The sequence below is a fragment of the Billgrantia endophytica genome, from assembly GCF_002879615.1.
Taxonomy (GTDB): Bacteria; Pseudomonadota; Gammaproteobacteria; order Pseudomonadales; family Halomonadaceae; genus Halomonas; species Halomonas endophytica.
The window spans coordinates 132,939-246,403 of sequence record NZ_PNRF01000007.1 but is presented as its reverse complement, the minus strand read 5'-3'; the positions used below and the strand labels follow the sequence as shown (position 1 = coordinate 246,403).

The following is a 113,465-nucleotide window of genomic DNA, read 5'->3' as shown; positions in this document are numbered from 1 at the left end:
GGGTCACTTCCGATGGCTTGAGCACCGCGGTGCAACCCGCGGCAAGTGCCGGGGCGAGCTTCCAGGCGCTGGTGACCAGTGGGAAGTTCCAGGGCGTGATCAGCCCCACCACGCCCACCGGATCGTGGTAGCTGCGTGCCTCGACGCTGTCCATCCCGATGGGGACAATGGCGCCCTGACGCTGCTCGAGGTGCCGCGCCTGCCCGGCATAGTAGCGGTAGCAGGCGATGGCATCGTCCAGATCGATAGCCGCTTCTGCCAGCACCTTGCCGTTATTCAGGGAAGAGAGTCGGGTCAGTTCTTCCCGGCGGCGGGTCAAGGCGTCGGCAAAGGCGTCGAGATAGGCGCCGCGCTGTGAACCGGAAGTGGTTCGCCAGTCAGGCAGTGCCCGGTGCGCGGCAGCCACCGCTGCGTCGACGTCGGTGGGGTCGCCAGCGGTCACCTCGGCAACCACCTGCTCGGTGAAGGGATTCGTCACCGGCAGAAAGCGGGTTGCGGCAGAGGTCACCCACTGGTTGTCGATGAACTGTTTGTCGAGTCGTTGCATGGGAAGTCCTGCTATCAAGGCGACAGTGAACGCTGCCAGGCTGCCGCGTCCACTTCGATCAGGAAGGGGCCGTCCATCGGACGGCTGGCCAGGGCCTGGGCGAGCGCATCCGGGCTACCGACATGCGCAGCCATGCAATCGAAGCCACGGGCCAGGGCAAGGAAGTCGGGCGCTCGTATGTCGACGCCGGTGCGTTCGACCCCGTGGGCGTCCATGTAGCGGCGAATTTCCTCATAGCCCTGGTTGTGCCACAGCATGACCACGACCGGCAGGCGCTCCTCCACGGCGGTCGCCAGTTCCGACAGGGTAAACATCACGCCGCCATCACCGACCAGCGCCACCACCGGCAGGTCGGGCCGGGCGAGCCGGGCGCCGAGGGCCGCGGGCAGGCCATAGCCTAGGGTGCCGTAGCCGGTGGAGGCATTGAAGTAGCGCCGTGGTTCCGGTTGTGAAAGCAGATGGTTGCCGGCGTAGACCGGTGCGGTGGAGTCACCGACCAGAATCGCCTCGGGAATGGCTTCCTGCAGTACGGCGTAGAGCGGTACGAAGGAGGAGAAAGCCGGGTCATGGGCCAGGTCGAGGGCGGCCAACGCTTGACGGGTTCGTTCGGCGCCACCTCGTGACAGCGGTGCTGGAAAGTGCTCCAGCAGCAGTTCCAGGCTGCGCCGCGCGTCGCCAACCAGGCCCAGGCTGACGCCCTGGTTGCGCACCAGCTGCTGGGCATCCAGGTCGATGCGAATCAAGCGGCCGGTCAGGGTGAAGCCGTCGTCAAAGACGACGTCATAGTCTGTCTCGCCGAGTTCGGTACCCACGGCCAGGATCACGTCGGCGTGGCGGGCCAGTTCGCGTACCGCGGGCAGGGCGGCGTTGGCCCCCAGGTCCAGCGGGTGGGCTCTTCCCAGCAGCCCCTTGGCATTGATGGTGGTCACCGTGGGGGCATCGAGGCGTTCCACCAGGGCGCGCGCTGCCTCGCAGGCGTCCACGCAGCCACCGCCCAGCAGCACCAGGGGGTGAGTTGCCTCGTGCATCCATTGGGCGGCCCTGGCCAGGCCCCGGGGGTCCGGGGCGGCACGATAGAGGATCGGTGGTTCCCAGCGTGGAGGTGGGGTGGCTGGAGCATCGAAGAGGTCGATGGGTATCTCGATATGGACCGGCCCGGGACGCTCGCTGCGAAACACGGCGAAGGCACGGGCCAGGGTTTCAGGAAGGGCGTTCGGGTCGAGCAGGGTATGGCTGAAGCGCGAGACGCCTGCCAACAACTGCTGCTGATTGGGCAATTCATGCAGGCGACCCTGGCCGCGTCCCAGTGTATCGCGGCGATTGACGCTGGAGATCACCAGCATCGGCACCGAATCGCCCAGCGCCTGGCCCATGGCGGTGGCAATGTTGGTCATGCCCGGGCCGGTAATGATGAAGCAGACGCCGGGCTTGCCGCTGGCGCGGGCGTATCCGTCGGCCATGAAACCGGCCCCCTGTTCATGACGCGGGGTGACATGTCGCACTCCACCGCTTTCCAGGCCGCGATAGAGCGCTACCGTGTGCACCCCGGGGATGCCGAATACGGTATCGACACCGTAGGTGTCGCGCAGCAGGTGCAGCAGGAGGTGGGCGCAGGACAGGGTATCGGATGCCATCGTGTGACCTCAGAAGAAGAAGGTATGGGCCATGAAGGCGATGATCGGCAGGGTGATGGCGGTGCGCAGCAGGAAGATCACCACCAGCTCCCATAGCTTGATGGGGATCTTCGACTTCAGCAGCAGCGCGCCGATCTCGGACATGTAGATCAACTGGGTCAGCGACAGGCAGGCGATCACGAAACGGGTCAGCTCGCTCTCGATGTTGGTGGCCAGCACCGCCGGCAGGAACATGTCGGCGAAGCCCACCAGCGTGGCAGGGGCGGCAGCCTCGGCCTCGGGGATACGCAACAATTCGAGTATCGGCACCATGGGGTAGGAAAGCCAGGTGAACAGCGGTGTGAATTCGGCCAGTATCAGCGCCACGGTCCCGATGGCGAACACCAGCGGCAACAGGGCCAGGAAGATGTCGGCGACATTGAACAGGGCATTGCGTGCCAGCTCGCGCGGGCCGGGTGCTCGTTCGGCACGCCGCACTGCCTGCCGCAGGCTGTACCGCAGCAGCCCCACGTTGTCGGTGCGTTTCTCGGCGAGCTGGCAACCCACTGGCTCGTAGTAGGTATCCGGCTTGCGGGACAAGGGCGGCAGTCGCGGCACGATGACCGCTGCGGTCAGGCCGGCCACGACCACGGTGAAGTAGAATTGGATGAACAGGTGGTTGATGCCGATGAAACTGGTAATCAACAGGCTGAAGGCGATCGAGACGATGGAGAAATTGGTGGCGATGACCGAGGCCTCGCGCCGGTTATAAAAGCCTTTCTCATACTGCTGGGCGGTGATCAGCACGCCCACGGTGCCTGAGCCCATCCACGAGGCGGTGGCATCGATGGCGCTGCGGCCGGGCAGGTTGAAGATGAAACGGAACGGCTTGCGCATCAGGCTGCCGATGAACTCCATGAAGCCGAAGTCCACCAGGAAGGGCAGCAGCAGGGCGGCGAAGAAGAAGAAGGTAAGCAATACCGGGGCCAGATCGTTGAGTATCACCCCGCCGGTGAATGAGGCGGTGATGAATTCGGGCCCGAACTGGAAGAAGGTCATCAGCGCGAAGACGGCGCCCGCAATGCGCATGCCGAACCACGCCGGGCCGACGTGGAACATGTCATGCAGCGTTCCCCTGTCGGCCCAGCCGGGGCGGGCCAGCTTGACGTAGAGCGTGGCCAGCACCGACAGCACGAGAACCCCAACGGCAATGGCCGGGAGGGCGCCGTCGAGTAACGCCTTGAGACCATCCGCCATGAAGCCCATGCCGATGTTGATGGTACCGCCGACCTGAAAGGGGATCAGGAACAGGCTGACGCCGATCAGGGAGGGGATGAGAAACTTCAGGAGGCCTTGGCGGTCCAGCGGTTCCAGCGTTCGTGAGGCAGCCGTATCGTCGTGGGTATTGTCGGTAGCTGACATGGTGTCTTCCCTATGGCTTGTTGTCATTGAGTCCGGGGTGGTGGTCTTGGCCATGCCGGGGTCGTCAGTCTCGACGTTGAACACCCGGCAGCACACAGAGCATTTCATAGAGCAGCGTAGCGCCCATCAGGGCGGTGTTGCCGCTGGGGTCGTAGGGGGGCGAGACTTCCACGAGATCGCCGCCGACGATGTCGAGGCCAGCGGCACCGCGCACGATTTCCAGGCCCTGGGCCGAGGTCAGGCCGCCCATTTCCACGGTGCCGGTGCCGGGAGCTACCGAGGGGTCGAGGCCGTCGATATCGAAGCTGATATAGACCGGGCCGTCGCCCATCTGCTCGCGAACTTCCGCCATCAGCGGCTCCAGCGACTGGTACCAGCACGCTTCGGCGGGCACTACGCGAAAACCCTGCTGCCGGCACCAGTCGAAATCCTCGGCAGAATAGCCCGTACCGCGCAATCCGATCTGCACGACCCGGCTCGCGTCCAGCAATCCCTCTTCCTGGGCACGGCGGAAAGGGGTGCCATGGGCTATGGGCTCACCGAACATGTGGTCGTTGACATCGGCATGGGCATCGATATGGATCAACCCGACCGGTCCATGCTTCTTTGCGATGGCACGCAGGATCGGCAGGGTGATGGTGTGCTCGCCACCCAGCGTCAGGGGGACACAGCCATGGGCCATCACCTCGTCGTAGAATGCGGTAATGATGTCGACGCTCTTGGGCAGGTGGAAGGTATTGATCGGTACGTCGCCGATGTCCGCCACCTGGAGGCTGTCGAAGGGGGCGGCCCGGGTGGCCATGTTATAAGGCCGCAGCATGCGAGACTCGTCGCGGATCTGGCGCGGGCCCAGGCGAGTTCCTGGGCGGTTGGACGTGCCGATATCCAGCGGGATACCGATGAAGGCGGCGTCGAGACCCTCCGCGGTAGGCTGGGCGGGGAGACGCATCATGGTGGCGGGGCCACCGAAGCGGGGCATTTCGTTGCCGCCGAGTGGCTGGTTGAAGTGGGACATGGTGTGTTCCTGTCGTCGCTGGCTGTAAGCAAAGGGTCTGGAAGAGTCCATGCATTTGCCGTGCCAGTCGGCGAGGCCCGGGTTTCGGGTTTCTTCCGCGCCTGTTGATGCAATGCTGAATCGATTGGCTGTCGTTTCGATGCACCGCTGAATTAATGATGCCAAAATGGATCGCCCATGCCTGGGCGTTTCGCGCAGGTGCCCACGAACCACAAAGCGGAAGCGGTGATGAGCGAGATCGATCGGCAGGTGGTCAAGACCATCGTCGAGACGGCCAACGACCATTTTTTCATCGTCGGGGGGACCGGGCGGGTGCTCGAGGTCAGCCCCGGAGCGGCAGCGGTCTACGGCATGTCCAGGGAAGCACTCACGTCCAGTACGGTGCAGGAGCTGGAGGCCAGCGGCGTGCTCAAGCCCTCCATCAGCCTGGAGGTGATGCGTACCCGAAAGCCGGCCCAGTTGATGCAGGTGACCGGTACCGGGCGACGGGTCATTGCCGAGGCGCATCCGGTATTTGTCGATGGGCGTCTCGAACGCATCGTCAGCCGCTCACGCGACCTCACTGATCTTCAACTGCTCCAGGATGAATACGCACTGCTGCAGAAGCGCTTCAGCGAGCATTTGAAGCGCAGCCAGGGCGGGCCGCCCGGCGATGACGGGGCGCTGGAAGAGACCTTCGAGGCGCTGCAGGTACGCAGCAGCGTGATGCGGGAGATCGCACTGCTGCTCAAGCGGGTTGCGCCGTCGGACGCCAACGTGCTGATGCTGGGTGAGTCCGGTGTGGGCAAGACCGCCTTCGCCCGGCAGCTGCATCGCTGGAGTCGCCGGGGCGAAGGTCCTTTCATCGAGGTCAACTGCGGGGCGATTCCCGACAACCTGTTCGAATCGGAAATGTTCGGTTACCAACCCGGTGCCTTCAGCGGTGCCGCGCGACAGGGCAAGGCGGGCCTGCTCGAGCAGGCGGAGGGCGGTACGCTGTTCCTGGATGAAATCGGCGAGCTGCCACTGCTGATGCAGACCAAGCTGCTCAAGGTGATCCAGGACGGTACCGTCACCCGTCTTGGCGATACCCGTTCGCGGCGGGTCGACTTCCGTCTTGTCGTCGCGACCAACCATGATCTGGCACATCGGGTCGAGGAAGGGGCCTTCCGTCTCGATCTCTACTACCGGCTCAACGTGATACCGGTCACGCTACCGCCCTTGCGCGAGCGGCGCGAGGATATACCGGTGCTGGTGGAAGCGTGCCTGGAACAGCTCAACCGGCGCTACGGCCGGCGGAAGCTACTCCATGGCAGCGTATGGTCGGAGCTGATGGGCAATGATTGGCCGGGCAATGTCAGGGAACTGGAAAACTGGCTGGAGCGGGCCTGGCTGTCGAGCGCCGGTGACCTCATCGAGACCCCCACCCTCGGCGAGCCATCTTCGGGCAACCTTCCCGCCAGCCGGGGGCGCGCGAGTCGGCAGGCACCCATGCCGATGGGTGACGAAGAGTCGCTCACGGATTACCTGGCCCGTGCCGAAAGGCAGGTGCTGGCCGCACTGTGCGACACGCTGCCCAGCACCTACGCCATGGCCAAGCGGCTGGGAATCAGCCAGCCTGGCGTGGTCCGCAAGCTGCGGAAGCATGGGCTGCGTATTCAGCGATCGAGGGGTTAGCCATTCTGGCCATTCAGCGTCGCCAGGGCCCGCTCCAGAATCTCGAACCGGCCCGGCTGCAGTGCATCCTCCACGGCGGTAATGCGCAGCACGTGCCCCAGGTCGGGATGGGCCGGTCGTGCGATCAACCGGCCCGCCTCCAGCAGTTCGCGATTGAGGCGTTCGCCGAGTTCGGCGTCTGGCAGGCGGATGGCAATGAAGTTGGTGGCACTCGGCAGCACCTGGGCACCCAGCCCGCGAAAATGGCGGGCCAGCCGCTCGCGGCGGGCCTTGACGTCGCGTACGTGTTCGCGGACCTCGTCGTCGTTGTCCAGCACCGTCTCGGCTGCCGCCAGGGTCAGGGTGGAAAGCGCATAATGGATGCGCACCTTCATCATCATCGCCAGCGTGTCGGGCTCGGCGATGGCATACCCGATCCGCAGGCCGGCCAGGCCATGGGCCTTGGACAGTGTTCGCAGCCGGATCACACCGGGCAGTACCTCACGGCCGAAGGTGGAGTCGGCATCGTCACGGAAATCGTGATACGCCTCGTCGAGCAGAAGCCAGCAGTCTTCGGGGAGTTCGGCACGCAGCCTCCTGATGGCGTCGTCGCCGTGCAGGTGTCCGCTGGGGTTGTCGGGGTTGGCCAGGTAAACCAGTCGGGCCTCCTGTTCCCGGGCGGCCCGCAGCAGCGCGTCCAGATCCGGTGCGAGCAAGCCCGGTTTCTCTTCGTAGGGCTTCTCGATGAGCCGGCAGCCGAGCCCCTGGGCAAAGTAGCCGAAGGTGGGGTAGGTGCCGCTGGCACTGACCACCGCGCAGCCCGGCGTGGTGGTGGCGCGCAGCGCGAGGGCGATCAGGCTGTCGGCGCCGGCATCCACCAGCGTTGCCTCCAATGGAAAGCCATACAGCGCACAGAGCCGCTGGCGTACGCCAAGCGCCTCCGAATCGCCGTAGCAGTAGACATGCTCGACCATGGCATCACCGAAGCGCTGGCGCAGGGCGCGGTGCGGCATGTCCAGGCCTTCATTGGAACCCAGCCGGTGAGGGATCTCGCGTCCGATGCGTCGTTCCAGCACCTTGATGCCGGGGAAGGGGTTGTTGGGACCTGACCCGGTCAGGTGGTCGGGGAAGCGGGGCATGGGAAACTCCCGAGTTCGTATTGAGGGATGAACGATAGTTGGCGATGAATGACTGATTTCAAGCATGCCAGGCCGCGATGTGATCATGACGCGGGCTTCCTCTGCGTCAGGACGATCGCAACCGCTGAAAGTGTCAGGACGAGGGCCGCCAGTACCTGCAGGGTGAAGGGCTCGCCGAGCAGGACGACGGCACTGGAAACCCCGACCACCGGAATGATCAGGGTGCTGATGGTGGACTGGCCGATGGTGAGGCGATTGACGTTGCGAAACCACAGCATCTGCGCCAGGCAGATGGCGAAAACCAGATGATAACCCAGGCCCAGCCAGGTGGTGTTTCTCCATTCGGTGGGAGGCGGAGGCGATTCCAGCCCGGCGGCCAGCACTATCATCGGAACGGCACAGATGGCGAATTGCCAGCCGGTAATGACCGTCGGGTGACCCTGCCAGCCTCCGCGGCGCTTGGTCAACACGGTGCCCAGCGCCCAGGAAATGGCGGCACCCAGCACGAAGAGCGGCCCGGTCAATCCGCCAAGGCCAGCCTGCCAGGCTGCCGGCCCAAGCAGAGTCAGCAGTCCCGCCTGGCCCAGGCCGAGACCAAGCCATTGGCTCGAGGTGATACGCTCACCCAGTAACCCGATGGCCATCAGGAGCGCCCAGCAGGGCATGGTAAAGGCAATGATCGCAGCCTGGGACGTCGGCATGTGGAGCTGGCCGAAGGCGGTGCCGACGTTGAAGCCGAGGATGGTGAGAGCGCCGGTCATCACCAGCCAGGGCCACTCGGCAGTCGCGATTCCCAGGGGCAGGCGACGCATCCAGGCCCAGCCGAGCAGAACCAGCGCACCGACGGTAAAACCGATGGCGCGCAGGCTGAAGGGCGGCAAGTCCATCAGGCTGAACCGAACCGCCGGCCAATTCCCGCCCCAGAACAGGCCGATGGCGGCAATCAGAAGCGCCGTCGTGATACCGGTACGTTCCATCAGGCGCGTGGCGGGCTGGGCGGGTGTCGGCATGGGTGTTTCAGGTCTCGGGGGCCAGGATCTTGTGTCGGTTGAGCAGGCCCTTGGGGTCCAGGGCCCGCTTGAGGGTGTGCATGAGAGCGATCTCCTCGGGATTGCGCGACACCGCCAGGTAGTCGCGTTTCTCCAACCCGATGCCATGCTCGGCGGAGACCGAGCCACCCAGCTCGGACAGCGGGGCATAGACGAGTTGCTCTACCGCCCGGCGTGCCTCGGGATCATTGCTGCCGACTGTGACCGAGACGTGCAGGTTGCCGTCGCCCAGATGGCCGAAGACGACCAGACGTCCCTGGGGCCAGCCTTGCCGCAGGCCGGCTTCGAGCTGGTTCACGTAGCGCTCCATGTCGGGAATGGGCAGGCTGATGTCGAAGGTGAACAGAGGCGCCAGGTTCTGGATCAGCCCTTCGATATCTTCCCGAATGTCCCAGATTCCCTGCCGCTGGGCATCGGATTGGGCGACGACTGCGTCGCTGATGAGATCGGTCTCGAAGGCCGTCTCCAGCGCCTTGCCGAACTGGGCGGTATTGGCTTCATCGTCGACCCCCAGCGATTCGATGATGGCGTAGAAGGGCGAATCGGTGGGCAGGGGCGGCACATTCCGGCCGCTCTCCTCGGTCAGCAGGAGGTAGTGGTTGCGCCACATGACCTCGAAGGTGCCGAGGCCGCCGCCCAATGTGCGCCCCATGTGTCGCAGCAGGCCGGTGACGGCTTCGAAGGAAGGGCAGGAGACCAGTGCCGTCTTCTCGCTGGCCATCCTGGGCTGCAGCTTGAGGACGGCCCGGGTCACGACGCCCAGGGTGCCTTCGCTGCCAATGAAGAGTTGCTTGAGGTCGTAGCCGGCATTGTTCTTGAGCATCCGGTTCATGGAGCTGATCACGGTGCCGTCGGCGAGGACCGCCTCGAGCCCCAGCACCTGCTGGCGCATCATGCCGTAGCGAATCACTCGCACGCCTCCGGCATTGGTGGAGATGTTGCCACCGATGGTACAGGAGCCCCGGGCACCGAGATCCAGGGGGAAGTGCAGGTCGTGGTCATCGGCGGCTTCCTGTACCCGCTGCAGCGGCACGCCGGCCTGTACGGTGATGGTGCCGCCCACCGGGTCCATCTCCTCGATGGCGGTCATGCGCTCCAGCGACATGACCAGCTCCTCCGGTGACGCCTCTCCGCCATGGACCAGCCCGGTCAGGCCTCCATGGGTCACCACCGGCTGGTTGGCGACATGGCACAGGCGCATCACGGCAGCCAGTTCAGCGGTATCGGCGGGGCGCACGATGGCGCCGGCGCGGCAGGGCGCGCCGGTCATCCAGTCGACACGTCGCTGGGCCACGTCCTCGCCCGTCATGATGTTGCCCGGGCCAACCACGGCGGCGATTTCTCTCAATAAGGCATCCATTCGTTGTCCTTGATCATTCATGCGCTCTGGAGTTCCTGTTCGCGTCCGGGGATCGCCTCCAGCAGTTCGCGGGTATAAGCCTCTTTGGGGGAGAGGAAGACGTCCTGGGCGCTGCCCTGTTCGACGATACGACCATGCTGCATGACGATGATGCGGTCACAGATCTGGGCGGCCACGCGCAGGTCGTGGGTGATGAAGAGCATGGACAGCGACAGCTTCTGCTTGAGATCTTCCAGCAGCTCCAGGATCTGGGCCTGGATCGAGACGTCCAGCGCGGATACCGCCTCGTCGGCAACGATCAGTTCGGGATTGAGGGCCAGGGCCCGGGCGATACCGATTCGCTGGCGCTGGCCGCCGGAAAATTCATGGGGAAAACGATCGACGGCCACGGCGCCCAGGCCCACCAGGTCGAGCAGGTCGCCGGCCTGCTTCATGGCCTGCACCCGGGACACGCCGTTGGCCATTGGGCCCTGGGCGATGGCGTAGCCGACGCGGGTGCGGGGATTCAGCGAGGCGTAGGGGTCCTGGAAGATCATCTGTACCCGCCAGCGTTGCCGTCGCAGTTCCTCGCCCTTGAGGGTGGTGAAGTCGGTGCCAGAAAGCGACAGCGTGCCGCTGTCGGGGCGCTCGAGGCGTACCACGCAGCGGCCCAGGGTCGACTTGCCGGAGCCCGACTCGCCGACGATACCCACGGTTTCGCCCGGGGCGAGGGTGAACGAGACGTCATCCAGCGCTCGTACTTCGCGGGCGGCCTTGAACAGGCCGCCACGTGAACGGAACACCTTGTTGAGTCCTTCGACTTCCAGCAACGGTGCCGGCCTCTCACCGCCTCGGGCTTCGGGAATGATATTGCTGGGTATCGCCTCGATCAGCGCTCGCGTGTAGTCGTGCCGCGGGTTTTCCAGTACCTCGCTGGCCGTGCCGAGCTCGACGATCTGGCCGTATCGCATCACGCAGACCCGGGTGGCGACCTCGGCGACCACGCCGAAATCGTGGGTGATGAACATCACCGACATGCCACGCCGTTTCTGCAGATTCCGGATCAGCGCGAGGATCTGCGCCTGGGTGGTGACATCCAGGGCCGTGGTGGGTTCATCGGCGATCAGCAGTTCGGGCTCCAGCGCCAGCGCCATGGCGATCATCACCCGCTGGCGCTGGCCACCGGAAAGCTGAAAGGGGTAGGCGCGAATGGCCTTGTCGGGCTGTGGAATGCCGACCTCTTCCAACAGGGCCAGTGCTCTGGCCTGACGCTCCCTTGCGCTGTATCTTCCATGGGCCTCGAACACCTCCGCGATCTGGGCACCGACCCGCATCAGGGGGTTCAGAGCGGTCATCGGCTCCTGGAAGATCATGCCGATACGCAGGCCGCGCAGCTTGCGGTGCTGTTTTTCGGTCAGCTTGAGCAGATCCTGTCCGTCGAAAATCAGTTCTCCCGCGGTCGGGCGCACGCCCTTGGGCAGCAGGCCCATCACGGCGTTGGCGGCCATGGACTTGCCTGATCCGGATTCCCCCACCACGCACATGATTTCGCCGCGTGCTACGTCGTAGCTCACGTTCTCTACCGCATAGTCGCGGTCGGCACCCTTGGGCAGCGCCAAGCTGAGGCCGCGTATGCTCAAAACCGGAGTCTCGTCGTTCATGGTTCCTCTCTTATGAGCGTTCGCGTGCTAGCTTGGGATTGAGCGCATCATCGAGGCCTTCGCCCACCAGGTTGAGCGCCAGCACGGTGAGCAGGATGGCCACGCCGGGGAAGAAGCTCAGCCACCAGGCCTGGCGGATGACGGTCCGTGCCGCGCCGATCATGTAGCCCCAGGACATCACGTTGGGATCGCCAAGACCCAGGAAGGAGAGGGCAGACTCGAGCAGGATGGCCGTCGCCACCATCAGCGAAGCGAGAACGATGATGGGCGACAGCGTATTGGGCAGGATCTGGCGCAGAATGATGGTGCGGTTGGTCTGCCCCACCAGGCGTGCGGCTTCCACGTATTCACGATGGCGCAGCGACATGAACTCGGCCCGTACCAGTCGTGCCACCGGCGGCCAGCTGACGATGGCGATGGCCAGCACGATGGAGGTGACGCTGGGCTGCATGATCGCCACCAGCACGATGGCCAGCGCGAAGTTGGGGATGGTCTGGAAGAACTCGGTGAAGCGCATCAGGGCATCGTCGATCAGGCCGCCGTAGTAGCCCGCGATGGCGCCCAGTGGCACGCCGATGATCAGCGCCACCGTGGTCGAGACCAGGCCGATCAGCAGCGACACCCAGGCGCCATGCATGATGCCGGCTGCCACGTCGCGTCCCATTGTATCGGTGCCCAGCAGGAAACCCTCCACTTCCATGGGCGCCAGGAAGGGGCGCTGGACCATTCGCCAGGGGGAGTCGGGGTAGAGGAAGGGGGCCAGGATGGCCATCAGGATGATCGTGAACAGGATGATCAGGCCGATCAGGGCACCACGGTTCTGGGCGAAACGGGCGAAGAAGCTCATGAGCCCTCCTTGATACGTGGGTCCGCCAGTCGATAGACCAGGTCGGTGACGATGTTGAAGACGATGACCAGGGCGGCCGAGAAGAAGAAGATGCCCAGCAGCAGGTTGTAGTCGCGCTGCATCAGTGCCTCGTACATCAGGCGGCCGATGCCGGGCCAGGCGAAGACGGTCTCGGTGAGGATGGCGCCACCCACCATCTGTCCCGCCTGCAGGCCGGCCAGGGTGATGATCGGCAGCAGGGCATTGCGCAAGATGTGGCGTCGCTGAATGACGCGGGAGCCGAGCCCCTTGGCGCGGGCGGTCTTGACGTAGTCCTGTTGACTGGCCTCGAGCATCGAGGCGCGGGTCATGCGGGTGTAGATGGCCATGAAGAAGAGTGCCAGCGTGGTCGCGGGCAGGATGAGGTGCCTGGCGACATCCATGATCAGGGCGAATCCGCTGAGTCCGGCGCCCACGGTATACATGCCGTAGGCCGGCAGCCAGTCCAGGTAGACCGAGAACAGCACCACCGCCATCAGCGCGACCCAGAACAGCGGGGTGGCATAGAAGATCAGCGCCAGTGCCATGATCAGCGAGCCGGAAGGCTTCTTGACCCGGGCGGCGGCCATCGAGCCGGCCAGGATACCCAGGGCAAGCGACAGCACGAAGGCGGTGCCGGTGAGCAGGAGGGTGGCCGGCAGGCGGGCCAGGATCAGGTCGAGGACCGGCATGCCCTGGCGATAGGAATAGCCGAAATCGAGCATGGCGATGCCCGAGACATAGCGCCATAGCTGGACATAGAGCGGCTGGTCGAGGCCGAAGCGCTCACGCAGCTGGCGCAGGAATTCCTGGTCGGTGGCACCGGCTTCACCGGCAAGGATCGCCGCGGGGTCGCCGGGAGCCATCTGGATCAGGAAGAAATTGAAGATGACGATCATGAACAGCACGACGACGGCCTTGAGCAGCCGCATCAGGATCAAGCGTGCATAGAGCATGCGGAAGCCTCTGAATCTTGTCGAAAGCGCGATTGGATGACGAGCCCGCTGGTGGCGCGCCCCAGCCCGAGCGTTTCGTGAACGACGGAGGCGGTCGGGCCACCCCCGTCAGGCTGCTGGCCTTCAGCGGTCGAGCCAGGCGTCCTTGAACCCGTCGTTGACACCCACACCGGACGTGATCAGGTCCTTTACGTCACAGCGATAGATGGTCGGGAAGCCCAGCTCCATCAGCCAGCCCACCGGAACGTCCTCATGAAGGATTTCCTGGGCCTCGTGGTAGAGGGCCTCACGCTCCTCGTCGGGGAAGGCCGTGGCGGCCTCGTCGAACAGTTCGTCGATCCGCTCGTTCTCATAGCCCCCGACGTTGTTCCAGGGTGAGCCTCTCTCGATGTTATCCGAAAGGTAGGAGCGCGTGATGCCGAGTGCCGGGTCACCGTACTGATAGAGGAAGGTGAAGGCGAGGTCGTAGTCCCACTCCGAGAGGCGCTGGTTCCAGCCGCCCACGTCGGTGGACTGGGTACGTACGTTGACGCCCACCTCGCGCAGGTTCTGCTGTACCGCCTCGGCCCAGCGGGTCCAGGTCTCGCCGTAGGGCAGCGGCAGCAGGCGGACTTCCTCGCCGTCATAACCCATCTCGTCGAGCAGTTCACGGGCCCGGTCGGGATTGTGGTCGTAAGGCTCCAGCCCGTCGTGCTGGAAGCGGGCATTGGAGCCGAAGGCGGAGAGAGGCACATTGCCCAGTTCGTTCCACAGCACATCCCGCGCGAACTCGCGGTCCATGGCGTACATGACTGCCTGGCGGAAGCGCTTGTCGGAAGTGGGACCTTCGCGATTGTTCATCCACAGCATGGCGAAGGGACTGAAATATTCATGGCCCTCTTCAGTGACGCACGTGTTGTCCATGGCGGAGAGGCGCGGGATGTCGAAGTTCTCCACGGTACCATTGGGCAATACGTCCACGGTGCCGTTCTCATAGGCCACGGCACGGGAGGCCCCGTCGGGGATGATGTGCCAATTGATGCCATCGAGGTAGGGCAGGCCCTCCTCGTAGTAGTCGTCATTGCGCACCAGTTCGATGACGGTGCCACGATCCCAGTTCTTGAACTTGAACGGACCGGTACCGATAGGATGGTTGTTGTGCTCGTTGTCGCGGAAGTCGGTGCCTTCATAGAGGTGCCTGGGCACCATGGTGAAGGTGCCGGCCTCGAACGAGATCAGGAATGGACCGAACGGCTCGGCAAGCGTGAAGACCACGGTGTGGTCGTCGGTTGCCTCGATGCTTTCGACATGTTGCAGGACGGCGCGGGCACTGGGATTGAGCTCGCGATGGAAGACATCGGCGGAGAACACCACGTCTTCGGCGGTGAAGGGTTCGCCATCGTGCCAGACTACGCCTTCGCGCAGATGGAAGGTCCAGGTCAGGCCGTCCTCGCTGATGTCCCAGGATTCGGCAAGCTGCGGTATCGGTTCGAGGTCGGTGGTATAGCGCATCAGGCCTTCGTAGATATTGCCGGCCACCTTGCGGGTGGGGTCATTCTGCACCATGCCCAATACCAGCCCGGGCGGTTCTGGCTGAATGATGGTATTGATCGTGCCGCCGGACCGGGGCTCATCGGCGATGGCAAACGTAGTGGTAAAGGCCAGTGCGGCAATGGCGGTGGCCAAAGGTGTCTTCATCATTATCGAGTTCCTTCTTGTTTTGTCGATGCTGTCTTTGTGATTATCGAGGCAGAATGGTCGAGATCATTCTTGAAGCAGCCTCTTTGACCATAGCAGCGGTTGGGAAAACTGTCGACAGTCGGCGATCGACGGTCGACAACGAAGCCGCTTGCGTCATACTGTATGTCGAACATCCCATGGGGAGCCTATCCAGCATGACGTCATCCAAAGCCCACGGTGATTTCACGATCATCCAGCAGCGCAATCTGGTGGAGCAGGTGGCTGATTACCTGACCCAATCCATCATCAGCCAGCACTTCGCGCCGGGTGATCGTCTTTCCGAGGTGCAGCTGGCACGCGACCTGGGGGTGAGCCGCGCACCGGTGCGTGAAGCGGCGCGGCTGCTCGAGAGCCGGGGGCTGCTGGTATCCAGGCCTCGAAGAGGCTTCTTCGTTCGAGCGTTGGATGCCGCCGAGCTCAATGATGTCTTCGATCTACGCCTATGCCTGGAGCGGCATGCCATGGCACGCCTGGTCGACGGCTTCGATGCGGGCAGGGAGAAGGTGTTGAGGCAGCAGGTCGAAGTGATGTGCGAGGCGGCCACCGGCGATAGCGAGAGCCGCAAGATAGAGGAGGACCTGACCTTTCATCGCATGATCATTGCGTACGCCGACAACCGTCGATTGCTCAAGGCGTTCGATGACATTACCCATGAGCTGCGCCTATGCATCGCACTGATCGGCAAGACTCATGCCGATCCCGACAGCATCTCGACATCCCACTGGGCACTGCTCGATGCCTTGGCCAGCAAGGATCCCCAGCGCTGCCGCGAGGCCATCGACTATCACATCGGCGTGGCGCGAGACTATGTCGTTCAGGGTATCGGCGAGACGGTATCCTAGGCTCTGTACGAAAACTGTCTGCGCTCGCTCATACAGCGTTAAAAATCGGCTCAAAGTACTCATTTACACCGCGTAAACTCCGTCTTTGGACTCGCGAATCCATGTCGCTCGCTCTTCGAGCAGCGGAGCTGTCCAAATCGGCTTTCCTGCTGATTTGTCGCCGATTTTTGCCTTGTCTGGCCATCGCTCGTCGACTTTTCGACCAAAGCCTAGCGTTTCGGCATCGGATAGCGCCGGTCTGCCTTGCCGGCCTTGACGATCTGGCCTGGTGTGTCATGGCCAACCAACCGGGGCAGGGTGGCTGAAACGGCCAGCAGGGCGTCCAGGTCAACGCCGGTATCGACCCCCATCTGTTCGAACATGTGAACGAGATCCTCGGTGCAGACGTTGCCCGTGGCGCCCGGTGCATAGGGGCAGCCCCCTAGCCCACCCAGTGATGCATCGAAGCGGGTGATGCCTGCCTGCCAGGCGGCCAGTGTGTTGGCCAGCCCCATGCCACGCGTGTTGTGAAAGTGCAGGGTAAGGGGGGTGTCGGGCCAGCGCGCCAGTACGGCGTCACACAGCTTCCCCACCTGGGCGGGGTTGGCCATGCCCGTGGTATCACACAGCGTCACGCCATCGACGCCGGTTTCGAGCAGCCTTTCCACCAGTTCCAGAACACGTGCCTGAGGCACGTCACCCTCGAAGGGGCAGCCGAAGGCGGTAGAGAGCGACGCGTTGACGAACACGCTGCTGCTTGCCGTTACCCGTAGAACGTCGGCGAAGCGTTCCAGGGACTGGCCGGGGGTCATGCGCAGGTTGGCCAGCCCATGGGATTCGCTGGCGGACATCACCAGGTTGATCTCATCCACTTCACAGGAAAGTGCTCGTTCGCAGCCGCGCAGGTTGGGCACCAGGACGGTAATGCCAACCGTTTCCCGTCGCTGGATGCCGCGCACGACGTCCTCGGCATCCTTCAACTGGGGAATTGCTTTCGGAGAGGTGAAGGAAGTCGCCTCGATGCGTGCGAGTCCGGTGCTGGAAAGGGCATCGATCAGACGTATCTTGTCCGCGGTTGGCACGAAGACGGTTTCGATCTGCAAGCCATCCCGAGGGGCGACTTCGTTGATCTGTAGGGGTGTCATGGCGTTCTCCCGAGACGTGTTCAGATGATGCCGGCCTGACGCAGCTTGTTACGGGTCTCGTCGTCGATACCCAGCTCGTCCAATACCTCGTCGGTGTGCTGCCCCAGGGCGGGGCCGCCGTTGCCCAGCCGACCGGGAGTGGCGCTGAGCCGTGGCAGGACGCCGGGAACCTTCAACGACTTGCCGTTGGGGCGAGTGATGGTCTGGATCATCTCCCGGGCCAGGTAGTGGGGGTCGGAGGCGATGTCGGCGGCGGTGTAGGGATAGCCGACGGGTACCCTGGCAGCCTCCAGTTTCTCGATGATGTCCGACCGGGGGTGCTCCCGTGTCCAGGCCTCGATGGCACCATCGATCGACTCGGCCTGTCGGCTTCTGCCGTCGTTATGGGCCAGGGCCGGGTCCTCGGCCAGGTCGTTGCGCCCGATCACATCCATCAAGCGCTTGAAGATACTGTCGCCATTGCCGGCAATCAGTACGTAATCGCCGTCCCGGCATCGGTAGGCGTTGGAAGGGGTGATGCCGGGCAGGGCGCTGCCGCTGGGTTCGCGGATGTCACCGCTGGCATCGTATTCGGGCAACAGGCTCTCCATCATGGCGAAGACGGACTCGTAGAGGGCCACGTCGACGACCTGGCCCATGCCGCTCCGGGCTCGTTCCTGCAGGGCAAGCAGGGTGCCGATGACCGCGTAGAGCGCCGATAGCGAGTCGCCGATGCTGACTCCCACGCGCACGGAAGGCTCGCCGGGATGGCCGGTCAGGTAGCGCAGGCCACCCATGGCCTCGCCGATCACGCCGAAGCCGGGCTTGTCGCGGTAGGGGCCGGTCTGGCCGTAGCCCGAGACACGTACCATGATCAATGCCGGGTTCAGGGTCGAGAGTTCATCCCAGCCCAGCCCCCATCCTTCGAGAGTGCCGGGACGGAAGTTCTCGACCAGCACATCGGCTTCGCTGACGAGCCGGCGTACGAGTGACTGTCCCTCTTCACTGCGCAGGTCCAGCGAGAGCGAGCGCTTGTTGCGGGTCTGGACATGCCACCAGAGGGAAGTGCCATCTTCGATCATTCGCCATTTGCGAAGTGGATCGCCGGCTCCGGGCGGCTCGATCTTGACGACGTCAGCGCCGAATTCACCCAGCAGCTTGGTGGCGAAAGGGCCGGCAATCAGTTGCCCGAGTTCCAGAACCTTGAGGCCAGACAACGGCAGATGCCGGTCATTCGGGGTCGTCATGGTGGGCTCTCCTTGCGCGGGTTAGGATCAGGATGCGTGACTTGATGGATGGCAACAATTCAGCAAAGAGGAAGTCAGGATTCGTCTCTGGCGAAGACATGTCGTAAGATCGCGTCAGAGCCGACGTGTCACGCGGTTCCCCCTTCCCCTGTTCTGCCTGAGGACTCCAGCTTGTGCGGCGCTTCGATTTCGTGACCCTGAAACTGTTCGTCTCCATAGCCGACGAGGGCCGCCTGACGGCCGCGGCGGAGCGGGAGCACATGGCCCTGGCGGCAGTGAGCAAGCGCATCAGTGATCTCGAATCATTGGTCGGCACGGCACTGCTGTATCGGCGGCCGCGTGGAGTGGAGCTGACCCCGGCCGGCCATGCTTTTCTGCACCATGCCCGACGCATCCTGGAGAACATCGACCAGTTGCAGGCCGAGTTGAGCGAGTACGGCGAGGGTGTGAAAGGGCATGTACGCATCCATTCGAACACCTCGGCGATCATTGCCTTCCTGCCTCAGGACCTGAGCACCTTTTCGCGGGAGTATCCGCAGATCAAGATCGATCTCCAGGAGCGGGTCAGCTCCGAGGTGATCGCCGCGGCCCGAGACGGGCTGACCGATGTCGGCATCTTTGCCGGCCACGTGCCCTGCGAATCCCTTCAGCTCCTGCCTTACCGCAGTGACCGCCTGGTCCTGATGACCCCCCGCGATCATCCGCTGGCGGAGCGTGAGTCCCTCTATCTGCATGAGGCCACCAATTTCGATTTCATTGGGCTGCAGCAGGACGCGTCCCTGCAGGCCCTGCTGCACGAGCAGGCGGGCCGGGCCGGAAAGACGCTGCGCATGCGTATCCAGGTGCGCAGCTTCGATGCCATCTGCCGCATGATCCATCACGGCATGGGGGTCGGGGTGCTGCCCGAGAAGACGATCTATCGCGATCTGCGCGACCTGCAGCTGTGCAGTATCCCGTTGAGCGACGAGTGGGCACGTCGAGAGCTGGTGATCGGAGTCAGGCAATACGATGAGCTGTCGGTGATCGCCCGGCATCTGGTCGACCATCTGACAAGCCCGAGCCGGACCGACGGCGATCAGTCGTTGCGCACGATGGTGAATGGCGACCACTGCTGACATAGCGGCGTGACCTCCAGGCGCGTGATATTCACCTGGGAGGGGAGTTCGGCGATATGCAAGGCCTGCTCGGCCACATCCGACGGCTGCAGCGAACGGGTCCCGCTATAGTAGTCGGTGGCTATCTCCTGGTCGCCTTTCATGCGAACCAGGGTGAATTCGCTCTCCGTCATGCCCGGTGCCAGGTCGGTGACCCGGACCCCGGTGCCACTCAGGTCGCAGCGCAGGTTGTAGCTGAACTGTTCGACAAAGGCCTTTGACGCTCCATAGACGTGCCCGCCGGGATAGGGTGTATGGCCGGCGATGGAACCGATATTGATGACGGTGGCTCCTTCACCATGGGCGATGAGTCGTGGCAGCAGCAGGCGGGTAACGGTGACCAACCCCTTGATATTGGTATCGATCATTGCATGCCAATCTTCCAGGTTGGCCTCTTGGGCCGGCCCCTTGCCCAAGGCCAGCCCGGCATTGTTCAGCAGCAGCCGAATATTGGTGAAAGCCTCGGGAAGTGTACTCACCACCTTCTCGACCGCCCGGTGGTCGGTAATGTCCAGCGGAACGATATGTACCGGCACCGTATCACCCAGAGATCGTTGCAGGGCCTTCAGGCGTGTCTCGCGTCGCCCCGTGAGTACCAGCCCCCATCCGGCGGCAGCGAAGCGCTGGGCACAGGCTCGGCCAATGCCTGATGTGGCGCCGGTAATGAAGGCAATGGGTGTGGCTTCGTGCATGATGAATGCTCCGGCATGTCTGAATGGCGTATGAAGACCTGGGTATTTCCTCATTGGTGCCCCAACGAGACCCCATGGGTATTAGCCTTTAGTCGTGTTGCATGGCTGCCGGGATGTCAGGCGAGGCATCATGCTGGCTAACTTTGGTCATCGTGATTGACGAAGCCTACCTTCATCAAAACCGATTTGAGTGAGACGGGGGCTTGTTTCAAGATCAGCATACGACGACCAGCCAATAACGATAATTGCAGGAGAGCACGATGCGAAAGTCATTGCTTGCCACGCTGGCGGCACTGGGCATGTTGACCGGGCCCTTGGCGGCTGCCAGCACCATCGAGATTCAAGTCAACAACACCATGAGCGAAGGCGGTTCGGAGAGCGCCGCTGTCGAACGCTTCGCCGAATATCTGGAAGAACAGGCGCCGGGGCGTTTCAATGTGCGACCGTTCCTGGCCGGTTCCCTCGGCGGCGAGAACGCCGTTCTGGAGCTGCTCAACCTGGGGCAGACGCAGCTCTCCATTACCGGCGGTAACTGGCGTCAGCAGTACGCGCCGGAATATGACGCCATCACCGTGCCCTTCGTGTTCGCCACCTGGGACGAGGTCGACGGCTTCATGGAAAGCGAATCCGGTCGGAGGCTGGTGGAAAGCGCCGAAGAGAAAGGGGGCATCAAGTACTTCGGTACCCAGCACCGCGGCCCTCGCCACATGACCGCCGACAAGGCCATCCATACGCCCGATGACCTGCAGGGCTTTCGCATGCGCCTGCCCTCGCTGCCGGTATGGCTCGAGGTGTGGGAAGAGATCGGTGCTCAGGTAGTCAATGTGCCGGCACCGGAAATCTATCTGGCCATGCAGACGCGTCAGGTCCATGGTCACGAAAACTCGCTGTCGTCGCCCTATACCCGCCGGCTGTGGGAAGTGCAGGACCACATCATCCTGACCAGCCACGTTCAGTTTCCGTGGAACTGGGTGGCCAGTTCGCGCTGGTGGGATGGCCTGGATGCCGACGACCAGGCATTGATCGCCGAGGCCATCGACGTGGCGCGACAGCATGGCTCAGAGGTGGAGCGTGAGCTCGACGAGTACTATCTCGAGCAGCTCGAAGCCAACGGCATGACCATCATCGAGCCGGACATCGACGCTTTCCGTGATGCGGCCATGCCCGCCATCGAGCGCATCATGGCCGAGATGGCCGATGGCGTGATGGAAGATGCCATGGGCGGGCGTGACGGCAACTGAGCGAGCGAAGCTCGTGATACCCGCTAGCGGCGCTCGCTTGGGGACGCCGCTGGCGGGTTTTATCTGGAGGTAACACACTTGAGCCTTTCCGCATTGCCGCCTGTCGGCGGAGCCGACCGGCTGGCCTATTTTCTGCTGAGGGGCATCACGCGGGTATGTGACGCTGCGGGTGTCCTGCTGCTTGCCGGCATTCTGGTGCTTATCGTCTCGGCCGTGCTGGCTCGCGGCCTCCTCCAGTTCGGCATGCCCTGGTCAGAGGAGGTCGCTTCCATATTGGCCATCTACGCCGTGGGCTTCGGCTCGCTTTCCGCCTGGGTGCGGGGCGAACATTTGCTGGTGGATCTCTTCAGTCACCGCATGGGGGCGCTGGCGCTCCATCTCCAATATCGTCTCGTGGCGCTGCTGTCGGCCGGCTTCTTCATCCTGGCGGCCTGGGGCGCCTGGATCATGTCGGACATGAGCGCCAACAACCGTACCGTGTCGCTGGGTATCAGCTTCAGCTATCTCTATTACGGCATCTTTCTCGGCTTTGCCGGCATGGCGCTGCTCGCCTCCTGGCAGGCCCTCCGCGGGCCAGTGAGCTGGCAGCCGGTCGATACTTCTGGCGAGGAGCCCCGCTGATGCAGGAACTTCTCATTTTTGTCGGCGGCCTGCTGGTGCTCATGATCATCGGTCTGCCGGTGGTGGTGGCCATCGGTATCACCTCTTTCATCGCCCTGGCCGTCACCGGTGCAGGAGGCCTGCCGGTGGAGCTCCTGTCGCTGCGCATGGTGCAGACGCTGAACAACTTCACCCTGTTGGCGATCCCGCTGTTCATCCTTGCCGCCAATATCATGAACACGGGTTCCACCACTGTGCGTATCTTTGATTTCGCCACGGCCCTGGTGGGGTTCACCAAGGGCGGCTTGGGGCACGCCAATGTGGTGGCGAGTTCCATCTTCGCCACCATGTCGGGTACCGCGGTGGCCGATGCGGCGGGGCTCGGCACCATCGAGATCAAGGCGATGAAAGAGCGGGGCTATGACCTCGGCTACTCGGCTGGCATCACGGCCGCGTCGAGTGTCATCGGCCCCATCCTGCCACCCTCCATCGCCTTGGTGGTGTACGGCTGGCTGGCTAATGTGAGTATCGGGGCGCTGTTCATGGCGGGGGTGGTGCCCGGCCTGCTGATGGCGCTGCTGCTGATGGGAATGACGGTTGTGCTGGGAGCGGGCAAGCGGGTCGCCATGCCTGCGCCGACGCCTTTCGATCCCAGGGAAGTCCTACGTACCGGCAAGCGGGCGATTCTTCCGCTGATGATGCCGGTGATCATCGTGGGTGGTATCTGGTCCGGGTTCTTCACGCCTACCGAAGCGGGGGCCGTTGCCTCGATGTATGCGGTGATACTGGGCATGGTGGTCTATCGTGACCTGACGCTTCGCGCTCTGTATGAATCCTTCCGCCGCACACTCATGTTCAGCGCGGCGATTCTGCTGATCATTGCCGTATCGAGCTTCTACGGCTGGATCCTGGTGCGCATCGGCATTCCCCAGGCGCTGGCTGGGCAGGTGGTGGCCATGGAGCTTTCCACCATCATGCTGCTGGTCGGCTTCGCGTTCTTCTTCCTGCTGATCGGATGCTTCATGTCGGTGCTCGAAAGCATCCTGATCTTCACGCCCATCGTGGTGCCGGCCGCTCTGGCGGCGGGGCTGGACCCGATCCATTTCGGTCTCGTCATGGTCATCACCCTGTCCGTGGGGGTCATCACGCCGCCCTTCGGTACGGTGCTGTTCCTGATGGTGGGCATCACCCGGTTAAGATTCGGCCAGGTGGTGATGGCCGTCCTGCCATTCCTGCTGCCGATACTGGGCAGCATCCTGTTGCTCATCACCATTCCGGGGCTGGCCACCTGGCTGCCGCGCATGATGGGCTATTGAGGCGGCCAAGGAGCGTGTCATGTGAAGCGGCCGCTGGCGGAACCCCCGGGGCCGCCCCGGGTCAGAGGCGTTAATATCCCAAGGGACACGATATGCTCGACACGATCCAGCGTTTCTTCCAACAGGCCCTGGCTGAACCAGAGACCGAAGCCGGCCCAGCCCCCACTCTGGAACTGGCCACCGCGGCACTGCTCTGTGAGGTGATGCGTGCCGACTATCACACCGATCAGGCTCAGCTCGATGCCTTGCGTGACTTGCTCAAGGCGCGTTTCCACCTCAAGGGAGACGATGTCGAAGAGTTGATGGAGATGGCCAGGGAGGAGGTGGAAACGTCCGTGGACCACTATCAGTTCGTCAGCCTGGTCAAGCAGCATTACACCTATGAGCAGCGTTGCGATCTGGTGAGGATGATGTGGATATTGGCCAATGCCGATGGTGGCCATAACGCTCTTGAAGAGCATCGCATCCGCCGCCTGGCCGACCTGTTGTATGTCAGCCACTCCGATTTCATTCGCACCAAGCTCCAGGTCCAAGGCATTTCAGGCCAGCCGTGACGCCTGCGGCAAATCGCTGAGTGACCGGTGGCTCCTGCTGCCGGCCGCGAGCGAAGGCTGTTGTCAGGGGAACCGTCTGCGCCTGGACCATGGCACTGTCACGCTCTGTCTGAAAAAGGTCTGCGCTTGCCCACACGGCGTTAAAAATCGGCTCGAAATACTCATTTACCCCTCCGTAAACTCCGCTTTCTCGCCGATTTTTGCCTTGTCTGGCCATCGCTCGCCGATTTTTCAGATAGAGCTTAGAATGTGCACTCGGTTCTGGCCCGGTGCCGGATCCTTCGTCTGTGAAACCTGGAGGAGAGGCATGTCTCGCGAAACCATCGTTCTGGGAGCCGGCATGGTCGGCGTATCCATTGCCTGGCACTTGGCCCGCCGGGGTCGTTCGGTGCTGTTGATGGATCGCCGTCCGCCAGGGCGAGAAACCTCGTTCGGTAATGGTGGCCTGATTCAGCGAGAAGCCGTTCGCCCCTATCCTTTCCCCCGAGATCTCGGCAAGTTGCTGACGGTATTGCCCAACCGTCGTGTGGATATCCGTTACAGCCTGCGGGGCATGCTGGGCGCGGCCGGGCCGCTATTCAGCTATTGGCGCCACTCCTCCCCGAGCAGTCATGGGCGCATCATCCCCGAATATGCCTCACTGATCGAATTGTCGACCCAGGAGCACGAGCCGATGATCGAGGCCGCGGGAGCGGGCGATCTGGTGAGCAGGGATGGCTGGCTGGAGGTGTATCGGACCGGCACTGCGTTGGCTGTGCGGGCGCAGGAGGCGCGTGATGCCGCCGAGCGTTTCGGGGTGACGCATGACCTGCTGGACCAGGCGGCGCTTCGTGGCCGTGAGCCGCAGCTGTCGAATGACCCCGTCGGCGCGATTCATTGGACCAACGCCTGGAGCGTTGCTGATCCGGGTGGCCTGGTGTCGGCCTATGCACAGAGCTTCGAGCGAGAGGGTGGCCGCTTTCTGCAGGCCGGTATCCAGGGTGTGGCCCGTCATGGCCAGGGCTGGCGGGTCGAGACCGATGCCGGCTCCCATGAGGCGGAGGACGTCGTGGTGGCACTAGGCCCCTGGGCCGGTGAGTGGTTGAAGGCGCTGGGTTACCACTTGCCGACCTTCGTCAAGCGTGGCTATCACATGCACTACGCTGCCAGTCACGAGGCGCGGCTGCACCACTGGCTACTGGACGCCGAGGTCGGCTATATCCTGGCGCCCATGCGCGCCGGGATCCGCCTTACGACAGGTGCCGAGCTCGAGCGCCTGGACTCGCCGCCTCATCACGGTCAACTGGCCGCCGCCGAACGCATGGCAAGGAAACTGTACCCCTCCCTGGGTGAACGGCTGGATGCCGAACCCTGGAAAGGCGCACGCCCCTGTCTGCCGGACATGAAGCCGGTCATCGGCCCGGCGCCTGGCAATGAAGGGTTGTGGTTCGCCTTTGGGCATGGCCATCAGGGGTTCACCCTGGGACCTGCGACCGGTCGGCTGGTGGCCGAGATGATGGAAGGGGAGCCCACGGCGGTAGACATGTCGCCCTTCAGGGCCGATCGTTTCGGTAGTTGACTGTCAGTCGCGTTCGTTTCACGCAGGCTCAGCGTCTCCGCTTCAACTGATGATGGAGAAACTTGATGAGCAGCGTCATCACATAGACCACCCAGCCTGCCGTCGCCAGCACATTGAACAACAGCATCTTCTGTTGCCCGTTGAGCGGAGTGATCAGCGTTTCCAGGATCACTCCCAGTACCAGGGCCAGGGCCATGGGCAGGGCAAGGATGTGCATCCACATTTCCGTTCGCCGTTTGCGGACATGGTGGCGACTGAGATGGACCCGAAAGGGGCGGTGCACGAAACTGACCAGGATCATGGCACCGAGGGCGAGCAGGGCAGCCAAGGTGGGTTCTATGCTGTCCAGCCGCGCGGAAATGCTGATCGACCAGAAGACAACGATCCACATGAGGCCGGCCAGAACGGCAACGATATCGGCATAGTGGCGAACCCTGGGCATTGGCAACCTTCTCTCACGGCGACAAACGGCGTCGATGATACGGCAATTCTTGCCCCGTTGCCGCAGTTCACCGCGATACCGCCTTGGTGGGTGCCGGTCAGCCGTGGCAAGTTTTGACCGCGGACGGACATGAGCGATCCCGCTTCCGGTATACTGTCGCCCGCCAATCCATGCTGACCACAGGATAAGCCGTGAACGCTATCACCCTGACTCGACCCGATGACTGGCATTTGCACCTGCGCGATGGTGAGGCGCTTCAGTCAGTCGTTCCTGCGACTGCGCGGCAGATGGGCAGAGCCATCATCATGCCCAATCTACGGCCTCCGGTAACCACGACGGCACAGGCCATCGCCTATCGGGAGCGCATCCTGGCCGCCCGCCCCCAGGGCTCCGTGTTTGAGCCGCTGATGACTCTCTATCTCACCGACAACACGCCGCCGGAAGAAATCGAGCGGGCGAGTGAAAGCGGCCTGGTCCATGCGGTCAAGCTGTATCCGGCGGGGGCAACGACCAATTCGGATTCCGGTGTGACCGACCTTGCGCACTGTGACGAGGCGATTGCGGCCATGGCTCGTCTAGGCATGCCATTGCTGGTGCATGGCGAGGTGACCGATACCGAGATCGACATTTTCGATCGCGAGGCCGAGTTTGTCGAACGGGTCATGAAGCCTCTGCTGGCGCGCCATCCGGATCTCAAGGTGGTCTTCGAGCACATCACCACGGCGGATGCCGTCGAGTTTGTCTCCCATGCGCCGGCCAATGTGGCAGCGACCATCACGGCGCATCACCTGCTGTTCAATCGCAACCACATGCTGGTGGGCGGAATCAGGCCTCACTATTATTGCCTGCCCATTCTCAAGCGCGAGCGCCATCGGGAGGCGCTGCTGGCGGCGGCCACGTCAGGTAGCGGCAAGTTCTTCCTGGGCACCGACAGCGCACCCCATGCGCAGGGTGACAAGGAATCCGCCTGCGGCTGCGCGGGTGCCTACACGGCTCCGGCAGCCATCGAGCTGTACGCCACGGCGTTCGAGCAGGCCGGCGCACTGGACAGGCTGGAAGGTTTTGCCAGTCACCACGGCCCCGATTTCTATGGCCTGCCACGCAACGCCGATACGGTTACCCTGGTTCGTGAAACCTGGCGGCTGCCCCCGTCGCTGCCCTATGTCACGGGCGAGCGAATCGTGCCGCTCAAGGCGGGTGAGACATTGGACTGGAAGCTGCGCGACTGATGCCACGCAAACGGCCGCCTCGAGAGGCGGCCGTTTGCGTAGGCAGGGGGCGAGAGGCAGAGAGGGGCTTCAGCCGACGGTGGCCGTCTCGGACTCTCCCTCGCCTTTGTTCTTCTGTTTCCGCTGCTGCTCTCCCGGGAGCGATGGGTCGGCCAGGCGCGCCACCATGGTTTCGACCATGCGTGCCGAGTGAGCGGCCGCTTGTTCCAGGAACTGCTCGAACGAGAGGTGGTTGTCGCCGCCGCCGGCGATATCCGACAGCGAGCGGATGACCACGAAGGGGCAGCCGTAGAGATGGCAGGTCTGGGCGATGGCAGCGGCTTCCATCTCGGCGGCCAGCATGGTGGGAAAACGCGTGCGCGTCTTCAGGACCAGTTCGGGGCATGCCATGAAGACATCGCCGGTGGCGATGAGGCCTTCCACCACGCGCACCTCTCCAAGCGCCTCGACGCATTCGCGTGCGATCCTGACCAGGCGCTCGTCGGGCAGATAGGCCGCCGGCATCATGGGTACCTGCCCATGCTCGTAGCCGAATACCACGGCATCGACATCGTGATGGCGCACTTCACTGGAGACCACCACGTCGCCGATCTCGAGGCCTTCACCGAAGCCGCCGGCCGAGCCGGTATTGATGATGGCTTCCGGTTTGTAGACATCCAGCAGCAATGTGGTGCCGATGGCCGCATTCACCTTGCCGATGCCGGACTGCAGGATCACGACGTCGGCGCCATGCAGCCGACCGTGGTGAAAGGTGCAGCCGACGTGGGTGCGGGTGCGACGACCCTCCAGCAAGGAGGCGAGATATTCCACCTCCTGGGCCATGGCGCCGATGATACCGATGCGTTTCATCTGTCAGGAAATCTCCAGTATTCCAGTGCGCCGACAGGCCAGGGCATGCCTGTGCACGGCGAAAGATCAGGCGCCTTCGGCGAAGACCCGTGTCCACTCGGTCCGCTTGTCCAGGAAACCGCGCGCGACCCGCTTGGCACCTTCCAGGCTGTGGCTGGCGGCCCATCCACACTGCCTCTCGTTGCAGGCCGGTACCTCTTCGGCCTCCAGTACGTCTTCCAGGGTCTTCTGCAGCAGGTTCAGCACGTCGTCATAGTCGTCGTGGTTGATCAGCGCGACATAGAAGCCTGTCTGGCAGCCCATGGGGCTGATGTCGACGATGCGGTCCGAATGATTGCGCGACAGCTCCGCCATCAGGTGCTCGAGGGAGTGCAGGGCGGGCATCTCCATGTGATCCTGGTTGGGCTGGCAGATACGCATGTCGTACTTGTGGATCGTGTCGCCGTTGAGTCCCGTCTTGATATCGGCCAGGCGCACGTAGGGAGCCTTCACCTTGGTGTGATCCAGGTTGAAGCTTTCGACGTTCATCTTGTCGCTCATGAGCGGCCTCTCGGCTGGGTGAATGGGAAGGGGCGTATTCTATCCGAGGAGCCAGGCCATGTCAGGCGCCAGGGCTCAGACATGCTCGGCTTCCATGGCCATTGCATCATGCAGTTCGGCGGCGAACAGGGTGTTTTCCAGTAGACAGGCCACTGTCATGGGGCCGACTCCACCCGGTACCGGGGTGATCCAGGCGGCTCTCTCGGCGGCAGGAGCGAACTCCACGTCGCCAACGAGCCGGCCGTCCTCCTCCCGGTTGATGCCCACGTCGATGACGATGGCGCCATCACGCACCCACTCGCCTTTGACCAGGCCGGGCTTGCCTACCGCAACCACCAGCAGTTCGGCGCGCCTGACATGCTCTTCGAGGTTGCGTGTAAAGCGGTGGCAGACGGTCGTCGTGCAGCCGGCCAGCATCAATTCCAGCGCCATCGGGCGGCCGACGATGTTGGAGGCGCCGACGACGGTGGCATCGAGGCCCCGAACCGTGAGCCCGCTGACCTGGAGCAGGGTCATCACTCCCTTCGGCGTGCAGGGGCGCAGCATTGGCAGGCGTTGGGCAAGGCGTCCGAGATTATAGGGATGAAAGCCATCGACATCCTTGTGGGGAAGGATGCGCTCGAGTATGGGGCGCGCATCCAGATGCGCAGACAGAGGCAGCTGCACGAGGATGCCATCGACACGGGGGTCGGCATTGAGGTCATCGACCAGGCTTTCCAGCGTCTGCTGGGAGGTGTCGGCGGGCAGGGTATGCAGGAAGGAGAGAATGCCGGCCCGCTCGCAGTCGCGGTGCTTGTTGTGCACATAGACACGCGAGGCCGGGTCATCGCCCACCAGCACGACGGCCAGGCCGGGGGTCCGCTTGCCGTCCGCACGGCGAGCCTCGACCTGGCGCGCGACTTGCTGGCGGACCCGGGCGGCAATGGCCTTGCCATCGATGAGTTGGGCGGTCATCGTATCTCCCTCGTTCGTGGATGGTGGATAGCCGGCGTCATGACGCCAAGGTGCGTGGCCGGAGCAGGAAGGGTGCCGATTTTCGCATGCCGGGGCCGTCAGGCAAAGCGCAAAAAAGCTCTCCTGTGTCAGGCAGCTATTGACCCTGAGGGATTCTCGGGTAGAATACGCAACGCTCGATGAGACCCCTGTGGTGCGTCGAGGCCGTGCGAAGGCCGGCGGGGTGTAGCGCAGTCTGGTAGCGCGCCTGCTTTGGGAGCAGGATGTCGGGGGTTCGAATCCCTCCACCCCGACCACAACTTACTGTTTATGCTGATAAAATGGCATACGCTGGGGTTGCGGTCAGGTGCCATGGATCGTAGAATGCGCCCATAGCTCAACCGGATAGAGCAACGGCCTTCTAAGCCGTAGGTTGCAGGTTCGAGTCCTGCTGGGCGTGCCATTCTGGTGTGTTTCGCAGGGACGGCTCTGGCCCGGTTGTCGAACGGGTGGTTGTCGATGCCAAGCATCGACGAGCGGTAATCGATATGGTGGATGTAGCTCAGTGGTAGAGCCCCGGATTGTGGCTCCGGTGGTCGTGGGTTCGATCCCCATCATCCACCCCATGTCGATGTTCTGGTCCTGCAATGGTGGATGTAGCTCAGTGGTAGAGCCCCGGATTGTGGCTCCGGTGGTCGTGGGTTCGATCCCCATCATCCACCCCATTGCATCAGGCCCAGTTGTGATTCCTTTCCTGTCGTTTCCCAGATCGGATTTTCCGGTTTGTCATTCGTCATCGATCCCCTGCCGATCGCCGATTCGCCATGACTGTCCGGCGTCGTGCATGCCGTGCCGCGTCATGGAGCCTATCATCTGCTCCGATTGCGTCAGACCCCTTGCAATGTGCCGTGGTGCCCCCATTCTATGGGCATAATGCTTGCCAGCGCAGGGCGGGATTCTTAGAATCTCCCTTTTGCCTTTCCACGCTTTCAACAGAACGCCCCCAGTCGGTAGAGGACTATTCATGCAAGTTTCCGTCGAAACGACCTCCCAGATCGAACGCCGTGTCACGTTTCAGGTGCCGGCGGCCGAGGTCGACGAAGCCGTCGAGGCCCGCCTCAAGGACACAGCGAAGAACGTTCGCCTGAACGGTTTCCGCAAGGGCCGTGTGCCCATGGCCGTGGTGCGCCAGCGTTACGGTCGAGACGTGCGCGATGAAGTGGTGGGCGAAGTGATGCGCGAACGCTACGTGAAGGCCATCACCGAAGAAAACCTCAACCCGGCCGGTTTTCCGAACATCGAGCCCAGGGTCAACGAGTCAGGCAAGGACCTGGAGTTCGTGGCTTCCCTGGAGGTGTATCCCGAGATCGAGCTGGCCTCCATCGAGGGTACCGAAGTGGAGCGCCCGGTGGTTGAGGTGACCGATACCGATCTCGAAGAGATGGTCGAGACGTTACGCAAGCAGAACGCTGCATGGGAAGAGGTCGACCGTGTCGCCGAGGATGGTGACCAGGTTACCATCGACTTCCAGGGTTTCCTGGGCGACGAGCCTTTCGAAGGCGGTAGTGCCGAAGGTCACGATCTGGTCCTGGGCTCCGGCAATTTCATCCCGGGCTTCGAGGATCAGTTGGCCGGCGCCAAGGCCGGCGAAGAGAAAGAGATCAAGGTGACCTTCCCCGAGGATTACCAGGCTTCGCACCTGGCCGGCCAGGAAGCCACTTTCCAGGTCAAGGTTCACAAGGTGAGCGGCCAGGCCCTGCCCGAGATCGATGAAGACTTCATCAAGCGCTTCGGTGTCGAAGATGGCGATGTCGGGAAATTTCACGCCGAAGTGAAGAAGAACATGGCCCGTGAGGCGAAACAGGCCGTTGACAATCGCGTCAAGCAGCAGGTTCTCGATGCGCTGAAGAAGGCCAATGACGTCCCGGTGCCCCAGTCCCTGGTGCAACAGGAAACCGACGGGCTCAAGCGGCAGGCGGCCCAGCAGTTCGGCCTGGGCGAGGACTTCGATGTCTCCCAGTTGCCCGACGAACTGTTCACCGAGCAGGCCAAGGGTCGCGTTCAGGTTGGCTTGCTGCTGGCCGAGGTGATCAAGTCCGGTGAGCTGGACGCCACCGATGACGAGATTCGTGCCAAGGTGGAAGAGCTGGCCGAGCAGTATCAGGAGCCGCAGCAGGTCGTTGATTACTATATGGGTAACGACCAGCTGAAGACCCAGGTCAAGTCGGCCATCCTCGAAGAGAAGGCTGTTGACCGGCTGCTTGAGCAGGCTACCGTCAAGGACGTGGAGATGAGCTATCAGCAGGCCCTGGCCGCGGCTCAGCAACAGGCCGAGCAGGACGCCGAAGAGGGCGAAGACACCGAAGTCGAGGAAAGCCAGGAAGCCAAGAGCTGATCCTGAGCCAGCCGCCTCCTTTCGGTGCGGTCGGGCCGAAAGGGGTGGTATTCGCTTCCATTCATCGGATGCAAGGACATCACACAGATGAGCAACGAGTTCGAGACCCAAAACGCCGGTGGCCTGGTGCCGATGGTGGTAGAGCAGAGCGCACGCGGCGAGCGGGCCTATGACATCTACTCTCGCCTGCTGAAGGAGCGTGTGATCTTCCTGGTGGGTCCGGTTGAAGATCACATGGCCAATCTGGTCGTGGCACAGATGCTGTTCCTCGAGTCCGAGAACCCGGACAAGGACATTCACCTGTATATCAATTCCCCGGGTGGCGCGGTAACGGCTGGCATGGCGATCTATGACACCATGCAGTTCATCAAGCCTGACGTGTCGACCGTTTGTATCGGTCAGGCTGCCAGCATGGGTGCGCTGCTGCTGGCGGGCGGTACGGCAGGCAAGCGCTATTGCCTGGCGAACTCGCGGGTCATGATTCACCAGCCGCTGGGTGGCTATCAGGGCCAGGCCTCCGATATCGAGATCCACACGCGTGAAATCCTCGGTATCCGTGACAAGCTGAATCGTATCCTGGCCCACCACACTGGGCAGGACTTCGAGACCGTTGCACGTGACACCGACCGCGACAATTTCATGGACGGTAACCAGGCGGTTGAATACGGCCTCATCGATGCCGTGCTGGATAAGCGGCCAACATCCTGATAGCGTGATTCAATACACGCCCTTCATACGTGATTTCCGGTGGCTGCTGGCCGCCGAAGCGACAGAGGTACGCGAATGGCCGACGGCAAAGGCAAGGACGAAGGCGGCAAGCTGCTGTATTGTTCGTTCTGTGGCAAGAACCAGAACGAGGTACGCAAGCTGATTGCCGGCCCGTCCGTGTATATCTGCGACGAGTGTGTCGATCTGTGCAACGACATCATTCGCGAGGAAGTTCTCGATGCCGATGCCGAGAGCGATGAGGAGCGCCTGCCCGTTCCTCGCGAGATTCGTCGCACCCTGGATGATTATGTGATTGGTCAGGACCGCGCCAAGACGGTGTTGTCCGTGGCGGTCTACAATCACTACAAGCGGCTCCGCGCCGGCATCAAGGGCGATGACGTGGAGCTGGGCAAGTCCAATATTCTGCTCATTGGCCCGACCGGTAGTGGCAAGACGCTGCTGGCGGAAACCATGGCACGTCTGCTCAATGTTCCGTTTACCATCGCCGATGCCACGACTCTCACCGAGGCGGGCTATGTCGGCGAGGATGTCGAGAACATCATCCAGAAGCTGCTGCAGAAGTGCGACTACGATGTGGAGAAGGCCCAGCGTGGTATCGTCTACATCGATGAGATCGACAAGATTTCCCGCAAGTCCGACAATCCCTCCATCACCCGCGACGTGTCGGGTGAGGGCGTTCAGCAGGCGCTTCTGAAGCTGATCGAAGGCACTACGGCTTCCGTTCCCCCTCAGGGTGGTCGAAAGCATCCCCAGCAGGAGTTCCTGCAGGTGGACACCGGCAATATCCTGTTCATTGTCGGTGGTGCCTTTGCCGGGCTGGACAAGGTGATCCGCGATCGAGCCGAAAAGGGTGGCATCGGTTTCAACGCCACCGTGAAGAGCAAGGATGAGGCCAAGGGTGTCGGTGCCTTGCTGGCCGATGTGGAGCCCGAGGATCTGGTCAAGTTCGGCCTGATCCCCGAGTTCGTCGGTCGCCTTCCGGTCATCGCGACCCTCACCGAACTCAGTGAAGATGCGCTGGTTCAGATCCTCACCGAGCCGAAGAACTCGTTGGTGAAGCAGTATGCACGGCTGTTCGACATGGAAGGTGTGGAGCTTGAATTCCGCGAGGATGCTCTGCGCGCCGTGGCGGGAAAGGCCATGATGCGTAAAACCGGCGCCCGCGGTCTGCGCTCCATCCTCGAGTCGGTGCTGCTGGATACCATGTATGAAATTCCCTCGATGGAAGGGGTGACCAAGGTGGTTATCGACGCCTCGGTCATTGCTGGCGAGAGCGAGCCGCTGTTGATCTACTCGCAGCAGGAGCAGCGGGTCGACGGTACCGACGGCTGAGTTTGGCGGACTTTCCCGTTTGACGTCCATGCCAATAAAGGGGTCGCCCGGGCGACCCCTTTCCGTGCGCGTCTCCTGCTGTCCTCTTGCAATGGGGTCCCCGTGCCCCCATCCCTTCCGTATCCACCCGTTTGAGGAACGTCTGCGATGCAGCAGAACGCTGATCAGACCCTGAGTCTGCCCCTTCTGCCACTGCGTGATGTGGTTGTCTATCCGCAGATGGTGATACCGCTGTTCGTCGGTCGGGAGAAGTCCATCCAGGCACTCGATGCCGCCATGGCGGCCGACAAGCGTGTGCTGCTGGTGGCCCAGCGGGAAGCTGGCCAGGATGACCCCGGCACCGAGGACCTCTTTGACATCGGCACCGTGGCCGAGATCATGCAGCTGCTCAAGCTGCCTGACGGTACCGTCAAGGTGTTGATCGAGGGCACGTCGCGTGCCGACCTGCGTGCGGTTCACCATACCGACCAGGGCTATAGCCTGGCCGAGGCCGTACTGCGTGACAGCGAACCGCTCTCCGAGCGTGAGCAGGAGGCGCTGGTACGGGTCCTGCTCAACCAGTTCGAGCAATATGTCAAGCTTTCCAAGAAAGTGCCCAACGAGGTGCTCAACTCGTTGTCGGGCATCGAGGACCCCAGCCGGCTGGTGGACACCATCTGTGCGCACCTGTCGTTGAAGATCGACGACAAGCAGCGGCTGCTGGAGATGGACCGTGTGCGCGACCGTATCGAACACCTGATGGCCTTGATCGAGTCGGAGATCGATCTGTTGCAGGTCGAGAAGCGCATTCGATCCCGCGTCAAGGATCAGATGGAGAAGTCCCAGCGAGAGTACTATCTCAACGAGCAGATGAAGGCCATCCAGAAGGAGATGGGCGAACTCGAGAACGTCCCCAACGAGGCCGAGAAGTACGAGGCGGCGATCGACGAGTCGGGCATGCCCAAGGAGGCCCGTGACAAGGCGATCCAGGAGCTGGGCAAGCTGAAGATGATGTCGCCCAACTCGGCCGAGGCCACGGTGGTGCGCTCCTATCTCGACTGGCTGGTATCGGTGCCCTGGAAGAAGCGCACCCGCGTCAAGCACGACCTGATACACGCCCACAAGGTGCTCGATGAGGACCACTATGGGCTGGAAGAGGTCAAGGAGCGCATCCTCGAGTACCTGGCGGTTCAGAAGCGGGTCAAGAAGCTCAAGGGGCCGGTGCTGTGTCTGGTTGGCCCTCCGGGGGTCGGCAAGACCTCGCTGGGCCAGTCGATTGCCCGCGCCACCAATCGCAAGTACGTGCGCCTGGCGCTGGGTGGGGTGCGGGACGAATCCGAAATTCGGGGGCACCGGCGTACCTACATCGGTTCGCTGCCGGGCAAGCTGATCCAGCGCATGAGCAAGGCGGGGGCCAAGAACCCGCTCTTCCTGCTCGATGAAGTCGACAAGCTTGGCATGGACCATCGTGGCGATCCGGCCTCAGCTTTGCTCGAGGTGCTCGATCCCGAGCAGAACGACAAGTTCAACGATCATTACCTGGAGTTGGACTACGACCTGTCCGAGGTCATGTTCATCTGCACCGCGAATTCCATGAACATTCCCGGGCCGCTGCTGGATCGCATGGAGATCATTCGACTACCCGGTTATACCGAGGATGAGAAACTTGCCATTGCCTGCCGGTATCTGGTTCGCAAGCAGCTCAAGGCCAATGGCTTCAAGGAAGACGAGCTCAGCTTCTCCGATGAGGCACTGCTCGAGCTGATCCGGTATTACTCGCGTGAGGCGGGGGTGCGTGAACTGGAGCGCCAGATCGCCAAGGTGTGTCGCAAGGTGCTGCGCGAACGCCTCGAGGGAGAGGGCAAGGAAGGCGCTCAGGCACCGGTAGTGCTGGCGGCGGGGGATATCGAGGCCTATGCCGGCGTGCGTCGCTACAGCTATGGCCTGGCCGATCAGGAGGACCAGGTAGGGCGCGTGACCGGTCTGGCCTGGACCTCTGTCGGTGGCGAACTCCTGAATATCGAATCGGTGGTGACGCCCGGCAAGGGGCGGGTCAACAAGACGGGCTCGCTGGGCGACGTCATGAAGGAGTCGGTGAGCGCCGCCCATACCGTGGTTCGTGCCCGAGCCATTGGCTTGGGAATCGATCCCGAGCGGTTCGAGAAGGAGGACTTGCACATCCACGTCCCCGAGGGCGCCACGCCCAAGGATGGCCCCAGTGCCGGGATTGCCATGGTGACTGCGATGGTCTCTGCCTACACCGGCAGGCCGATCCGTTGTGATCTTGCCATGACGGGGGAGGTCAATCTGCGAGGCGAGGTCATGCCGATCGGCGGATTGAAGGAGAAATTGCTGGCCGCACGGCGCGGTGGTATAAAGATCGTGCTCATCCCGGAAGAGAACCGGCGAGACCTCAAGGAGGTGCCGGACAACATCAAGGATGCCTTGGATATTCGGCCTGTCCGCTGGATTGATGAGGTGCTGGAGGCGGCCCTGGTCGAAAGGCCTGACGCCAAAAGTGATGATTCTCGAGCCGAAGATTCGGCATCTTCAGCCTCGATGATTAGTACGCATTAACGTTTTTTTTGTGTTATGCCGGGGCCAAAATCCCGGTATGACGCGCTTTAGCGCCGTTGATTGCTTGACCATCTTTGGCAGCATTGCTATAAACTGCAGCGATGCTGTGATCGTGTTGCCGGGCGAAAGGCGCGCCGATTAGAGCCATTCTCTGAAACAGTCAAGGGGTGAAGTGTGAACAAATCCGAGCTGATCGAAGCCATCGCCGCGTCTGCCGATATTCCCAAGGCCGCCGCGACTCGTGCATTGGATGCCATGGTCGACACCGTCACCGATAGCCTCAAGAACGGCGAGACAGTGTCTCTGGTGGGTTTTGGTACTTTTTCCGTGAAGGAGCGTGCTGCTCGAACAGGACGCAATCCGCAGACCGGCGAGCCGATCCAGATCAGCGCAGCCAAGGTGCCGTCCTTCAAGGCCGGCAAGGCGCTCAAGGACTCTGTGAACTGAGTCGAAGAGTTATTTGCGCCGCAGTCTGTCAACACCTACTGGCAGGTATGGGCAGCAAAAAATCAGGCGCATCGCGATGGCGATGCGCCTTCTTTATGAGCTGACACTTTGTACCGGGTGGGGGCCATGGTGGGAAAGCCTCTGTCACCGTATAATACGGCGCATCAGCCAGCCAACAACCATCACCCGAGGCCTGCATGCTGCAAAGTATTCGTGATCGCTCCAGGAGCTGGGGCGCCAAGATCATCATCGGCGCCGTGGTCGTGACCATGGCCCTGTTCGGGGTCGAATCCCTGGTGGGGCTGTTTGGCGGAGGCGGCGACGAAGTCGCCAAGGTGAATGGCCAGACCATCACCCGCCAGGAGCTGGAGATGGAGGTGCAGCGCGCCATTCGGTCCGGCCAGGTGCCCCCCGAACAGGAGCGGGCGCTTCGCGGTCAAGTGCTCGATGAACTGATCGGTGAGCGCCTGTTGACCGCCTTCGCCGATGATGGCGGGATGTACCTCTCGGACGAACAGCTTGATCAGGTGATCGTGGCGTTGCCGGAATTCCAGGACCAGAACGGTCGTTTCGATGCCGACCTGTTCCGCAATCGCCTGGCCAGTGCCGGCTTCTCTCCCACCACCTTCCGCGCGGCGCTGCGGATTGATCTCAAGCGGCAGCAGCTTCAGCAAGGCCTGGCAGCCAGTGATTTCACTCTGGAAAACGAGCAGGAAATCCTGGCGGCACTGCAGCGCCAGACCCGTAGCTTCCGTTATCACGTCCTGACGACCGATGACCTGCCTGAACCCGTGGAAGTCAGCGAACAGGACCTGGTCGTCTATTACGAAGCCAATGCCGAGCGCTATCAGCGTCCCGAGCAGGTGCGACTCGAGTACGTGATCGTGGACCGGCAGGAAATGGCCGAGCAGGTCGACGTCGGCGATGAGGCCATCCGGGACGCCTGGGAGGAGCGCGGCCGGGATGCCGACCGTCGCGTATCGCATATCATGGCCTCCTTCAACGGTGAGCGCGGCCGGGACGAGGCCGAGGAAAGGCTCGAGGAAGTTCGGGAGCGCCTGGCCGAGGGTGAGGATTTCGCCGACCTGGCCCTCCGTTATTCAGACGATCCCACTACCGCGGAACAGGGCGGTGATCTGGGTATGATCAGCCGTGGTTTCTTTGGTCAGGCATTCGATGATGCCGCCTTCGGGATTGGTCTCGGCCAGGTATCTGGCGTGGTCGAAACGAGCAATGGGCTGCATCTCGTGAAGGTCACCGAGCTGGATCAGCCACCCATCGAAGAGATGCGGGACGAGTTGCGGCGTGAACTGGCACTGGTGGAGGTGAATGATGTCTTCAACCGCCGTGTGCAGGCTCTGATCGATGAAAGCTTTGCAGCCGATGACCTGGCCAGCGTGGCGGACGGTCTGGAGCTCAGCCTGGAGGAGAGCGACTGGGTCTCCCGCGACGGCGGTCAGGGCGTGCTCTCGGAGCCGGGCGTGATGAGTGAAGCCTTCAGCGAGGATGTGCTGGTGGAAGGCTTCAACAGCGAAGTCATCGAGCTCGACGAGGACCGGCGCATGGTGCTGCGGGTGGCGGAACATCGTGAAACCACCGTGCTGCCTCTTGACGAGGTGCGTGATCAGGTCATGGCCGCTGTGGAGCGCCGCAAGGAGCGCGAGGCACTTCTGGATGTGGCCCGGGAACAGGTAGAGCGCCTCCGCGGAGGCGAGCAGCTCGAGCGTGACTGGGAGCAGGTCGAAGGGGTCACGCGCCAGGGCGGTCAGGCTCCCGGGGCCGTCGAGCGAGCGGCATTCCGTCTACCACACCCCGGCGATGATCCCGTCTATGGGCATGCCGTCGATGGTGAACGGGTTGTCCTGGTGGCGCTCGACAATGTCGCCGAGGGCGAGGTCGATGCGGAAGTTGAACGCTTCGTTGCCCGCATGGCCGAGCAGTTGAGAGCACAGGCTGCCATCCAGGGGCTTCAGTCTCACCTGAGGGAGTCCGCCGAGATCAGCCGATAGCCGGTCGATAGGCCTGCGCTGCGGGAAACGAAGGGGCACGCTGTGCCCCTTCGTTTTGTTCGGCATTTATACCGTTATCTCCCTATTTTCCAGCTCCCGGACACAATTCACCAGGCGTGGCAGAAGAGTCATTGAGTATGTTACTATATAACATGTCAATGCCTTGCTGGAGAGCGTGACATGCGTGATGCGCCACTATCGCAAATACCCGTACATCTCATTACCGGTTTCCTGGGAAGTGGTAAAAGCACGCTGATCCGCAGCCTGATCGGGCAGAAGCCGGCGGGGGAGACATGGGCGATCCTCATTAATGAATTTGGTCGGGTGGGGATCGATCAGGCAATGTTCGAAGCGCGGGACGACCTGGTGATAAAAGGGCTGCCTGGCGGTTGCCTATGCTGCCAGCTGGCTTTCGTTCTGCAGGCGACCCTGGTCAACCTGGTTCACCGCCACCGCCCCGACCGTCTGATCATAGAGCCCTCCGGGCTGGGGCACCCCGCCGGCCTGCTCGATGTGCTGCGTGGTGAGGCCTTCCGGGATGTGCTCGACGTTTGCGATATCATCGCGGTCCTCGATCCGCGGCGCCTGGATGAGCCGCGTGCGAGAGACCACGAGACCTTCCGGGATCAGTTGGCGATGGCCGATGCCGTGGTGTTGACCCTGGTGGATCTTGCGTCGCCTGAGCAGGTCGAGGCGGCGCATCGCCATGCCAAAGACCATTGGCCCGCCCGAAAATGGGTGGCGGAGGCGTGCCGGGGGGAGTTGCCCGTTTCGCTGTTGTCGGAGGGCGGGCGGCATGGGGGGAATGGCAATCGGCGCAAGGAGAGTCGTGCCCACACCGAATTGCGCCAATCGGCTTCCCGGGTGGTGATACTCGATGGTTTCGACACGGCAGGGCTTTTGCCGGGTCAGCCAGTTCACGGGGCCGCCTCTTCGCTGGGCTACACGACCCTGGGCTGGCGCTGGCACCCCGCCGATCGCTTCATGCTGGACCGATTGACGGCAGTGCTCGGTCGCTTGCCGGCTGGCCTGCGCGTCAAGGGGGTCCTGAATACCGATGCCGGCTGGACGCTCTATAACCGCAGTGATGCGACCGTCAGCCTCGAGCCGAGTGCATGGCGTCAGGACTCCCGACTGGAAGTCATCGGCGAGTCGGGCACACTGCCCGACGCGGCACACCTGGAGAGGGAGCTCCAGGCGTGCCGCTGTTGAACTAGCCGGACAGGCTGAACTTGCGCAGTTCGGGGTGAGCGCCGCCCTCGATCAGGACTTCCCAGCCCTGGTCCGGGCGCCAGTCGCCGAGCACGATTCGGCATGCGGGCCTGTCATCGATTTCCAGCTCATGGATGCCGGGGCGGTGGGTGTGACCATGAATGAGCGTGGTGACACCATGGTCGCGCATTGCCTCGATGACTTCGGCGGGGGTCACATCCATGATGTCTTCGGCCTTGTTGGACGTGGCTTCGCCGGACTGCTGGCGCAGGGAGGCGGCCAGCGTGATGCGATCGGAAAATGGCATGGCCAGTACCTGCTGTTGCCAGGCTGGGTTGCGTGCCTGGTTGCGAAAGGCCATATACGCTTCATCACGGGTGCAGAGGCTGTCACCGTGCATCAACAGCACCGCTTCTTCGCCGAACTGTACGACAGCCGGGTCGGTCAGCAACTTGGCGCCGGCTGCCGTGGCGAAGCGGCTGCCCAGCAGGAAGTCGCGGTTGCCGTGCATCAGGTAGATGACCGTTCCCTTGTCTGCCAGACGACGCAGGGCCTTGGCGACACGTACTGCCAGGGCGGCGTTGCCACTGGCATCGGTCTCGACATGGTCGAGAAGGTCATCACCGATCCAGACTTCGAAGAAGTCACCGAGAATATAGAGGGCACTGGCCCCGCGGGCGCGGTTCTCGAGCCAGTCGAGGAAGCCATTGGTGACCTCCGGAGCGTCTGGATGCAGGTGCAGGTCGGCAATCAGCAGAGTCGTCATGGGCTGCGTCTCTCTGGGCTCTTGTCGGAACGAAGGCGTGGTAACGGGAAGCAACATGCCCGCACGGGCGGGCATGTCAGTACGGATCAGGCATCCGCCGGCTCGTCTTTCGCGTAGGCTCGCTGAATGACCACATCGTCGGCCGGCACGTCAGCGTGCATGCCGCGGCGGGTGGTCTCGACGGCGGTAATCCTCTCGACCACGTCCATGCCATCGACGACTTCGCCGAAGACGCAGTAGCCCCAACCCTGGAGGTTCTTGCCACTATGATTGAGGAAGTCATTGTCGGCCACGTTGATGAAGAACTGTGCCGTGGCGGAGTGGGGGTCCTGGGTGCGGGCCATGGCCAGGGTGCCCGTCGTGTTCTTCAAGCCGTTGTCGGCTTCGTTTTCCACCGGATCAAGGGTCGGTTTCTGGTTGAATTCCTGGTCGAAGCCGCCTCCCTGGACCATGAAGCCGGGAATGACCCGGTGGAAGAGGGTGCCATCGAAGTGACCGTCGCGGACGTACTGCTCAAAGTTGGCGGCGGTTTTCGGAGCCTTGTCATGGTTGAGGGAGACCGTGATATCCCCGAAATTGGTCTGCAGAACAATCATCGATAGTTTCCTGTGCGCTAGTAACTCGAGCAATGGCAGGCGCGCCTTGGCGCCGTGCATGGGCGTGACGCTATAATAGCCGTTTTGCACCGATGCGCGAAGCGCGTCGGGTAGTCGCCTTGCTGTCGCGGCGTCTACTCCATCGCTCACTTTGCGTCCGTAGGCTCGCGATTCAACCAGAGGTTTGCCGCATCAACATGACCACCGATACCGCCAGCGCGCCGAATTTCATCCGCAACCAGATCCGCGAGGAGATCGCGACTGGCCAGGCCGCCAAGATCGTGACCCGTTTTCCGCCGGAGCCCAATGGCTTCCTGCATGTGGGACACGCCAAATCGATCTGTCTGAATTTTGGTCTGGCCGAGCAGTTTGGTGGTGACTGTCACCTGCGCTTCGACGATACCAACCCGGCCAAGGAAGAGCAGGCCTACATCGATGCCATCAAGGAGGATGTGAGCTGGCTGGGCTTCCGGTGGGCGGGAGAGGTGCGCTTCGCCTCCGACTACTTCGAACAGCTGTATGCCTGGGCGCGGCATTTGATTCGTGAAGGCAAGGCATACGTCGATGATCTTTCCCCCGAGGCGATTCGCGACTATCGCGGCACCCTGACCGAACCGGGCCGGCCGAGCCCCTATCGTGAGCGCGACTCGGAAGAAAATCTCGACCTGCTCGAGCGGATGCGTGTCGGCGAGTTCGCCGAGGGCGAGAAAGTACTGAGGGCCAAGATCGACATGGCCTCGCCCAATATCAACCTGCGCGACCCGATCCTGTACCGCATTCGCCACGCCAACCATCACCAGACCGGCGACGCGTGGAAGATCTATCCCTCCTACGATTTCACCCATGGCCAGTCGGATGCCATCGAGGGGGTAACGCACTCCATCTGTACCCTGGAGTTCGAGGACCATCGCCCTCTCTACGAGTGGTTCCTCGACAACCTGCCGGTGCCGGTCAAGCCTCGCCAGATCGAGTTCGCCCGGCTCAACCTCAACTACACCCTGACCTCCAAGCGCAAGCTCAAGCTGCTGGTGGACGAGGGCATCGTCGATGGCTGGGACGATCCGCGGATGCCGACCATCTCCGGCATGCGTCGCCGCGGCTACACGCCGGGATCGATTCGCAAGTTCTGCGACATGATCGGTGTGACCCGTGCCGACGGTGGCCTGGTGGACATCGCCATGCTGTACCATGCCATTCGGGCCGATCTCGAGGACAACGCGCCGCGGGCCATGTGCGTGTTGAAGCCCCTCAAGGTGGTGCTGACCAACGTGCCCTGCGATCACGAAGAGATCTATGAGGTGCCCGGCCATCCGGCTCGCGAGGACATGGGCATGCGCCAGGTACCCTTCACGCGTGAACTGTGGATCGACCGGGACGACTTCATGGAGGAGCCGCCCAAGAAGTTTTTCCGCCTGGCGCCGGGCAAGGAGGTGCGGCTGCGCAATAGCTACGTGATTCGCTGCGATGAGGTCACCAAGAACGCGGATGGCGAGGTCGAGGCGCTGCACTGCTCGGTGGATTTCGACACCCTGGGCAAGAATCCCGAAGGTCGCAAGGTGAAGGGCGTGATCCACTGGGTCAGTGCCACCCATGCAATACCGATGGAAGTGCGCCTTTACGACAACCTGTTCCAGGTCGAGCAGCCCGACCGGGACAAGGACGCCGATTTTCTCGAGCATCTCAACCCGGATTCCCTGCGGGTGTGCCAGGCCATGGGTGAGCCGAGCCTGGCCGATGTGGCGCCGGAGTCGCGCTTCCAGTTCGAGCGCGTTGGTTACTTCTGTGCCGACCGTCATTCCTGTGGTGACGGCAAGCGTGTGTTCAACCGTACCGTGGGACTGAAGGACACCTGGGCGAAGATACAGAAGAAGGGCTGACATGCAGATCTACAACACGCTGACGCGCCGAAAGGAAGCCTTCGAACCCATCGAACCGGGACGGGTTCGCATGTACGTCTGCGGCATGACCGTCTACGACTACTGCCATCTCGGGCATGCCCGCGTGATGGTGGCGTTTGACGTGGTCACCCGCTATTTGCGCTGGCGTGGCCATGACGTCACGTACGTGCGCAATATCACCGATATCGATGACAAGATCCTCAAGCGTGCCGACGAGAACGGCGAGAGCATAGGCTCGCTGACCGAGCGCATGATCGCTGCCATGCACGAGGACGAGGCGCGCCTGTTCGTTCTGCGCCCGGATCACGAACCCCGCGCCACCGGCCACGTCGGCGAGATCCTGGCCATGATCGAAACCCTGCTCGACAAGGGTTACGCCTACGCGGCCGGCAACGGCGACGTCTACTACCGGGTACGCAAGTTCGAAGGCTACGGCAAGCTCAACAATCGCAACCTGGACGAGATGCGCTCCGGCGCCCGGGTGGAGGTCGACGAGCACAAGGAGGACCCGCTGGACTTCGTATTGTGGAAGGCGGCCAAGCCCGGCGAGGCGAGCTGGCCTTCACCCTGGGGCGAGGGTCGCCCCGGCTGGCACATCGAATGCTCGGCCATGTCGACATGCTGCCTGGGAGAGACCTTCGATATTCACGGTGGCGGGCCGGACCTGACCTTTCCGCATCACGAGAACGAGATCGCCCAGAGCGAGGCGGCCACTGGCAAGCCCTACGTCAATACCTGGATGCATGCCGGAGCGGTGCGGGTGAACCAGGAGAAGATGTCCAAGTCGCTGGGCAACTTCTTCACCATCCGCGAGGTGCTCGAGCATCATGACCCGGAGGTGGTGCGCTACCTGCTGGTGGCCAGCCACTATCGCAGTGCGATCAACTACGCGCCGGAGTCGCTGTCGGAGGCTCGCAAGTCCCTCGAGCGCTTCTACAATGCGTTGGCGGGTGTGGCGTCAGCCGAGGGGGAGGTGGACGGCCGTTTCGATTCGCGCTTCACCGCGGCCATGGACGATGACTTCAACACCCCCGAGGCGCTTTCCGTGCTCTTCGACCTGGCTCGGGAGATGAACCGTGCCAGGAAGGAAAACCCGGTACAGGCGCCGGCCCTGGCGTTCGAGCTCAAACGCCTGGGAAGCGTGCTGGGGCTGCTGCAGCAGGAGCCGGAGGCGTTTCTCAAGGGTGATGCTGGCGAGTTGCCACTGGGTGAAGCCGAGATCGAAGCGAAGATCGTTGCACGTGCGGAAGCCAAGAAGGCGAAGAATTTTGCGACAGCCGATGGTATTCGTGACGAACTGGCGGCGCTTGGGATCTTTCTCAAGGACTCCCGCGAGGGGACGAGTTGGGTATACGAGCCACCTGGCGAATAGGCGCGTAGCGGCTTCCCATTCCCGGTCGATGATGTCCGAAGGCGTGCGCCAGTCCCGGCCGGACACGGACCCTGTCCCGCGACGATGGCGTTGCGGACTCAACCCTCGGCTTCCTCCGCGTCGTGCCGTTCGTCGAGAAGGCCCTGTCGTCGGATCATCGCCTTGAAACCCTTCATCACCGGGCGAGAGATGATGGTTTCGGCCAGCACGCGCTGTTCGTAGATACGGTTCTTCATGGCCTCGTCGAGATTGCCGTGGGCCATGGCGATCAGCTCATGAACCCCACTGTCGAGACGCTCGCCGGTGCGTGGCGCGATCTGCCGGTAGAGCAGTGCCATCACGCGCTTTTCCGTGGGTTTCATCTTGCATTTGCCATCGAGTATCTTGAGCATGACGGCGATGGCGCAGTCCACATGGGCGGGGGACAGCGGGTGCCGTTCGACCCAGCGCGCGACTCGTTCGGCGGTCACGACACCACCTCGCCGGCCATCGTGCGCCGGACGTAATCGATCAATGATTCATCGATGGTTTCCCAGGCGTAGCCGGTGACGGCGTGCACGCCGATGGCCTCGAGCTTTTCCACCGGACCGTCGCCGATCTTGGCGACGAATACCGCATGGCAGTCCTTGATCGCTTCTAGGATGCCGGCCATGGCGGTCTTGCTGGAGTGGTTGCCCAGACAGTAGTGTTCGACCTCGCGCTGCTCCAGCAGGCGGCACTCGTCAGGAGTGACGGAGTAGATCCAGAAGCGCTTGGCGTGGCCGAAGTGTTCGCTGATCGCCACGCCTTCCTGGCTGGCGACCGCGAGTTTCACGGGGAGGTCGAGCATTCGGGCGGTCCTTCAGTCGGCGGTGTGGCGCAGCAGTTTCAGGCAGGCCCGCGAGGCCGACAGCTCCACCGCGCGCATCTCGTCGAAGTTTCTCACATGAGGGTCGGCGCCGGCCTCCAGCAGCAGTTGCAGCAGCTCCGGGCGGTCGCTGGAGGCGGTGTACATCAGCGCGGTGGAACCGGCATCGTTGCGGTTGTCGAGTTCGATCCCGGCGTCGATCAGGTCCTGCACCAGGCCCCGGTCGCGGGACACGCAGGCCAGCCACAGGGCGGTGTTGCCATCGTCGTTACGGGCATGAATGTCGACCCCAAGGGCGAGCAGTTCCCCGGCGATCTCGCGCTGCCCTTGCAGGGCGGCACGCATCAACGGTGTCAGGCCGTGTTGGCGGGGCGCGTTGAGGTCGGCGGGGTCGAACGTCCATTCGGCGAGAAAGGCGCCCAACTCGGCGCTGCCGTCGGTGCCGGAGACTCGCGCCGGGCCGTTCAGGGCAATGGCCAGTGGCCGGTAGCCGCCATCGACGCTGTAGACCCGGCGGAAGCGGAAGTCGGAGAACATCTGCGCGTAGGTCTTGCTGGCGTTGCCGTGGTAGCAATAGATCAGCACCGGCGCATCCTTGGGCAGGCGGCCCACCCACAGTGGCACGCGATCCTCGCTCAGGTGCATGGCGCGCTCCAGGTGTTCCTGCCGGTAGCTGTGCAGGTCGCGCACGTCGAACAGGGTGATCTCCGGTTCGGCCAGGATCAGGGACGCGGCGTCGACCGCGGAAAGGCATTGGTAGGCAGCCCGTTCGGCGCTGGTCATGGGGTATCTCCAGATTCGCTTGAGTGAGTGTCGTTTGCAGTTTCGTCTTCTTCGGGATAGCCCGGTGTGGATTCGATACGCGAGTCCAGTACCGGCAGGCCGACGGTGAAATGGTAGAGGCTCTGCCAGGTACTGCCTTCCAGGCCGAGCAGCGTATGCACGGGGTCGTCGAAAAAGCAGCCGATGCCGGTGCCGCGCAAGCCATGGGCCTCCGCTTCGAGGTAGAGCACCTGGCCGATCAGCCCGGCCTCGCGGTACAGGCTGCGGTAGGCCGCTGGCCCTTGCCGTTCCAGGGTTGTGTCGAACTCGGCGAGCATGCCGAGGGCGAAGCAGGCGTTGGCGGCGATCTCCTGGTGGCAGTGCAGGCTACGCGCGATGCGTTGCAAGGCCGTGGGCTCCAGGCTGTCCAGGTGCAGCAGGGTGTCGAGGCCGGGCACCGGGTCGAGGTGAAGGTGTGGCGCCAGGTGTGGGCGCAGTGCCGCCAGTTGGGTATCGCCGCGCGGCAGCAGATAAAGGCCGGGAGTCAGTCCCTCGACATGTGAGACGAACAGCAGCAGGGCCAGGCGCGGCGGTTCATCGAACACGTCCCAGGGCGGGCCGGCCGTCGGTTGCAGGCGTTCCAGCAGGGCGCTGAACCAGGCCAGGCTCATATGGTGGTAGTGGTCGAAGCGCTGGGCGCTGCGCCGGTTGGCCAGCAACTGGCCGACCGCCACCGTGCCGGACCGAGCGGTGGGTGTTGATGTTGCAGCCGCCGTGGATGGCGGGGCGGTCGCATCGTCGCGCCGCGTTGCCGCCGCGACCTTGCCGATGATCGGCCAGCGATACATCGGATGCCGGTCGATGCTGGAGGCCACGCCATGCCATTGCGCGTTTTCCGCCAGCCCGCGAAGTTGGTTGGCCACCAGGGTCGGCGGTGTGCCGCCGAAGCCCACCGATAGCAGGATTTCCGCTTCCTCGCGCTCGGTCTCCGGCGAGCGGCGGGCGGGGAACTCTTCGTGTCGGTCCACGCCGGCGAGCCGTGCCAGGGTGGCGTTGCCGATATGGGCCTGTTCCGCCAGCCGCCAGCCGAGCGCGGCGGCCGCATAGCGCAAGGCACCGGCGGCATGGCCGGCGTCCAACTGGCAATAACGGAAGGCCCGGTCGCCATATTTCCAGGCCTCGCGCCACATGACCGAGGTCAGCAGGATCGCCAGCCGTGGCGTCTGCCCATCGGTGGCATGCCGCGCCCGCAGTTCCAGACCGTGGTCTTCGGGGCGGTAATGATGGAGTCCATCCTCCAGGCCCTCGATGCCACTGGCCAGCAGGTAGGCTTCGGTCGGATGCAGGTTGCCGCTGGAGGGGTTGGCGCGTACCGCCCAGCGGTCGGGACCGAGGGTTTTCCAGGCGGTGAGGCCGAGGGACAACTGCAGCAGGGCGCCGATGCTCTCCAGGTTCGGTGGCAGGGCCACGCTATCCGGTGTGCCGAGAGTGTCGAACGGGCGTTGCAACGCCGCGTGCAATGAAGCGTTGGACGATTCGCTCGAAAGTCGAGGCAGTCCGCGCCTTGGGGCTCCCTCGAAATGGCGAAACGGGGCGGGCTGCTCGTCCCAGTCCAATGTCTCCGGGCCGGGCGCGTAGCGCTCGAAGCGGTGCTTGCTGTGCTGGTGATAGGCCCGCACGACGGCAAGGGCGGTATCGTGTTCGGGCACGGTCTGGCTGGGCATGGGGCTCGCTCATCGGACGGGATGCGGTATTGCCATGCAAGAGTCGTGCAAAGGCGATGATGCCGGAAGGGCTTGCCGTGCTGCGCCAGGGCTGGGCGCGGTCGTGCCCGGATATCGCGTCATCTTCATGTCGGGTTTACGACATTGCTCGGGTCGATGTGTCGTTTTCCTCGCGCTCGATGACCTCGCGACGACGATATCGCGGATACTTGAACAGGCGTGCTCGGTAGTGGGTCACTTCCGCTTTTTTGCTGATTCTTGCCTTGACTGGCCATCGCTCGTCGACTTTTCGTACCAGATCCCGTCGGCGACAGGGGGAAGCGGAATCTGGCGCGGCCAGTCATCGGCGACCAGAAAGAGGCGCATTCGTTTCCCCCTTCCTTGCGCCAGGGCAACCTGAACCGGGGAGGCGGGATCGGCAAAGTGGTGCTCGAGCCTGGCTTCAAGCTTCTCCAGGGCGATGAAGGCATCTTCTCTGGGTAATGCCAGCCAGTGTGGCTTGGCAAGCCAGGCGCCGCGTGTTTCTCGTGGCAAGCGTTGGCGAAAGGCCTGCCAATCGCTCCATCGCAGCCATTGGCCTTGCAGATGCCCGGTCGTTGCCTCGCGAGGGGGTGGCAGGTTCTGTTGCCATGGATAGAACAGCACGCCGGGCATGGCCAGTTGTGGCCGGATGACCAGCTCTGGAAGGGGGCCAAGATCCCGCGGATGGAGATGCCGTTGCAGCGTCACGCGAGTTTCCTCTCTCTCCGTCAGGCGCAACTGATGACGGTGAAGGTGCTCCCGCTTGGTGGCCAGGCTGTCGACACCGCCAGGCCCGATCCAGCGTGCCTGGCCGGAGGGCTCGCCTGGACCTTCCGGCAGGCCCAGGTAGTACTTGATGGCGACTTCCAGATGTATCGGCATGGGGTCGTCCCGGAGCCGGTAGATCAGGTCGAGTTCACCCAGCGTCCGCTTGCCTTCATGAATACGCAGGTTATGGGCGAGCAGGCGCGTGCCAGGGGCGGCGTCCAGCAGAAATTGCCAGATTCTTTCGTGGTAATGCCCCATGCGTCCATGGTTAGTGTTGCCCACCCGGCGTTCAAGCGCCTGTGGTGCCTTGTCGAGCTCGGCGAGGAATGTCGCCAGGAAATGGTCATCTTCCAGGCCCAGTGCCTTGCGTGTAGGGCGCCCCTGACAAGGTGTCGTAATCAGGTCGGGCGCCAGAACGAGCCAGGCCAGGTCCCTGACCAGGGGGTGATGACAGCGGGTGAGAAGGGCAGCACTGCTTGGGAGCATGGCAAGTCAGGTTCCGCGTTGAGATCGTGTCTGACAGACAAACTGTACACGCCTTATACTCTGCGTACATTCACAACCAATGGGTGGTGACGATGAACCGTTCCCTGACAGGTCTGGCCACTCTTGCCGTCGGTTCCTTGCTGTCCCTTGCTACCACTGCCTCTGCCCAGGCGAACGGTCCCGTGGTGGTATCCTCGAAGATCGATACGGAAGGTTCCGTATTGGGGCAACTGATCATTCAGCGTCTGGAGCAAGGCGGTATCGAGACCGAGGACCGGCTCCAACTGGGTGGAACCAGTATCGTTCGTGGTGCCCTGCGGGCGGGCGAGATCGACCTGTATCCCGAGTATACCGGTAACGGTGCTTTCTTCTTCGACATGGCGGACAGCGACGTGTGGAAGGATGCCGAGCAGGCCTACGCCACGGTGCGGGAGAGGGACGCGGAGGACGGGCTCGTCTGGCTGGCGCCGGCGGATGCCAACAATACCTGGGCCATGAGCGTGCGTGGTGATCTGGCGCGTGAACACGGCCTGGCAACGCTGGAGGATCTGGCGACCTACCTGGCCGATGGCGGGGTCTTCAAGTTTGCCGCCAGCGCTGAGTTCGTCGAGTCCGACCAGGCATTGCCGGCCTTCCAGGAGGCATACGGTTTCGAGCTGTCGTCCGATCAGCTTCTGGTGCTCTCGGGGGGCAATACGGCGGCCACGATGCGTGCCGCCGCCCAGCAGACCAGCGGGGTCAATGGGGCCATGACCTATGGTACCGATGGCGGCCTTGGCGCCCTGGACCTGTTGGTACTGGAAGATACCCTTGGCGTGCAGCCGGTCTATCAGCCGGCACCTGTCGTTCGTGAAACCGTGCTCGAGGCGCATCCCGAGATCGAGGTGCTGCTCGAGCCGGTCTTCCAGGCGCTGGATCTCGAGACCCTGCAACGGCTGAATGGTCAGGTTGCGGTGGATGGGCTGGACCCTCGTCAAGTGGCGGAGGATTTTCTCGCCGAACTGCCGGAATAGCATGTGACGATCATTCCACGAAGGTCGAATCGGGTACTGTTGTGTCTGATGCTGGCCGGGGTGTTGTCCTGGCTGATGCTGGACGCCGTCAGCATGGCGCCCAACCGTATCGTGCCAGGCACGCCCCATCGTGCCCACGAGGTGATGGGTTGGTGGCTTTCCTTGCTTTCCCTTCTGCCCATGCTGGCCATCGCGGCACTCGCCTGGCGCCCGGATACCGGGCGCTTGCGCGTGGCCCTGGGGTTGCTGGTGCTGCTGTTGGCCGCGATGCCACTCTGGCTGGCCGCGGCCGTGTCGGCCTTGGCCGACCCGTCGATGCCGCAGGCTCGGCTGGGCATTGGTCCGGCACTGTGGGTGCTGTTGTTTCTCTGGCTGCTGGGCGTCATCGAGCTGCGCACCCGGCTGGGTCTGTCGCGCCCGATGGGCTGGCTACTGCTGGTGCCGGTTCTTCTCGGCTGGTGGCTGGCGCTGTCGCGGTGGCTCGAACCCCTGGCGCTGTATCGTGAGTATCAGGGGCGTAGCGATCAGTTCATCTCCGCTGTCGGCCATCACCTGGCCCTGGTGGGTGCCGCAGTGGGTGCGAGCCTGGTGGTCGGGGTGAGCCTGGCACTTGCCATGCGCCGGTTCCCCGGCCTTCGCCGGGCCGGCTTCGGTGTACTCAATTTTATCCAGACGATACCCAGCCTGGCCCTGTTCGGCCTGCTGTTGGCGCCATTGGCCTGGCTCGCGGGTCGTTTCGATTGGCTCGCCTCGCTCGGGGTCAGCGGGATCGGCTGGGCGCCGGCCTGGCTGGCATTGGTCGGCTACAGCCTCCTGCCGATGGTTCGCAATACCTACGTGGCGCTGGAAGAAGTCGACCCGGCGGTAATCGAATCCGCCAGAGGCATGGGCATGAGCCGCCGACAGGCCTTTCTCCAGGTACGGCTGCCACTGGCACTACCCGTGATGCTGGAGGGGGTTCGCATCACCACCGTCCAGGCGATCGGGCTCACGGCGGTGGCTGCGCTGATCGGTGCCGGTGGACTGGGCACCTTTATCTTCCAGGGCCTGGGACAGGCGGCCATGGACCTCGTACTGCTTGGTGCCCTGCCGATCATCGCATTGGCCCTGGTGGCGGATGCACTGCTCGGTGCGTTGACCGAGCGACTACGCCATGGAGGGGCCTCATGATCGAACTCTTCGATGTCACCAAACGATTCGGCAGCGAAACGGCGGTCGACGGCATCTCGCTTCGTGTGGAAAAGGGAGAGTTCTGCGCACTGGTCGGTACGTCCGGCTGTGGCAAGTCCACCACGCTGCGCATGATCAACCGCCTGATCGAACACAGCGAAGGTGAAATCCATCTGGAAGGTCAGCCTGTCAGGTCGTTCAACGAGGAATCGTTGCGACGGCGTATCGGCTACGCCATCCAGAATACCGGGCTGTTCCCGCACTGGACGGTGGCCCGCAACATCGGGCTGGTGCCTCGTCTGTTGAAATGGCCGAAGGCACGCATTCTCGATCGGGTCGAGGAACTCATGGGACTGCTGGGCCTGCCGGTCGAGGAGTTTTCCCGCAAGTATCCCCATCAGCTGTCGGGAGGCCAGGCCCAGCGCGTCGGGGTGGCAAGGGCCCTGGCCGCCGATCCCGATATCCTGTTGATGGATGAACCCTTCGGTGCACTGGACCCCATCACTCGCGAGACGCTGCAGGGCGAGCTGCGCGATCTCCAGGCGCGGCTGCACAAGACCATCGTCTTCGTGACCCATGACATGGATGAGGCGTTGGCACTGGCCGATCGCCTGGTGGTCATGCACCAGGGCCGCATCGTCCAGCAGGGGCGTCCCATCGACCTGCTGCGCAACCCGGTCGATGATTTCGTGGAATCCCTGCTGGGCGGCATGGACCGTGGTCTCAAGGAAGCCGCCCTGACACGGGTCAGCGAACGGATGATGTCCTTTGGGCCACGCCTTCTGGCCAGTGAGCGTGTGTCGTATGACGCCTCGCTGAGCCAGGCTCTCTCGGTGATGCTCTGGCACCGTGTCGACAGGTTGACCGTCGTCGATGACGAGGACATACCGATTGGCGAACTTTCGTTACGACGCCTGCTGGGAGCCAGGTCCTCATGAGCGGTGCCAGCCACACCTCTACGCTGCATCGTTACCTGGCGGGCGGCTGGGCGCTATTCCTGACGCGCTGGTCAGTACCGCTGATCTGGCTGATCCTGCTGCTGTTGCTGACCTTCGGCATGAGCCACATGGAGGGCGTCTTCCGGCTCGTGGAGCCCGATACGCGTGAGGTGATCTATCGCCGTACGAGCTTCGCAGCGCTGTTGGGACAGCATTTGCTGGTGGTAGGGGTCGCGTCACTGTTGGCGATTCTTCTGGGGGTTGGTGCCGCGATCGCGGTGACACGCCCGGCGGGTCGGGATTTCCAGCCGATGGTGGCCCAATTGGCCTCCATCGGCCAGACCTTCCCTCCCGTGGCGGTCCTGGCCCTGGCGGTGCCGGCGCTGGGGTTCGGCACCCTGCCCATCATCGTGGCCCTTCTGCTTTACGGTCTGCTGCCCATCGTGCGCAACACCCTGGCCGGTCTTTCGGGAATCGACGCGGGGGTGCGTGAGGCAGCCCGGGGCATGGGCATGACGGGAGGACAGATCCTGCGCCAGGTGGAACTGCCGCTGGCGGCCCCAGTGATCCTGGCAGGAATCAGGACCTCCGTCACCATCAATATCGCGACGGCGGCCATTGGCGCCACCGTGGGTGCCAGCAACCTGGGGGATCCGATCATTTCGGGCATCGTCAACGGCAATACGGCCTACATCGTCCAGGGGGCGGTGCTGATCGGCCTGCTGGCCATCACCATCGACAGCCTGTTCGATCGGCTCCAGCGACACCGGCCGCTGTCCACCTGACGGATCTGTCGTGCCTGAATGGGTCAGGCAGAGTTTTCATCAACCAATATGCCTTGCAGCTAGCAAAAAGGATGCGTTTTACGGCATCTTACGTTAATGTCAACCAGGCCAGCGTTGGCGGTACGCTGGAGACAACCTCTGGCAGCCGACTACATTAGAGTCAACACTGCCCCCACAAGGGGCGGTTTTCCTCCTGCCACTACCAAGGACCAGGATGATGACAACAACTCATGACATCCATTCGCCAACCTTCATGACCGGCGATGAATTCCATATCCCCACCTTTCGGCTCCTGCAGCAGGACGGCACCCTGGTGGAGGGTGCCGACACGCCCGGGCTCGACAAGGAAAAGGCGCTGCGTATCTATCGCGCCATGATCTTCACCCGGGTGCTCGACGAGCGCATGATGGCGGCCCAGCGCCAGGGCCGGCTCAGTTTCTATATGCAGTGTACGGGCGAGGAGGCGGCGGTGATCGGGGCAACGGCCGCTCTGGACGACGCCGACATGATCATGGCCCAGTATCGTGAACAGGGCGCCCTGGCCTATCGCGGCTTCAGCTATGACGAGTTCATGAACCAGCTGTTCGGCAATGAACTCGACTACGGCAAGGGGCGCCAGATGCCGGTCCACTATGGGTCGCGCAAGCTCCACTACATGACCATCTCTTCACCCCTGGCGACCCAGATCCCCCAGGCGGCGGGCTATGCCTATGGACAGAAGATGGCGGGGGAAGGGCACTGCACCATCACCTTCTTCGGTGAAGGCGCGGCGTCCGAGGGCGACTTTCACGCGGCACTCAACATGGCGTCGGTGCACAAGGTCCCGGTGATCTTCTTCTGCCGCAACAACGGCTATGCGATCTCGACTCCGGCCAATGAGCAGTTTGCCGCCGATGGTATCGCGCCGCGCGCCTTCGGTTATCGGATGCATGTCATCCGGGTCGACGGCAACGACATCCTGGCGGTCTACTGGGCGACCCAGGAGGCCCGCGCCATTGCGGTTGAGATGAACCAGCCGGTCCTGATCGAGGCGATGACCTATCGTCTCGCTGCCCACTCCTCGTCGGACGACCCTTCCGGGTACCGCTCCCGCAAGGAAGAAGAGGCATGGCGCGAGAAGGATCCCATCCTGCGCATGCAGCGCTGGCTGCTCGATCGGGAATGGTGGAGCGAGGGCGAGGAAAAGGCCCTTCAGGAGAGCCTGCGCCGAGAGGTGCTGGAGACCATGAAGCGCGCCGAGAAGCGACCGCCACCACCCCTGGAAACGCTGGTGACCGATGTCTACGCCGATGTGACCCCGGCGCTGCAGCGTCAGCTCGACGCGCTCAAGACCCACATCCGCAAGTATCCGGATGCCTATCCGAAGGGGGCCCGCTCACTCGACCCGGATGTCAGCGTATCGACCGATGCCGCCAAGGCCGGCGACGACCAGGGAGAAGCCTGAAATGCCCAAGATGAACATGCTGCAGGCGATCAACAACGCACTGGATATCGCCATGGCCGAGGACGACAAGGTCCTGTGCTTTGGCGAGGATGTGGGCGTCTTCGGCGGGGTCTTCCGCGCCACCAGCAACCTGCAGGAAAAATACGGGAGAGCGCGCTGCTTCAATACGCCGCTAGTGGAACAGGGCATCATCGGCTTTGCCAATGGCCTGGCGGCCCAGGGTTCGGTGCCGGTGGCCGAGATCCAGTTTGCCGACTACATCTTTCCGGCATTCGACCAGATCGTGAACGAGACGGCCAAATTCCGTTATCGCTCCGGTGACCTGTTCAATGTCGGCGGGCTGACGATCCGCACGCCCTATGGCGGCGGGATCTCCGGCGGGCTTTATCATTCCCAATCGCCGGAAGCCTATTTCGCGCATACGCCGGGCCTGAAGGTGGTCGTGCCGCGTAACCCCTACCAGGCGAAGGGACTGCTGCTGGCCGCCATCCGCGACCCGGACCCCGTGATTTTCTTTGAGCCCAAACGGCTCTATCGTGCCTCCACCGGAGAGGTTCCGGAGGACGATTACCAGCTGCCAATCGGTGAGGCGGAAGTCATCAAGGAGGGGACGGATATCACCGTGCTGGGCTGGGGCGCCCAGATGGAGCTGATCGAAAAGGCGGTCGAGTTGGCCGAGAGGGAGGGTGTTTCCTGCGAAGTCATCGATCTGCGCTCGATTCTGCCCTGGGACGAGGATTCCGTTGCCGAGTCGGTGCTCAAGACGGGCCGCCTGGTCATCAGCCATGAGGCGCCGCGAACCGGTGGTTTTGCCAGCGAGATTGCGGCCACCATCCAGGAGCGCTGCTTCCTGTACCTGGAATCGCCCATCGAGCGTGTGACCGGCATGGATACTCCCTTTCCGCTGACGCTGGAAAAGGAGTACATGTCGGACCACCTCAAGATATTCGAGGCCATCCGGACCTGCGTGAATTTCTGACGATCGATATCAGGACAGGAGATGCAAGATGAGTGACTTCATGCTGCCCGATATCGGTGAAGGTATCGTGGAATGTGAAATCGTCGAATGGCGCGTTGCCGAAGGAGACGCCATCGAAGAGGACCAGCCCGTTGTCGAGGTCATGACCGACAAGGCGCTGGTCGAGATCACCGCGCCGGAGGCGGGGCGAGTGACGAAGCTGTACGTCCCGAAAGGCGAGATTGCCAAGGTCCATTCTCCGCTGTTCGCCTACGAGGGTGACGGTGAGAGCGAGCCCGCCCCGGCCGTCACCGAGGAGTCGGTCATGGCCGAGCCTGCACCGGCTCCCAGTGCCACGCCTCCCGGTTCGCCATCCGCCACGACACCCGTTGCCGCCACCGACTTCATCCTGCCCGATATTGGCGAGGGCATCGTCGAGTGCGAAGTGGTGGAGTGGCGTGTCGCCGAAGGGGATCGCATAGAGGAAGACCAGCCTCTGGTCGATGTCATGACCGACAAGGCCCTGGTGGAGATCACCGCACCCGAAGCCGGGCGGGTGAGCCGTCTCCATGTGGCCAAGGGTGAAATAGCCAAGGTGCACGCTCCCTTGTATGCCTATGAGCCTGCCCATGTGGAAGAGAGCCCGAGCAAGGCGGCTCGCCCAGCCCCGGGGAGTCCGGCCGCACCTTCCCAGGACGAATCCCGGGGCGAGAACGTGGCATCGACCGGGCGTGGCCCCTACGGTCGTATTCCGGCCAGCCCCGCGGTGCGCCGCCTGGTGCGTGAGCACGGGCTGGCGCTCGAGGCGATATCCGGCTCCGGCAAGGATGGCCGAGTACTGAAGGAAGACGTGCTCGGCTTCCTCGAAGCGGGTGCCGAACAGGTCCCGGCTTCAAGTCGGGCGCCCGGCGAGCCCGAGCGGCCAGTCACCCGGGCGAGACCTGTCGAAGGCGATGTCATCGTCGAGCCGATACGCGGCGTCCGTGCCGTGATGGCGAGGCGCATGGTGGAAGCCGCCAGCACGATTCCCCACTTCCAGTATGGGGAAGAGATCGATGTCACCGATCTGCTTTCGCTGCGTGAGCGGCTCAAGCCCCGGGCCGAAGCCCAGGGAGCCCGGCTCACCCTGATGCCGTTCTTCATGAAGGCCATGGCGCTGGCGGTGCGGGAGTTTCCGATCCTCAATGCCCGGCTCAATGAGGAGGTATCGGAAATCCATTACCTGCCGTCGTGCAACGTGGGCATGGCGGTGGACAGCCGTGCGGGCCTCCTGGTACCCAACGTCAAGCATGTCGAGCGCCGCACCCTGCTGGACGTGGCGCGCGAGGTCGAGCGGCTGACCACGGCGGCCCGCGAGGGGCGGGTGGAGCAGGCTGACCTGAAGGGAGGCACCATCAGTATTTCCAATATCGGTGCGCTCGGCGGAACCTATGCGGCCCCGATCATCAACGCCCCGGAACTGGCCATCGTCGCCATCGGCAAGACCCAGTGGCTACCTCGCTTCGATGACAGGGGCGAGGTAACGCGGCGAGCGATCATGACCATCACCTGGGCAGGGGATCATCGGGTCATCGATGGGGGCACCATTGCACGCTTCTGCAACGCCTGGAAGGGGTACCTGGAAAAACCGGAGACCATGCTCCTTCACCTGGGCTGATTCACTGCTGCGCTATTGAAGAGGTGAGGTATGTCCCAGGCGCCGCTGCAGCAATTCTATATTCCGGAAGAGCAGTCGATCTATCTGCTCAGCCACGACGATGCCCGCAAGCTCAAGGAGTGGGTGGCGTTGTGTCAGGCCCAGCTCTCTCAGCTGGGATACCGGAATATCGAGCTAATCGGCAAGGGAGCCTACGGTTTCGTCTTCGCCGGGATCACCGCCCGGGACGAGGAGTATGTCTTCAAGTTCACCCGGGTCAACCTGCCCCTGCACCTGCAGGACCGCCTCGAAGAGGAGGCCTTCATGCTGGAGCAGGTCGACCATCCGCGGGTGCCGAAGCTGATCGCCTACCAGCGCGTTCGCAATCAGTCGATTCTGGTGATGGAGCGAGCGCCCGGACTCAATCTCGAGGTGGTGTCGCTGCGGGAAGGGCGGCTGTCGCCACGGCTGGTCGTGCATATTGCCGGCCAGTTGGCGGATATCCTGCGTTCCCTGCGCAGAGAGGCAGGCCCTGCGGGGCGGCCCATGGTCCATGGAGACATCAAGCCATCGAACCTGGTCTTCGATGCCCGGGGCGAGTCCATTGCGCTGATCGACTGGGGCTCGTCGGTTTTTGCCCAGCTCGATGCCAGCCAGCAGTTCCTGGCGGCCAATGTCATGGAACTGATGTCGGACAATCTCCAGCAGACCAATGCCCGACTGGGAGACGTCTATTTCATCGGCGAGGAACAGCTCAATGGCGCGCTCTCATCACCTCGTTTCGATGAGCAGGGTGCCGCCGGTACCCTCTATGCCCTGGCCTCGGCGCAATCCTGCCGCTTCGGTCATCGCGCCATTCCCGCGACGTCCCTGGGGCTACCCATGGAATTCGCCCGCATGCTCGATGGCATGCTGGATTCCGATCCGCGAGTGCGGCTGCGCGCCGGCGACCACTTCATACGCGAGATGCCAAGGTTGGCACGGCTGGTGATGATCGATCTGCCAGAGCCGCCCGAGGCAGCGCTCGTGCCTACCTGGGTGCGGCCTTCCGATAGAGACATCGACACCGTGGTCTACAGCTCACGCAAGGCGTTTCTTCGGGAAGAGGGCGTCAGGGAGACGCTGAATGATGTCAATGATGTGCAGCTCGATCGCTATTACAAGAATTTCATGCAGGGCATGGGGGAAACGGAGAAAGCGTTCCTGGCGGCGGTCAGCCGGTTGGGCAAGTATCCCGTGGTGGGTGGTTTGGCAGTGCGCTGGGAGGCGGAAGGCGTCTATATCGATACCTCGCTCAACCTGCACGACCCCGAGCTGAAACCGGCCTTCGTCGCTGCCGTCAACAATATGGTGAACCTGGCCCGGGCCATCTATCGACAAGGTATCTTCAAGAGCTGCCTGTTCAATGCCCGGGACACCCTGCACCTGGACCGCGAAGGACCCGATTCCCCCTTCGTCATCGAGCCGGGTATGGCCTTGCGTTATGAAGTCAGCGCCATGCCCGAGCTGGAAGACCGTAGCAGGCTGCACAGCTACTTCGAGGACGGACCCGACCCCGAGGAATTCCTGGTGCTGCCGGAGGCCATCATCACTTCCCTCGAGGCACTGAACGAGATTCACCATACCGGCATGATCATCTTCGAGTCATTGCCGCAACACCTGAAGATCCACAGCTATTATCGCTTGCTCGATCCCTCCCGGGAGGAGGAATTCCATCAGCGGCTCGATGATATCCTGTCGGCCGTCGACCTGATCGAGGGGCTGGGCGTTTCCGGTTTCATGAAGATGCCGTACAAGGACACGCGCTTCTTCGCCCATGTGGAGCGCCAGCCCGAGCGGTACTATCCCCGTAACCCACGGGAAGCCTCATGAACGCGACAAGACCCGAGCGTGCGCGTCAACCCGGGGCCCCGGGCGGGCGCTGGGGGAAGGCCCGCTAGCGCGACATGCTCTGGGGCAGGTACAGCGCTATCTCCGGGAAGAGATGCAGCAGGGCAATGGAGAGCAGCATCAGCAGGAAGAAGGGCAGCGTGGCCTTGGTGATGGTCAGGATGTCCTTGCCGGTCAAGCCCTGGATAACGAACAGGTTGAAGCCCACCGGTGGCGTGATTTGCGACATTTCCACCACGACCACGAGATAGATCCCGAACCAGATCAGGTCGAACCCGGCTGCGCTGACCAGGGGCATGATGATCGAGGTGACCAGCAGGATCAGGGAAATCCCATCCAGGAAGCAGCCCATCACCAATAACAGCAGGGTCAAGGCCACCAGTAGCATGGTGGGGGAGAGTCCCATTTCGCCAATTGCGCGAGCGAGTTGCATGGGAACCTGGGTGAAGCCCATGGCCGACGTCAGGAAAGAGGCCCCGGCAATGATGAACGCGATCATGCAGGCGGTGCGAATGGCAGCGAACAGCGATGCCTTGAAAGTGGCCATACCGAAGCTGCCATTCCAGCGGGCAATGATCATCGACAACACGACACCCGCGGCGGCCGCTTCGGTTGGTGACGCCAGGCCACCGTAGATCGTTGCGATGATGCTGCCAATCAGCAGCAGGATCGGAAGCAGTTCCAGGGTGTTACGCAGCTTCTCTGCCAGTGGCATGGATGACTCGTCCTGGCCGGTGAGCCCCTGACGGTCTCCCTTGAGCAGCGACCACAGGATCAGGTAGCCCATGAAAAGGGCCAGGATCATCAGGCCCGGGCCAATGCCGGCCATGAACAGTCGTGAAATGGACTGCTCCGTCACGACGCCGTAGACGATCAGCACGATGGAGGGAGGAATCAGCAGCCCCAGCGTAGAGGCGCTGGCCAGGGTGCCGATTGCCATGTTGCTGTCGTAGCCGCGACGCTCCAGTTCCGGCAGGGTCATCTTGCCCACCGTGGCGCAGGTGGCCGCCGACGAGCCGCAGACGGCCGCAAACATGCCGCTCCCGATGATGTTGGTATGCAATAGCCGCCCCGGCATGCGGTTCAGCCATGGCGAGAGCCCACGGAACATGTTATCGGCAAGGCCGGAGCGAAACAGGATTTCCCCCATCCAGATGAACATCGGCAGGGCGGTAAGATCCCAGCCATAGCTGGCGCCCCAGAAATCCGAGGCCAGGATCGGGCCTGGAGCAAACGGACTGAAGAGAGCCAGCGCCACCCAGGCGGTACCGATCAGCGCGAAAGCGATCCATACACCGCTGCCTAACAGTAGCGCCAGCGTGAAGACGGTAGCCAGACTCAATGTCAGCACGAGAGTATCTCCGAAAGAGAATAGGGGGCTCAGCGAGTCTCGCTGTCGTCGATGGCTGTCGCTTCGCGGAAGCTCGAGGGGTCGCGGGCGGCAATTCGCAAGGCAATGACGAGTGCTTCGAGCAACGCCAGGCAGAGCAGGCCCACCCCGGTCGCCAGGACGGTTTGTGGAATCCACAGCGGGATCGACAGGAAGCCGGATGAGACGTCTCGGTACTGCAGGCTCTCCCGGACCAGTTCGATCAGCCCATAGCCGAGCAGCAGGCTGATGACCAGTGCGACCAGCAGCCCAAAGACCTCGAACCACACGCGAATGGCGGAGGGCAGCCGGGAAATCACCAGTGTCACGCGAATGTGGGCGTGATGGACGAAGGTATAGGCAAGTCCGAGGAACGTGGCTCCTACCAGCAGGTAGGAGGCGAGTTCCGATACCCCGGTAATACCGAGCCCGAGGCGGCGCAGGCCAACCAGCACCAGGGCGGCATCCACCAGCCTGAAAGTGACCTGAAGGGCAATCAGGGCACAGATGACGACCATGCAGGCGGCCGCCCCCCAGGCCCCGAGGCGGTAGAGCTTATCGAATTTGAACGTCATGGCTTGGCCTCGCGACGAGCGGTGTCATGCTTCACTCGTCGCGTTGGTTGCGATATTCCTCGAGCACCTGCTTGGCGGCGTCATCGGCGCGTTCTTCCCAATCACCGAACAGCCTGTCACCAGCGGCCTGCAGGGCCGTTGCCACCTCGTCATTCGGGGGGGCAACGGTGATGCCGTTCTCCTGCAGCGCCTGCGTACTGGCTTCGTTGTCGTCGCGGCTCATCTGCCAGCCACGCTCCTCGGCACGGGCCGCGGCCTCGAGAACAGCCTCCTGGGTCGCTTCGTCGAGGCGGTCGAAGGCACGCTGGTTGATGAAGACGATATTCTTGGGCAGCCACAGGTTGGCGTCGGTGTAATGGGAGACATAGTCCCAGGCGGTCATCGAATTACCGGTCGAGGTGGATGTGATCATGGCATCCACTCGCCCGGTGCTGAAGGCAGTGGGAATGTCGGACTCTTCGGTTTCGGTAGGATTGCCGCCCAGGTAATTCACGAAGCGCTGGGTATTGATGTTGGGCGCGCGAACCCGAAGACCCTCGAACTGCTCTTCGGTGTTCAGCTCGAAGTCGGTATAGATGCCCTGTGAGGGCCAGGCCACCGCATAAAGCGGCATGAGACCCTCGACGGCGAATATCTCAGTGATGAGGGGCTTGGTGGTTTCCCAAAGGGCGAAGGCGTCATCGTAGCTGCCCGCCACCCCTGGGAGGGTGTCGACTTCGAAGATCGGGTCGTCATTGGACAGAATCGACAGGAAGACCTCCCCCGCCTCGATGGTACCACGCCGTACCGACGGTTTGATTTCGCCGTGGGCGACAAGGGAGCCGCCGCTGTGTACGTTGATGGTCAACTCACCATCGGTGGCTTCGGCCACGTCTTCGGCAAATTGCTTCGTGTTCTTGGTATGGAAGCTGGCATCGCCGTAGGGGGTGGCCATGGTCCATTGCGCGGCCTGGGCGCTCGCGGCGAAGCTGAAGGCGGCCGCCAACAGTACGGGAGTGGTTATCGTCTTGTGCATGGTAAAGACCTCTTGTTCATGTTGATGGTCGTGTTGTTGCCCGGGCGTACCGCCACCCTGTCGCACTCCTGCAGAGGCAGGCGCTGTCGTCAGTGTTTCTTGAACAGCTGGCTTTCTCTATCCTTGAATGCCTTGAACTCCAGGGCGTTCCCCGAGGGATCGTAGAAGAACATCGTCGCCTGCTCCCCTGGCTCGCCCTTGAAGCGAACATAGGGCTCTATCTCGAAGCGGACCCCATGATCACGAAGCTTGCTGGCGAGGGCTTCCCAGGCTTGCATTTCCAGCACCACGCCAAAATGTGGTACCGGGACGCCGTGACCGTCGACAGGGTTGGTATGGCTGGAGACGGGGTTGTCCTTGAGTGCTGGGTTGAGATGGCAGACGAACTGGTGGCCGAAAAAGTCGAAATCGACCCAGCTTTCCGAGGAGCGGCCTTCGGGGCAGCCGAGAAAGTCTCCGTAGAACGATCGCGCTTCATCGATGTCGCGGACCTGTACGGCAAGGTGAAAAGGGTCGGAAACGGACATGGAACCTCCTGGTTTCTTGTCGTAGTGCTCGGGCAGGGCCTCTTTGAATTGATAATCCTCCCAGGGGGCTCTCGTCAACTATTTTTCCAAATGATATCAGTTCGATAGGGGAGCACCTCCATTCTCTAGCGGAAAAAACGACTGGTACTCGCATGATGCTCTTCATATAGTTGGGGCAAGTAGAGGGATAGATATTCACTAAACCTGATAAAAGGAATCACCATGGCCATGCCTCTGCTCAACTGCGATATGGGTGAAAGCTTCGGCAACTGGCCCCTGGGCATGGATGACGACGTGATGCCCTATGTGGATTGCGCCAACATTGCCTGCGGCTTTCATGCTTCCGATCCTCATGTCATGCGCCGTACCGTGGCGCTGGCGGCCCGGCATGATGTCAGGATCGGTGCCCATCCGGCCTACCCCGATCTGATGGGTTTCGGCCGCCGCTCGCTGGGCTGCACTCCTGCCGAGGTAGAGGACCTGGTTCTCTATCAGGTGGGCGCCCTGGCGGGTATCTGCCAGGCAGAAGGCACCATCATCCAGTACGTCAAACCTCATGGTGCGCTCTACAACGATATGGCGCGCGATCCCGAGCTTCTAAAGGGTGTCATGCGGGCGGTACGCGCCTATGATGCCGGCCTACCGCTGATGGTGATGGCGACGGCGGACCCTGGGCCGTTCCGGGCGCTGGCCGCCGAAATAGGCCTCCCGATCTGGTTCGAAACCTTTGCCGATCGTGCCTATGATCCGCAGGGGCAGCTTGTTTCCCGGCGCCTGCCGAATGCCGTTCACCATGACGAAGCAACCATCGTGGCCCAGGCCGTGACCCTGGCCAGGGGCGAGGCCGTGACGGCCAGCGACGGTTCCGCCTTGCATTTGCCTTGCGATACCCTGTGCGTGCACGGGGACAATCCCGAATCGGTCGCGTCGGTTCGCGCCATCCGTGAGGCCTTCCGCTCCCTGGAATCGGCGTGAGGGCCGTCATCGAAACGACTGCCATGGACGTGCTGATGGTTCGGCTCTTCGATACCATCGCCGAGTCCAACATGGCATGGATCATGGCGGCGGATCAGGCATTGCGTCAGACGTTTGGCGAAATGCTGATCGACCTGGTTCCTTCCTATACCACGCTGATGGTGCATTACGACTGCCTCCGGCTGGAGCATGGCGAGGCCCATGGGCGAATTCGACAGGCGCTGGAGCATCTGCGGCCCGCCGACACGCAGGCAGGAGAGCGCCATGAGATTCCGGTCTGGTATGACGAGAGCGTCGGCCCCGAGCTCCATCGCGTGGCCGAACGCGCAGGCATCGGTATCGATGAGCTGATTCGTCGCCATTGCGATCATGACTACTGCGTCTTCGCGCTGGGATTCGCTCCGGGTTACGGTTTCATGGGGCTCGTTGACGAGGAATTGGCGACTCCTCGGCTGGAGACTCCCCGGCGCAGGGTGGCAGCGGGCAGTGTCGGCATTGCCGATCGGCAGACGGCTGTCTACCCCCTGGTTTCGCCCGGTGGCTGGAACATCCTGGGACGCACCGCCGTGCCGCTCTTCGAGTCTGCTCGCCGCGGCAATCCGCTGTTCGTGCCCGGTGACCGGGTCCGTTTCACGTCGGTCCCGCGGGCCGAGTTCGAGGCGCAGGGCGGTGATACCACGCCGCTGGAGGAGCGCCAGTGACGTCATCGCTCCCTGCGGGAATGAAGGTGGTGCAGGCCGGGCCGCTGGCACTGGTCGAGGACGGCGGTCGTCTGGGAGTGCGCCATCTGGGTGTCACCCAGGGTGGCGCTGCGGACTGGGTCTCCTTCTACTGGAGCAATTGGCTGCTGGGCAACCCGCTGAACAGTACGGCCCTGGAGGTCGTGGTAGGCGGTGGGCTGGTGCTGGAGGCCGAGTGTGCCGCACGGTTGGCCCTGACAGGTGCCGACCTTGACGCCACTCTCGATGATGAGCCGCTCTTGCCCGGTGCCAGTTTCGCGGTGCGGCCTGGCCAGCGGCTGACCTTCCGCCAGCCGCGAGAGGGCCTGCGTGCCTACCTGGCCTTTCCCGGTGGACTGGAGGCGCCGCAGGTTCTGGGAAGCGCCAGCACGACGCCACGTGAACGGCTCGGTGGACTCCATGAGGATGGCCGTCCATTGACGGTGGGCGACCGCCTGACCTGGCGCGGTGCTCCGGCCGTGGAGCGGCATTTGCCTCCCGGTTCGACAGTGTGGCTGCCCGGGTCCGACTGTCGTCTGGAACTCGTGGCCGGTGCACAGATCGGCGTCTTTACCGGAGCGAGCCTCTATGCGGCCTTCAATGCCCGTTGGCGGGTCGACGATCGTGCCGACCGGATGGGTGTCAGGCTGCTTGGCCCAGGCCTGGCCTCTCATGCAAGCAGCATGATCTCGGAAGGAATACCGCTCGGGGCGGTTCAGGTGCCGCCGGATGGCCAACCCATCGTTCTTCTCAATGATCGTCAGACCATCGGTGGCTATCCACGCCTTGGGGCCCTGACCCCGTTGGCGGCAGCCAGACTGGCGCAATGCCTGCCGGGACAGGAAGTGCGGCTGGTGGCGACGTCACGCGCCAGGGCGCTGGCCGAGCATCGACGCGTCCTGGGGCGCTTCAGGTAGGGCCCGAAGCGCGCGTCGTTCAGGCGCCGAGCCCGCTCTCGCGCAACAGCTGATCGAGACTTGGCTTCACGCCTTGTGCCGGTCGCCTGCCGGCACCTTCCATCAGCAGCTGTGCCTCGAAATCGGCCAGTCCGACATCGACGCAGCGCTCGATAAGCTCGGATTTGCCCATGCCGGTCTGCTGGCAGAGGTACTCGAGGCGGGAATCGATATCACGTGAAAAACGCAGCAGATGTGGCATGTCGTTGTCTCCTTGGGGCGCTTCCTGGAGCGAACCGGAGTGGAAGCCTGGTATAGCAAGATAAAACGCTTGTTTAAGCATGTCATCTGCCGAGTGTACGCAGCGCTGGTGACACTTTGATGATAGCTCGCCGGCAGGCCCCGCGCGATAGATGCAGAGCGATGCTCACGTTCATGCCCGCTGGGTTTTCAGGCCAACCCCCGACGCTGCATGACCTCGGTAATGATCGGTACGGGTGTCATGAGGTGCTCGCGCATCATGTCTGCGGCACGGGGCGCGTCGCGAGCCAGGATGACGTCTACCAGTGCGGCATGTTCCTGTCGCTTGCGCTCCAGAGCCGCTTCCGAAAAAACGGTTTCACGCAGCCATAGATGGCGATAACGCTCGACCTGATCGAACAGGCTGTCGCGTACCTTCAGCAAATGGGGGGAGCGGCAGCCGCTGGCGATGGCGGTATGAAACGCCTTGTGTCGAGTGTCCCAGACATCCAGTAGCTCGTCGGGTGTATTGACCTCCATGACCTTGGCCAGGGTATGTGCCTTGGCCAGAATGTTGGCTTCCCAGGTATCGTCGCCCCTCTCGATGGCGAGCTTGAGCATCAGGCCTTCGAGCTGGGCTCTTGCATCGTAGAGATCGGCCAGTTCGGCGAGCGACATGGGGGCAACACGATAACCACGCTGGCTGATGGCCACGACGAGGTGTTCGGCTACCAGCTGCGACAGGGCCTCACGCAGCGGGCCGATACCAAGGTCATAGCGTTCCTTGAGGCGACTCATGAGCAGCTTTTCCCCGGGCTTGAATACGCCGCGGGTGATGTCGTGCTTCAACCAGCTGTAGGCGCTGATACCCAGGTTCTGGCGCGGTGTGCTATCCATTGTCGGTATTCCTTGTCTTTACCGACCATGATAACGAATTGATCTCGTTGACGGTAACCAAAGGGCATTATGGCCAAGTATCCACGCTTTTCCGTCACGTGAATGTGTCAGGCCGCTCAGCGAGCGTGCGCGAGCTGCTCCACGGTCCAGTCGACCAGCTCGCGTGAGAGTTGATCCGCTGCCGTGCCGAAGGCATCGACGACGGCCGGAATCGTCGTATCGTCGGCACTGCGGCGATGGGTGAAACGCCGGCTCGCCACCAACTGCTGAGAGCTTGCGTCAACCAGCCGGGCATCCAGGCGGATGACCACCTCCGGGTGGCCGTTCCGGTATTCGCTCTGGAAGGCGCGCAGGTCGCTGGTCAACTCCAGGTCGGCTGACAGCGGTGTGTCCGCATGCACGAGGCGCGATACCCGGCCATCTTCCTGGAACGCATCGATCAGGCGATCACGCAGCAGTACCGGAGAGGCGTCCGACCACCGCACACCCTGATAGACTTGTGGCTGGTTCGGCGCCGGGACAACCACGATTCGTGAGCCATCCAGCAGTCCGCCCGCCCTGGGGGTGGCCAACCGGAGCGTTCTTTCCAGGGAACCTGTTTCACCGGACGATGCCGTGGGAAGGGGAGTGGAAGGAAGCGAGTAAAGGCTCATGGGGTCACGCTCGGGCACCAGGGCGCAGGCAGTGAGCAATCCCAGGGAGGCCACGGTCAACAGCCGTGTGAAACGGGCCAGGGCGGTCATGGCGAGAACTCCTCGATACTGTCGCGACCCAGCAGGAAATCGGCCGGGTTGTCCTCCAGCCGGCGAATGATGCGATTGAGGCTGGATAGTGTGTGTCGCAATTCGACGGCGGCGGGACCCAGGCCCTGTATCCCCTGGAAGCCACTCTCCAGGGCGCCCTCATTATCGTGGAGGATCGACTCCAGGCGCCGGGTGGTTCGTGACAGGCTTTCCGTGGCCTGGCGCGCTCCGATCATGATTTGCTGTCCATGGCCATCGAGCATGGTGCCCGCCTGACGCGTCACGGCTCCCAGCTCGATCATGGCAGCGGAGGCGTCCTGCGAGAGGGCTTCCAACTGATCCATGAGCCTGCTGGGTCCTTCGCCCAACTGGGCCAGGCTGGCGGTGGTCTGCTCCAGGTTGGCCAGAATATGTCCGACGCTTTCGATGTTTTCTTCGGAGAGCAGTGTTTCCAGTCGCGCCAGCATGCTGTTGACGTTACCGAGGATCTCTTCGCCGTCTCCGAGCAGCGCACTGATCGGTGAAGGATCGGCGACGATTCGGGGAGGCGCTTCGCCATCGGTAACCAGGAGCGGGCTGTCCGGGGTTCCTCCATGTAGCTGGACCGACATGCTCCCGGTGATATTGGCCAATGCCAGGCGAGCGCGGGTATCGCGCCTGATCGGTACGTGGCTCTGTACCCGGATGCGTGCCAGGACGTTGCGCGGGTCGGCGGGATCCAGTCGCAAGTCGGTGACTTCCCCGACCCGAACGCCGCTGTACTCGACGGCATTTCCTTCACTCAGTCCGCTGACGCTGCGCTCGAAATACACCTCGTAATGGGCGTATTCCCGATCGGCCGTGCTTTGCCCCAGCCACAGGGCAAAGAGCAGCCCTCCCAGGATCGCCAGTACGGTGAACAGACCGATCACTACGTGGTGGGCTCGAGTCTCCATTACCGGGTCTCCGTTCTCTGTGCGGCATGACTGGCCGCCCGGCCCCTTGGGCCGTGAAAGTAATCCTGAACCCATGCATCATCGGTGGCTTCCACCGCCGGCAAGGCATCCGCGACCAGAACGTGTTTCCGGGAGATCACGGCGACACGGTCGCACACCGTGTACAGCGTATCCAGATCATGCGTGACCAGAAAGACGCTGAAGCCCAGGGCATCGCGGAGTGTCACGAGGAGTCGGTCGAAGGCAGCCGCGCCGATCGGGTCGAGGCCGGCGGTAGGCTCGTCGAGGAACAGCACTTCCGGATCCAGTGCCAGCGCTCGAGCCAGGGCGGCTCGTTTCACCATGCCGCCGGAGAGTTCATCGGGATTGAGCAGGGCCGACTCGGGGGGGAGCCCCGCCAGGGCAAGCTTGACCCGGGCGAGACGCTCCGCATCGGCACGCGAGAGACCCGCATGTTCGATCAGCGGCAGGGCGACGTTCTCCTGCAGGGTCAGCGAAGAGAACAGGGCGCCACGCTGGAACAGCACGCCGAAGCGACGCTCCACCCGGGCGCGGCGGGTGGGCGGCAGGCGCTGAAGGTCCTCCCCGAAGACACGGATGGCCCCGCCGTCCGGACGCTTGAGACCCACGATGCTGCGCAAGAGAACCGACTTGCCGGTGCCCGAGCCACCCACCACGCCGAGGATCTCGCCGCGGCGAATGTCCAGATCCAGCCCCTCATGCACCACATATTGGCCGAAGCGGTTGACCAGGCCGCGTATCTCGATGATGGCATCGGTTGCCTGGTTCACCATCCCATCTCCATGAAGAACAGGGCGGCCAGCGCGTCGAGCAGGATCACCATGAAGATCGACTGTACCACGCTCGATGTGGTGTGCTCTCCCACCGACTGCGCGCTGGCGCTGGCCTTGAAGCCCTCCAGGCAACCGATGACGGCAATGACGAAGGCGAAGAGCGGTGCCTTGCCCAGGCCCACCAGGAAATGGCGCAGCGGGATATCGCGCTGCAGGATGGTGAGGAACTGTGTGGTGGAAATATCCAACGCCATGGCGCTGACCATTGCACCACCCAGCATGCCGCTGAACATGCCGACAAGGGTCAGGATCGGCAGGCTGACCATCATCGCCATCACGCGGGGCAACACCAGTAGTTCCATGGGGCTGAGCCCCTGGGCACGCAGGGCATCGAGCTCCTCGTTGGCCTTCATCGAGCCGATCTGGGCGGTGAAGGCGCTGGCGGTTCGGCCGGCCAACAGGATGGCGGCCAGCAGTACGCCGAACTCGCGCAGGAACGAGTAGGCGACCAGGTTGACGGTATAGATGGTGGCGCCGAAGTCTTGCAGCACCGTGGCGCCCAGGAAGGCCACCACGGCACCGACCAGGAACGTCAGCAGGGCGACGATGGGAATGGCGTTGAGTCCGATCTGCTGGATATGGGCGACCAGGGCGGTGACACGCCAACGCCATGGCTTCAGCAACACCGCTGCCAGACTGCTCAGGGTAAGCCCGATGAAGCCGAGCAGTTGGACCTGTTGTCTCCAGAGGCCTTCAATGCTTCGTCCGACCTCCCCCAAGGCAATCAGGACGGGGGGGCTGACTCGGGGGTGGGGGGGCGAGGAGTGTTGCATGGCGCTTGCCACGGTAACCAGCAGCGCATGGCGTTCAGCAGGCTGATCGGGCGCCCAACTCGCCACGTCGAGCATATGCTCCGGCCCCATCAGCTCGGCCAGCAACACGGCGCCGGAGGTGTCCAGCTCGCCCAGGCCACTCAGATCCAGGCTATGGATGTCATGCTTCTGACCTACGACCTTACGAAGCCGGGCGTGATGCGGCAATGTCCAATCACCTGTGGCGCGAAGCCTGCCGGCATCCCGTTCGAGCTTGCCGGGGCGTGAAGCGGTCTCTGGCATCGCGTGTCGCCTGTCTTTCCTTGAAGGTGGCTGCAATGGCGTGTGAGATATCACTATACCCTTATGCAGCAGGGCATGACAGCTCATACCCTGCCAGTACCGCAGCCATCAGGTGACACCAAATTTCCAGTGCGGGCGATGTCAGCCTCTGGCATCACCCGCCATGCTGCAGTTCGCCGAGGATCTGTTTCGCCATGTCCTTTAGTCGTGGCCCCAGGTTCTCGACCATTATCCGATGGCTCAAGCGGTGGGAGGCGCCGCCGCAGTTGATGGCCATCACTTCGGCTCCATCCTCGAGGATGAGTGGCGTGGCGACCGCGCTGATCTGCGATTGCCAGTCCCCCTCGGAGAGGCAGAACCCGTAGCGCTCGTACTCGTCCTGGCTGCGTCGTATGCCGGCCTCGAGCGCCGGCCACTCCCCGCCGTGTGCCTCGGCGAGTTCGGCCAGCATGGCCTCACGGCGATCCGCGGGGAGGCCGCACAGCCAGGCGCGCCCAATCGCCGTCGTCGCCATTGGCAGCCGGGAGCCCACGTCAAGGCGCATGATCAATGGGCCATTACCGTGGCAGCTTTCGATGTAGACCATCGAGGTCTTGTCGGCGGCGCCGAGGCTGACATTGCAGTCGGTGGATTCGGCCAGCTGCTGCATGAAGGGGCGGGCGATCTCGCGGATGCCCTGGCTGGCCAGGAAGCGATATCCCAGCGCCAGGATGCCCGGCCCGAGGCGGTACTTCTCCAGGCGGGTGTTGTGCTTCAGGTAGCCGAGTTGGGTCAGCGTATAGGTGAGGCGGGAGACCGTGGGCCGCGGAATACCGGTGCGGCTGGAGAGCTCGGCGTTGCCGAGGTACTCCTCGCCGGCTCCGAAGGCGCGCAGCAGCTCTAGCCCACGGGCCAAAGCGGTGACGAAATTGCGGTCCTTGGCCGGTGGTGCCTGTTCATCATCCAGAGGGGCTGACTCGTTCATTGGTGTTCCCTGTGGCGAGATCGTTTCGCGGAGTATCGCATATCGCACGCGGTGGCAGGCCCGGGGCGAACGCTGTGACCGACTCAGCCGTCGAGGCGCTCGATGACGCAGGCGATGCCCTGGCCCACGCCGATGCACATGGTCACCAGGGCATAACGCCCGTGCGCGGACTCCAGCTGGCGCAGGGCGGTCAGCGCCAGCCGGGCCCCGGAGGCCCCGAGAGGATGGCCGATGGCGATGGCGCCGCCGTTGGGGTTGAGGCGGCTGTCGTCGGGGTCGAGACCGAGTTGCTTGACGCATCCCAGCACCTGGGCGGCGAATGCCTCGTTGATCTCGATCACGTCCATCTGCTCGAGCGTGAGCCCGGCGCGTTCGAGCGCCTTCCGACATGCCGGTACCGGCCCCAGCCCCATCACTCGAGGCGGTACCCCGGCCACGGCGTTGGCGACGATGCGTGCCCGCGGGGCGATGCCGGCGCGCTCGCCGGCCGCCCGGTTGCCGACGATCAGCGCGGCCGCACCATCATTGATGCCCGAGGCGTTACCGGCGGTCACCACGCCATCCTCGAACAGCGGGCCGAGCCGGGCGAGCGTGTCGACGTCGGTACCCGGGCGTGGATGCTCGTCCCTGTCCAGCGTCAGTGGCGGCTGCTTGCGGCCCTGGGGCACCTCGACGGAGAGCAGTTCGCCGTCATAGAAACCTCGAGCCAGAGCGTCGGCATAGCGTGCCTGGGAGCGAGCGGCAAAGGCGTCGCTGGCATCGCGGCCGATAGCGAGCTCCCGGGCCACGTTGTCGGCGGTTTCCGGCATGCTGTGGCTGCCGTGTTCCCTCGTAATCCAGGGGTTGGGGAAGCGGGCGCCGATCACCGTGTCGAACAGCGGCTGGCTGCGTGCGAAGGGTGATTCCGCCTTGCCAAGCACGTAGGGCGCGCGCGACATCGACTCGACGCCGCCGGCCAGGAACAGTTCCCCTTCGCCCAGGCGCGTGGCACGGGCAGCGTCGGCGACCGCGGCGAGCCCGCTACCGCATAGGCGGTTGACCGTTTGTCCGGCCACTTCGACTGGCAAGCCGGCCAGGAGCCCGGCGTGACGGGCGACGTTTCGAGAATCCTCGCCGGCCTGGTTGGTGCAGCCCGCCAGCACTTCCTCATAGGTTTCCGGGGCGAAACGATTGCGCTCGACCAATGCCTTGAGCACGTGGCCCAGCAGGTCGTCGGGGCGTACGGCGGCCAGGCCACCGCCGTGGCGGCCGAAGGGGGTGCGCAGCCCGTCATAGAGGTAGGCGTCGTGCATGGGAATCTTCTCCGGTCGGGGCTCAAGGGGTGGTCAGTGGCAGGCCGAGGGTGGCACGGCGACGCAGCCATGGACTGGCCCGGTAGCGTGGGTCGCCGGTAGCGGCCAGCATGTTGTCGAGGATGGTCAGGATGCGACGGCTGCCGTAGTGGTCGCCCATGGCCAGTGGCCCCCTGGGATAGCCCAGGCCCAGCTCGACGGCACGGTCGATGGTTTCGGGGGCGGCCACCCCCTGCTGGGCGATTTCGCTGCCTACGTTGACGATGCAGGCCACCACGCGCTGCAGCACGAAACCGTTGCTGTCGCTGAAGGCGCTGACCGGCGTGCCGTCATGGCCGAACAGTGCCATGGCGGCGTTGCGCATCGAGTCGCGAGTGACCGGTGTGGTCATCAGGCTGCGGCGCCGCTCGAGCCCGGCCAGCAGGTCGACGGCCACGCTGCGCTCTGGCGGAAGGCTCAGGCGCAGTGCACAGGCGGTAGCATCCTCGCCCAGCGGTGAGATCAGGCAAAGCGCCTCGGTGGAAGGCGTGGCACCGTCTTCCAGCGGCCAGCCGGCGGCCTCGACGAGTCGTGACAGGGTTTGCCTCGCGTCGTCGTCCTCGGCACCGATCCACACCGGGCAGGGCTGCGCGCGGGGCAGGGGCGGCTCGTCCACGACCTGGGGCTTGCCATCCACATAGCGGTAGAAGCCCGCACCGCTCTTGCGACCGAGCAGGCCGGCGGTCAGCCGTTGGCGGGTCAGCGGCGAGGGGCGAAAGCGCGGCTCCTCGTAGTACTGGTGGTAGATCGATTCCATCACCGCGTGGGACACGTCGAGCCCGGTCAGGTCGAGCAGCGAGAAGGGCCCCATGCGAAACCCGCCCTGGTCGACCAGGATGCGGTCCACGGTGACGTGGTCGGTGACGCTCTCGCCGAGAATCCTCAGCGCCTCGGTACCGAAGGCGCGGCCGGCATGGTTGACCAGGAATCCCGGCGTGTCGGTGGTGCGGGCGGTGAAGTGACCCATGGCCTGGCCCAGCGCCTCCACCCGTTCGGTGACCTCGTCGGTAGTGCGCAGACCCGGTATCACCTCGACGATTTTCATCAGCGGCACCGGGTTGAAGAAGTGAAATCCGATCACCCGTTCGGGACGGCGGCAGGCCGAGGCAATGGCGGTGACCGACAATGACGATGTGTTGGTGGCCAGTACCGCCTGCTCGCCGAGGATCTCCTCGAGTTGGGTGAACAGGGACTGCTTGGCCTCGAGCGTCTCGATGATGGCCTCGACGACGATATCGCACGTCGCCAGATCGTCGAGGCTCGCGGCCTCCTTCAGGCTGGCCCGATAGCGTTCGGCATCCGTCTCGCTCAGGCGTTGCTTCTGGACCCCACGTGACCACAGGGCGGCAATGAAGTCCTGCGCCTCGGCAACGGCGCCATCACGGACGTCGTGCAGGTAGACGGTCAGCCCGGCCTGGGCGGCGATCTGAGCGATTCCGCGGCCCATGGCGCCGGTGCCCACGATGCCCAGCGTGCGGAAGGGGGCAGGAAAAGATTGGGTGGGAGAGGTGTCGGTCGACATGGCGGGATGTCCTCGTTTTGGTGTTTTGGTTTCGCAAAGCGAAACTACATTCCGTTTATTGACTGCCATCCTAGGCTATGCAACAGTGCCTGACAACAATGCGGGCGCTTATTCTGCCATGCGAAATTCTCAAATGACGCCCGCCATTTCAAGGGATAGCCCATACCAGCGAGGACACCCCATGATCCGCGATCCTGAACTTCTCGATCAACTCGTCGACACCATCTCCCGCTTCGTGCGCGAGCGCCTGATCCCCAGCGAGGCGCGCCTGGCCGAAGAGGATACCGTACCGGTGGAACTGCTGCAGGAGATGAAGGAGATGGGCCTGTTCGGCCTGTCGATCCCCGAGGAGTACGGCGGCCTCGGGCTGACCATGGAAGAGGAAGTGCTGGTGGCGTTGGAGATCGGCAGGACCTCGCCCGCCTTCCGCTCGGTCTTCGGCACCAATAACGGCATCGGTGCCCAGGGCATCCTCATCGATGGTACCCCGGAGCAGAAGACGAGGTACGTGCCGCGCCTGGCCACCGGCGAACTGCTCAGCGCCTTCTGCCTCACCGAGCCCGACTCAGGCTCCGATGCGGCCAGCCTGCGAACCACGGCGGTGCGCGATGGCGACCACTACGTGCTCAACGGCACCAAGCGTTTCATCACCAACGGGCCCGAGGCCGACCTGTTCACCGTCATGGCGCGCACCGATCCGAGCAACAAGGGTGCCGGCGGTATTACGGCGTTCATCGTCGAGGGGGGCACCCCCGGGCTCAAGCGTGGCCCGGCGGACAACAAGATGGGCCAGAAGGGGGCGCATACCTGCGACATCATCTTCGAGGACTGCCGGGTGCCCGCCGAGAGCATCATCGGAGGCAAGGAGGGGCAGGGCTTCAAGACCGCAATGAAGGTGCTCGACCGCGGGCGCCTGCACATCTCCGCCGTCTGTGTCGGCGTGGCCGAGCGCCTGGTGGAGGAGTCGCTTCACTACGCCATCGAGCGCAAACAGTTCGGGGTTCCGCTGGCCGATCATCAGCTGATCCAGGCGATGCTCGCCGACAGCAAGACCGAGGCCTATGCCGGCCGTACCATGGTGCTCGACGCCGCCCGCCGCAAGGATGCCGGGGAGAACGTCTCGACCCTGGCTTCGTGCTGCAAGCTGTTCTGTGCCGAGATGGTGGGGCGCGTCGCCGACCGCGCGGTGCAGATACATGGCGGTGCCGGCTACATGGCCGAATACGCCGTGGAGCGGTTCTATCGCGACGTTCGTCTGTTCCGTATCTATGAAGGTACGACGCAGATCCAGCAGGTGGTGATCGCCCGCAACATGGTGCGGGAGGTGTCCTGATGGCCTTGTCGGTGACGCGGAAGGCGCAGGTCGAGGCGACCCTTGCCTTCCGCGCCACAGTGGACGCCGATCTGCCAGGTCTGTTGTATCAGGAAGCTGATGCCGGCCTGCTTCTTGACCTCGATGTCTCCGAGGTGGCGGATGCGGCCAGGCTGGCCTGGCGGTGGGGGCCGCCCAAGTGCCTGGGGTAACCCAGGGCCTCGATGGCCAGCAGGTCGATATCGCTCGTGCGGTAGCTCCAGCCGCGCTCGGCCAGCATGAGGCTGGCCGCTTCCATCGCCGCCTGCGGGTTGGCCGCGTCGTCGCGTACCGCATGTGCAAGCGTCGTCAGCAGGCTGCCTTGGCGGCTGACCACCACGCCCTGGCGCAGCACCTTGAGGAGGTTGGCCACGGCCTGTTGGCAAGAGGCATCGGCCCCCAGGGTCACCAGCTCGGCCAGTGCCCCCCGGTCTGGCACGACCAGCGCCAAGTCGGCCTCGATGCCGTCCAGCTCGGCGGCATCGGCGGGCGACAGCAGGGCGATACGCAAGGCCTGTGACGGGCACGCCGCGGACGCGTCGGGTGCGATCAGGCAGGCTTGTGTCGACTCCTCAGGCTGGTCGGTAAACGTGATGCCGGCGCGTTCGGCGTTGTCCTTCAGACGATCGAAGAGGGGATGCTCGCCGAGCAGGGCGATGTGGGTCAGCGCCGGGGATTCGCCCGCCTCGGGCACCTTGTGCGTGGCGCGGGCGGCAAAGAAGGCATGAATCAAGCCCGCCCGCTGGGGGGAGTCCATGCAGGAGAGGAACAATTCGCGCTCGCGGCGCAGGCCTTCGGCCAGACTGCCCTCGGTACTGGCGGAAATGGCCTCGATGCAACGGAACGGTGAAAACAGTTCCGGCACCTCGGCCTGGAGCCTGACCCGGTAGTCGGCGATAGTCTCGGGGCTGGCCTCGGGGGCCGGCAGTTCGCCGGTCACACGGGGCGCAAGCTTGCCCTCGAGCACGTCACGGGCAGCCGCCAGACCGGCCTCCAAAGGGCTCTGCGCGTCGCGAATGGCATCGATGACGCCCAGCGACAGAGCCTCTTCGGTGCTGGCGAAGCGCCCGCTGGTGATCAGGTCCAGAGCGGCTTCGATGCCGACGAGCCGCGGTAGACGCTGGGTGCCGCCGGCCCCTGGTAACAGCCCGAGCTTGACCTCGGGGAGGCCGACCCGGGTGCCCGGCAGGGCGACCCGCAGCTGGCAGCCGAGGGCGACCTCGAGCCCGCCACCGAGCGCGGTGCCATGAAGCGCCACCACGATGGGCTTGGGGCTGGCTTCCAGGTGGGCGATGACATCGGGCAGCAGCGGGGCCTGAGGAGGCTTGCCGAATTCACGGATATCGGCGCCGGCAATGAAGGTGCGGCCCTTGGCCACGAGTACCAGGATGCGCGCCTGGCGATCCTCGGTACCGCGGGTCACGGCCTCGACCAGACCCAGGCGCACGGCCTGGCCCAGGGCGTTCACCGGCGGATTGTCGATGGTGATCACGCCAATATCGTCGTGGCGCCGGTAGTCGATGGGGGGTGTCATGGTTGGCTCCCTTTGGTGGCAGTCGTGGGGGTGGAGGGTAACGACATGCGAAACCTCATGATTCGATGGGACGCGACAGCTCGCGCCAGGCAGCATAGGTGCTGAGGAACGTCCGGCCGCTCAGGTCGTCGAGAAAATCGCTGCGTTTGAGCCGGTCCATGACCGGTCCCTTCACTTCCGCCAGATGCAGGGTCACCCGCGAATCCTTGAGGCGGGCGTTGATCGCATCGAGGCTTTCCAGTGCCGAGGCGTCGATCAGGTTCACCGCCGAGCAGATCAGCACCACGTGTTCGAGCCCGGGGCGGGCCGCCACAAGGTCGTAGACGGTGTCCTCGAGGTAGCGTGCATTGGCGAAGTAGAGGCTTTCGTCGATGCGCAGCAGCGCCAGATGACTGGCGGTCTCGGTCTCGTGACGCTCCATATTGCGGAAGTGCTCGGTGTCGGCGATACGGCCGACAAGCGCGCTGTGAGGGCGACTGGTGCGATAGAGGAAGAGCCCGATGGAAAGTGCGACCCCGCTGATGATGCCGGCTTCGACGCCTTCGACCAGGGTCAGCAGGATGGTGACCGCCATGGCCGTGAAGTCGCTGCGGGAGTAGCGCCAGGTCTGACGGATCATCGGCAGGTCAATCAGGGTGAGAATCGAGACAGTGATCGTCGCGGCCAGGGTGGCGATGGGCAGATGGTGGAGCGCCGGGGTAAGAAAGAGCGTTACCGCCCCGATGCCGATCGCGGCGAAGAATCCCGCCAGAGGCGTCTGCGCCCCGGCGTCGTGGTTGATTACGGTGCGTGTCAGGCCGCCGGAGACGGGCATCCCCGCCGTGAACGCCGCGGCGACATTGGCGCCACCGAGCCCGATCAGTTCCTGGTTTGGCGAGATGCGCTCACGCCGCCGGGCAGCGAGCATCTGGCCCATTGAAACGGACTCGACGAAGCCCACCACGCTGATCAGCAGTGCCGGTATCAGAAGGGCGTGCCATAGCGAGGCGTCGAATCCCGGGATGGTCAGGGACGGCAACCCCTGGGGAATGTCGCCGATCACGGCCACCCCCTGCTCGGCCAGCTCGAGGCGCCAGGTGGCGGTCGTCGTCGCGAGCACGGCGAACACGGGGCCGGCACGCGTGATCAGGTCGGCCAGCGAGCGCGGCAGGCCAATTCGACGAAGTGCGGGCCTGCCGTATTGACGCAGCAGCAGCAGGAACACAAGGCTGCCGCCGCCGATGGCGAACGTGGCCAGGTGCAGCTCCGGCAATGCCAGGATCAATTCCGCCAGCCTGGGGAACAGGTCCGGGGCCGTCAGTTCGATGCCCAGCAGATGGCCGGCCTGGCTGGCGGCGATGAGGACGCCCGATGCCGAAAGGAACCCGGCGATGACCGGGTGGCTGAGGAAATTGGCCACGAAGCCCATCCGCAGCAACCCCATGGCGAGCAGTATCAGCCCCGAGAGCAGTGCCAGCACCAGTGCCGCATGCAGATATTCCGGCGTACCGGGTGCCGCGACGCCCGAAAGTGCCGCCCCGGTCATCAGGGCGACGATGGCCACCGGGCCGACCGCCAGGGTGCGGCTGGTCCCCAGCAGGGTATAGGCCAGCAGCGGCAGCAGGCTGGCATAGAGGCCCACCACGGCCGGCAGCCCGGCCAGCACGGCATAGGCCAGGGACTGTGGGATCACCATGACAGTGACGATGATGCCGGCAAGAAGATCGGCGCCGCCCAGCCGTCCATTGTAATGGGGCAGCCAGGTGAGGATAGGTAGGTAGCGTTTGAACATCCCGTCTCTTCATGTCGGGGTGAAGGAAGCACATCGACCAGACTAAACGATATTGGTGGATGGGTTGAGTCTTGGTTAGCATCAGGTGAAATAAACCGGACGTATCGACGACCACTGCCCTCAGGACACGCCATGAAACCCCAAACCATCGCCCTGCATCACGGCTATCAGCCCGACGATCAACACGCCGTGGCCGTGCCGATCCACCAGACGACTTCGTTCTCGTTCGACAGTGCCCAGCACGCGGCGGACCTCTTCGACCTCAAGGTCGAAGGCAATATCTATTCACGGATCATGAACCCCACCTGCGCGGTGCTGGAGCAGCGTATCGCCGCTCTCGAAGGCGGTATCGCCGGCCTGGCGGTGGCCTCGGGCATGGCGGCGATCACCTATGCCATCCAGACCATCGCCGAGTCGGGAGATAACATCGTCTCGATCAGCGAGCTGTACGGCGGCACCTATAACCTGTTCGCCCATACCCTGCCGCGGCAGGGTATCGAGGTGCGCTTCGCCGACAAGGACGATATCCATGGCATCGAGTCGCTGATCGACCCGCGCACCAAGGCGGTGTTCTGCGAGAGTGTCGGCAATCCTTCCGGCAGCGTGGTCGACATGATGAGGCTGGCGGAAGTCGCCCATCGTCATGGGGTGCCGGTCATCGTCGACAACACCGTACCGACCCCCTTCCTGTGGCGACCGATAGAGCACGGTGCCGATATCGTCATCCATTCAGCCACCAAGTACATCGGTGGCCACGGTACTACCGTGGGCGGCGTCATCGTCGATTCGGGCAAGTTTCCCTGGGCCGAGCATGCTCAGCGCTTCCCGCTACTGAATGAACCGGACGTCTCCTACCATGGCATCAGCTACACCCGCGACGTGGGCGAGGCTGCCTTCATTGCCCGCGCCCGGGTGGTGCCGCTGCGCAACATGGGGGCCGCACTCTCCGCCCAGGCTGCCTGGAACCTGCTGCAGGGCCTGGAGACGCTGTCGCTGCGCATCGAGCGGATCTGCGACAATGCGCGGCGCGTGGCCGACTATCTGGAAGGGCATCCGCTGGTGACCTGGGTGCAGTACGCCGGCTTGCCGGGACACAAGGACCACGAACTGGCCCAGCGCTACATGAATGGCCTGGCCTCGGGCATTCTCAGCTTTGGTATCAAGGGGGGCAGGGACGCGGGTGCGCGCTTCTACGATGCCCTGGGGCTGGTCCTCCGGCTGGTCAACATCGGCGATGCCAAGACCTGCTCGTCGATCCCCGCCTCGACCACCCATCGGCAGCTCAACGATGACGAACTCAAGGCGGCCGGGGTGACCGCGGACATGGTGCGGCTGTCGATCGGCATCGAGCATGTCGATGACATCGTCGCCGACCTGGAACAGGCCCTGATTGCCAGCCAGGCCTGACCCCTCTACGGGTCCTGCCTCACCCGTGAGGCAGGACCCGCTGCTGATCGATCGGTGCCCGTGAATCCATGCTCTGCTTCACTTCTTGTTTCTGCCTCATTGGCCCAGAGTGCCGTGTCTATTCCATGAATCCAGGGCCGTGAAGGCAGCGGCGTTTGTTGATGCAGGTCAACACCACTTGATTTTGCACGCTTGCTTTGCCGAAAGGCGACTGGGCGGACATCACTTCTTCATGCTTGGATGCCAGCACATTGACGGCTCCTCTCTCCAGGGAAGGAGTTCCCATTCAATGTGAACCGGTCACGGCAGACTGCCATGACCGCTGTCACTAGACACAGGGGGCGCGCTTTCCTCTTCGGGTTGAACCCGGCGTTTTCAGCGCGAATATCTGATGAAAAAGAACAAGAGCGAATTTTTAAAAAGTCTGCTGGTCTTCAACTTGCAGAACAAGATACTGCTGCTGGTACTGGTGCCGTTGATCATATCCTCATCATGCCTGTTGGTGCTGGAGGGCCTGGAGCGGATCAATTCGAACGAGGCGCAGCTGGAGCAGCAGCGTCAGATGCTGCTCGAGTTGCGCCAGCAGGGCGTGGAGGGAGTCGTCGAGATCACCAGGACCCTGGTTCAGAGTCTGGCGGTCGACGCCGATGACGCGGCGGTGGTACAGCAGAGAGCCATCGACTTGCTGCGAGATCTTCGCTTCGAAGGCGACAACTATGTTTTCGTCTTCGATTACGAGGGCACCATGCTGGCGCAGTCGGCCAACCCTGAGCAGGAAGGGCGCAACATGCTGGCCGCCACGGACCCAAGTGGAAAACCGCTGATTCGCGACATGATCGATATCGCCCGCAGCGGTGGCGGCCACTATCAGTACGAATGGAATAACCCGGCCACCGGTCGGGTCGAGACGAAGCACTCCTATGCCATGGGCATTCCCGAGTGGAACTGGGTGATTGGTGCGGGGGTGTACGCTACCGATGTGGACGCCACCATGGCGTCCATCGAGCAGGAAGCCAGGCAGCTTCTCATCGAAACGCTGATCAGGCTCTTTTTCATTACCTCGGCGATCAACTTGACCATTACCTTCATTGCGATATGGATCACGCGCCGTACCGTCAGGCAGGTGCGCCGTACCGCCAGTGCCATGAACGAGATCGCCCAGGGAGTGGCCGAGGGCAGGGGTGATCTGACCCGTCGCCTGACCGTCACCAGCCGCGACGAGATCGGTGAGCTCGCCAGTCAGTTCAATGGGTTCCTGGCTCGGATACAGGTCACGTTGAGAGACGTGCGCGAGAGCGCCAATAGCGTCTATGCGGTGTCGCGCACCATCTCGCAGAGCAGCGAGGAACTGGCGTTTCGCACTGATCAGGCGGCGGCCAATCTGCAACAGACCTCGTCCGCCATGGAAGAGATCACCGCCACCGTGCAGAACAACACGGAGCACACCCAACAGGCTGACAGACTCGTCCAGTCCAGCGCCGAGGTGGCGCGGCAGGGCAAGGAGTCGATGGAGCGTGTTGAGACGACCATGGATGAGATCAGCGAATCGTCAGCGCAAATCGGTGAAATCGTGTCGCTGATCGACGGTATCGCCTTTCAGACCAACATTCTGGCACTGAATGCCTCGGTCGAGGCCGCCAGAGCCGGGGAGCATGGCCGGGGATTCGCCGTGGTCGCCCAGGAGGTGCGCACCTTGGCGCAGCGCTCCTCCAATGCCGCCAAGGAGATCCGCGGCTTGATCGACGAGTCGGTGGTGCGTATCGGACAAGGGGCGGAGATCGTGCATCAGGCCGGTATCACCATGCAGGAAATTTTTGCCAGCATCACCAAGGTCAACGATGTCATTTCCGAGATCAGCAGCGGCTCCCGGGAACAGAGCGTCGGCATCCACGAGGTCAATACCGCCGTCAGTCAAATGGACACCATGACCCAGCAGAATGCGGCCATGGTGGAGGACAACACCAATACCGCGCTGGCCATGCGCGGCCAGGCGGAGAGATTGACCCGGCTGATCAATACCTTTGTGCTCGGGGGGGAGGCATCACCGCCCATGGAACCAAGCAGTGCAGAACACAGGCCACGATTGCCGCTGGCCGTCCTGCCGAGCGAGTACGTTTAGCAAGCCGCGCCGCGCTCTGTTTTTTTCTCCCCGTGGGAGCGGCGCCCTTGTTCTGCCGGGAATGAGCCGTCTGGGGTGGTGCTGTTTGAGGATACGTCCTGATAACGCCAGTCTGTAGTATCGGCCTGCCCGTCGTCGACTTGAGTGACGCTTTGGTCTGTCAGGCCAAAGTGCGGGTATGGCGCGCACTCGCCAGGCGTTACTATCTTGTTACATCAATAACAAAGAGATGAGACGTCATGCGGATACTGATGTTTCTGCTAGCCATGGTGTCGCTTGCCGCGGGCCTTTTTCTTGCCGGCGATGCGGGGGCCGGGTGGCAGGTGTTCTCCAGCCTGGGCCTTGGAGTCCTGGCAGGAGCGCTGCTATCCCTGACCGGAGTGGCAAGCGTCTACCAGGCGAAGCCCGAAACCCTTGAACAGGGGCGGCTGTCAACATGGCTACCAGTGACCCGTGACTATTTTTCGCTTCGCCGCATGGCCCACGGCCTGATCCGCCAGGCCAGCAATACCGCCATCGCCTCGGCTGAAGTGTCACACCATGCGGATCGCATGGACCAGCGCCTGGAGCGCCAGGGGTCTACCGTTCGTGACGCGTCCTCGAGCATGGCTTCCATTACCGCGGCCATCGAGCAGGTCGCCGCCAGTGCGGCCAACGTGGCGAGCCTGGCCAGCCGCTCCCGTGACGCCAGTCATGTCAGCCGCGAAGCGCTGGGTCAGGTCATCGAGGAAATGCAGGTATTGGCCGAACGCTCCGAAGAGGCGCTCGAGTTGCTCAACATGCTGAGCCAGAAAGCCGATAGCGTACGTCATGTCACATCGCTGATCGAGGAGATCGCGGAGCAGACCAACCTCCTGTCATTGAATGCCTCGATCGAGGCGGCCAGGGCCGGTGAACATGGCCGCGGCTTCGCCGTGGTGGCCGGAGAGGTGCGCCAGTTGGCGGGTCGCACGGCAGATGCCACCCGCAACGTCGAGGCCCTGGTCGGCGACATCGGTGACAGCAGTCACCGCGTGGTCGATACCATCGGCCACCTGATGCAGCGCGTGGGCGACCGGGCCAAGGAAATGGGCAAGGTGGGCGAGCAGTTGACCGAAATGACAGGAAACTTCGATCAGGTCGAAAGCGAGATCCGCTCCATTGCCGAGGCCATGGACGATACCAACCGGCACTCCCAGCGCGTGGCCAGCACTCTCTCGATGCTGGAGAGTGAAACGGAAGCGGGAAATCGAGACATGCATGGCCTGGCAGGCCAGGCCAGGTCACTGATGGAGGGTGCCGAAGCAGTGGACGCGGCCCTCGCCCAGCAGCGCCTGGTGGGGCGCCACCAGCAGGCGTTCGAGGCCGCACGGAAAGCCGCTACAACGATCGGCAAGCTACTCGAGTCCGGTATCAAGCGGGGCGATCTCGATGCGGATACCCTGTTCAACCCCCGGTACACCCTCATTCCCGGTACCAATCCCGTTCAATACCACGCGATATATGATGGCTTCACCGACGAGCACTTCCCGGCCATTCAGGAACCGCTACTGGAACGGCTGGGGTTGGCCTATGCCATTGGTATCGATCGCAAGGGGTATATCCCCACGCATAACCTGAGCGTCAGTCAGCCGCCAACGGGGGATTACGCGAATGACCTGAAGTTCTGTCGCAGCAAGCGCATCTACGAAGATCCCACCGGACAGCGGTGTGGAACCCATGAGGAAACCTTGCTCCTGCAGACCTACAAGCGTGACACCGGGGAGATCATGCATGACCTGTCCGTCCCGATCTATGTGTCCGGAAAGCACTGGGGTGGCTTCCGGGTCGGCTACAAGCCCGAGGCGGCCTGACACCGCTCAGGGCCTGTACTGGCGCATGAAACGGCGGTCCAGCCGGCTTTTCCAGATCAGGCTGAGGCGGCCCGCCCACCAGCGGTGGCCTCGAATGGCGAGGCCCGTGCCATGGCCCAGGTCGAGAATGGCGAGCGCCCGGGTCTGCGGCACATAGGAACTCAGGCCGGCTCCCTTGAGCCGTGCCGCCAGGTTGGCGAGAAGCACCGGAGCCTGGCGTACCCCATAGACCCCCAGTCGAGGCAGCGGGTGATCGATCATGGCGGCACAATCTCCAGCCGCAAAAATATCCGGTTCACCCGTGCTCTGCAGCGTCTCGTCGATGGCCAGGCCCCGGCCTTCGATCACTGGCAGGCCCAGGTGGTCGAATACCCTTGGCGGGGTAAGCCCGGTGGCGTAAATGACGTGGTCGGCTTCCAGCACGCTCGGGCGATCTTGATCCCCCATGCAGACCACCGACACCCCGCCCGGAACATGCCCCGTGGCCCGAGTATCGGTGTGCATCGCAATGCCTCGTCGAGACAAGTGCCGAGCCAGCCACCGCGATGCTCCCGGCGGGCCGCCTTCCAGCACGCGCTGGCCGCGGTTGACCAAGGCAACATCGAGCCTGGCGCCATGGCGCCAGGCCAGCTCCCGCAGGTTGCAGGCGAGTTCAATACCGCTGGAGCCGGCACCCACCACGACCACGCGGGGGTGGCTTCCCCGACGAAAGGCGGCTTCCAGCCGGCGTCGGAAGCCCACCAACTGTGCGATCGGCTTGACGGACCACACGTCAGGGCCCTGCGGATGGGCCGATGGCGCTGCGGCGTATGACCCGAGATTGAGCGACAGCAATGTGAACGGGATGGCACGTCCATCAGCCAGCTTGGCGGCTCGCGCCTGGATATCCAGGCCGGTGAGGCGGCCTCGCAGCGGCGTGGCGCCGTATCGTCTGGCTAACTGGCGGGGGTCGATTCTGCCCTGTGCCGGTGAGTACCGGCCTCCCATCACTCCGGCGGCCATGCCCGAATACCAGAAGGCCCCCGGATCCACGACCGATACGTCGGCGCCGGCGAGCCGATGGCGGTGGCGAATCAGATAGAGATGCGCATGCCCGGCGCCCACCAGCAGTATGTGCGGGCGGCTGTCAGTGGTTGCCAGGCGCTTCATGCCGGGCGAATCAACCCGTGCGACTTGGCTGGTTGACGGCACCTTCCGATTCCGGTGCTGGCGCTGAAACGCGGGCGCGTGACGACCATGCCGACCAGGAATAGAGCGCAAGGCTGATCCAGATCAGCATGAAGGTGATCAGCTGAACGCCAGACAAAGGCTCGCGGAAGACCAGCAGGGCGATGCCGAACTGGATGGTCGGGTTGAGATACATCAGAAAACCGAGCGTGGCCAATCGCAGGCGCCTTGCAGCCCCGGCAAAGGCCAGCAGGGGAAGTGCGGTCATGATTCCGCTGGCCACCAGCAGCAGGGTGGTGGCTGGTTGGCCGAGGAAGTGGGACAGGTCGGGCCGACGACAGCCAGGCGAGGGCCAGCAAGCCGAGTGGAAGCAGCAGCAGGGTTTCCACGAACAGGCCTGACAACCCATCGAGGGGCACCTGCTTGCGCAGCAGACCATAGGTACCGAAGGAGAGGGCAAGGGACAGGCTGATCCAGGGAAGCTCACCCAGCAGCATCAGTTGAATGCCGATCGCAAGCCCCGCCATCAGGACGGCCACGCTCTGGAGGCCGGCCATGCGCTCGCGGAGCACCAGCATGCCGAGTGCCACGTTGACCAGCGGAGTGAGGAAGTACCCCAGGCTGGCCTGCAATACCTGGCGGCTCTCGACGGCATGGATGTAGAGCCCCCAGTTGAAGGCAATCAGCAAGGCACAGCCCAGTACCCGGCCCAGGCGCCTGGGTTCGGCCAGGGCTTGTCGTATCGGGTGCCAGCGCTTCATTACCGTGACCAGCCCCACCAGAAACAGGCAGGACCAGATGATGCGATGGATCAGGATCTCGAATGCGGGGACACCCTCGAACAGGGCGAAGAACAGGGGAAAGCAGCCCCACATGACATAGGCGGTCAGGCCGAAGACAACGCCTTTCGTGGCTTCGGGGTCGTGACGGAGCTGGGGGGGCATGCCGGTCTCTCGTGCAAAAGCGTTAACTTAGCAGCCTATTAGATTCGACGCCATGCGCAAGGCCGCCTCGGACCTTCCGCATGCAGCGCATCAGGCTGACGTGACGCACTGGCTGGGTTAGGCTGGAGTGATGGTGATTCACCCAAGGGAACCGAGATGAGTGACTTGCGTACGACACTGGTGCAATGCGACCTGCGTTGGGAAGACCCGGATGCCAACTGCCGCATGCTGGAAGCGGAACTGGGCGACCTTGATGGCACGCAGACCGACCTGATCGTGCTGCCCGAGATGTTCTCCACTGGCTTTACCATGAATTCCCGGGAAATGGCCGAGCCCATGGAGGAGAGTCGCACTGTCGCCTGGCTGCGAGAGCAGGCGATGCGACGGGGCTGTGTGATGACCGGCAGCGTGGCCGTGGTGGAGGAAGGTCACTATTACAACCGCCTGATATGGGCCCGTCCCGACGGCAGTGGCGTATATTACGACAAGCGCCACCTGTTCCGGATGGCTGGCGAGCATGAGCGCTACTCCATGGGTCATGAGCGCGTCATCGTGACGCTAAAGGGATTTCGTATCCTGCTCAGCGTCTGCTACGACCTGCGTTTCCCCGTCTGGCTGCGTCAACAACCCACGCCGGGTGAGCATTTCGAATACGATGCGCTGCTGTGTGTCGCCAACTGGCCGGCACCGAGACGGCATCCCTGGCGCATCCTGCTGCAGGCCAGGGCCATCGAGAACCTTTGCCCGGTCATCGGCGTCAACCGAGTCGGTCAGGATGCCAATGGCATGGGTTACGCGGGCGATTCGATGCTGGTCGACTTCAAGGGCGAGGCGCTGATCGATGAACCCCGCGATCGGCCTTTCGTCGAGACGGGAGTGCTTTCCCGGAGTGAGCTCGATGCCTTTCGCGAGAAATTCCCGGCGTGGCGGGATGCTGACCACTTCAATGTTGCCGATGGGGTTGGCTTCTGATGCGGCTGGATCGCTTTCTGTCCGAAACCACCGACCTGACCCGCAGTCTGGCCAAGAAGGCACTGCATCGTGGTGATGTCACCGTCAACGGCGAGGTGATCAAGCAGTCGGCCCACCAGGTTTCCGGGGGCGATCGGATTCTGTGGGAAGGGCAACCGCTTGAGCTGGTTGGGCTTCGCTACGTCATGCTCAACAAGCCAGGCGGCGTGGAGTGCAGTTCGCGACGAGGGCTTTATCCGTTGGTGGGCGACTTGATCGAGCTGCCCAGGGCCGAACGGTTGCGAACGGTAGGGCGGCTCGATGTGGACACCACCGGCATGGTGCTGCTGACCGATGATGGCCAGTGGTCCCACCGTGTCACCTCGCCGCGCAAGCGCTGCGGCAAGGTCTACCGGGTAACGCTCGGCGAAACCCTGGAGGGAGATGCACTGCGAGAGGCCATGGCCCGTTTCCACGAGGGGCTTGCGCTAGCGGGTGAGGAGAAGCTGACGATGCCGGCCGATCTCACCATGCGGTCGCCGACAGAGGCCGAGCTGACCCTCTACGAAGGCAAGTATCATCAGGTCAAGCGCATGTTCGCCGCCATCGGTAATGCCGTGGTGGCGCTTCATCGCGAGTCGATCGGGCCCCTTGTGCTGGGCGACCTGGCCGAGGGCCAGTGGCGCGAGCTGAGCGATGACGAAGTGGCGATGTTCTGACGTGGCCCCTGCGTAGAATACGAAACACACTTTATACCGTTATCTTTCATGCCAAATTCCGTTGCTGCCACCTCCATTGATGACGGTCAACAGAAGGGAGGGCAATCACCAGTCAGACGCATCGCTTCGTCAGCGTCTGATGGACAACCCCGCGGCGGCAACCAGGGCCCGGGTATAGTCGGAGGCGGGTCGCTCCAGAACATCGAGGCAATGACCTTCCTCGATCAGTTCGCCATCCTTGAGCACCATGATCCGATGTGCCATGGCGCGAACCACCGCCAGGTCATGGCTGATGAAAAGATAGCTCAGGCCCCGTCTGGCCTGAAGATCACGGAGCAGTTCCACGAGTTGCTTTTGCACCGTGCGGTCCAGCGCCGAGGTGGGCTCGTCGAGTACCACCAGTTCCGGTTCGAGGATCAGTGCCCGGGCCACGGCAATGCGCTGGCGCTGGCCTCCGGAGAACTCATGGGGGTAGCGGGCGGCACAGTCGGCCGGCAGCCCCACTTCCTTGAGCGTTGCCTGCACGCGTTCGATGACCTCGGCTTCCTTGAGCCCGGGGTAATGGAAACGCAGCCCCTCGCTGATGATTTCCGATACCGGCAGGCGCGGCGATAGCGAACCATAGGGGTCCTGAAAGACCACCTGAAAGCGACGGCGGCGTTGCCGCAGGTTATTGCCGCTCAGCATGTCCAGGCGTTCGCCATCGAAGCTGATCTCGCCCAGGCTTTCTGTCAATCGAAGCAGTGCCATGGCCAGTGTGGTCTTGCCGGAGCCGGACTCGCCGACGATGCCGAGGGTTTCACCGGGGGCAATGTCAAGATTCAGCGGCTTCACCGCCACGAAGGCGGGTGGCCGTTTGGCGAAGAGCCGCTTGGGACGCTGGAAACTGACCGACAGCGCCCGGGCCTGCAGCAGCGTTCCGCCAGCCGAAACGGGCGCTGGGCGGCCGACCGGCTCTGCATCCAGCAGGGAGCGGGTATAGGCGCTGCGGGGTGACTGGAATACCTCGTTCACCGGCCCGGTTTCCTGCTCTCTGCCATTGAAGAGCACGCAGACCCTGTTGGCGTGTCGCCTGACCAGATTGAGGTCGTGGGTAATGAAAAGCATCCCCATGCCATGACGGTCCTGCAGTTCGGCGAGCAGGGCGAGAATCTCCTGCTGTACGGTGACATCGAGCGCCGTGGTCGGCTCGTCGGCGATGAGCAACTCGGGATCGTTGGCGATGGCCATGGCGATCATGACCCGCTGGCGCTGGCCACCAGAGAGCTGGTGAGGCCAGGCATCGAGTAGCTCATCGGGGCGTGGCAACTTGACCTGTTCCAGCAGGGTCCGGGCTCGCTCACGAGCCGCACGACCCGACAGGCCCTGGTGTAGCCGAAGGGTCTCGCCGATCTGCTTGGCCACGGTGTGCAGTGGATTCAACGAGGTCATGGGCTCCTGAAAAATGAAGCCTACGCGCCTTCCCCGCAATGCCTGCCAGTCACGGGGCTTGAGGGTCGTCAGGTCGGTATCGCCCAGCCATCGGCCACCCTCGACCTGAGCGTTACTGGGCAGCAGGTTCATGGCACCCAGGGCGGAAACCGATTTTCCCGAACCGGATTCGCCAACCAGCGCCAGCGTTTCGCCGCGACGTATCTCGAGAGAGAGTTCGCTCAGGACGGTGACACCATCGAAGGAAATGGTGAGTCGGTCGAAACGCAGCAGTTCTTGAGTGTGCGCATCAGGCATTGGCGGGTATCCGGGTAGGTGCTGCACTCGAACCGTGCTGGATATGGCGAGGATCGAAGGCATCGCGCAGACCCTCGCCGATGAAGACGAGCAATGACAGCATCAGCGACAGGCTGACGAAGGCCGTGATGCCCAGCCAGGGGGCATGGAGGTTGTTCTTGCCCTGGGCAACCAGCTCGCCCAGCGAGGGTGAGCCCGGCGGTAGGCCGAAGCCGAGGAAGTCGAGAGCGGTTAATGTGGTAATGGCACCGGTGAACAAGAAGGGAATGAAGGTCAGGGTCGCCACCATGGCGTTGGGCAGGACATGGCGCCACATGATCAGGCGCGATGGCAGGCCCATGGCCTTGGCGGCGCGGACGTACTCGAGATTGCGTGCCCGGAGGAACTCGGCGCGCACGACGTCCACCAGGCCCAGCCAGGAAAACAGCAGCATGATGCCCAGCAGCCACCAGAAGCCGGGCTGCACCATGCTGGCCAGGATGATCAGCAGGAAGAGCATCGGCAGACCCGACCAGATTTCGGTGAGGCGCTGGCCTATCAGGTCGGTCTTGCCGCCGAAATAGCCCTGAATGCCACCGATGATCACACCCATGACCAGCGAACCCGCGGTCAGTACCAGGGCGAAGAAGACAGAGAGACGGAAGCCGTAGATGACCCGGGCCAGGACATCACGCCCCTGATCGTCCGTGCCCAGCCAATGGCGCCCATCCGGCGAGGAGGGGGAAGGGCGCATCATCTGCATGTCGAGCGTCTGATAGGAGAAGGGGATCAGGGGCCACAGCGCCCAGCCATTCTCGTCCAGCTGCGCCTGGATGAAGGGGTCGTGGTAGTCGGTGCGCGTTGGCAGGAAGCCGCCGAACTCGGTTTCGGGATAGTCCACCAGCAGGGGAACGTACCATTGGCCGTCGTACTGCATCACGAGTGGCTTGTCATTGGCGATCAGCTCGGCGGCAAGGCTCACCGCGAACAACGCCATGAAGATCCAGAGGGATACCCAGGCACGCCGGTTGTGGCGGAAGACGCTGATGCGCCGGCGCGTAATGGGGGAGAGCGAGGAGGTGTTGAACGCAAGGGTCATTGGCTCAGGACTCCCGGGTCTCGAAATCGATGCGTGGATCCACCCAGACATAGGTGAGGTCGGAGATCAGCTTGAGTATCAGGCCGATCAGGGTATAGAGAAACAGGGTACCGAAGATGACCGGGTAGTCGCGCTGCATCACGGCCTCGAAACCGAGCAGCCCAAGGCCTTCCAGCGAGAAGATCACCTCGATCAGCAGTGAGCCGGTAAAGAAGATGGAAATCAGGGCGCCAGGCATGCCGGCAATGATGATCAACATGGCATTGCGGAACACGTGGCCATAAAGCGTACGGCGGTCGCTGGCTCCCTTGGCCCGGGCGGTCAGCACGTACTGCTTGTGGATTTCATCGAGGAAGCTGTTCTTGGTGAGCATCGTCAGGGTGGCGAAGCTGCCTATCGTCATGGCGATCACCGGCAGCGTGATGTGCCAGAAGTAGTCCTTTACCTTGCCCCAGGTGGATAGCTCATGGAAATCAGGCGAGGTGAGTCCGCGTAGCGGGAAAAAGTCCCAGTAGCTGCCGCCGGCAAACAGCACGATCAAGAGAATGGCGAACAGGAAGCCGGGAATGGCGTAGCCGACGATGACCAGCCCCGAAGACCAGACATCGAAGCGGGACCCGTGCCGTAGCGCCTTGCGAATGCCCAGGGGAATCGAGATCAGGTACACGAGCAGCGTCGTCCACAGGCCAAGCGAGATCGATACCGGGAGCCGCTCGATCATCAGCTCCACCACCGGTCGGTCGCGAAAGAAGCTGTTGCCGAAATCGAAGGTGGCGTAGTCGCGAATCATTCCGAGGAAGCGTATATGCGCCGGCTTGTCGAAGCCGAACTGCTGCTCGAGCTGCTCGATGAAGCGAGGGTCCACACCCCTGGCGCCCCTGGATTCGTCGCGGACGACCACATCGCCCCCACCCGCATCCAGCCGGGTGCTGACCATGCTGTCCACTCCTTCGAACCGGGCCATCATCTGATCGATGGGCCCGCCCGGGGCGGCCTGGACGATGATGAAATTGAGCAGCATGATCCCCACCAGGGTCGGGATCATCAGCAGCAGGCGGCGAAGGACGTAGCGGCTCACGATAGGTCATCCTTGTGAATGCGGCAGAGGGTCATGTCGGCACGGCCTATCGGCGGCGAAGGCGCTGATTGATTTCGTTTTCACGCTCGGTGTCGACCCACCAGGCGGACATGTCGAATCCATACGTCGGGAAAGGCTCGGGATAGCCGAACTTGTCCCAGACTGCGATTCGTGTCTCGCCGGAATGGTAGTGGGGGATCATGATGAATTTCCAACGCAGGACTCGATCCAGGGCTCGGGCGGTGGTGTTCAACTCATCGCGACTGTCGGCACGAATGAGGCGCTCCACCAGGTCATCCACCGCCGGACTCTGCAGACCCATCAGATTGCGGCTCTGAGGGCTTTCGGCGAATGCGCTCGTCCAGTATTCGCGCTGCTCGTTGCCGGGGTTGTTGGACTGGGGGAACTGCCCGGTGACGACCTCGAAGTCAAAGCTTCTCAGGCGATTGAGATACTGATTGATATCGACGATGCGAAGGGTGCTCTGGATGCCAAGTCGCGACATGTTGCGAAGCATGGGTTGCACCACTCGCTCCAGGCCGCTGTCGAACAGCATGATCTCGATGCGCAAGGGGCGGCCGGATTCGCTGTTCACGAGTATGCCATCTCTTACCTCGTAGCCAGCCTCGCGCAGCAGGTCGTAGGCGATCCTGAGCCGCTCTCGCAGGTCGAGAGGATGATCGATAGGCAATGTCTCATTGAATACAGCATCGGGCAGCTCGTTGCGATGGGGCTCCAGCAGCGCTAGCTCCTCTTCGCTGGGCGGCCCCTCCGCCGCCATTTCGGAATTCTGGAAATAGCTTTCGGTGCGGCTATAGGAATCGTAGAAGAGGTTGGCATTGAGCCAGGGAAAGTCGAAGGTGAGGTTCAGTGCCTCACGCACCCGGGGGTCCTGGAACGTCTCCTGTCGCAAGTTGAAGATGAAGGCCTGCATGGGCGAAGGCTGCCCATCGGGCACGGTGATTCGCTTTACCAGCCCATCCCGGTAGGCGGGAAAATCGTAGCCGATCGCCCAGGTGGCCGCGCGGGCGTCGGTGCGGTAATCCATGACACCGGCCTTGAAGGCCTCCCAGGCGATATCACGGTCGCGGTAGTAGTCATAGATGAGCCGGCCGATATTGTGTCGCCCGCGGTTGACAGGCAGGTCTCGACCCCAGTAATCCGGCAACAGCTCATAGACGATGCGACGGCCGGGCTCCACCTCGGCAAGGCGATAGGGGCCGGAACCCGGGTGGCGTGCCAGGGTCGGTGAGCCGAACTCCCGCTCTTCCCAGTAGTGCTTCGGCAGTATCGGCAGTTGACCGACGATCAGCGGCAGTTCCCGGGAATGGTTGGTGGCAAATTCGAATCGCACGGTATGGCGATCGATGACATCGACCCGTTCCACATCGGCGTAATAGCCCCGGTAGAAGGGATTCCCCTCCTCGATCAACAGCTCGAAGCTGAAAGCGACATCCTCTGCGGTGACGGGTTCGCCATCATGGAAACGTGCCTCGGGGCGTATGTCGAATTCGATCCAGTAGCGCTCGGGGTCCAGCCGGATGCCCTCGGCCAGCAGGCCGTAGACACTGAACGGTTCGTCGGGATTCATTACCAGCAGCGTGTCATAGATTTCGCCAATGCCAATCGCCGGCGTACCGCGAATGATGAAGGGATTGGTCGAGTCGAAGCTGCTCCCCACCGCGGCACGGGTGATACTACCCCCCTTGGGGGCATCGGGATTGACGTAGGGGAAGTGGCTGAAACCGACCTCCAGCTCCGGCTCGTCATAGAGCGCGAGGCCATGAACGGTGGGGACCGTATCGGGCTCGTCGGCAAGTGCCGATGAAAGCCAGCCTACGGCCAGGGTGCTGATGAAAAGGCAGCGCATGACGGGCAGCATCGATGACATCCTAGCTGGGCCTGTACGGTATCCGATTGAACACGCCATAAGGTGTCAGGGTGCCCGCAGCTTGTAAACCTCCGTGTTGAATCCAGTTCCACGCTATCCCCACGTCTCGGTCAGCGTGCGGCCAGGCTGCGACGTGGAATGGACAAGACCTGCCCCTCGTGGATGACATCGCTGTCGAGGCCATTGTGCTGACGGATTTCGGCCACGCTGATGCCGTGCTGTGTCGCGATTGCCGACAAATTGTCGCCGCGCTGGACGAAATGTTGCCTGTCACTGTCGGGAACCCCGCCTGGTGACGGACTGCTGAGTTCCGCCAGCACCGCCTCCTCCTGTTCGACGGGCACCAGCATGACTTCGGCGGTAGAGGGGTTGGCGCTGCCGTTCGTCAGGCCCGGGTTCAGCGCTGTCAGGTCGGAATGGCGCATGCCGGTCAGGTTGGCCAGTTGGGCGAGATCGATAGGCTTGTCCACGGGCACCTTGGCAAAGGCTGGCGCGTCATCGATCTCGGGCAGCTTTACGCCGTAGGCATCGGGATCGGCGATGATGGCGGCGATGGCGTTGAGCTTGGGAAGGTATTTCATGGTCTCGCCGGGGAGCTGCAAGTGCCAGTAGTCGGATGGCTCGCCACGCGTGGCAGCCGCATGGCGGGCACGGTTCACGGTGCCGGCTCCTGCGTTGTAGGCTGCCAGGGAGAGTTCGAGATCCCCTTCATACCACTGCTCGGCCTGAAGTTCGATATAGTCGAGAGCAGCCTGGGTGGAAGCCACAACGTCCAGGCGGCCGTCATAACCACTCTGGCGGCTCAGGCCCAGGGCGTCGGCCGTGCCTGGCATGAATTGCCAGAGTCCGGCGGCGCCACGATGGCTCTGGGCCTGCGGATCGAAGGAGCTTTCGACGAAAGGCATCAGCGCGATCTCGCCAGGTAGCCCACGAGCTTCCACCTGTTCATTGATCCACGCCATCCAGGGGCGCGCCCGCTCGATGATCTCTACGACATTGGCCGGATTGCTACGGTAGTGCTCGATCCATTGCTGAACGCGTGCATCCTGGCGACGATGCTGCCATTGCAGGTTGTCGCGCAGTCTCTCCCAGGTATCGCCAGGCATGGTCTGTAGCTGCAAGTCATCCCAGAAGTGGTGCATGGGGAAGACGTTGTAGGCGCCGGGGTGGGGCGCAGCCTGGGTGTACGTGCCGGCAACCGTCAGTACGCCGATCAGGGCCATGCTACTGGTCAGGCCAATGAATCGGCGCCGGGCCGTTCGGTAGGTCATGATATTTTCCTCCAGGTCGCAGGGGCGGCGTGACGGATAGCCGCCAGGGCGCATCCATGGATGTTCGTCAGAAGCTGTCTTTCCAGGCACGCAGCGTGGCAAGCGTCGCCTGGTCGGTATCGGTGCCGCCATGTGCCGCGGCGGCGGCGCGAACGCCAGGATCGGCGCAGCGCAGAAAGGGATTGATGCGCTTCTCGCGCCCCAGAGTGCTGGGCAGGGTGGGGCGATTGAGATCCCGTGCGCGCTGGGTGTCGCTCAGAGCCGCTGCGACGTCCGGGTTGTTCGGGTCGGCGGCGGCGGCAAATCGGAGGTTGGCCAAGGTGTATTCGTGGGCAGCAAATACCAGGGTGTCATCCGGAAGCTGGCCGAGTGCCTGCAGCGAACGATGCATCTGTTCGGGCGTTCCCTCGAAAAGACGACCACAGCCAGCCGAGAACAGCGTGTCACCGCAGAACAGAAGAGGGGGGATGCCGGCGGTAAAGAAGGCGATATGATCGAGGGTATGCCCCGGTACGTCCATTACCACGAAGCGTCGACCCATGATGCGGCAGGTATCGCCTTCGCCGACTCGTTCATCGATCCCTTCGATCTGCGGGTTGTGCGGCCCGGTGACATGAGGACCATAGCGCTCGATCAATTCCGGCAGGCCGCCTGTATGATCAGGGTGGTGATGTGTGATGAGAACGTTGGCAAGATGCAGCTTTTCGCGTTCCAATACCTGCAGAACCGGACCGGCATCTCCGGGGTCCACCACGCAGACATCGGGGCTCGTATCCTGGCGTAGTAGCCAGATATAGTTGTCGCTAAAAGCGGGGATCGGTGTCACGCTCAGCATGGGCAGTATGTCCTCGTCGCGTCGTCAACCGGGTATGAACTGCAGGGCGCCGGCCCGTTACTTCGCGAGCCCACATCGAACCGATGTGGGCTGTCACCAAGAGCCATCGCCATGGCGGCCGAATGCTGCCATCTTGCTAGAAGTTGCCCGCAAAACCGGTGATCATGGAGGCTATGGACGACAATGTCAAATCCACATGGCGCGATTGACTTGGCGGAGCTATATCGGGAAGGGCAGCGTTACTGGTCGAGTGCACAGGGCATGGCGCACTGGCGCGCCGAGCGGGCCTGCCTGGGGCCGGTCTGTGAGAGGCTGCATGGTGGGCACAGGCTGGAAATCGGAATGGCGCCGAGCCTGACCGACATGTCGCCCATCCGCCATGGCATACGCTGGGCCCCGACGTGGGAGCTGGCCGAGCAACCCGCAACGCTGGTATGTCCCCCCGATGCCATCGCCTTGCCCGATGAATGCCTGCATCTTGTCCTGGTGCACCATCTCCTCGAGATCGTGCCCAACCCTCATCGCCTGCTCCAGGAGGCGGCCCGGATCACGTCCGACGATGGCTGTCTCATCATCTTCGGGTGGGCGCCTCTGGGGCTGGCGGGCATGGCGAGGCTCTCGCCAGGGCGGCGCAGCCGCCTGCCCTGGCGTGGACAGTGGCGAACGCCGGCGAAGCTACGCGACTGGCTTGCGTTTGTGGATTTCCGGATCGAACGGGTAGACTACTGCGGCTTTCACTTGCCCGGCAGCATGCCGGGAAACGCGACACTGGAAACCATTGGACGACGCCATAACGTGCCCTTCGGCGACAGCTATATCATTCGGGCCCGCCGCCGGACGAAGATGGCCCAGATCCAGCGCCCTCGATTGCGCCTGGGCGGCGCGCTCGGCAACGGAGCGCTGGGCCATGCCTCGCAGGTGAGTCGCCCCGCAGAGAAACCCAGCAAAAGGACAGCCGAGGTTGAGTGATACCCAGCATGATGCACCGCTTCCCAGCGTCACCGTCTATACTGACGGCGCTTGCCGCGGAAACCCCGGACCGGGTGGATGGGGGGCGGTACTGAGCAGTGGTCAGCATGAAAAGACCCTGAATGGCTTTGAGCCGAACACCACCAACAATCGCATGGAGCTGATGGCGGCCATCATGTCGCTGCGTGCTCTGAAACGCGAGTGCAAGGTGGAGCTGTGGACCGATTCCGAGTACCTCCGCAAGGGCATTACCGAATGGATCCATGGCTGGATGAAGCGTGGCTGGAAGACTGCCAGCCGTCAGCCGGTCAAGAACGCCGAGCTGTGGCGTGAGCTGCTGGAGGAAGCAGGCCGGCATCAGATCCAGTGGCACTGGGTCAAGGGCCATAGCGGTCACCCGGGCAATGAACGTGCCGATGCGCTGGCCAATGCAGCCATAGACGCGCACCGGGTCAGGCCGAAAACCGCCATCAAATAAACGTGAGTATGACTACCCCATGCGTCAGATCGTTCTGGATACGGAAACCACTGGCATCGACCCTCGTGACGGTCATCGACTGATTGAAATCGGAGCGGTGGAGATGATCAACCGTCGTCTCACCGGTGCGACCTATCACCAGTACATCAATCCACAACGTGAGGTGGAAGCCGAAGCAATCGCGGTGCACGGCATCACCAATGAAGCGCTCGCCGACAAGCCGGTCTTTGCCGAGGTGGCCGATGCCTTCTGGGATTTCATTCGCGGTGCCGAGTTGGTGATTCATAACGCGGCCTTCGATGTTGGCTTCATCGACAACGAGTTCACGCTGCTGCAGGCGGTGCGTAGTGGGCCAAACCTGGGCCCGGTCGCCGAGTATTGTCGTATTCTCGATACACTGAAGCTGGCTCGTGATCGACATCCGGGACAGCGCAACAACCTCGATGCGCTGTGCAAGCGTTACGAGATCGACAACGGCCGGCGCGTACTTCATGGCGCCCTGCTGGATGCCGAGATTCTCGCCGAGGTCTACCTGGCCATGACCGGTGGGCAGACCGCCCTCACGCTGGATGCCGAAGAGGGTGGCGACAGCCAGGGTGTGTCTGGAGGATTGTCGATTCGCCGCCTGGCGCTGGCACCGGGTAACCTGAAGGTGTTGCGTCCAGGAGCGGAGGAGTTGGCGGCACATCAGGCCAAGCTGGACCGGATTCGTCAGGCGGCGGGCACCTGTCACTGGGACGCACTGGCCTCGGAGCCGGGCTTGGTCGGGCGACTGGACTGATGTTGCGGCGCGAACTGCCAGCTGAAGTATCCGCCGGCCGGGTGATCCGGATTGCCAATGGGCGTATCGCCCCCGGGTCGGACGGAACGCCATTGCAAGACATGCAGGCGTGGACGTTGCAGCTCCAGCCGCTCTGCTACTGGCAGGATATGCCCGTGGCACTGTCCGTAGAAGAGCAGGCCGGGCAGAACTGGCCGGATGGCCGGGCCTGGCTGGCACGTCTGCCCGAATCCTGGTTCCCCCTGGTTTCCACCGCGCTACAGGTCGCTGCCTGGCTGCGTGATCACCGATTCTGCGGGCGCTGCGGAGCGGGAGCGACTCGGCTGGACGTCGAATTCGCCATGCACTGTCATCAATGCGGACACCGCAATTATCCGCGAATATCGCCTTGTATCATTACCCTGGTGACTCATGGCAATGCCATGTTGCTGGCGAGAAGCCCACGCTTTCCCCCGGGACGCTTCTCCACCCTGGCGGGCTTCGTCGAGCCGGGCGAGTCCGCCGAAGAGGCCGTGCACAGGGAAATCCACGAGGAAGTCGGCATTACGGTCGGCCGGGTACGCTACTACCGCAGCCAGGCTTGGCCTTTCCCCCACGCGCTGATGCTGGGCTTCTTTGCCGAGGCGGCCAGCAGGCGTATCCGCATCGATGGGATCGAGATAGCCGATGCCGCCTGGTTCCTGCCCACACGCCTGCCCCAGTTGCCTCCCCCTTATTCCATATCCCGGGCGCTGATCGAGACACATCTCGCCGAGGTGGCAGCCAGCGGTTCCTGAATGCGACACGGGCCGCCAATGACGGACCGTGCGGGTGCACTCGGTTTCGCAGGCTCAACGAGCCGGAAACAGGCTCGTGAGCTTGGTTGCCAGCATGACGTTGCCGGTTGCCTTGAGCTTGCCGGTCATGAAGGCTGTCATGCCGTTGATCTCGCCGTTCATGACACCCTTGAGGGTATCGGTGCTCAGGCTCAGGCTGACCGAAGGGTCGTCGTGCTCGCCTTCCTCGATGGCCAGGCTGCCATCCTTGACCACCAGGTAGTGACTACCGTTGTCGCTGAAGTGAAACTGAAAGACGTCATCCATACCCTCGGCAGCCTGGGGGTCGAAGCGATCCTGGAGTTTGTCGAACGCGTTGTTGGACATGCGAGGCTTTCCTTTGTGATGGGGTCACGGGGGGAGGGCAAGGCCCTGTTATCATCGAGAATATTTTAAACAGGTGTTTTAATCAAGGCCATTGTGCTTGACGCCAAGCGGGGTCAGGATGAGTCGGTCAACAGGGAAACGGGGTAAGTCACGTGAATGAGTGGTTGATGGATATCGGACGTTTCACGGCTCAACTGGTCGTACTGATATTGCTGGTCGGGTTCATGGTCGCCATCTTCACCCGTGCGAAACGCGAAGGTGGCGACCGACTACGGCTGCGTATCGAAGAGCTCAACGATCGCTATGAATATCGCCGGCGACGGCTTGCCCTCGCGGCGAGTGAACCAGGAGCCCGCAAGCGTATCGCCAAGGCATTCCGTCGTGATGACAAGTACCGGGGGCGCCGAGGCAAGAAGGCGGAGCCCGCTGCCATTCGACAGACCGTGTGGGTGCTGGATTTCCATGGTGACATCAAGGCCAGCGGGACGAGGCGGCTGGCAGAGGAGATTTCCGCGATCCTCTCGGCTGCATCGGAGGGGGACGAGGTGGTGGTACGCCTGGAGTCTGCCGGCGGCCTGGTCCATTCCTATGGTCTGGCGGCCGCGCAAATGGATAGGCTGCGTGAAGCCGGCCTGACCACAACGGTGTGTGTCGACAAGGTGGCAGCCAGTGGCGGGTATCTGATGGCTTGCGCGGCCAATCGGCTTCGTGCCGCTCCCTTTGCCGTGCTTGGCTCTATCGGCGTCGTGGCTCAGCTACCCAATGTCCATAAGCTGCTCAAGCGTCACGACATCGACGTGGAGCTGTTGACCGCAGGCGAGTACAAGCGAACCCTGACCGTATTTGGCGAGAACACCGAAGAGGGACGCGAGAAATTCATGGCGGACCTGGAAAACACCCATCTGCTGTTCAAGAACCACGTGGCAGAGCGCCGCCCGGACCTGGATATCGAGACCGTGGCCACCGGCGAGATCTGGTACGGCCGGGATGCCCTGGCGAATGGCCTGATCGATGCCCTGGGGACGAGTGAAGCTTACCTGGTATCGCGCATGGAAGAGGCGCGAGTCGTCAGCGTGCGCCTGGAGCCGCGACATCCGCTGGGTGAACGCCTTGGCATGGCCGTTTCGCAAGGCGTCGCAGGTGGTGTCGAGCGCTTGCTGGAGCGGCTCGATGCAGGCCGCTGGCAGAAACGCTGAAGTGCCACCGGTGGCGAACGGCGAGCTCAGACTTCCTGCAGCCGAACGAGTGCCTCCACCATCTGGCGAGCCTGTTCACCCTGCAAGGAGTAGTAAATGGTCTGGGAGGCCCGCCGTGTCGACACCAGCCCTTCGCGCCGCAATATCGCCAAGTGCTGCGAAAGGGCGGATTGGCTCAGTGACAAACGTTGGTTGAGTTCGGTAACGGAGAGCTCGGTACCGTCGAGAAGGCAAAGGATACGCAGTCGATTGTCGTTGGCCAGTGCCTTGAGCAGTGCAGTGGCCTGGTCGATAGATGCATCGCCTGCCTGCAACAGGAGGGATGCGGCGCTTTGCGAGGTGCTCATGGTGATCTCCCCGTATTGGCTGCCCGGCCGCGTGCTGCGAGCGGCACTGGCGACTTCGAGCAGGCTACCTTGGCCCACGACAGTTTGTTGCTGCCAACGTGTCGCGGGGGGCGATGTTAACGGCAGTGCCCAGCGTGGTCATGGCATTGCTCATTTAGTTAGCATTGATAGTGGCTCATGGACTGCCAAACGTCGAATCAACGTTACGCAATCTGAGTGCTGCTGCTGACGCCCGTTGTCGACAATAGAGGTCCTCATGTCACGTCCGGCACGGTGATTAGCCGATGGTCTGAAGGAAATTCCCAAGAATTTCTCTAAAGTGTCAACAATCGCTTGTAACCTCGATGCTGGGCAGGATCTCAATGACAACTTACAAAACCGAATTTCAACGTTCTATCGACCATCCCGATTCGTTCTGGGCCGACCAGGCTCGTCGTATCCCCTGGTACACGCCGCCAACCACCATTCTTGAATATGATGAACAACATCATGCCCGCTGGTTCTCCGACGGTGAGCTGAATATCTGCCATGCCGCGCTGGATCATCACGTGGAACAGGGGCGGGGCGAGCAACCCGCCATCTTCTGGGACTCGCCTGCCGCCAACAGCAAGCGAACCCTGACCTATCGCGAGATGCGCGACCAGGTGGCACTTTTCGCCGGGGGGTTGAAGGCTCTGGGCGTGGAGAAGGGGGATCGCGTGGTCATCTACATGCCCATGGTGCCCGAGGCGCTGATGGCTATGTACGCCTGCGCGCGATTGGGGGCGGTTCATTCGGTCGTCTTCGGTGGCTTCGCTCCCCACGAGCTGGCGGTGCGTATCGATGATGCCCAGCCCAAGGCAATCGTGGCGGCTTCCTGCGGTATCGAGGTGGATCGCGTCATTCCCTACAAGCCAATCCTCGATGCGGCGATTGCTCAGAGCCAGCACGAGCCCGACGCTTGCGTCATCCTGCAGCGTGAGCAGCACGTTGCCGAATTGAGCGAACGCGACCACGACTGGACAGACCTGGTGGCCAAGGCCGAGCCGGCCGCCTGCGTGCCGGTGAAGGGTACCGATCCTCTTTATGTACTCTATACATCCGGCACTACCGGCAAGCCGAAAGGGGTGGTGCGTGATACCGGAGGCTATGCGGTAGCACTGCATTACTCCATGGAAGCGATCTACGACGTGGCCCCCGGTGATGTCTTCTTCTCCGCATCGGATGTGGGTTGGGTGGTGGGGCACTCCTACATTGTCTACGCTCCGCTATTGCGTGGTTGCACGACAGTGGTCTACGAGGGCAAGCCGGTGAAGACGCCAGACGCCGGTGCATTCTGGCGCCTGATCAGTGAATACCGGGTCAAGAGCTTCTTTACCGCGCCGACCGCCTTTCGCGCGATCAAGAAGGAAGACCCCGACGGCAAGTTGCTCGAGCAGTACGATATCTCCTGCATGAAGGCGCTCTTCCTTGCCGGGGAGCGCCTGGATCCGCCTACCTTCCATTGGCTCGATGACCTTCTGGACGTGCCGGTTCTCGATCACTGGTGGCAGACCGAGACGGGCTGGCCGATTGCGGCCAACCTGCACGGGCTGGACCCCATGCCGACCAAGGCCGGCAGTGCGACGGTCCCGGTCCCCGGTTTCGACGTACAGGTCCTGAACCGTGAGGGTGAGCAGGCCCAACCCATGGAGCAGGGCAGCGTCGTGATCAAGCAGCCCATGCCGCCGGGCTGCCTGGTGGGTGTCTGGGGGGATCCGAAGCGTTTTCACAGCGCCTATATGGCGGCGTATCCCGGTTATTACCTGACGGGTGACGGCGGCTACTTCGATGAGGATGGCTACCTTTTCATCATGGGACGCACCGACGACGTGATCAATATCGCCGGACATCGCCTCTCCACCGGTGAAATGGAAGAGGTCGTGGGCGCCCATGCCGCCGTGGCCGAATGCGCGGTGATTGGTATTCATGATGCCCTGAAGGGTCAGATCCCGGTGGGGTTGGTCATTCCCAAGGATGGTTTCGATGGCGATGAAGTGGCCCTGGAAGACGCGCTGATCGCACTGGTTCGAGAAAAGATCGGGCCGATCGCCTGCTTCAAGCAGGTGCTGGTGGTCAATCGCCTGCCCAAGACCCGCTCCGGCAAGATTCTGCGTAAACTGCTCCGCAACATTGCGGACGGCAAGGAATACGGTGTGCCGTCGACCATCGACGATCCGGCAAGCCTGCAGGACGTGCACGATGCCATGAAGGACCGCTCGGTGGGTGCGGCCCATGAGGCCCGCCAGGTGTGATACCTTCCTGACGCTGGTAACGACGCCGCCCCTCGGGCGGCGTCGTTGCATATGGCGGCTTGGCATTGGCCAGCAGCCCCCGTCACACGTATAATCCGCGCCTTTCGACGACGAGGGTTCCCTCACCCCTCTCTCTGCTTGCAAAAAAAGGACTGATCGATGTTTGTCTTGTCCCCGGAGCAGTACCGGCGCTGCCTCCTGTTGCTGGTGGCTTTCCACATTCTGGTGATTGCAGCCAGTAACTATCTGGTGCAGTTACCGTTCACGCTGTTCGGCTTCCACACCACATGGGGCGCTTTCAGCTTTCCCTTCATTTTCCTGGCCACCGACCTGACGGTGCGATTGTTCGGCAAGGAAGCGGCGCGTGCCATCATCATGCGGGTCATGCTGCCCGCACTGCTGATTTCCTATGTCGTCTCGGTTGTCTTTCCCCGTGGCAACTTTGCGGGAATAGACGCGCTGTCGGAATGGAATCTATTCGTGGCGCGTATCGCAATGGCCAGCTTCCTGGCCTATGGGCTGGGCCAATTGCTGGACGTTCAGGTCTTCGACAGGCTGCGTGGCCTCCGGGGCTGGTGGGTGGCTCCCGCCATCTCTACCGTATTCGGCAACCTGGCCGACACCGGAGCGTTCTTCGCCCTGGCGTTCTATCAGAGCCCTGACCCCTTCATGGCGGCCAACTGGATCGAAATAGCCACGGTCGACTATGTGATAAAGCTGGGGATCAGCCTGATGTTCTTCCTCCCGCTTTACGGTGTGCTGCTAGCCTGGTTGAGCCGCCGCCTGGTCACCCTGACTGGCCAGCATGACCTGGAGCCGGTGAGCTCCTGATTCGAACCCGACATTGGAGGCACGATGACTGTCGCACTCAACCATGTGGATACCGGGGGGCAGGGTGTACCGCTAATCGTGGTCCATGGCCTGCTGGGCAGTGCGGATAACTGGCGCTCTCACGTCAAGCAGTGGCAGGAGCGCTGGCGTGTGGTGGCGGTGGATCTGAGAAACCATGGTCGCTCCCCTCATGTCGAGGGGATGAGCTACACCGAGATGGCCGAGGATCTGCTGGCCCTGATGGACCAGTTGGCCATCGAACGTGCCCATCTGCTGGGTCACTCGATGGGTGGCAAGGTGGTGGTGTCCCTGGCGCTCCTGGCCCCCCGGCGAGTCGCCTCGTTGATCGTGGCCGATATTGCTCCACAAGCCTATGGCCATGATCATGATGCCGTGTTTGCCGGACTTCGGCGACTCCAGGAGGGTCAGCCCGCCAACCGCCGTGAAGCCGACGCACTGCTGGCTGAACATGTCGAGGAGCGCGCCACGAGGCTGTTTCTGGCGACCAACCTGCAGCGTGGCGAGACGGGCGGTCTCGAGCTTCGCATCGGCCTGGATCAGATCGAAGCCGGCTACGACGAGATCATGCGGGCGCCGGCAGGCGAGGGGGCTTTCACTGGTCCGACCCTGGTGCTGCGTGGTGGTCGCTCCCACTACGTGACCGATGACAAGCTGCCAGCCTTGCGTGAAGTACTATCCAACGCCCGGGTACAGACTCTCGAGGAAGCGGGGCACTGGCTCCATGCCGAGCAGCCCGAGGCCTTTCAAGCGGCGGTGAACGACTTCCTGTCGCTCCAGGAGGGTGGCCGGTCGCTCAGTGAATGAGGGCGCCAAGGTCCTTGGCAAGCCGTTCGATGGAGGTGCCGGTCTGTATGATCCCGGCATCCAGCAGATAGCGCTCGAAACGGTGGTAGCGACCCTGGTCCACGGCAGCGGGCCGCAAGGCCAGGCGCGGCAGGATATCCAGCCAGGCAGCATGCATGGCCAGGTCATCCAGGGCCGGCTCGGCGGCTATCAGTAGTTCCCACGCCTGTTCCGGATGATTGAGTATCCATAGCGTGGCCTCTTCGAGGGCGGCGAGCAGGTAGCGGAAGGCATCACGCTTGCCATTGAGATAGTCCCGGTTGGCCATGAGGATCAGCCCATCGTAGCTGGGAATGCCGTACTCCTCGACACGCAGCATGTAAGTGCCAATCCCTTCGTCGGCCAATTGGCGGGGCAACAGATAGCGCTGATTGACCAGGATGCCGTCAATGTTGCCCTCTCTCATGGCGTCAAGCACCGAATAATTGGTGTCCTCGGTTTCCACCAGATCGAGCCCCCCCCCTTCCGACCGCAACAAGCCGGCCAGGAGGATGTCACGCCCATCGATATCGGTATGGCCTATTCGCATCCCTTCCAGCTGGAGTTCGCCCCCTCCGTTCCCGGGCGCCTCGCGCAGCACCAGACCCGCCATTGGTGTGCCGATCAGGGTGGCGACACGGACCAGGGGCAATCCCTTCTCCGCCAACAGGTGCAATTGGGGCTGACGCCCGACGGCCAGGTCGGTTCTGCCCGCTGCGAGCAGTTTGGCGGGCACGTTGGGGTCTGCCGGGCTGATGAGTGTGACATCCAGCCCACGACGCTGGAACATCCCCTTCTCCCGTGCGATCAGCAGGGTGGCGTGCTGTGGATTGAGGTACCAATCGAGCGTGATATCCAGCGACGTCATGGGGGGCGGGGCGATAGGTTCGGCGGGCTCGACGGCAATCGACGGCACATCCGGAGAGAGCGCCTCCGCCATGTCGACAGCCGAGAGTGGGCCGGTGAAGGGGTCGACCGAGAGGAGTTTCCCGAGAAACGACGGACCGGAAACCACCGGTGGCACCTCAACGAGTGGACTGGCCTCGGGGACGATGGCCTCGTCGCCAGGTGGTTCCGCTACAGACAGCGCAGGGGGCACCATGACCTCCGTCTCCAGGGGCAGCGGCGGCGCCACCAGGGCTTCGGCGGGTTCCGAATGGGATTCCGCGAGCAAGAAGACCGGAACCAGCGCGAATGATGCGACCCATAGGGGCAGGACGCGGGCCGTGAACCATCGAATGGGCCTGGCCATGGGAAGGGAGTGTCTCCAGCGGCGATCGTAAGCCATCGGTAAGCCGCCAGTTTAGCCTTCACGGTCTGCCAATGGCCAGCCACGGTGTCACTGTTCCGCCGCCTTGGCCATGCCATAATGCTCTTCTTGCCGTTGCGAGGTCTTGCATGGATACGGTCAACTCCCTTTTTCTGCTTGCCGGCTTTCTGATCGCCTTGAGTATCCTGGCCAGCCGCCTCTCCACCATGATGGGGCTGCCCTTGCTGTTGATTTTCCTGGGGCTTGGCATGTTGGCTGGCGAAGAAGGAGTGTTGGGCATCCAGTTCGACGATTACTCCCTGGCGTTCCTGATCGGGCATCTTGGGCTTGCCATGATCCTGCTCGACGGCGGGCTTCGAACACGGCTGAAGACCTTTCGGGTGGGGTTCAGGCCAGCGCTGTCGCTGGCGACGCTGGGCGTACTCGTCACCAGTACCCTGGTCGGTGTCATCGCCATGTGGATCATGGAACTGACCCTTGTCCAGGGCCTGCTGGTGGGGGCGATAGTCGGCTCAACCGATGCCGCCGCCGTGTTTTCCATGCTCAGCGGCCGGGGAATGCGCCTCAATGAGCGCGTCGGCGCCACCCTCGAGATCGAGTCCGGCACCAACGATCCAATGGCCATCTTTCTGACCCTGCTGCTGATCGAGATATTAGTGGGGGATCTCCAGGACGTATCGTCGACCCTGCTGTTCCTGGTGACGCAGTTTGGCCTCGCCTTTGTCATCGGGTTGGGGGGCGGTTGGCTGAGTGGCAAGGTACTGCGATGGCTGGATCTGGCGCCAGGGCTCTATTCACTGCTGGCCTTGGCCTTGGGGTTCTTCGTATTCGGCTTGACCAGCTTCCTGGGGGGAAGTGGTTTCCTGGCGATCTATCTTACCGGCTTGATGATCGGCAATCAGCCCGGGCGCCACCTCAATTTCATATTACCGGTCCACGATGGCCTGGCCTGGCTGAGCCAGATCGGCTTGTTCCTCGTACTGGGATTGCTGGTCAGCCCTTCAGGCCTGCTGGATTATGCCCTGCCGGCGTCACTCGTTGCCCTGGCGCTGATCTTCGTGGCTCGCCCCTTGGCAGTGCTCGTTACCGTCACACCCTTCTTCAAGTTCCGTTGGCGCGAGATAGTCTTCATTTCCTGGGTGGGGCTGCGGGGAGCGGTTCCCATCGTGCTGGCGATCTTTCCTGTCGTCGGCGGCGTGGAGAATTCTGCCCTCTACTTCAATGTCGCCTTTGCGGTGGTGCTGCTGTCCCTCCTGGTCCAGGGCGGAACGCTACCTTTCATGGCGCGCTGGATGAAGGTCGAGGTCCCCAAGGGGGTGACTCCCAACCATCGTGGGCCACTGGGAATCCTGCCGGAAAACGACTATGAGATGTTCGTCTACAAGGTCGAAAACCAGGAACTCGATGATGTACCGATTCGGTTATTGCGTTTTCCTTCCGGCGCCGTCATTTCGGCTCTGTTCCGCCAGCACGTCATGCTGCATCCCAAGGGCAGCACCCGGCTGAAACTGGGGGACGTGATCTGCGTCATCGGGCGCAGCGATGACTTGCCGGCACTTAACCGCCTGTTCAGCGGCGATGCCAAGCTCAAGCAGGAGCGTGCCTTCTTCGGCACGTTTACCTTCGATGGCGATGTCCTGATGCGGGATGTCGCCAGCGTATACGGCCTGATGTTGAGCCCGGGGGAGAATGACATGACGCTTGCGGAATTCGTCTCTCTCCGTGTGGGTGGACACCCCGTCGTGGGTGATGATGTGGACTGGCACGGTATTCACTGGGTCGTCAGCGAGATGAAGGGCAACACGATCACCCGCGTTGGCCTGCGCCTTTATTGAGGAGCACGGAGGGATATCGGTTCAAGGGCTGGCCAGTCGGCGGTAGTCACGCCTGCTTGCGTACCGTGAATGCCACCTCTACCGAGTTTTCCGGGCTGGCCAGCCATAGCATGCCATCCTGTATGGTGCAGTTCAGGGTCATGCTCTTTGCAGCCAAGGCAGTGAGCTCCTGAACGGATCGCGCATCGATATCCACGACTGTCAGGTTGTCGATGGCGGTGAATTTTCTCGCGTTCTTTTCCCACCACAGGGAGGCACCGTCACCGCTGTAGGTATAGAGTGTCACGTGACGTGCACGGCCACAGGCCTTCCGAACGTCCTTCTCGTCGGGTTGACCCAACTGTATCCAGTGATCGACGGCACCCGTCAGATCCTTGAGCCAGATGTCGGGTTCGTCCTCCGTGCTCAGGCCTCTGCCGAAGGCTAGCGCTTCGCTGGCATGGCGTGCAAAGGCCAGCAGCCGTACCATCATCCGCTCATCCGTTTCCGATGGGTGCCGTGCCACGGTCAATGTGTGCTCGGCATAGTAATGCCTGTCCATGTCGGCGACCTGGAGTTGTGCCTTGTGAATCGTTGCCTTCAGTGCCATCTGCCATGTCACCCGATGTGCTGTAGTGGAAATCGGCATGATGCCATATCGAGGAGCGCAAGGCGGGCTTCTTGTCATGCAGGCTCTCAGCTATCTGGCGAAGCTTTCTTGCTCCCACCTAACCGAACCACTACCTTTTGTTCATGCGGGCTGTCCAATTGTGAGACTCGAACCGCTGGAAGAGGAAGAAAGGAAGCAATGAAGATGAAGCGGGATGCATAACGGTCGATGTTCCCTATGGGGCAGGCCTCATCACCACGGATAGCGGACACGGAGTCATGACATGTTGAAATTTCTGGCGAGTACGGCTGGTATTATCTTCCTGATCGGATTGGCCGTAGTGATTGGCCTTCTGATGCTGATATTCTGAAGCCATGGCTGACCCAGCTGGCAAGGGTTCCCGCCATCGTCTCCTTTGCTTACCGTTGGCGGCATGTCGCTCGGCTGTGCGTTGTTCCTGATGCCAGCCAGCGTGGCCTTCCTGGGATCAAGAGTCTTGGGAAGCCAGCTTGGGAATGAGCGAACGTGGGTGGGGTAGGCAGAAATGAAAAAAGCGCCCACAGGCGTTTGATTCTGAACATGAAGTGGCGGAGGGACAGGGATTCGAACCCTGGGTAGGCTCTCACCTACGCCGGTTTTCAAGACCGGTGCATTCAACCGCTCTGCCATCCCTCCGGCTCACGGAGGCGAATATTACCAGTTATCCTCATGAGGTCAAGGGGTTCCAGGCATCGTCTTCGGAGAGGTCGTCATGACGATAGCCCATGAGAGTCCTCCGGTGCAGCCATGTCCTGCGGTATCGGCGGGATTGGTGCATCAGGGCAAAGTGCTGATGGTACGGCGGCGCAACCCGCCAAACGCGGATAGGCTGGCCATGCCTGGCGGCCGCGTGGCATCCGGAGAGTCGCTATACGCGGCTGCCGTTCGCGAACTGCGCGAGGAAACTGGCGTGGTGGCCGAACCCACGAGGGTTCTGACGGCAATCGATGAGCTTCTCTATGATGAGGCAGGCGGGTTACTGCATCACTATGTGATCGTAGTGGTAGTCTGTCGTTGGATCAGCGGCATGGGTGTGGCAGACGATGATGCCAGCGAAATTCACTGGCTGGACGGGGTAGGGGTGAGAGATGAGCCGACAATCTGTGCCAATGCGCGAAAAATCGCGGCCCGGCTGCTCGAGGAAGGCGGCTCTGCGATGTAAGGGCCGTTGACCCTTTCAGAACGAAGGGGTTGCGTCGGGAACCAACCGACGGCATTCTTGGTCCACTGCCGAGATCATCCAAGATCAACCACAGGGAGCTATGGATCAATGGCCTATCACGATACGCATGTGGCACAGCACACGTCACAGGTAACCAGTACCAACAAGGTGCTGCGCAATACCTACGGCCTGCTGGCCATGACACTGCTGTTCTCCGCTGTGACTGCTGGTGGCGCCATGGCCATGGGCGTCGAGCGGATGAACATCCTCGTCTTCTTCATCGGCGCCTACGGCTTGATGTTCCTGGTGCACAAGACCGCCAACTCCGCGGCTGGCCTGCTGGCGACCTTTGCCTTCACCGGTTTCATGGGCTTTACGCTTGGCCCTATCCTTAGTGCCTACCTCGCATTGCCCAATGGCGCCGCGCTGATCATGAACGCGCTTGCCATGACCGGCCTGACCTTCATTGGTCTTTCCGCCGTGGCGCTGGTGTCCAAGAAGGACTTCAGCTTTCTGGCCAACTTCCTGATGGCTGGAGCCATCGTGCTGATCCTTGCCATGGTGGCGGGCCTGGTCTTCCAGATTCCCACTCTGATGCTGATGGTCTCGGCCGGCTTCGTGCTGTTTGCATCTGCCGCCATCCTCTATCAAACCAGCGAGATCGTGCATCGCGCCGGGGAAACCAACTACATCCTGGCGACCATCACGCTCTACGTCTCCATCTACAACCTGTTCGTCAGCCTGCTTGCGCTGCTCGGTATCATGAGCAACGACTGAATCCGCTTGGTAGGTGCGCACAGGCCCCGCCATGGCGGGGCCTGTGCGTTTTAGTCAACGAAGGGACCAAAGGCCCATGCGTTACGCATTGCTCGTTCAGGGCGCCCCGTACAGTAGCCAGGCTTCCCACTCCGCACTTCGTTTTGCCGCGGCATTGCTGGCTCGGGGGCATAACCTGGAATGCGTTTTCTTCTATCATGATGGTGTCTACAACGCGGCACGACTGGCGGCCCCTCCCCAGGACGAGCCACACTTGATGGACGCCTGGTGCGCTCTGAACACCGAATATGGCACCCGGCTTCAGGTCTGTATCGCCGCGGCGCTCCGCCGCGGATTGCTTGATGAACGTGAGGCCGCTCGCCATGGCAAATCGGGTTACAGCGTGCAGTCGCCTTTCGAGCTGACGGGCCTTGGGCAGCTGATCGATGCGGGGCTGGGCTGTGATCGCCTGGTGACCTTTTCCCCTTGAGAGGGTGGTGATGCAATACCCAACCGTACCCCCTGCTGGCGACGTGCTGGTCATCCTGCGTCATTCACCTCATGGCAGCAGTTGGCTGCGTGAAGGGCTCGATGCGGCCCTCGTGGCGGCTGCCTTCGGTCAGGCTGTCAGCCTGCTGTTCCAGAGCGAAGGGGTGCTGGCCCTGGTCAAGGGGCAGGGGCCAGGGCCGCTTGGTCAGAAAGGCACCTCGGCCACGCTGGACATGCTGGCAATGTATGATATCGAATCGCTGTTCCTGGATGCTGTCGCACTCGCAAGACTGGGCTTTTCCAGTGACGAACTGCAGCTGACGGCCAGGCCGGTCGATCAGGCCGCAACGGCCGAGCTGATTGCCGGGCACCGGCTGGTACTGACTTTCTGAGTCTCCCCGAGACGACAACGGCGAGGTCTTCCATGATCCTGCATATTCTTAATCGTTCTCCCGGTTCCAGCCTTGTCTACCGGGAAGCCCTGGCCGGAATGGGGCCTGAGGACAGGCTGTTGCTGATCGAGGATGGGGTTCAGGGGGCGCTTACCTCGCAGGCACGTCACTTCGAGTCTCTGGGCGGCAGGTTGTTCGCCTTGCGTGAGGACCTGGCGTCCCGCGGGCTCGAGGGACGCTGTGATGCCAGCGTGCAAGTGGTGGATGTGGATGGCTTCGTGGTATTGACCGAGGAAGCCGACAAGACGGTGAGCTGGTTCTGATGGCATCGACCGAGATTGCCCGTTACCTGGAAGTGGAAGGGCGCCAAGTGCCCCTGGACCCGGAAGGCTATCTTGTCGAACTGGATGACTGGACTCCGGCTGTGGCTCGCGCCATGGCAGCCGAGGAAGGCTGCGAACTGACATACGAGCACTGGGAGATCATCGAGGTGCTGCGGAACTTCTATGCACGCTTCGAGACATCACCGGCCATGCGCCCTCTGGTGAAAGCCGTGAGCCAGGCCCTTGGACCCGAGAAGGGCGGTTCGTTGCACCTGATGAAGCTGTTCCCCGACAGTCCTGCCAAGGCAGGAGCTCGGCTAGCGGGGTTGCCGAAGCCCGCCAATTGCCTGTGATGACGGCACCGGTTTCGATGAGAGCCCTGACCTCCGGGGCAGAATCGACGTGAATTTTCTTGCCCATGCCTGGCTGGCGCGCGGTGGCAGCGACGACTTCCTCTACGGCAACCTGATCGCCGATGGGGTCAAGGGAAGCGACCTGTCCGCCTGGCCCGGAGGCGTGGCGAATGGCATTCGGCACCATCGCCGCGTGGATGCCTTCGTCGATGCCCACCAGGTGGTGCGAGGGGCTCGCAGCCGGGCGCCGCGTGAGCTTCGACGCTATTCGGGTATCGCCCTGGATCTGATGTGGGATCATTTCGTTGCCCGTGAACTCGCGCTGGACATGGCCGAGTCCGCCCTGGTGTTGCGTAGCTACCAGTTGCTGGTGCGGCGCCCTGCGCCGGCTCGCCTGGGTGCGATGATGCCGGTACTGGTGGAACAGGACTGGCTGCATCGCTACGTCGATTTCGGTTTCACCTGCCAGGCCGTGCGTGGCATTGGCCGCCGGCTATCGGGCCCCAACCGCCTGGCGGAGCTCGTGCCCTGGCTTGAATCCGACTACGAAAGCCTCTCCGAGGACTTCCAGCGACTCTGGCCGGCGGTTATCGAGGCACTGGAAGTCCAGGATTAGGCGTTGTACGAACTGCCTGTGCTCTGTCATACGGTGTTAAAAATCGGCGCCTTTTCAGACAACGCTTAGTCGACCCTGAGCCATAGACACTCGATGGGATCGCCCGGCTCGATTCGTGTCTCGGGAGGGATGACGGCCAGTGCATCGGCTTCGATACAGGAAGAGAGCACCCCGGAGTTCTGATCGTGAAAGGCATGGGCCACGACCCCCGTTGGGCCGAACTCGAGCGTGACCCGCATGTAGTGGCGCCGAGGCCCTGTTCTGGTGGCAAAGTCCGTCCGGGCGGCAAGCGTCGGCAGATTGGCCAAGGCGGGGCAGCCCAGAAAGGCCCCCATCAGTGGGCGCAGGAAGAGCCAGGCGCCGACGAAGCCCGAGACTGGATTGCCAGGAAGGCCGACAAAGCGCACATCACTACCGTTTGCGCCTGGCAGGCGACCCAAGGCCAGGGGTTTGCCTGGCCGTATGGCCAGGCGCCACAGGTCGAGTTGCCCCAGGGTTTCCAGCGCTGTCCTGACATGATCTTCCTCCCCTACGCTGACACCCCCCGTGGAGATCACGACGTCGACTTCCTGCGCGGCAAGGGCCAGGGTGGCGCAGGTGCCCTGAAAATCATCGGGTACCGAAAGAGCCAGGGTGACATCGGCACCAAATCGTTCCAGCAGGCGCGTGAGCATGGGGCGATTGGAGTTGTAGATCCGGCCCGGTGCCAACGGCTGACCTGGTTCGACGAGTTCATCGCCGGTCGAGAGCAGGGCGACCCTGGGGCGGCGACGCACTGCCACCTCGGTGATGCCCTGGCTGGCAAGGTGGCCTAGCGCTGCGGCCTCCAGGCGTGTTCCAGCATCGAGTAACGGCGAACCGACCCACACGTCACGGCCACGGCAACGAACGTTGTTGCCGATGGGAATGCCTTTCGGGATGAGCGCCGTATCGCCTGCGACCTCGACTTGCTCCTGCATGACCACGCAGTCGGCACCTGGCGGCAGTTCGCCGCCGGTGAAAATGCGGGCGCAATGCTCCCGCTTCAGCGGTCGAGCCGGCGACCCCGCGGTAATGCGCTGGGCTATCGGCAACCGCTTGCCGGCGTCACCATGATGCAGGGCATAGCCATCCATGGCGCTACTGTCGAAGGGCGGCACGTCCATCCGCGCCGTCACCGGCTCGGCCAGCACACGTCCCGCTGCCTGGTGACAGCTCATGGTTTCCGACGCCACTGGGGCCACGCCTTTCAGTAGGGCGACCAGCGCCCTCTCGATGGACTGCAGATCAGTCATACTGGCCTCTTTTGGGCAGAGGGCTCGTGCCGGCTGTGGGCCATCTCACGCATGCTGGCCTCTTTCGGGTATGGCCAGGTTGGCCTGAACTTGTAGAAAGTTACAGGGCTCGTGCCGGCTGTGGGCCATCTCACGCATGTTGGCCTCTCTCGGGTATGGCCAGGTTGGCCTGAACTTGTAGAAAGTTACAGGGCTCGTGC

Annotated in this window: 105 protein-coding genes, 5 tRNA genes and 1 pseudogene (1 of these 111 only partly in view); 56 read left to right on the top strand and 55 right to left on the bottom strand. The window is 62.8% G+C overall.

From position 1 onward, the window contains the following. From C1H69_RS03110 to speB, 4 genes are all read right to left on the bottom strand, one after another. Positions 1–547, bottom strand: the 5' portion of a protein-coding gene (locus tag C1H69_RS03110) for an aldehyde dehydrogenase family protein (RefSeq protein WP_102651941.1). The gene continues 899 nt to the left of window position 1, outside the view; only the first 547 of its 1,446 coding nucleotides appear in the window; its start codon is at positions 545–547; the stop codon falls past the left edge of the window. A 14-nt stretch (positions 548–561) separates the two neighbouring features. Next, positions 562–2,181 (bottom strand): 5-guanidino-2-oxopentanoate decarboxylase, encoded by a 1,620-nt coding sequence (locus C1H69_RS03105; protein WP_102651940.1) that lies wholly within the window; start codon positions 2,179–2,181, stop codon positions 562–564. A 9-nt stretch (positions 2,182–2,190) separates the two neighbouring features. After that, positions 2,191–3,582 carry a YjiH family protein gene (locus C1H69_RS03100; RefSeq protein ID WP_102651939.1) on the bottom strand — a complete coding sequence of 464 codons (1,392 nt, stop codon included), beginning with the start codon at positions 3,580–3,582 and terminating at the stop codon, positions 2,191–2,193. A 64-nt stretch (positions 3,583–3,646) separates the two neighbouring features. Next, positions 3,647–4,597 (bottom strand): agmatinase, encoded by a 951-nt coding sequence (gene speB, locus C1H69_RS03095; protein WP_102651938.1) that lies wholly within the window; start codon positions 4,595–4,597, stop codon positions 3,647–3,649. Between the two features lie 228 nt (positions 4,598–4,825). Between speB and C1H69_RS03090 the strand changes: the two genes are divergently transcribed. Continuing rightward, positions 4,826–6,253, top strand: a complete 1,428-nt coding sequence (locus C1H69_RS03090) for a sigma-54 interaction domain-containing protein (RefSeq protein WP_102651983.1) — start codon at positions 4,826–4,828, stop codon at positions 6,251–6,253. On the opposite strand, the gene C1H69_RS03085 is transcribed toward C1H69_RS03090, so the two are convergent. From C1H69_RS03085 to C1H69_RS03055, 7 genes are all read right to left on the bottom strand, one after another. Beyond that, positions 6,250–7,371 (bottom strand): pyridoxal phosphate-dependent aminotransferase, encoded by a 1,122-nt coding sequence (locus C1H69_RS03085; RefSeq protein WP_102651937.1) that lies wholly within the window; start codon positions 7,369–7,371, stop codon positions 6,250–6,252. The genes C1H69_RS03090 and C1H69_RS03085 overlap by 4 nt on opposite strands. A gap of 83 nt (positions 7,372–7,454) precedes the next feature. After that, complete coding sequence (locus C1H69_RS03080; protein WP_102651936.1) at positions 7,455–8,381, bottom strand: DMT family transporter; 927 nt, start codon at positions 8,379–8,381, stop codon at positions 7,455–7,457. A 7-nt stretch (positions 8,382–8,388) separates the two neighbouring features. Further along, on the bottom strand, positions 8,389–9,780 hold the full coding sequence (locus C1H69_RS03075; RefSeq protein ID WP_102651935.1) for an FAD-binding oxidoreductase: 1,392 nt from the start codon (positions 9,778–9,780) through the stop codon (positions 8,389–8,391). A 17-nt stretch (positions 9,781–9,797) separates the two neighbouring features. Next, positions 9,798–11,420 (bottom strand): ABC transporter ATP-binding protein, encoded by a 1,623-nt coding sequence (locus C1H69_RS03070; protein WP_102651934.1) that lies wholly within the window; start codon positions 11,418–11,420, stop codon positions 9,798–9,800. Positions 11,421–11,430: 10 nt separating this feature from the next. Further along, positions 11,431–12,267 carry an ABC transporter permease gene (locus C1H69_RS03065; protein ID WP_102651933.1) on the bottom strand — a complete coding sequence of 279 codons (837 nt, stop codon included), beginning with the start codon at positions 12,265–12,267 and terminating at the stop codon, positions 11,431–11,433. Then, a complete protein-coding gene (locus tag C1H69_RS03060) occupies positions 12,264–13,241 on the bottom strand; it encodes an ABC transporter permease (protein ID WP_102651932.1) in 978 nt (325 codons plus the stop codon). Before C1H69_RS03060 ends, C1H69_RS03065 begins: the two co-directional genes overlap by 4 nt. Positions 13,242–13,364: 123 nt before the next feature. Continuing rightward, entirely contained in the window at positions 13,365–14,918 is a 1,554-nt protein-coding gene (locus C1H69_RS03055) for an ABC transporter substrate-binding protein (protein ID WP_102651982.1), read from the bottom strand. A gap of 197 nt (positions 14,919–15,115) precedes the next feature. Here C1H69_RS03055 and C1H69_RS03050 point away from each other — a divergent pair, with 197 nt between their 5' ends. Continuing rightward, on the top strand, positions 15,116–15,802 hold the full coding sequence (locus C1H69_RS03050; RefSeq protein ID WP_102651931.1) for a GntR family transcriptional regulator: 687 nt from the start codon (positions 15,116–15,118) through the stop codon (positions 15,800–15,802). Positions 15,803–16,011: 209 nt separating this feature from the next. Here C1H69_RS03050 and C1H69_RS03045 read toward each other — a convergent pair whose 3' ends face one another. Together C1H69_RS03045 and C1H69_RS03040 are read right to left on the bottom strand one after the other, a co-directional pair. Beyond that, complete coding sequence (locus C1H69_RS03045) at positions 16,012–16,926, bottom strand: hydroxymethylglutaryl-CoA lyase (RefSeq protein ID WP_102651930.1); 915 nt, start codon at positions 16,924–16,926, stop codon at positions 16,012–16,014. Between the two features lie 20 nt (positions 16,927–16,946). Further along, positions 16,947–18,152 carry a CaiB/BaiF CoA transferase family protein gene (locus C1H69_RS03040; protein WP_102651929.1) on the bottom strand — a complete coding sequence of 402 codons (1,206 nt, stop codon included), beginning with the start codon at positions 18,150–18,152 and terminating at the stop codon, positions 16,947–16,949. 173 nt (positions 18,153–18,325) lie between these two features. Between C1H69_RS03040 and C1H69_RS03035 the strand changes: the two genes are divergently transcribed. Then, on the top strand, positions 18,326–19,267 hold the full coding sequence (locus C1H69_RS03035; protein ID WP_102651928.1) for a LysR substrate-binding domain-containing protein: 942 nt from the start codon (positions 18,326–18,328) through the stop codon (positions 19,265–19,267). Here C1H69_RS03035 and C1H69_RS03030 read toward each other — a convergent pair. Further along, positions 19,228–19,998, bottom strand: coding sequence for an SDR family NAD(P)-dependent oxidoreductase (locus tag C1H69_RS03030; protein ID WP_102651927.1), 771 nt, complete (start codon positions 19,996–19,998; stop codon positions 19,228–19,230). The two genes, C1H69_RS03035 and C1H69_RS03030, sit on opposite strands and share 40 nt — an antisense overlap. 260 nt (positions 19,999–20,258) lie before the next feature. On the opposite strand from C1H69_RS03030, the gene C1H69_RS03025 reads away from it, so the two are divergent. The 5 genes from C1H69_RS03025 to C1H69_RS03005 all read left to right on the top strand — a co-directional run bounded on the left by C1H69_RS03025 (position 20,259) and on the right by C1H69_RS03005 (position 25,267). Next, positions 20,259–21,239, top strand: a complete 981-nt coding sequence (locus C1H69_RS03025) for a TRAP transporter substrate-binding protein (RefSeq protein WP_102651926.1) — start codon at positions 20,259–20,261, stop codon at positions 21,237–21,239. A gap of 78 nt (positions 21,240–21,317) precedes the next feature. After that, positions 21,318–21,860 (top strand): TRAP transporter small permease, encoded by a 543-nt coding sequence (locus C1H69_RS03020; protein ID WP_102651925.1) that lies wholly within the window; start codon positions 21,318–21,320, stop codon positions 21,858–21,860. Further along, positions 21,860–23,155 carry a TRAP transporter large permease gene (locus tag C1H69_RS03015; RefSeq protein WP_102651924.1) on the top strand — a complete coding sequence of 432 codons (1,296 nt, stop codon included), beginning with the start codon at positions 21,860–21,862 and terminating at the stop codon, positions 23,153–23,155. Before C1H69_RS03020 ends, C1H69_RS03015 begins: the two co-directional genes overlap by 1 nt. 92 nt (positions 23,156–23,247) lie before the next feature. Then, complete coding sequence (locus tag C1H69_RS03010; RefSeq protein ID WP_102651923.1) at positions 23,248–23,709, top strand: tellurite resistance TerB family protein; 462 nt, start codon at positions 23,248–23,250, stop codon at positions 23,707–23,709. Between the two features lie 307 nt (positions 23,710–24,016). Beyond that, positions 24,017–25,267, top strand: coding sequence for an NAD(P)/FAD-dependent oxidoreductase (locus tag C1H69_RS03005; RefSeq protein WP_102651922.1), 1,251 nt, complete (start codon positions 24,017–24,019; stop codon positions 25,265–25,267). Between the two features lie 28 nt (positions 25,268–25,295). Here C1H69_RS03005 and C1H69_RS03000 read toward each other — a convergent pair whose 3' ends face one another. Then, the gene (locus C1H69_RS03000; protein WP_102651921.1) at positions 25,296–25,709 is read right to left on the bottom strand and encodes a hypothetical protein; all 414 of its coding nucleotides are present in this window, start codon (positions 25,707–25,709) and stop codon (positions 25,296–25,298) included. A gap of 191 nt (positions 25,710–25,900) precedes the next feature. On the opposite strand from C1H69_RS03000, the gene pyrC reads away from it, so the two are divergent. Next, the gene (gene pyrC, locus C1H69_RS02995) at positions 25,901–26,938 is read left to right on the top strand and encodes a dihydroorotase (RefSeq protein ID WP_102651920.1); all 1,038 of its coding nucleotides are present in this window, start codon (positions 25,901–25,903) and stop codon (positions 26,936–26,938) included. 69 nt (positions 26,939–27,007) lie between these two features. Here the strand turns inward: pyrC and mtnN are convergent, their stop codons facing one another. The 3 genes from mtnN to folD form a co-directional block, all read right to left on the bottom strand. Next, entirely contained in the window at positions 27,008–27,787 is a 780-nt protein-coding gene (gene mtnN, locus C1H69_RS02990) for a 5'-methylthioadenosine/S-adenosylhomocysteine nucleosidase (protein WP_240609788.1), read from the bottom strand. A 66-nt stretch (positions 27,788–27,853) separates the two neighbouring features. Next, positions 27,854–28,327, bottom strand: coding sequence for an S-ribosylhomocysteine lyase (locus tag C1H69_RS02985; protein ID WP_102651919.1), 474 nt, complete (start codon positions 28,325–28,327; stop codon positions 27,854–27,856). A gap of 75 nt (positions 28,328–28,402) precedes the next feature. Next, positions 28,403–29,281: a bifunctional methylenetetrahydrofolate dehydrogenase/methenyltetrahydrofolate cyclohydrolase FolD gene (gene folD / locus C1H69_RS02980; RefSeq protein WP_102651918.1), complete on the bottom strand. Its 879-nt coding sequence runs from the start codon at positions 29,279–29,281 to the stop codon at positions 28,403–28,405. A gap of 219 nt (positions 29,282–29,500) precedes the next feature. Here folD and C1H69_RS02975 point away from each other — a divergent pair. The 11 genes from C1H69_RS02975 to C1H69_RS02920 all read left to right on the top strand — a co-directional run bounded on the left by C1H69_RS02975 (position 29,501) and on the right by C1H69_RS02920 (position 39,940). Then, positions 29,501–29,577 (top strand) — tRNA-Pro (locus tag C1H69_RS02975). 69 nt (positions 29,578–29,646) lie between these two features. Next, positions 29,647–29,723 (top strand) — tRNA-Arg (locus C1H69_RS02970). Positions 29,724–29,811: 88 nt separating this feature from the next. Next, positions 29,812–29,886, top strand: a tRNA-His gene (locus tag C1H69_RS02965). A gap of 24 nt (positions 29,887–29,910) precedes the next feature. Then, positions 29,911–29,985 (top strand) — tRNA-His (locus tag C1H69_RS02960). 299 nt (positions 29,986–30,284) lie between these two features. After that, positions 30,285–31,655, top strand: a complete 1,371-nt coding sequence (tig, locus tag C1H69_RS02950) for a trigger factor (RefSeq protein ID WP_102651916.1) — start codon at positions 30,285–30,287, stop codon at positions 31,653–31,655. 87 nt (positions 31,656–31,742) lie between these two features. Next, positions 31,743–32,363 (top strand): ATP-dependent Clp endopeptidase proteolytic subunit ClpP, encoded by a 621-nt coding sequence (gene clpP, locus C1H69_RS02945; protein WP_102651915.1) that lies wholly within the window; start codon positions 31,743–31,745, stop codon positions 32,361–32,363. Positions 32,364–32,438: 75 nt separating this feature from the next. Continuing rightward, positions 32,439–33,716, top strand: coding sequence for an ATP-dependent Clp protease ATP-binding subunit ClpX (clpX, locus tag C1H69_RS02940; protein ID WP_102651914.1), 1,278 nt, complete (start codon positions 32,439–32,441; stop codon positions 33,714–33,716). Between the two features lie 147 nt (positions 33,717–33,863). Continuing rightward, positions 33,864–36,272 (top strand): endopeptidase La, encoded by a 2,409-nt coding sequence (gene lon / locus C1H69_RS02935; protein ID WP_102651913.1) that lies wholly within the window; start codon positions 33,864–33,866, stop codon positions 36,270–36,272. 174 nt (positions 36,273–36,446) lie between these two features. Next, entirely contained in the window at positions 36,447–36,719 is a 273-nt protein-coding gene (locus tag C1H69_RS02930; protein ID WP_102651912.1) for an HU family DNA-binding protein, read from the top strand. A 197-nt stretch (positions 36,720–36,916) separates the two neighbouring features. Continuing rightward, positions 36,917–38,728, top strand: a complete 1,812-nt coding sequence (locus C1H69_RS02925) for a SurA N-terminal domain-containing protein (protein WP_102651911.1) — start codon at positions 36,917–36,919, stop codon at positions 38,726–38,728. A gap of 180 nt (positions 38,729–38,908) precedes the next feature. Beyond that, on the top strand, positions 38,909–39,940 hold the full coding sequence (locus tag C1H69_RS02920; protein WP_102651910.1) for a CobW family GTP-binding protein: 1,032 nt from the start codon (positions 38,909–38,911) through the stop codon (positions 39,938–39,940). Between the two features lies 1 nt (position 39,941). Here the strand turns inward: C1H69_RS02920 and C1H69_RS02915 are convergent, their stop codons facing one another. Continuing rightward, the gene (locus C1H69_RS02915; RefSeq protein ID WP_102651909.1) at positions 39,942–40,706 is read right to left on the bottom strand and encodes a UDP-2,3-diacylglucosamine diphosphatase; all 765 of its coding nucleotides are present in this window, start codon (positions 40,704–40,706) and stop codon (positions 39,942–39,944) included. 86 nt (positions 40,707–40,792) lie between these two features. Next, positions 40,793–41,302 (bottom strand): peptidylprolyl isomerase, encoded by a 510-nt coding sequence (locus C1H69_RS02910; RefSeq protein ID WP_102651908.1) that lies wholly within the window; start codon positions 41,300–41,302, stop codon positions 40,793–40,795. A gap of 197 nt (positions 41,303–41,499) precedes the next feature. Between C1H69_RS02910 and C1H69_RS02905 the strand changes: the two genes are divergently transcribed. Next, positions 41,500–43,179 (top strand): glutamine--tRNA ligase/YqeY domain fusion protein, encoded by a 1,680-nt coding sequence (locus C1H69_RS02905; protein WP_102651907.1) that lies wholly within the window; start codon positions 41,500–41,502, stop codon positions 43,177–43,179. 1 nt (position 43,180) lies between these two features. Then, positions 43,181–44,572 carry a cysteine--tRNA ligase gene (gene cysS / locus C1H69_RS02900; protein ID WP_102651906.1) on the top strand — a complete coding sequence of 464 codons (1,392 nt, stop codon included), beginning with the start codon at positions 43,181–43,183 and terminating at the stop codon, positions 44,570–44,572. A gap of 98 nt (positions 44,573–44,670) precedes the next feature. On the opposite strand, the gene C1H69_RS02895 is transcribed toward cysS, so the two are convergent. The 5 genes from C1H69_RS02895 to C1H69_RS02875 form a co-directional block, all read right to left on the bottom strand. Then, entirely contained in the window at positions 44,671–45,042 is a 372-nt protein-coding gene (locus C1H69_RS02895; protein ID WP_102651905.1) for a hypothetical protein, read from the bottom strand. Then, a complete protein-coding gene (locus C1H69_RS02890) occupies positions 45,039–45,401 on the bottom strand; it encodes a NifB/NifX family molybdenum-iron cluster-binding protein (RefSeq protein ID WP_102651904.1) in 363 nt (120 codons plus the stop codon). The genes C1H69_RS02895 and C1H69_RS02890 overlap by 4 nt, the downstream gene beginning before the upstream one ends. 12 nt (positions 45,402–45,413) lie before the next feature. After that, on the bottom strand, positions 45,414–46,202 hold the full coding sequence (locus C1H69_RS02885; protein ID WP_102651903.1) for an ankyrin repeat domain-containing protein: 789 nt from the start codon (positions 46,200–46,202) through the stop codon (positions 45,414–45,416). Beyond that, on the bottom strand, positions 46,199–47,905 hold the full coding sequence (locus C1H69_RS02880; RefSeq protein ID WP_102651902.1) for a SagB/ThcOx family dehydrogenase: 1,707 nt from the start codon (positions 47,903–47,905) through the stop codon (positions 46,199–46,201). The genes C1H69_RS02885 and C1H69_RS02880 overlap by 4 nt, the downstream gene beginning before the upstream one ends. A gap of 234 nt (positions 47,906–48,139) precedes the next feature. Then, entirely contained in the window at positions 48,140–49,180 is a 1,041-nt protein-coding gene (locus C1H69_RS02875) for a DUF1853 family protein (protein ID WP_102651901.1), read from the bottom strand. Between the two features lie 92 nt (positions 49,181–49,272). Between C1H69_RS02875 and osmF the strand changes: the two genes are divergently transcribed. From osmF to C1H69_RS02835, 8 genes are all read left to right on the top strand, one after another. Further along, complete coding sequence (gene osmF, locus C1H69_RS02870) at positions 49,273–50,193, top strand: glycine betaine ABC transporter substrate-binding protein OsmF (protein ID WP_102651900.1); 921 nt, start codon at positions 49,273–49,275, stop codon at positions 50,191–50,193. A gap of 48 nt (positions 50,194–50,241) precedes the next feature. Further along, positions 50,242–51,363, top strand: a complete 1,122-nt coding sequence (locus C1H69_RS02865) for an ABC transporter permease (protein WP_102651899.1) — start codon at positions 50,242–50,244, stop codon at positions 51,361–51,363. Continuing rightward, positions 51,360–52,301, top strand: a complete 942-nt coding sequence (locus C1H69_RS02860) for an ABC transporter ATP-binding protein (RefSeq protein ID WP_102651898.1) — start codon at positions 51,360–51,362, stop codon at positions 52,299–52,301. Before C1H69_RS02865 ends, C1H69_RS02860 begins: the two co-directional genes overlap by 4 nt. After that, on the top strand, positions 52,298–53,086 hold the full coding sequence (locus tag C1H69_RS02855; protein ID WP_102651897.1) for an ABC transporter permease: 789 nt from the start codon (positions 52,298–52,300) through the stop codon (positions 53,084–53,086). The genes C1H69_RS02860 and C1H69_RS02855 overlap by 4 nt, the downstream gene beginning before the upstream one ends. A gap of 217 nt (positions 53,087–53,303) precedes the next feature. Then, a complete protein-coding gene (locus C1H69_RS02850; protein WP_102651896.1) occupies positions 53,304–54,530 on the top strand; it encodes a thiamine pyrophosphate-dependent dehydrogenase E1 component subunit alpha in 1,227 nt (408 codons plus the stop codon). A gap of 1 nt (position 54,531) precedes the next feature. Further along, positions 54,532–55,509 carry an alpha-ketoacid dehydrogenase subunit beta gene (locus C1H69_RS02845; protein ID WP_102651895.1) on the top strand — a complete coding sequence of 326 codons (978 nt, stop codon included), beginning with the start codon at positions 54,532–54,534 and terminating at the stop codon, positions 55,507–55,509. 28 nt (positions 55,510–55,537) lie between these two features. After that, positions 55,538–57,145, top strand: coding sequence for a dihydrolipoyllysine-residue acetyltransferase (locus C1H69_RS02840; RefSeq protein ID WP_102651894.1), 1,608 nt, complete (start codon positions 55,538–55,540; stop codon positions 57,143–57,145). A 30-nt stretch (positions 57,146–57,175) separates the two neighbouring features. Beyond that, on the top strand, positions 57,176–58,996 hold the full coding sequence (locus C1H69_RS02835) for a protein kinase domain-containing protein (protein WP_102651893.1): 1,821 nt from the start codon (positions 57,176–57,178) through the stop codon (positions 58,994–58,996). A gap of 64 nt (positions 58,997–59,060) precedes the next feature. Here the strand turns inward: C1H69_RS02835 and C1H69_RS02830 are convergent, their stop codons facing one another. The 4 genes from C1H69_RS02830 to C1H69_RS02815 all read right to left on the bottom strand — a co-directional run bounded on the left by C1H69_RS02830 (position 59,061) and on the right by C1H69_RS02815 (position 62,500). Beyond that, positions 59,061–60,365 carry a TRAP transporter large permease gene (locus tag C1H69_RS02830; RefSeq protein WP_102651892.1) on the bottom strand — a complete coding sequence of 435 codons (1,305 nt, stop codon included), beginning with the start codon at positions 60,363–60,365 and terminating at the stop codon, positions 59,061–59,063. A 29-nt stretch (positions 60,366–60,394) separates the two neighbouring features. After that, on the bottom strand, positions 60,395–60,958 hold the full coding sequence (locus C1H69_RS02825; RefSeq protein WP_102651891.1) for a TRAP transporter small permease: 564 nt from the start codon (positions 60,956–60,958) through the stop codon (positions 60,395–60,397). A gap of 31 nt (positions 60,959–60,989) precedes the next feature. Continuing rightward, positions 60,990–61,973, bottom strand: a complete 984-nt coding sequence (locus tag C1H69_RS02820) for a TRAP transporter substrate-binding protein (protein WP_102651890.1) — start codon at positions 61,971–61,973, stop codon at positions 60,990–60,992. 89 nt (positions 61,974–62,062) lie between these two features. After that, positions 62,063–62,500: a VOC family protein gene (locus C1H69_RS02815; protein ID WP_102651889.1), complete on the bottom strand. Its 438-nt coding sequence runs from the start codon at positions 62,498–62,500 to the stop codon at positions 62,063–62,065. Between the two features lie 222 nt (positions 62,501–62,722). On the opposite strand from C1H69_RS02815, the gene C1H69_RS02810 reads away from it, so the two are divergent. From C1H69_RS02810 to C1H69_RS02800, 3 genes are read left to right on the top strand one after another with little or no spacing between them, the layout of a single operon-like run. Beyond that, positions 62,723–63,475, top strand: coding sequence for a 5-oxoprolinase subunit PxpA (locus tag C1H69_RS02810; RefSeq protein WP_102651888.1), 753 nt, complete (start codon positions 62,723–62,725; stop codon positions 63,473–63,475). A gap of 23 nt (positions 63,476–63,498) precedes the next feature. Then, positions 63,499–64,176 (top strand): 5-oxoprolinase subunit B family protein, encoded by a 678-nt coding sequence (locus C1H69_RS02805; protein ID WP_422666876.1) that lies wholly within the window; start codon positions 63,499–63,501, stop codon positions 64,174–64,176. 20 nt (positions 64,177–64,196) lie between these two features. Beyond that, complete coding sequence (locus tag C1H69_RS02800) at positions 64,197–65,111, top strand: 5-oxoprolinase subunit C family protein (RefSeq protein WP_102651886.1); 915 nt, start codon at positions 64,197–64,199, stop codon at positions 65,109–65,111. A 19-nt stretch (positions 65,112–65,130) separates the two neighbouring features. On the opposite strand, the gene C1H69_RS02795 is transcribed toward C1H69_RS02800, so the two are convergent. The 9 genes from C1H69_RS02795 to C1H69_RS02755 form a co-directional block, all read right to left on the bottom strand. Further along, on the bottom strand, positions 65,131–65,352 hold the full coding sequence (locus C1H69_RS02795) for a hypothetical protein (RefSeq protein WP_102651885.1): 222 nt from the start codon (positions 65,350–65,352) through the stop codon (positions 65,131–65,133). Positions 65,353–65,540: 188 nt separating this feature from the next. Further along, positions 65,541–66,227: a DNA-binding transcriptional regulator CsiR gene (gene csiR / locus C1H69_RS02790; protein WP_102651884.1), complete on the bottom strand. Its 687-nt coding sequence runs from the start codon at positions 66,225–66,227 to the stop codon at positions 65,541–65,543. 116 nt (positions 66,228–66,343) lie between these two features. Next, positions 66,344–66,970: an ABC-type transport auxiliary lipoprotein family protein gene (locus C1H69_RS02785; RefSeq protein WP_102651883.1), complete on the bottom strand. Its 627-nt coding sequence runs from the start codon at positions 66,968–66,970 to the stop codon at positions 66,344–66,346. Then, a complete protein-coding gene (locus C1H69_RS02780) occupies positions 66,967–67,905 on the bottom strand; it encodes an MlaD family protein (protein ID WP_102651882.1) in 939 nt (312 codons plus the stop codon). Before C1H69_RS02780 ends, C1H69_RS02785 begins: the two co-directional genes overlap by 4 nt. After that, positions 67,905–68,699, bottom strand: a complete 795-nt coding sequence (locus tag C1H69_RS02775; RefSeq protein ID WP_102651881.1) for an ABC transporter ATP-binding protein — start codon at positions 68,697–68,699, stop codon at positions 67,905–67,907. Before C1H69_RS02775 ends, C1H69_RS02780 begins: the two co-directional genes overlap by 1 nt. After that, positions 68,693–69,814, bottom strand: coding sequence for an MlaE family ABC transporter permease (locus C1H69_RS02770; protein WP_102651880.1), 1,122 nt, complete (start codon positions 69,812–69,814; stop codon positions 68,693–68,695). Before C1H69_RS02770 ends, C1H69_RS02775 begins: the two co-directional genes overlap by 7 nt. Positions 69,815–69,968: 154 nt before the next feature. Then, on the bottom strand, positions 69,969–70,778 hold the full coding sequence (locus C1H69_RS02765) for an IclR family transcriptional regulator (RefSeq protein WP_102651879.1): 810 nt from the start codon (positions 70,776–70,778) through the stop codon (positions 69,969–69,971). Between the two features lie 83 nt (positions 70,779–70,861). Further along, entirely contained in the window at positions 70,862–72,070 is a 1,209-nt protein-coding gene (locus C1H69_RS02760) for a 3-oxoadipyl-CoA thiolase (RefSeq protein WP_102651878.1), read from the bottom strand. Between the two features lie 22 nt (positions 72,071–72,092). Continuing rightward, positions 72,093–73,631 (bottom strand): 3-hydroxyacyl-CoA dehydrogenase, encoded by a 1,539-nt coding sequence (locus C1H69_RS02755; protein WP_102651877.1) that lies wholly within the window; start codon positions 73,629–73,631, stop codon positions 72,093–72,095. Between the two features lie 181 nt (positions 73,632–73,812). Here C1H69_RS02755 and C1H69_RS02750 point away from each other — a divergent pair, with 181 nt between their 5' ends. Continuing rightward, positions 73,813–74,964: an acyl-CoA dehydrogenase family protein gene (locus C1H69_RS02750; RefSeq protein ID WP_102651876.1), complete on the top strand. Its 1,152-nt coding sequence runs from the start codon at positions 73,813–73,815 to the stop codon at positions 74,962–74,964. A gap of 88 nt (positions 74,965–75,052) precedes the next feature. Here the strand turns inward: C1H69_RS02750 and C1H69_RS02745 are convergent, their stop codons facing one another. Together C1H69_RS02745 and C1H69_RS02740 are read right to left on the bottom strand one after the other, a co-directional pair. Further along, positions 75,053–76,516, bottom strand: a complete 1,464-nt coding sequence (locus tag C1H69_RS02745) for an enoyl-CoA hydratase/isomerase family protein (RefSeq protein WP_102651875.1) — start codon at positions 76,514–76,516, stop codon at positions 75,053–75,055. 55 nt (positions 76,517–76,571) lie between these two features. Further along, the gene (locus tag C1H69_RS02740; RefSeq protein ID WP_102651874.1) at positions 76,572–78,287 is read right to left on the bottom strand and encodes a SulP family inorganic anion transporter; all 1,716 of its coding nucleotides are present in this window, start codon (positions 78,285–78,287) and stop codon (positions 76,572–76,574) included. Positions 78,288–78,419: 132 nt separating this feature from the next. Between C1H69_RS02740 and C1H69_RS02735 the strand changes: the two genes are divergently transcribed. Beyond that, positions 78,420–79,694: an O-acetylhomoserine aminocarboxypropyltransferase/cysteine synthase family protein gene (locus tag C1H69_RS02735; RefSeq protein ID WP_102651873.1), complete on the top strand. Its 1,275-nt coding sequence runs from the start codon at positions 78,420–78,422 to the stop codon at positions 79,692–79,694. A gap of 118 nt (positions 79,695–79,812) precedes the next feature. Here the strand turns inward: C1H69_RS02735 and C1H69_RS24350 are convergent, their stop codons facing one another. Next, entirely contained in the window at positions 79,813–79,944 is a 132-nt protein-coding gene (locus C1H69_RS24350; RefSeq protein ID WP_276308741.1) for a hypothetical protein, read from the bottom strand. A gap of 141 nt (positions 79,945–80,085) precedes the next feature. On the opposite strand from C1H69_RS24350, the gene C1H69_RS02730 reads away from it, so the two are divergent. Together C1H69_RS02730 and C1H69_RS02725 are read left to right on the top strand one after the other, a co-directional pair. Next, positions 80,086–81,813, top strand: a complete 1,728-nt coding sequence (locus tag C1H69_RS02730; protein WP_102651872.1) for a methyl-accepting chemotaxis protein — start codon at positions 80,086–80,088, stop codon at positions 81,811–81,813. Between the two features lie 239 nt (positions 81,814–82,052). Next, complete coding sequence (locus tag C1H69_RS02725) at positions 82,053–83,645, top strand: methyl-accepting chemotaxis protein (protein WP_240609787.1); 1,593 nt, start codon at positions 82,053–82,055, stop codon at positions 83,643–83,645. Between the two features lie 6 nt (positions 83,646–83,651). Here C1H69_RS02725 and C1H69_RS02720 read toward each other — a convergent pair whose 3' ends face one another. Both C1H69_RS02720 and rarD read right to left on the bottom strand, forming a co-directional pair. Next, a complete protein-coding gene (locus C1H69_RS02720; RefSeq protein WP_102651871.1) occupies positions 83,652–84,794 on the bottom strand; it encodes an NAD(P)/FAD-dependent oxidoreductase in 1,143 nt (380 codons plus the stop codon). 10 nt (positions 84,795–84,804) lie between these two features. Then, positions 84,805–85,756 (bottom strand): annotated as a pseudogene (rarD, locus tag C1H69_RS02715) (EamA family transporter RarD). 156 nt (positions 85,757–85,912) lie between these two features. On the opposite strand from rarD, the gene C1H69_RS02710 reads away from it, so the two are divergent. Together C1H69_RS02710 and C1H69_RS02705 are read left to right on the top strand one after the other, a co-directional pair. Beyond that, positions 85,913–86,728: an amidohydrolase gene (locus C1H69_RS02710; protein ID WP_102651870.1), complete on the top strand. Its 816-nt coding sequence runs from the start codon at positions 85,913–85,915 to the stop codon at positions 86,726–86,728. Continuing rightward, on the top strand, positions 86,728–87,426 hold the full coding sequence (locus C1H69_RS02705; protein ID WP_102651869.1) for a pseudouridine synthase: 699 nt from the start codon (positions 86,728–86,730) through the stop codon (positions 87,424–87,426). Before C1H69_RS02710 ends, C1H69_RS02705 begins: the two co-directional genes overlap by 1 nt. 129 nt (positions 87,427–87,555) lie before the next feature. On the opposite strand, the gene C1H69_RS02700 is transcribed toward C1H69_RS02705, so the two are convergent. The 6 genes from C1H69_RS02700 to gloB form a co-directional block, all read right to left on the bottom strand. Next, complete coding sequence (locus tag C1H69_RS02700) at positions 87,556–89,154, bottom strand: ABC transporter ATP-binding protein (protein WP_102651868.1); 1,599 nt, start codon at positions 89,152–89,154, stop codon at positions 87,556–87,558. Then, positions 89,147–90,232 carry an ABC transporter permease gene (locus C1H69_RS02695; RefSeq protein ID WP_102651867.1) on the bottom strand — a complete coding sequence of 362 codons (1,086 nt, stop codon included), beginning with the start codon at positions 90,230–90,232 and terminating at the stop codon, positions 89,147–89,149. Before C1H69_RS02695 ends, C1H69_RS02700 begins: the two co-directional genes overlap by 8 nt. Before the next feature lie 4 nt (positions 90,233–90,236). Beyond that, positions 90,237–91,310: a microcin C ABC transporter permease YejB gene (locus tag C1H69_RS02690; RefSeq protein WP_102651866.1), complete on the bottom strand. Its 1,074-nt coding sequence runs from the start codon at positions 91,308–91,310 to the stop codon at positions 90,237–90,239. A 46-nt stretch (positions 91,311–91,356) separates the two neighbouring features. Continuing rightward, entirely contained in the window at positions 91,357–93,192 is a 1,836-nt protein-coding gene (locus tag C1H69_RS02685) for an extracellular solute-binding protein (RefSeq protein ID WP_240609786.1), read from the bottom strand. Positions 93,193–93,311: 119 nt separating this feature from the next. Further along, positions 93,312–94,472 (bottom strand): transglycosylase SLT domain-containing protein, encoded by a 1,161-nt coding sequence (locus tag C1H69_RS02680; RefSeq protein ID WP_102651979.1) that lies wholly within the window; start codon positions 94,470–94,472, stop codon positions 93,312–93,314. Positions 94,473–94,539: 67 nt separating this feature from the next. Beyond that, the gene (gene gloB / locus C1H69_RS02675; RefSeq protein WP_102651865.1) at positions 94,540–95,307 is read right to left on the bottom strand and encodes a hydroxyacylglutathione hydrolase; all 768 of its coding nucleotides are present in this window, start codon (positions 95,305–95,307) and stop codon (positions 94,540–94,542) included. A 183-nt stretch (positions 95,308–95,490) separates the two neighbouring features. On the opposite strand from gloB, the gene C1H69_RS02670 reads away from it, so the two are divergent. Genes C1H69_RS02670 through nudC form a run of 4 tightly spaced genes read left to right on the top strand, consistent with a single transcriptional unit; the run spans position 95,491 to position 98,311 of the window. After that, a complete protein-coding gene (locus tag C1H69_RS02670; RefSeq protein ID WP_102651864.1) occupies positions 95,491–96,276 on the top strand; it encodes a methyltransferase domain-containing protein in 786 nt (261 codons plus the stop codon). Then, the gene (gene rnhA, locus C1H69_RS02665) at positions 96,269–96,754 is read left to right on the top strand and encodes a ribonuclease HI (protein ID WP_102651863.1); all 486 of its coding nucleotides are present in this window, start codon (positions 96,269–96,271) and stop codon (positions 96,752–96,754) included. The genes C1H69_RS02670 and rnhA overlap by 8 nt, the downstream gene beginning before the upstream one ends. A gap of 19 nt (positions 96,755–96,773) precedes the next feature. After that, positions 96,774–97,535, top strand: coding sequence for a DNA polymerase III subunit epsilon (gene dnaQ / locus C1H69_RS02660; RefSeq protein ID WP_102651862.1), 762 nt, complete (start codon positions 96,774–96,776; stop codon positions 97,533–97,535). Next, positions 97,535–98,311 carry an NAD(+) diphosphatase gene (gene nudC / locus C1H69_RS02655; RefSeq protein WP_102651861.1) on the top strand — a complete coding sequence of 259 codons (777 nt, stop codon included), beginning with the start codon at positions 97,535–97,537 and terminating at the stop codon, positions 98,309–98,311. The genes dnaQ and nudC overlap by 1 nt, the downstream gene beginning before the upstream one ends. 54 nt (positions 98,312–98,365) lie before the next feature. Here the strand turns inward: nudC and C1H69_RS02650 are convergent, their stop codons facing one another. After that, positions 98,366–98,677: an SCP2 sterol-binding domain-containing protein gene (locus C1H69_RS02650; protein ID WP_102651860.1), complete on the bottom strand. Its 312-nt coding sequence runs from the start codon at positions 98,675–98,677 to the stop codon at positions 98,366–98,368. Between the two features lie 152 nt (positions 98,678–98,829). Here C1H69_RS02650 and sohB point away from each other — a divergent pair, with 152 nt between their 5' ends. Next, the gene (sohB, locus tag C1H69_RS02645) at positions 98,830–99,873 is read left to right on the top strand and encodes a protease SohB (RefSeq protein WP_102651859.1); all 1,044 of its coding nucleotides are present in this window, start codon (positions 98,830–98,832) and stop codon (positions 99,871–99,873) included. 26 nt (positions 99,874–99,899) lie between these two features. Here sohB and C1H69_RS02640 read toward each other — a convergent pair whose 3' ends face one another. Then, the gene (locus C1H69_RS02640) at positions 99,900–100,220 is read right to left on the bottom strand and encodes an ArsR/SmtB family transcription factor (RefSeq protein ID WP_102651858.1); all 321 of its coding nucleotides are present in this window, start codon (positions 100,218–100,220) and stop codon (positions 99,900–99,902) included. A 362-nt stretch (positions 100,221–100,582) separates the two neighbouring features. Between C1H69_RS02640 and C1H69_RS02635 the strand changes: the two genes are divergently transcribed. From C1H69_RS02635 to C1H69_RS02625, 3 genes are all read left to right on the top strand, one after another. Next, positions 100,583–102,493: a propionyl-CoA synthetase gene (locus tag C1H69_RS02635; RefSeq protein ID WP_102651857.1), complete on the top strand. Its 1,911-nt coding sequence runs from the start codon at positions 100,583–100,585 to the stop codon at positions 102,491–102,493. A 159-nt stretch (positions 102,494–102,652) separates the two neighbouring features. Next, on the top strand, positions 102,653–103,324 hold the full coding sequence (locus C1H69_RS02630) for a 7-cyano-7-deazaguanine/7-aminomethyl-7-deazaguanine transporter (protein WP_102651856.1): 672 nt from the start codon (positions 102,653–102,655) through the stop codon (positions 103,322–103,324). A gap of 24 nt (positions 103,325–103,348) precedes the next feature. Further along, the gene (locus tag C1H69_RS02625; protein WP_102651855.1) at positions 103,349–104,149 is read left to right on the top strand and encodes an alpha/beta fold hydrolase; all 801 of its coding nucleotides are present in this window, start codon (positions 103,349–103,351) and stop codon (positions 104,147–104,149) included. Here the strand turns inward: C1H69_RS02625 and C1H69_RS02620 are convergent. Then, a complete protein-coding gene (locus C1H69_RS02620; protein WP_165789404.1) occupies positions 104,139–105,419 on the bottom strand; it encodes an ABC transporter substrate-binding protein in 1,281 nt (426 codons plus the stop codon). The genes C1H69_RS02625 and C1H69_RS02620 overlap by 11 nt on opposite strands. Positions 105,420–105,565: 146 nt before the next feature. Between C1H69_RS02620 and C1H69_RS02615 the strand changes: the two genes are divergently transcribed. Further along, positions 105,566–107,272, top strand: coding sequence for a potassium/proton antiporter (locus C1H69_RS02615; RefSeq protein ID WP_102651853.1), 1,707 nt, complete (start codon positions 105,566–105,568; stop codon positions 107,270–107,272). A 46-nt stretch (positions 107,273–107,318) separates the two neighbouring features. Here C1H69_RS02615 and C1H69_RS02610 read toward each other — a convergent pair whose 3' ends face one another. Next, complete coding sequence (locus tag C1H69_RS02610; RefSeq protein ID WP_102651852.1) at positions 107,319–107,861, bottom strand: YaeQ family protein; 543 nt, start codon at positions 107,859–107,861, stop codon at positions 107,319–107,321. A 283-nt stretch (positions 107,862–108,144) separates the two neighbouring features. Here C1H69_RS02610 and C1H69_RS24690 point away from each other — a divergent pair, with 283 nt between their 5' ends. Then, complete coding sequence (locus C1H69_RS24690) at positions 108,145–108,231, top strand: small membrane protein YohP (protein ID WP_479688536.1); 87 nt, start codon at positions 108,145–108,147, stop codon at positions 108,229–108,231. 215 nt (positions 108,232–108,446) lie between these two features. On the opposite strand, the gene C1H69_RS02605 is transcribed toward C1H69_RS24690, so the two are convergent. Further along, a tRNA-Ser gene (locus C1H69_RS02605) sits at positions 108,447–108,536 on the bottom strand. 76 nt (positions 108,537–108,612) lie between these two features. Between C1H69_RS02605 and C1H69_RS02600 the strand changes: the two genes are divergently transcribed. From C1H69_RS02600 to C1H69_RS02570, 7 genes are all read left to right on the top strand, one after another. Beyond that, positions 108,613–109,062, top strand: a complete 450-nt coding sequence (locus tag C1H69_RS02600; RefSeq protein WP_102651851.1) for an NUDIX hydrolase — start codon at positions 108,613–108,615, stop codon at positions 109,060–109,062. A gap of 108 nt (positions 109,063–109,170) precedes the next feature. After that, positions 109,171–109,839 carry a Bax inhibitor-1/YccA family protein gene (locus C1H69_RS02595; RefSeq protein ID WP_102651850.1) on the top strand — a complete coding sequence of 223 codons (669 nt, stop codon included), beginning with the start codon at positions 109,171–109,173 and terminating at the stop codon, positions 109,837–109,839. Between the two features lie 76 nt (positions 109,840–109,915). After that, entirely contained in the window at positions 109,916–110,308 is a 393-nt protein-coding gene (tusD, locus tag C1H69_RS02590) for a sulfurtransferase complex subunit TusD (protein ID WP_102651849.1), read from the top strand. A gap of 10 nt (positions 110,309–110,318) precedes the next feature. After that, a complete protein-coding gene (gene tusC, locus C1H69_RS02585; RefSeq protein ID WP_102651848.1) occupies positions 110,319–110,699 on the top strand; it encodes a sulfurtransferase complex subunit TusC in 381 nt (126 codons plus the stop codon). A gap of 32 nt (positions 110,700–110,731) precedes the next feature. Continuing rightward, complete coding sequence (tusB, locus tag C1H69_RS02580; RefSeq protein ID WP_102651847.1) at positions 110,732–111,022, top strand: sulfurtransferase complex subunit TusB; 291 nt, start codon at positions 110,732–110,734, stop codon at positions 111,020–111,022. Next, positions 111,022–111,375, top strand: coding sequence for a TusE/DsrC/DsvC family sulfur relay protein (locus tag C1H69_RS02575; RefSeq protein ID WP_102651846.1), 354 nt, complete (start codon positions 111,022–111,024; stop codon positions 111,373–111,375). The genes tusB and C1H69_RS02575 overlap by 1 nt, the downstream gene beginning before the upstream one ends. A gap of 49 nt (positions 111,376–111,424) precedes the next feature. Then, entirely contained in the window at positions 111,425–111,991 is a 567-nt protein-coding gene (locus C1H69_RS02570) for an acyl carrier protein phosphodiesterase (RefSeq protein ID WP_102651845.1), read from the top strand. Between the two features lie 65 nt (positions 111,992–112,056). Here C1H69_RS02570 and C1H69_RS02565 read toward each other — a convergent pair whose 3' ends face one another. After that, the gene (locus C1H69_RS02565) at positions 112,057–113,265 is read right to left on the bottom strand and encodes a molybdopterin molybdotransferase MoeA (RefSeq protein WP_102651844.1); all 1,209 of its coding nucleotides are present in this window, start codon (positions 113,263–113,265) and stop codon (positions 112,057–112,059) included. Positions 113,266–113,465 lie beyond the last annotated feature (200 nt).

Coding starts and splice junctions, on each gene's coding strand:
- C1H69_RS02805 (WP_422666876.1), top strand. CDS start 63,499: ATGGACGTGCTGATGGTTCGGCTCTTCGATACCATCGCCGAGTCCAAC.
- C1H69_RS02880 (WP_102651902.1), bottom strand. CDS start 47,905: ATGCCCAGCCAGACCGTGCCCGAACACGATACCGCCCTTGCCGTCGTG.
- C1H69_RS02925 (WP_102651911.1), top strand. CDS start 36,917: ATGCTGCAAAGTATTCGTGATCGCTCCAGGAGCTGGGGCGCCAAGATC.
- C1H69_RS02710 (WP_102651870.1), top strand. CDS start 85,913: ATGAGTGACTTGCGTACGACACTGGTGCAATGCGACCTGCGTTGGGAA.
- C1H69_RS03100 (WP_102651939.1), bottom strand. CDS start 3,582: ATGTCAGCTACCGACAATACCCACGACGATACGGCTGCCTCACGAACG.
- osmF (WP_102651900.1), top strand. CDS start 49,273: ATGAACCGTTCCCTGACAGGTCTGGCCACTCTTGCCGTCGGTTCCTTG.
- C1H69_RS02595 (WP_102651850.1), top strand. CDS start 109,171: ATGGCCTATCACGATACGCATGTGGCACAGCACACGTCACAGGTAACC.
- C1H69_RS02820 (WP_102651890.1), bottom strand. CDS start 61,973: ATGCACAAGACGATAACCACTCCCGTACTGTTGGCGGCCGCCTTCAGC.
- folD (WP_102651918.1), bottom strand. CDS start 29,281: ATGACCGCCCAACTCATCGATGGCAAGGCCATTGCCGCCCGGGTCCGC.
- C1H69_RS03000 (WP_102651921.1), bottom strand. CDS start 25,709: ATGCCCAGGGTTCGCCACTATGCCGATATCGTTGCCGTTCTGGCCGGC.
- C1H69_RS02765 (WP_102651879.1), bottom strand. CDS start 70,778: ATGAACGAGTCAGCCCCTCTGGATGATGAACAGGCACCACCGGCCAAG.
- C1H69_RS02815 (WP_102651889.1), bottom strand. CDS start 62,500: ATGTCCGTTTCCGACCCTTTTCACCTTGCCGTACAGGTCCGCGACATC.
- C1H69_RS02575 (WP_102651846.1), top strand. CDS start 111,022: ATGGCATCGACCGAGATTGCCCGTTACCTGGAAGTGGAAGGGCGCCAA.
- C1H69_RS03015 (WP_102651924.1), top strand. CDS start 21,860: ATGCAGGAACTTCTCATTTTTGTCGGCGGCCTGCTGGTGCTCATGATC.
- C1H69_RS03045 (WP_102651930.1), bottom strand. CDS start 16,926: ATGACACCCCTACAGATCAACGAAGTCGCCCCTCGGGATGGCTTGCAG.
- C1H69_RS03070 (WP_102651934.1), bottom strand. CDS start 11,420: ATGAACGACGAGACTCCGGTTTTGAGCATACGCGGCCTCAGCTTGGCG.
- C1H69_RS02985 (WP_102651919.1), bottom strand. CDS start 28,327: ATGAGCGACAAGATGAACGTCGAAAGCTTCAACCTGGATCACACCAAG.
- C1H69_RS02705 (WP_102651869.1), top strand. CDS start 86,728: ATGCGGCTGGATCGCTTTCTGTCCGAAACCACCGACCTGACCCGCAGT.
- C1H69_RS02875 (WP_102651901.1), bottom strand. CDS start 49,180: ATGCTCCCAAGCAGTGCTGCCCTTCTCACCCGCTGTCATCACCCCCTG.
- C1H69_RS03025 (WP_102651926.1), top strand. CDS start 20,259: ATGCGAAAGTCATTGCTTGCCACGCTGGCGGCACTGGGCATGTTGACC.
- C1H69_RS02630 (WP_102651856.1), top strand. CDS start 102,653: ATGTTTGTCTTGTCCCCGGAGCAGTACCGGCGCTGCCTCCTGTTGCTG.
- C1H69_RS02910 (WP_102651908.1), bottom strand. CDS start 41,302: ATGATTGTTCTGCAGACCAATTTCGGGGATATCACGGTCTCCCTCAAC.
- C1H69_RS03065 (WP_102651933.1), bottom strand. CDS start 12,267: ATGAGCTTCTTCGCCCGTTTCGCCCAGAACCGTGGTGCCCTGATCGGC.
- C1H69_RS02755 (WP_102651877.1), bottom strand. CDS start 73,631: ATGTCGACCGACACCTCTCCCACCCAATCTTTTCCTGCCCCCTTCCGC.
- C1H69_RS02850 (WP_102651896.1), top strand. CDS start 53,304: ATGACAACAACTCATGACATCCATTCGCCAACCTTCATGACCGGCGAT.
- C1H69_RS02735 (WP_102651873.1), top strand. CDS start 78,420: ATGAAACCCCAAACCATCGCCCTGCATCACGGCTATCAGCCCGACGAT.
- C1H69_RS02685 (WP_240609786.1), bottom strand. CDS start 93,192: ATGCTGCCCGTCATGCGCTGCCTTTTCATCAGCACCCTGGCCGTAGGC.
- C1H69_RS02890 (WP_102651904.1), bottom strand. CDS start 45,401: ATGCTCGACCTCCCCGTGAAACTCGCGGTCGCCAGCCAGGAAGGCGTG.
- C1H69_RS02915 (WP_102651909.1), bottom strand. CDS start 40,706: ATGACGACTCTGCTGATTGCCGACCTGCACCTGCATCCAGACGCTCCG.
- nudC (WP_102651861.1), top strand. CDS start 97,535: ATGTTGCGGCGCGAACTGCCAGCTGAAGTATCCGCCGGCCGGGTGATC.
- C1H69_RS02640 (WP_102651858.1), bottom strand. CDS start 100,220: ATGAGCACCTCGCAAAGCGCCGCATCCCTCCTGTTGCAGGCAGGCGAT.
- C1H69_RS02695 (WP_102651867.1), bottom strand. CDS start 90,232: ATGACCCTTGCGTTCAACACCTCCTCGCTCTCCCCCATTACGCGCCGG.
- lon (WP_102651913.1), top strand. CDS start 33,864: ATGCAGCAGAACGCTGATCAGACCCTGAGTCTGCCCCTTCTGCCACTG.
- C1H69_RS02845 (WP_102651895.1), top strand. CDS start 54,532: ATGCCCAAGATGAACATGCTGCAGGCGATCAACAACGCACTGGATATC.
- C1H69_RS02620 (WP_165789404.1), bottom strand. CDS start 105,419: ATGGCCAGGCCCATTCGATGGTTCACGGCCCGCGTCCTGCCCCTATGG.
- C1H69_RS03085 (WP_102651937.1), bottom strand. CDS start 7,371: ATGCCCCGCTTCCCCGACCACCTGACCGGGTCAGGTCCCAACAACCCC.
- C1H69_RS03080 (WP_102651936.1), bottom strand. CDS start 8,381: ATGCCGACACCCGCCCAGCCCGCCACGCGCCTGATGGAACGTACCGGT.
- C1H69_RS02760 (WP_102651878.1), bottom strand. CDS start 72,070: ATGCACGACGCCTACCTCTATGACGGGCTGCGCACCCCCTTCGGCCGC.
- C1H69_RS02775 (WP_102651881.1), bottom strand. CDS start 68,699: ATGGTGAACCAGGCAACCGATGCCATCATCGAGATACGCGGCCTGGTC.
- C1H69_RS03050 (WP_102651931.1), top strand. CDS start 15,116: ATGACGTCATCCAAAGCCCACGGTGATTTCACGATCATCCAGCAGCGC.
- C1H69_RS03010 (WP_102651923.1), top strand. CDS start 23,248: ATGCTCGACACGATCCAGCGTTTCTTCCAACAGGCCCTGGCTGAACCA.
- C1H69_RS02565 (WP_102651844.1), bottom strand. CDS start 113,265: ATGACTGATCTGCAGTCCATCGAGAGGGCGCTGGTCGCCCTACTGAAA.
- C1H69_RS02610 (WP_102651852.1), bottom strand. CDS start 107,861: ATGGCACTGAAGGCAACGATTCACAAGGCACAACTCCAGGTCGCCGAC.
- C1H69_RS02600 (WP_102651851.1), top strand. CDS start 108,613: ATGACGATAGCCCATGAGAGTCCTCCGGTGCAGCCATGTCCTGCGGTA.
- C1H69_RS02800 (WP_102651886.1), top strand. CDS start 64,197: ATGAAGGTGGTGCAGGCCGGGCCGCTGGCACTGGTCGAGGACGGCGGT.
- C1H69_RS24690 (WP_479688536.1), top strand. CDS start 108,145: ATGTTGAAATTTCTGGCGAGTACGGCTGGTATTATCTTCCTGATCGGA.
- C1H69_RS02835 (WP_102651893.1), top strand. CDS start 57,176: ATGTCCCAGGCGCCGCTGCAGCAATTCTATATTCCGGAAGAGCAGTCG.
- C1H69_RS02770 (WP_102651880.1), bottom strand. CDS start 69,814: ATGCCAGAGACCGCTTCACGCCCCGGCAAGCTCGAACGGGATGCCGGC.
- C1H69_RS03060 (WP_102651932.1), bottom strand. CDS start 13,241: ATGCTCTATGCACGCTTGATCCTGATGCGGCTGCTCAAGGCCGTCGTC.
- C1H69_RS02625 (WP_102651855.1), top strand. CDS start 103,349: ATGACTGTCGCACTCAACCATGTGGATACCGGGGGGCAGGGTGTACCG.
- C1H69_RS02745 (WP_102651875.1), bottom strand. CDS start 76,516: ATGACACCCCCCATCGACTACCGGCGCCACGACGATATTGGCGTGATC.
- C1H69_RS02795 (WP_102651885.1), bottom strand. CDS start 65,352: ATGCCACATCTGCTGCGTTTTTCACGTGATATCGATTCCCGCCTCGAG.
- csiR (WP_102651884.1), bottom strand. CDS start 66,227: ATGGATAGCACACCGCGCCAGAACCTGGGTATCAGCGCCTACAGCTGG.
- C1H69_RS02680 (WP_102651979.1), bottom strand. CDS start 94,472: ATGACCTACCGAACGGCCCGGCGCCGATTCATTGGCCTGACCAGTAGC.
- C1H69_RS02865 (WP_102651899.1), top strand. CDS start 50,242: ATGCTGGCCGGGGTGTTGTCCTGGCTGATGCTGGACGCCGTCAGCATG.
- clpP (WP_102651915.1), top strand. CDS start 31,743: ATGAGCAACGAGTTCGAGACCCAAAACGCCGGTGGCCTGGTGCCGATG.
- C1H69_RS02855 (WP_102651897.1), top strand. CDS start 52,298: ATGAGCGGTGCCAGCCACACCTCTACGCTGCATCGTTACCTGGCGGGC.
- C1H69_RS02670 (WP_102651864.1), top strand. CDS start 95,491: ATGTCAAATCCACATGGCGCGATTGACTTGGCGGAGCTATATCGGGAA.
- clpX (WP_102651914.1), top strand. CDS start 32,439: ATGGCCGACGGCAAAGGCAAGGACGAAGGCGGCAAGCTGCTGTATTGT.
- C1H69_RS03030 (WP_102651927.1), bottom strand. CDS start 19,998: ATGCACGAAGCCACACCCATTGCCTTCATTACCGGCGCCACATCAGGC.
- dnaQ (WP_102651862.1), top strand. CDS start 96,774: ATGCGTCAGATCGTTCTGGATACGGAAACCACTGGCATCGACCCTCGT.
- C1H69_RS02615 (WP_102651853.1), top strand. CDS start 105,566: ATGGATACGGTCAACTCCCTTTTTCTGCTTGCCGGCTTTCTGATCGCC.
- C1H69_RS03055 (WP_102651982.1), bottom strand. CDS start 14,918: ATGAAGACACCTTTGGCCACCGCCATTGCCGCACTGGCCTTTACCACT.
- C1H69_RS02635 (WP_102651857.1), top strand. CDS start 100,583: ATGACAACTTACAAAACCGAATTTCAACGTTCTATCGACCATCCCGAT.
- C1H69_RS02740 (WP_102651874.1), bottom strand. CDS start 78,287: ATGTTCAAACGCTACCTACCTATCCTCACCTGGCTGCCCCATTACAAT.
- tusB (WP_102651847.1), top strand. CDS start 110,732: ATGATCCTGCATATTCTTAATCGTTCTCCCGGTTCCAGCCTTGTCTAC.
- C1H69_RS02750 (WP_102651876.1), top strand. CDS start 73,813: ATGATCCGCGATCCTGAACTTCTCGATCAACTCGTCGACACCATCTCC.
- C1H69_RS02650 (WP_102651860.1), bottom strand. CDS start 98,677: ATGTCCAACAACGCGTTCGACAAACTCCAGGATCGCTTCGACCCCCAG.
- C1H69_RS02905 (WP_102651907.1), top strand. CDS start 41,500: ATGACCACCGATACCGCCAGCGCGCCGAATTTCATCCGCAACCAGATC.
- C1H69_RS03090 (WP_102651983.1), top strand. CDS start 4,826: ATGAGCGAGATCGATCGGCAGGTGGTCAAGACCATCGTCGAGACGGCC.
- C1H69_RS02780 (WP_102651882.1), bottom strand. CDS start 67,905: ATGGAGACTCGAGCCCACCACGTAGTGATCGGTCTGTTCACCGTACTG.
- C1H69_RS02700 (WP_102651868.1), bottom strand. CDS start 89,154: ATGCCTGATGCGCACACTCAAGAACTGCTGCGTTTCGACCGACTCACC.
- tusC (WP_102651848.1), top strand. CDS start 110,319: ATGCAATACCCAACCGTACCCCCTGCTGGCGACGTGCTGGTCATCCTG.
- tig (WP_102651916.1), top strand. CDS start 30,285: ATGCAAGTTTCCGTCGAAACGACCTCCCAGATCGAACGCCGTGTCACG.
- C1H69_RS02720 (WP_102651871.1), bottom strand. CDS start 84,794: ATGAAGCGCCTGGCAACCACTGACAGCCGCCCGCACATACTGCTGGTG.
- C1H69_RS02860 (WP_102651898.1), top strand. CDS start 51,360: ATGATCGAACTCTTCGATGTCACCAAACGATTCGGCAGCGAAACGGCG.
- C1H69_RS02920 (WP_102651910.1), top strand. CDS start 38,909: ATGCGTGATGCGCCACTATCGCAAATACCCGTACATCTCATTACCGGT.
- C1H69_RS03005 (WP_102651922.1), top strand. CDS start 24,017: ATGTCTCGCGAAACCATCGTTCTGGGAGCCGGCATGGTCGGCGTATCC.
- mtnN (WP_240609788.1), bottom strand. CDS start 27,787: ATGAAACGCATCGGTATCATCGGCGCCATGGCCCAGGAGGTGGAATAT.
- tusD (WP_102651849.1), top strand. CDS start 109,916: ATGCGTTACGCATTGCTCGTTCAGGGCGCCCCGTACAGTAGCCAGGCT.
- C1H69_RS03040 (WP_102651929.1), bottom strand. CDS start 18,152: ATGACGACCCCGAATGACCGGCATCTGCCGTTGTCTGGCCTCAAGGTT.
- C1H69_RS02725 (WP_240609787.1), top strand. CDS start 82,053: ATGCGGATACTGATGTTTCTGCTAGCCATGGTGTCGCTTGCCGCGGGC.
- C1H69_RS03075 (WP_102651935.1), bottom strand. CDS start 9,780: ATGGATGCCTTATTGAGAGAAATCGCCGCCGTGGTTGGCCCGGGCAAC.
- cysS (WP_102651906.1), top strand. CDS start 43,181: ATGCAGATCTACAACACGCTGACGCGCCGAAAGGAAGCCTTCGAACCC.
- C1H69_RS02810 (WP_102651888.1), top strand. CDS start 62,723: ATGGCCATGCCTCTGCTCAACTGCGATATGGGTGAAAGCTTCGGCAAC.
- C1H69_RS02840 (WP_102651894.1), top strand. CDS start 55,538: ATGAGTGACTTCATGCTGCCCGATATCGGTGAAGGTATCGTGGAATGT.
- speB (WP_102651938.1), bottom strand. CDS start 4,597: ATGTCCCACTTCAACCAGCCACTCGGCGGCAACGAAATGCCCCGCTTC.
- C1H69_RS02885 (WP_102651903.1), bottom strand. CDS start 46,202: ATGACCAGCGCCGAACGGGCTGCCTACCAATGCCTTTCCGCGGTCGAC.
- C1H69_RS02730 (WP_102651872.1), top strand. CDS start 80,086: ATGAAAAAGAACAAGAGCGAATTTTTAAAAAGTCTGCTGGTCTTCAAC.
- gloB (WP_102651865.1), bottom strand. CDS start 95,307: ATGCTGAGCGTGACACCGATCCCCGCTTTTAGCGACAACTATATCTGG.
- C1H69_RS02785 (WP_102651883.1), bottom strand. CDS start 66,970: ATGACCGCCCTGGCCCGTTTCACACGGCTGTTGACCGTGGCCTCCCTG.
- C1H69_RS02825 (WP_102651891.1), bottom strand. CDS start 60,958: ATGACGTTCAAATTCGATAAGCTCTACCGCCTCGGGGCCTGGGGGGCG.
- C1H69_RS03105 (WP_102651940.1), bottom strand. CDS start 2,181: ATGGCATCCGATACCCTGTCCTGCGCCCACCTCCTGCTGCACCTGCTG.